Source organism: Stenotrophomonas sp. YJH_SMC_73 (genome assembly GCF_059370155.1).
In genome coordinates, this window is the sequence record NZ_JCAFTJ010000008.1 from 110,399 (window position 1) to 216,359 (window position 105,961).

98 protein-coding genes, 1 pseudogene and 2 riboswitches (1 of these 101 only partly in view) are annotated in these 105,961 nt (G+C 67.3%); of the genes and pseudogenes, 48 read left to right on the forward strand and 51 right to left on the reverse strand.

Annotated elements, in window-relative coordinates:
• Positions 1-1,333: the 3' portion of a short-chain fatty acyl-CoA regulator family protein gene (locus AC5P8R_RS14440; RefSeq protein WP_197574396.1), read on the forward strand. The gene continues 35 nt to the left of window position 1, outside the view; 1,333 of the gene's 1,368 nt are visible here — the last part of the coding sequence; its start codon lies beyond the left edge, outside the window; it ends in the stop codon at positions 1,331-1,333.
• A gap of 134 nt (positions 1,334-1,467) precedes the next feature.
• Here AC5P8R_RS14440 and AC5P8R_RS14445 read toward each other — a convergent pair whose 3' ends face one another.
• Complete coding sequence (locus AC5P8R_RS14445; protein ID WP_495223567.1) at positions 1,468-3,360, reverse strand: patatin-like phospholipase family protein; 1,893 nt, start codon at positions 3,358-3,360, stop codon at positions 1,468-1,470.
• A 193-nt stretch (positions 3,361-3,553) separates the two neighbouring features.
• On the opposite strand from AC5P8R_RS14445, the gene AC5P8R_RS14450 reads away from it, so the two are divergent.
• From AC5P8R_RS14450 to pncA, 4 genes are all read left to right on the forward strand, one after another.
• Positions 3,554-4,603, forward strand: coding sequence for a bifunctional nicotinamide-nucleotide adenylyltransferase/Nudix hydroxylase (locus tag AC5P8R_RS14450; RefSeq protein ID WP_481442598.1), 1,050 nt, complete (start codon positions 3,554-3,556; stop codon positions 4,601-4,603).
• Between the two features lie 64 nt (positions 4,604-4,667).
• Positions 4,668-6,077, forward strand: a complete 1,410-nt coding sequence (locus AC5P8R_RS14455) for a nicotinate phosphoribosyltransferase (protein WP_495223568.1) — start codon at positions 4,668-4,670, stop codon at positions 6,075-6,077.
• Positions 6,078-6,210: 133 nt separating this feature from the next.
• Positions 6,211-6,440: riboswitch (cobalamin riboswitch) on the forward strand.
• 161 nt (positions 6,441-6,601) lie between these two features.
• A complete protein-coding gene (locus AC5P8R_RS14460) occupies positions 6,602-7,288 on the forward strand; it encodes an epoxyqueuosine reductase QueH (RefSeq protein WP_080281917.1) in 687 nt (228 codons plus the stop codon).
• 55 nt (positions 7,289-7,343) lie between these two features.
• Positions 7,344-7,970: a bifunctional nicotinamidase/pyrazinamidase gene (gene pncA / locus AC5P8R_RS14465; RefSeq protein ID WP_014645585.1), complete on the forward strand. Its 627-nt coding sequence runs from the start codon at positions 7,344-7,346 to the stop codon at positions 7,968-7,970.
• Positions 7,971-8,103: 133 nt separating this feature from the next.
• Here the strand turns inward: pncA and purU are convergent, their stop codons facing one another.
• Positions 8,104-8,955 (reverse strand): formyltetrahydrofolate deformylase, encoded by an 852-nt coding sequence (gene purU, locus AC5P8R_RS14470; protein ID WP_005411937.1) that lies wholly within the window; start codon positions 8,953-8,955, stop codon positions 8,104-8,106.
• A gap of 114 nt (positions 8,956-9,069) precedes the next feature.
• Here purU and AC5P8R_RS14475 point away from each other — a divergent pair, with 114 nt between their 5' ends.
• A complete protein-coding gene (locus AC5P8R_RS14475) occupies positions 9,070-9,981 on the forward strand; it encodes a LysR family transcriptional regulator (RefSeq protein WP_049441881.1) in 912 nt (303 codons plus the stop codon).
• A gap of 3 nt (positions 9,982-9,984) precedes the next feature.
• On the opposite strand, the gene AC5P8R_RS14480 is transcribed toward AC5P8R_RS14475, so the two are convergent.
• The 3 genes from AC5P8R_RS14480 to AC5P8R_RS14490 all read right to left on the reverse strand — a co-directional run bounded on the left by AC5P8R_RS14480 (position 9,985) and on the right by AC5P8R_RS14490 (position 12,491).
• On the reverse strand, positions 9,985-11,085 hold the full coding sequence (locus AC5P8R_RS14480) for an NADH:flavin oxidoreductase/NADH oxidase (protein ID WP_014645582.1): 1,101 nt from the start codon (positions 11,083-11,085) through the stop codon (positions 9,985-9,987).
• 141 nt (positions 11,086-11,226) lie between these two features.
• Positions 11,227-12,033, reverse strand: coding sequence for an NAD-dependent protein deacetylase (locus AC5P8R_RS14485; RefSeq protein WP_495223569.1), 807 nt, complete (start codon positions 12,031-12,033; stop codon positions 11,227-11,229).
• A gap of 56 nt (positions 12,034-12,089) precedes the next feature.
• Positions 12,090-12,491 carry an acyl-CoA thioesterase gene (locus AC5P8R_RS14490; RefSeq protein WP_004153688.1) on the reverse strand — a complete coding sequence of 134 codons (402 nt, stop codon included), beginning with the start codon at positions 12,489-12,491 and terminating at the stop codon, positions 12,090-12,092.
• Positions 12,492-12,643: 152 nt separating this feature from the next.
• Here AC5P8R_RS14490 and AC5P8R_RS14495 point away from each other — a divergent pair, with 152 nt between their 5' ends.
• Positions 12,644-13,279, forward strand: coding sequence for a LysE family translocator (locus tag AC5P8R_RS14495; RefSeq protein ID WP_032956621.1), 636 nt, complete (start codon positions 12,644-12,646; stop codon positions 13,277-13,279).
• Positions 13,280-13,402: 123 nt separating this feature from the next.
• Here AC5P8R_RS14495 and AC5P8R_RS14500 read toward each other — a convergent pair whose 3' ends face one another.
• Together AC5P8R_RS14500 and AC5P8R_RS14505 are read right to left on the reverse strand one after the other, a co-directional pair.
• Positions 13,403-14,422, reverse strand: a complete 1,020-nt coding sequence (locus AC5P8R_RS14500; protein WP_005420683.1) for a ribonucleotide-diphosphate reductase subunit beta — start codon at positions 14,420-14,422, stop codon at positions 13,403-13,405.
• 144 nt (positions 14,423-14,566) lie between these two features.
• Positions 14,567-16,969 (reverse strand): ribonucleoside-diphosphate reductase subunit alpha, encoded by a 2,403-nt coding sequence (locus tag AC5P8R_RS14505; protein ID WP_075076407.1) that lies wholly within the window; start codon positions 16,967-16,969, stop codon positions 14,567-14,569.
• 554 nt (positions 16,970-17,523) lie between these two features.
• On the opposite strand from AC5P8R_RS14505, the gene AC5P8R_RS14510 reads away from it, so the two are divergent.
• Entirely contained in the window at positions 17,524-18,360 is an 837-nt protein-coding gene (locus AC5P8R_RS14510) for a DUF2884 family protein (RefSeq protein WP_032956617.1), read from the forward strand.
• A gap of 100 nt (positions 18,361-18,460) precedes the next feature.
• On the opposite strand, the gene zapE is transcribed toward AC5P8R_RS14510, so the two are convergent.
• Both zapE and AC5P8R_RS14520 read right to left on the reverse strand, forming a co-directional pair.
• Positions 18,461-19,561 carry a cell division protein ZapE gene (gene zapE, locus AC5P8R_RS14515; RefSeq protein ID WP_197606770.1) on the reverse strand — a complete coding sequence of 367 codons (1,101 nt, stop codon included), beginning with the start codon at positions 19,559-19,561 and terminating at the stop codon, positions 18,461-18,463.
• A complete protein-coding gene (locus tag AC5P8R_RS14520; RefSeq protein WP_014645576.1) occupies positions 19,558-20,229 on the reverse strand; it encodes an alpha/beta hydrolase in 672 nt (223 codons plus the stop codon). The genes zapE and AC5P8R_RS14520 overlap by 4 nt, the downstream gene beginning before the upstream one ends.
• Positions 20,230-20,272: 43 nt before the next feature.
• Between AC5P8R_RS14520 and AC5P8R_RS14525 the strand changes: the two genes are divergently transcribed.
• Positions 20,273-21,130, forward strand: a complete 858-nt coding sequence (locus AC5P8R_RS14525) for a membrane protein (RefSeq protein WP_046428023.1) — start codon at positions 20,273-20,275, stop codon at positions 21,128-21,130.
• Positions 21,131-21,252: 122 nt separating this feature from the next.
• Here the strand turns inward: AC5P8R_RS14525 and AC5P8R_RS14530 are convergent, their stop codons facing one another.
• The 3 genes from AC5P8R_RS14530 to AC5P8R_RS14540 all read right to left on the reverse strand — a co-directional run bounded on the left by AC5P8R_RS14530 (position 21,253) and on the right by AC5P8R_RS14540 (position 24,251).
• Positions 21,253-22,698 carry an ExeM/NucH family extracellular endonuclease gene (locus AC5P8R_RS14530; protein ID WP_495223570.1) on the reverse strand — a complete coding sequence of 482 codons (1,446 nt, stop codon included), beginning with the start codon at positions 22,696-22,698 and terminating at the stop codon, positions 21,253-21,255.
• A 208-nt stretch (positions 22,699-22,906) separates the two neighbouring features.
• Positions 22,907-23,425, reverse strand: coding sequence for a c-type cytochrome (locus AC5P8R_RS14535; protein ID WP_495223571.1), 519 nt, complete (start codon positions 23,423-23,425; stop codon positions 22,907-22,909).
• A 208-nt stretch (positions 23,426-23,633) separates the two neighbouring features.
• Positions 23,634-24,251, reverse strand: a complete 618-nt coding sequence (locus tag AC5P8R_RS14540) for a TetR/AcrR family transcriptional regulator (RefSeq protein ID WP_014645572.1) — start codon at positions 24,249-24,251, stop codon at positions 23,634-23,636.
• Positions 24,252-24,410: 159 nt separating this feature from the next.
• On the opposite strand from AC5P8R_RS14540, the gene AC5P8R_RS14545 reads away from it, so the two are divergent.
• From AC5P8R_RS14545 to AC5P8R_RS14555, 3 genes are read left to right on the forward strand one after another with little or no spacing between them, the layout of a single operon-like run.
• On the forward strand, positions 24,411-25,574 hold the full coding sequence (locus AC5P8R_RS14545; protein ID WP_262093360.1) for an isovaleryl-CoA dehydrogenase: 1,164 nt from the start codon (positions 24,411-24,413) through the stop codon (positions 25,572-25,574).
• A gap of 10 nt (positions 25,575-25,584) precedes the next feature.
• On the forward strand, positions 25,585-27,195 hold the full coding sequence (locus AC5P8R_RS14550; RefSeq protein ID WP_046427997.1) for a carboxyl transferase domain-containing protein: 1,611 nt from the start codon (positions 25,585-25,587) through the stop codon (positions 27,193-27,195).
• An 8-nt stretch (positions 27,196-27,203) separates the two neighbouring features.
• Positions 27,204-29,219 (forward strand): acetyl/propionyl/methylcrotonyl-CoA carboxylase subunit alpha, encoded by a 2,016-nt coding sequence (locus AC5P8R_RS14555; RefSeq protein ID WP_495223572.1) that lies wholly within the window; start codon positions 27,204-27,206, stop codon positions 29,217-29,219.
• 19 nt (positions 29,220-29,238) lie between these two features.
• Here the strand turns inward: AC5P8R_RS14555 and AC5P8R_RS14560 are convergent, their stop codons facing one another.
• Positions 29,239-30,405 (reverse strand): putative peptide maturation dehydrogenase, encoded by a 1,167-nt coding sequence (locus AC5P8R_RS14560; protein ID WP_495223573.1) that lies wholly within the window; start codon positions 30,403-30,405, stop codon positions 29,239-29,241.
• Between the two features lie 138 nt (positions 30,406-30,543).
• Between AC5P8R_RS14560 and AC5P8R_RS14565 the strand changes: the two genes are divergently transcribed.
• Entirely contained in the window at positions 30,544-30,837 is a 294-nt protein-coding gene (locus tag AC5P8R_RS14565) for an NHLP-related RiPP peptide (RefSeq protein WP_014645567.1), read from the forward strand.
• Between the two features lie 7 nt (positions 30,838-30,844).
• On the opposite strand, the gene AC5P8R_RS14570 is transcribed toward AC5P8R_RS14565, so the two are convergent.
• The 4 genes from AC5P8R_RS14570 to aceB all read right to left on the reverse strand — a co-directional run bounded on the left by AC5P8R_RS14570 (position 30,845) and on the right by aceB (position 37,809).
• Entirely contained in the window at positions 30,845-33,334 is a 2,490-nt protein-coding gene (locus AC5P8R_RS14570; protein WP_180834779.1) for a putative peptide modification system cyclase, read from the reverse strand.
• A 13-nt stretch (positions 33,335-33,347) separates the two neighbouring features.
• Positions 33,348-34,388 carry a GGDEF domain-containing protein gene (locus AC5P8R_RS14575; protein WP_032956218.1) on the reverse strand — a complete coding sequence of 347 codons (1,041 nt, stop codon included), beginning with the start codon at positions 34,386-34,388 and terminating at the stop codon, positions 33,348-33,350.
• Positions 34,389-34,820: 432 nt separating this feature from the next.
• Entirely contained in the window at positions 34,821-36,122 is a 1,302-nt protein-coding gene (gene aceA / locus AC5P8R_RS14580; RefSeq protein WP_019337654.1) for an isocitrate lyase, read from the reverse strand.
• A gap of 64 nt (positions 36,123-36,186) precedes the next feature.
• Entirely contained in the window at positions 36,187-37,809 is a 1,623-nt protein-coding gene (gene aceB, locus AC5P8R_RS14585; protein ID WP_049404592.1) for a malate synthase A, read from the reverse strand.
• A 110-nt stretch (positions 37,810-37,919) separates the two neighbouring features.
• On the opposite strand from aceB, the gene AC5P8R_RS14590 reads away from it, so the two are divergent.
• Together AC5P8R_RS14590 and AC5P8R_RS14595 are read left to right on the forward strand one after the other, a co-directional pair.
• Positions 37,920-38,888 (forward strand): LysR family transcriptional regulator, encoded by a 969-nt coding sequence (locus AC5P8R_RS14590; RefSeq protein WP_495223574.1) that lies wholly within the window; start codon positions 37,920-37,922, stop codon positions 38,886-38,888.
• A 346-nt stretch (positions 38,889-39,234) separates the two neighbouring features.
• On the forward strand, positions 39,235-40,143 hold the full coding sequence (locus AC5P8R_RS14595) for a LysR family transcriptional regulator (RefSeq protein ID WP_014645561.1): 909 nt from the start codon (positions 39,235-39,237) through the stop codon (positions 40,141-40,143).
• Positions 40,144-40,261: 118 nt separating this feature from the next.
• Here the strand turns inward: AC5P8R_RS14595 and AC5P8R_RS14600 are convergent, their stop codons facing one another.
• Positions 40,262-41,518 carry an MFS transporter gene (locus AC5P8R_RS14600; protein WP_197561641.1) on the reverse strand — a complete coding sequence of 419 codons (1,257 nt, stop codon included), beginning with the start codon at positions 41,516-41,518 and terminating at the stop codon, positions 40,262-40,264.
• Between the two features lie 123 nt (positions 41,519-41,641).
• On the reverse strand, positions 41,642-42,268 hold the full coding sequence (gene lepB, locus AC5P8R_RS14605; protein WP_014645559.1) for a signal peptidase I: 627 nt from the start codon (positions 42,266-42,268) through the stop codon (positions 41,642-41,644).
• Between the two features lie 275 nt (positions 42,269-42,543).
• On the opposite strand from lepB, the gene AC5P8R_RS14610 reads away from it, so the two are divergent.
• Entirely contained in the window at positions 42,544-42,945 is a 402-nt protein-coding gene (locus tag AC5P8R_RS14610) for a hypothetical protein (protein ID WP_014645558.1), read from the forward strand.
• Between the two features lie 3 nt (positions 42,946-42,948).
• Positions 42,949-43,395, forward strand: coding sequence for a 3-dehydroquinate dehydratase (locus AC5P8R_RS14615; protein WP_004153636.1), 447 nt, complete (start codon positions 42,949-42,951; stop codon positions 43,393-43,395).
• Positions 43,396-43,541: 146 nt separating this feature from the next.
• Here the strand turns inward: AC5P8R_RS14615 and dcp are convergent, their stop codons facing one another.
• From dcp to arfB, 3 genes are all read right to left on the reverse strand, one after another.
• Positions 43,542-45,698 (reverse strand): peptidyl-dipeptidase Dcp, encoded by a 2,157-nt coding sequence (gene dcp, locus AC5P8R_RS14620; RefSeq protein ID WP_142235528.1) that lies wholly within the window; start codon positions 45,696-45,698, stop codon positions 43,542-43,544.
• Between the two features lie 110 nt (positions 45,699-45,808).
• Positions 45,809-46,411: a lysophospholipid acyltransferase family protein gene (locus AC5P8R_RS14625; protein WP_014645556.1), complete on the reverse strand. Its 603-nt coding sequence runs from the start codon at positions 46,409-46,411 to the stop codon at positions 45,809-45,811.
• Between the two features lie 4 nt (positions 46,412-46,415).
• A complete protein-coding gene (arfB, locus tag AC5P8R_RS14630; protein WP_005420755.1) occupies positions 46,416-46,847 on the reverse strand; it encodes an alternative ribosome rescue aminoacyl-tRNA hydrolase ArfB in 432 nt (143 codons plus the stop codon).
• 113 nt (positions 46,848-46,960) lie between these two features.
• On the opposite strand from arfB, the gene AC5P8R_RS14635 reads away from it, so the two are divergent.
• Positions 46,961-47,509 (forward strand): DUF2059 domain-containing protein, encoded by a 549-nt coding sequence (locus tag AC5P8R_RS14635; RefSeq protein ID WP_401730180.1) that lies wholly within the window; start codon positions 46,961-46,963, stop codon positions 47,507-47,509.
• A 70-nt stretch (positions 47,510-47,579) separates the two neighbouring features.
• On the opposite strand, the gene AC5P8R_RS14640 is transcribed toward AC5P8R_RS14635, so the two are convergent.
• Positions 47,580-48,323, reverse strand: a complete 744-nt coding sequence (locus tag AC5P8R_RS14640; protein ID WP_014645554.1) for a pseudouridine synthase — start codon at positions 48,321-48,323, stop codon at positions 47,580-47,582.
• An 85-nt stretch (positions 48,324-48,408) separates the two neighbouring features.
• Entirely contained in the window at positions 48,409-48,996 is a 588-nt protein-coding gene (locus tag AC5P8R_RS14645; protein ID WP_495223575.1) for an O-methyltransferase, read from the reverse strand.
• A gap of 166 nt (positions 48,997-49,162) precedes the next feature.
• Between AC5P8R_RS14645 and AC5P8R_RS14650 the strand changes: the two genes are divergently transcribed.
• Genes AC5P8R_RS14650 through AC5P8R_RS14665 form a run of 4 tightly spaced genes read left to right on the forward strand, consistent with a single transcriptional unit; the run spans position 49,163 to position 52,295 of the window.
• Positions 49,163-49,774, forward strand: coding sequence for a PIG-L deacetylase family protein (locus tag AC5P8R_RS14650; RefSeq protein ID WP_495223576.1), 612 nt, complete (start codon positions 49,163-49,165; stop codon positions 49,772-49,774).
• The gene (locus AC5P8R_RS14655; protein ID WP_014645551.1) at positions 49,774-50,913 is read left to right on the forward strand and encodes a glycosyltransferase family 2 protein; all 1,140 of its coding nucleotides are present in this window, start codon (positions 49,774-49,776) and stop codon (positions 50,911-50,913) included. Before AC5P8R_RS14650 ends, AC5P8R_RS14655 begins: the two co-directional genes overlap by 1 nt.
• The gene (locus tag AC5P8R_RS14660) at positions 50,900-51,505 is read left to right on the forward strand and encodes an LbetaH domain-containing protein (protein ID WP_032962223.1); all 606 of its coding nucleotides are present in this window, start codon (positions 50,900-50,902) and stop codon (positions 51,503-51,505) included. Before AC5P8R_RS14655 ends, AC5P8R_RS14660 begins: the two co-directional genes overlap by 14 nt.
• A 4-nt stretch (positions 51,506-51,509) precedes the next feature.
• A complete protein-coding gene (locus tag AC5P8R_RS14665) occupies positions 51,510-52,295 on the forward strand; it encodes a YaiO family outer membrane beta-barrel protein (RefSeq protein WP_014645549.1) in 786 nt (261 codons plus the stop codon).
• Between the two features lie 52 nt (positions 52,296-52,347).
• On the opposite strand, the gene ubiB is transcribed toward AC5P8R_RS14665, so the two are convergent.
• Entirely contained in the window at positions 52,348-54,003 is a 1,656-nt protein-coding gene (gene ubiB, locus AC5P8R_RS14670; protein ID WP_014645548.1) for a ubiquinone biosynthesis regulatory protein kinase UbiB, read from the reverse strand.
• Positions 54,000-54,635 (reverse strand): ubiquinone biosynthesis accessory factor UbiJ, encoded by a 636-nt coding sequence (locus tag AC5P8R_RS14675; RefSeq protein WP_005420772.1) that lies wholly within the window; start codon positions 54,633-54,635, stop codon positions 54,000-54,002. Before AC5P8R_RS14675 ends, ubiB begins: the two co-directional genes overlap by 4 nt.
• A 468-nt stretch (positions 54,636-55,103) precedes the next feature.
• Here AC5P8R_RS14675 and ddlA point away from each other — a divergent pair, with 468 nt between their 5' ends.
• Positions 55,104-56,198, forward strand: a complete 1,095-nt coding sequence (gene ddlA / locus AC5P8R_RS14680) for a D-alanine--D-alanine ligase (protein ID WP_169412482.1) — start codon at positions 55,104-55,106, stop codon at positions 56,196-56,198.
• A gap of 76 nt (positions 56,199-56,274) precedes the next feature.
• Here the strand turns inward: ddlA and AC5P8R_RS14685 are convergent, their stop codons facing one another.
• The 3 genes from AC5P8R_RS14685 to oleC form a co-directional block, all read right to left on the reverse strand.
• The gene (locus AC5P8R_RS14685; RefSeq protein ID WP_005407633.1) at positions 56,275-56,430 is read right to left on the reverse strand and encodes a DUF1328 domain-containing protein; all 156 of its coding nucleotides are present in this window, start codon (positions 56,428-56,430) and stop codon (positions 56,275-56,277) included.
• Positions 56,431-56,511: 81 nt separating this feature from the next.
• Positions 56,512-57,504 (reverse strand): 2-alkyl-3-oxoalkanoate reductase, encoded by a 993-nt coding sequence (gene oleD, locus AC5P8R_RS14690; RefSeq protein WP_014645546.1) that lies wholly within the window; start codon positions 57,502-57,504, stop codon positions 56,512-56,514.
• Entirely contained in the window at positions 57,501-59,159 is a 1,659-nt protein-coding gene (gene oleC / locus AC5P8R_RS14695; protein ID WP_041862955.1) for an olefin beta-lactone synthetase, read from the reverse strand. The genes oleD and oleC overlap by 4 nt, the downstream gene beginning before the upstream one ends.
• Before the next feature lie 104 nt (positions 59,160-59,263).
• Between oleC and AC5P8R_RS14700 the strand changes: the two genes are divergently transcribed.
• Entirely contained in the window at positions 59,264-59,695 is a 432-nt protein-coding gene (locus AC5P8R_RS14700) for a YkgJ family cysteine cluster protein (protein WP_029380125.1), read from the forward strand.
• Positions 59,696-59,806: 111 nt separating this feature from the next.
• Here the strand turns inward: AC5P8R_RS14700 and AC5P8R_RS14705 are convergent.
• The 6 genes and pseudogenes from AC5P8R_RS14705 to AC5P8R_RS14730 form a co-directional block, all read right to left on the reverse strand.
• Positions 59,807-59,905 (reverse strand): annotated as a pseudogene (locus tag AC5P8R_RS14705) (alpha/beta fold hydrolase); the annotation flags it as partial.
• A 587-nt stretch (positions 59,906-60,492) separates the two neighbouring features.
• On the reverse strand, positions 60,493-61,644 hold the full coding sequence (locus tag AC5P8R_RS14710) for an AAA family ATPase (protein ID WP_329767082.1): 1,152 nt from the start codon (positions 61,642-61,644) through the stop codon (positions 60,493-60,495).
• Positions 61,645-61,756: 112 nt separating this feature from the next.
• A complete protein-coding gene (locus tag AC5P8R_RS14715) occupies positions 61,757-62,650 on the reverse strand; it encodes an alpha/beta fold hydrolase (protein WP_495223577.1) in 894 nt (297 codons plus the stop codon).
• 140 nt (positions 62,651-62,790) lie between these two features.
• A complete protein-coding gene (locus AC5P8R_RS14720; RefSeq protein ID WP_014035559.1) occupies positions 62,791-63,807 on the reverse strand; it encodes a 3-oxoacyl-ACP synthase III in 1,017 nt (338 codons plus the stop codon).
• A 103-nt stretch (positions 63,808-63,910) separates the two neighbouring features.
• Positions 63,911-64,228, reverse strand: a complete 318-nt coding sequence (locus AC5P8R_RS14725; RefSeq protein ID WP_005407628.1) for a DUF4156 domain-containing protein — start codon at positions 64,226-64,228, stop codon at positions 63,911-63,913.
• A 215-nt stretch (positions 64,229-64,443) separates the two neighbouring features.
• The gene (locus AC5P8R_RS14730; RefSeq protein ID WP_495223578.1) at positions 64,444-67,293 is read right to left on the reverse strand and encodes a M16 family metallopeptidase; all 2,850 of its coding nucleotides are present in this window, start codon (positions 67,291-67,293) and stop codon (positions 64,444-64,446) included.
• Between the two features lie 416 nt (positions 67,294-67,709).
• Between AC5P8R_RS14730 and AC5P8R_RS14735 the strand changes: the two genes are divergently transcribed.
• Both AC5P8R_RS14735 and AC5P8R_RS14740 read left to right on the forward strand, forming a co-directional pair.
• Complete coding sequence (locus AC5P8R_RS14735; RefSeq protein WP_005407626.1) at positions 67,710-68,186, forward strand: XAC0231 family protein; 477 nt, start codon at positions 67,710-67,712, stop codon at positions 68,184-68,186.
• Between the two features lie 69 nt (positions 68,187-68,255).
• Positions 68,256-68,735, forward strand: coding sequence for a tRNA (cytidine(34)-2'-O)-methyltransferase (locus AC5P8R_RS14740; protein ID WP_049441773.1), 480 nt, complete (start codon positions 68,256-68,258; stop codon positions 68,733-68,735).
• Between the two features lie 203 nt (positions 68,736-68,938).
• Here the strand turns inward: AC5P8R_RS14740 and AC5P8R_RS14745 are convergent, their stop codons facing one another.
• On the reverse strand, positions 68,939-70,102 hold the full coding sequence (locus AC5P8R_RS14745; protein ID WP_046427898.1) for an acyl-CoA dehydrogenase family protein: 1,164 nt from the start codon (positions 70,100-70,102) through the stop codon (positions 68,939-68,941).
• A 257-nt stretch (positions 70,103-70,359) separates the two neighbouring features.
• Here AC5P8R_RS14745 and AC5P8R_RS14750 point away from each other — a divergent pair, with 257 nt between their 5' ends.
• Together AC5P8R_RS14750 and AC5P8R_RS14755 are read left to right on the forward strand one after the other, a co-directional pair.
• Positions 70,360-72,036, forward strand: a complete 1,677-nt coding sequence (locus AC5P8R_RS14750; protein ID WP_041862952.1) for an electron transfer flavoprotein-ubiquinone oxidoreductase — start codon at positions 70,360-70,362, stop codon at positions 72,034-72,036.
• A gap of 65 nt (positions 72,037-72,101) precedes the next feature.
• Positions 72,102-72,503 (forward strand): c-type cytochrome, encoded by a 402-nt coding sequence (locus tag AC5P8R_RS14755; RefSeq protein WP_014645538.1) that lies wholly within the window; start codon positions 72,102-72,104, stop codon positions 72,501-72,503.
• On the opposite strand, the gene AC5P8R_RS14760 is transcribed toward AC5P8R_RS14755, so the two are convergent.
• Positions 72,497-76,096: an ATP-binding protein gene (locus tag AC5P8R_RS14760; protein WP_262087925.1), complete on the reverse strand. Its 3,600-nt coding sequence runs from the start codon at positions 76,094-76,096 to the stop codon at positions 72,497-72,499. The genes AC5P8R_RS14755 and AC5P8R_RS14760 overlap by 7 nt on opposite strands.
• A gap of 75 nt (positions 76,097-76,171) precedes the next feature.
• Between AC5P8R_RS14760 and AC5P8R_RS14765 the strand changes: the two genes are divergently transcribed.
• The 7 genes from AC5P8R_RS14765 to pnuC all read left to right on the forward strand — a co-directional run bounded on the left by AC5P8R_RS14765 (position 76,172) and on the right by pnuC (position 84,991).
• On the forward strand, positions 76,172-76,810 hold the full coding sequence (locus tag AC5P8R_RS14765; protein WP_495223579.1) for a response regulator: 639 nt from the start codon (positions 76,172-76,174) through the stop codon (positions 76,808-76,810).
• 376 nt (positions 76,811-77,186) lie between these two features.
• Positions 77,187-77,957, forward strand: coding sequence for a hypothetical protein (locus AC5P8R_RS14770; protein ID WP_014645535.1), 771 nt, complete (start codon positions 77,187-77,189; stop codon positions 77,955-77,957).
• 112 nt (positions 77,958-78,069) lie between these two features.
• Positions 78,070-80,058: an XVIPCD domain-containing protein gene (locus AC5P8R_RS14775; protein WP_495223580.1), complete on the forward strand. Its 1,989-nt coding sequence runs from the start codon at positions 78,070-78,072 to the stop codon at positions 80,056-80,058.
• Positions 80,059-80,305: 247 nt separating this feature from the next.
• On the forward strand, positions 80,306-80,713 hold the full coding sequence (locus AC5P8R_RS14780) for a glycine zipper 2TM domain-containing protein (protein WP_014645533.1): 408 nt from the start codon (positions 80,306-80,308) through the stop codon (positions 80,711-80,713).
• A gap of 121 nt (positions 80,714-80,834) precedes the next feature.
• Positions 80,835-81,959 carry a phosphotransferase enzyme family protein gene (locus AC5P8R_RS14785; RefSeq protein ID WP_495223581.1) on the forward strand — a complete coding sequence of 375 codons (1,125 nt, stop codon included), beginning with the start codon at positions 80,835-80,837 and terminating at the stop codon, positions 81,957-81,959.
• A gap of 98 nt (positions 81,960-82,057) precedes the next feature.
• Positions 82,058-82,153: riboswitch (TPP riboswitch) on the forward strand.
• A gap of 70 nt (positions 82,154-82,223) precedes the next feature.
• On the forward strand, positions 82,224-84,413 hold the full coding sequence (locus AC5P8R_RS14790) for a TonB-dependent receptor (RefSeq protein WP_495223582.1): 2,190 nt from the start codon (positions 82,224-82,226) through the stop codon (positions 84,411-84,413).
• An 8-nt stretch (positions 84,414-84,421) separates the two neighbouring features.
• Entirely contained in the window at positions 84,422-84,991 is a 570-nt protein-coding gene (gene pnuC / locus AC5P8R_RS14795) for a nicotinamide riboside transporter PnuC (protein ID WP_495223583.1), read from the forward strand.
• Positions 84,992-85,097: 106 nt separating this feature from the next.
• Here the strand turns inward: pnuC and AC5P8R_RS14800 are convergent, their stop codons facing one another.
• From AC5P8R_RS14800 to AC5P8R_RS14825, 6 genes are all read right to left on the reverse strand, one after another.
• Positions 85,098-85,514, reverse strand: a complete 417-nt coding sequence (locus tag AC5P8R_RS14800; protein WP_495223584.1) for a hypothetical protein — start codon at positions 85,512-85,514, stop codon at positions 85,098-85,100.
• Positions 85,515-85,633: 119 nt separating this feature from the next.
• Entirely contained in the window at positions 85,634-85,939 is a 306-nt protein-coding gene (locus tag AC5P8R_RS14805) for a hypothetical protein (RefSeq protein ID WP_227864432.1), read from the reverse strand.
• A gap of 69 nt (positions 85,940-86,008) precedes the next feature.
• Complete coding sequence (locus AC5P8R_RS14810) at positions 86,009-86,983, reverse strand: Dyp-type peroxidase (protein WP_495223585.1); 975 nt, start codon at positions 86,981-86,983, stop codon at positions 86,009-86,011.
• 123 nt (positions 86,984-87,106) lie between these two features.
• Positions 87,107-87,475 (reverse strand): VOC family protein, encoded by a 369-nt coding sequence (locus tag AC5P8R_RS14815; protein WP_495223586.1) that lies wholly within the window; start codon positions 87,473-87,475, stop codon positions 87,107-87,109.
• A gap of 68 nt (positions 87,476-87,543) precedes the next feature.
• Positions 87,544-88,311: a helix-turn-helix transcriptional regulator gene (locus AC5P8R_RS14820; protein WP_046427864.1), complete on the reverse strand. Its 768-nt coding sequence runs from the start codon at positions 88,309-88,311 to the stop codon at positions 87,544-87,546.
• Between the two features lie 129 nt (positions 88,312-88,440).
• The gene (locus AC5P8R_RS14825) at positions 88,441-89,016 is read right to left on the reverse strand and encodes an OmpO family porin (RefSeq protein ID WP_005411880.1); all 576 of its coding nucleotides are present in this window, start codon (positions 89,014-89,016) and stop codon (positions 88,441-88,443) included.
• A 161-nt stretch (positions 89,017-89,177) separates the two neighbouring features.
• On the opposite strand from AC5P8R_RS14825, the gene AC5P8R_RS14830 reads away from it, so the two are divergent.
• From AC5P8R_RS14830 to AC5P8R_RS14845, 4 genes are all read left to right on the forward strand, one after another.
• Complete coding sequence (locus AC5P8R_RS14830) at positions 89,178-90,182, forward strand: DUF2268 domain-containing putative Zn-dependent protease (protein ID WP_495223587.1); 1,005 nt, start codon at positions 89,178-89,180, stop codon at positions 90,180-90,182.
• A 211-nt stretch (positions 90,183-90,393) separates the two neighbouring features.
• Positions 90,394-90,666 carry a hypothetical protein gene (locus AC5P8R_RS14835; RefSeq protein WP_010487149.1) on the forward strand — a complete coding sequence of 91 codons (273 nt, stop codon included), beginning with the start codon at positions 90,394-90,396 and terminating at the stop codon, positions 90,664-90,666.
• A gap of 168 nt (positions 90,667-90,834) precedes the next feature.
• Positions 90,835-91,521 carry a L,D-transpeptidase gene (locus AC5P8R_RS14840; protein ID WP_014645514.1) on the forward strand — a complete coding sequence of 229 codons (687 nt, stop codon included), beginning with the start codon at positions 90,835-90,837 and terminating at the stop codon, positions 91,519-91,521.
• A 197-nt stretch (positions 91,522-91,718) separates the two neighbouring features.
• Entirely contained in the window at positions 91,719-92,051 is a 333-nt protein-coding gene (locus tag AC5P8R_RS14845) for a hypothetical protein (RefSeq protein WP_227864434.1), read from the forward strand.
• A gap of 28 nt (positions 92,052-92,079) precedes the next feature.
• On the opposite strand, the gene arsH is transcribed toward AC5P8R_RS14845, so the two are convergent.
• Positions 92,080-92,808: an arsenical resistance protein ArsH gene (gene arsH / locus AC5P8R_RS14850; protein ID WP_049441739.1), complete on the reverse strand. Its 729-nt coding sequence runs from the start codon at positions 92,806-92,808 to the stop codon at positions 92,080-92,082.
• 17 nt (positions 92,809-92,825) lie between these two features.
• Here arsH and AC5P8R_RS14855 point away from each other — a divergent pair, with 17 nt between their 5' ends.
• The 4 genes from AC5P8R_RS14855 to AC5P8R_RS14870 all read left to right on the forward strand — a co-directional run bounded on the left by AC5P8R_RS14855 (position 92,826) and on the right by AC5P8R_RS14870 (position 95,602).
• Positions 92,826-93,155 carry an ArsR/SmtB family transcription factor gene (locus AC5P8R_RS14855; protein ID WP_329768260.1) on the forward strand — a complete coding sequence of 110 codons (330 nt, stop codon included), beginning with the start codon at positions 92,826-92,828 and terminating at the stop codon, positions 93,153-93,155.
• Between the two features lie 37 nt (positions 93,156-93,192).
• Positions 93,193-93,696, forward strand: coding sequence for an arsenate reductase ArsC (locus tag AC5P8R_RS14860; RefSeq protein WP_014645510.1), 504 nt, complete (start codon positions 93,193-93,195; stop codon positions 93,694-93,696).
• Positions 93,697-93,709: 13 nt separating this feature from the next.
• Entirely contained in the window at positions 93,710-94,741 is a 1,032-nt protein-coding gene (gene arsB / locus AC5P8R_RS14865) for an ACR3 family arsenite efflux transporter (RefSeq protein ID WP_014645509.1), read from the forward strand.
• A 486-nt stretch (positions 94,742-95,227) separates the two neighbouring features.
• On the forward strand, positions 95,228-95,602 hold the full coding sequence (locus tag AC5P8R_RS14870; RefSeq protein WP_049441737.1) for a hypothetical protein: 375 nt from the start codon (positions 95,228-95,230) through the stop codon (positions 95,600-95,602).
• A gap of 13 nt (positions 95,603-95,615) precedes the next feature.
• Here the strand turns inward: AC5P8R_RS14870 and AC5P8R_RS14875 are convergent, their stop codons facing one another.
• Positions 95,616-96,281: an Ivy family c-type lysozyme inhibitor gene (locus tag AC5P8R_RS14875; protein ID WP_032959356.1), complete on the reverse strand. Its 666-nt coding sequence runs from the start codon at positions 96,279-96,281 to the stop codon at positions 95,616-95,618.
• A gap of 114 nt (positions 96,282-96,395) precedes the next feature.
• Here AC5P8R_RS14875 and AC5P8R_RS14880 point away from each other — a divergent pair, with 114 nt between their 5' ends.
• On the forward strand, positions 96,396-96,872 hold the full coding sequence (locus AC5P8R_RS14880; RefSeq protein WP_481440596.1) for a YybH family protein: 477 nt from the start codon (positions 96,396-96,398) through the stop codon (positions 96,870-96,872).
• Between the two features lie 124 nt (positions 96,873-96,996).
• Here the strand turns inward: AC5P8R_RS14880 and AC5P8R_RS14885 are convergent, their stop codons facing one another.
• From AC5P8R_RS14885 to AC5P8R_RS14905, 5 genes are all read right to left on the reverse strand, one after another.
• The gene (locus AC5P8R_RS14885) at positions 96,997-98,022 is read right to left on the reverse strand and encodes an NAD(P)H-dependent glycerol-3-phosphate dehydrogenase (RefSeq protein ID WP_005420929.1); all 1,026 of its coding nucleotides are present in this window, start codon (positions 98,020-98,022) and stop codon (positions 96,997-96,999) included.
• Positions 98,023-98,042: 20 nt separating this feature from the next.
• Positions 98,043-98,561, reverse strand: a complete 519-nt coding sequence (gene secB / locus AC5P8R_RS14890; protein ID WP_005407596.1) for a protein-export chaperone SecB — start codon at positions 98,559-98,561, stop codon at positions 98,043-98,045.
• Between the two features lie 99 nt (positions 98,562-98,660).
• Positions 98,661-99,098 carry a rhodanese-like domain-containing protein gene (locus AC5P8R_RS14895; RefSeq protein ID WP_014645505.1) on the reverse strand — a complete coding sequence of 146 codons (438 nt, stop codon included), beginning with the start codon at positions 99,096-99,098 and terminating at the stop codon, positions 98,661-98,663.
• A gap of 57 nt (positions 99,099-99,155) precedes the next feature.
• On the reverse strand, positions 99,156-99,581 hold the full coding sequence (locus AC5P8R_RS14900; protein WP_014035526.1) for a hypothetical protein: 426 nt from the start codon (positions 99,579-99,581) through the stop codon (positions 99,156-99,158).
• Positions 99,582-99,613: 32 nt separating this feature from the next.
• A complete protein-coding gene (locus tag AC5P8R_RS14905) occupies positions 99,614-100,081 on the reverse strand; it encodes a YiiD C-terminal domain-containing protein (RefSeq protein WP_005407593.1) in 468 nt (155 codons plus the stop codon).
• A gap of 35 nt (positions 100,082-100,116) precedes the next feature.
• Here AC5P8R_RS14905 and AC5P8R_RS14910 point away from each other — a divergent pair, with 35 nt between their 5' ends.
• From AC5P8R_RS14910 to AC5P8R_RS14920, 3 genes are all read left to right on the forward strand, one after another.
• On the forward strand, positions 100,117-100,926 hold the full coding sequence (locus AC5P8R_RS14910; RefSeq protein ID WP_495223588.1) for a uroporphyrinogen-III synthase: 810 nt from the start codon (positions 100,117-100,119) through the stop codon (positions 100,924-100,926).
• A gap of 104 nt (positions 100,927-101,030) precedes the next feature.
• Positions 101,031-102,008: a uroporphyrinogen-III C-methyltransferase gene (locus AC5P8R_RS14915; RefSeq protein ID WP_075076519.1), complete on the forward strand. Its 978-nt coding sequence runs from the start codon at positions 101,031-101,033 to the stop codon at positions 102,006-102,008.
• Positions 102,009-102,014: 6 nt separating this feature from the next.
• Complete coding sequence (locus AC5P8R_RS14920; RefSeq protein ID WP_164109097.1) at positions 102,015-103,310, forward strand: heme biosynthesis HemY N-terminal domain-containing protein; 1,296 nt, start codon at positions 102,015-102,017, stop codon at positions 103,308-103,310.
• Positions 103,311-103,537: 227 nt separating this feature from the next.
• Here AC5P8R_RS14920 and AC5P8R_RS14925 read toward each other — a convergent pair whose 3' ends face one another.
• Positions 103,538-104,833, reverse strand: coding sequence for an acetyl-CoA C-acetyltransferase (locus AC5P8R_RS14925; protein ID WP_087786464.1), 1,296 nt, complete (start codon positions 104,831-104,833; stop codon positions 103,538-103,540).
• Positions 104,834-104,926: 93 nt separating this feature from the next.
• Here AC5P8R_RS14925 and AC5P8R_RS14930 point away from each other — a divergent pair, with 93 nt between their 5' ends.
• On the forward strand, positions 104,927-105,814 hold the full coding sequence (locus tag AC5P8R_RS14930) for a hypothetical protein (RefSeq protein WP_041862938.1): 888 nt from the start codon (positions 104,927-104,929) through the stop codon (positions 105,812-105,814).
• Positions 105,815-105,961 lie beyond the last annotated feature (147 nt).

The window sequence follows — 105,961 nt, forward strand, 5'->3', positions numbered from 1 at the left end:
GCGCCTGCTGCGGCTGCGCGAGCGGCGCGGCTACAGCCAGGCCGATCTGGCGCGTGCGCTGGGGCTGTCGGCCAGCTACCTGAACCAGATCGAGCGCAACAAGCGCCCACTGACACCGGCGGTGCAGAAGAAGCTGGGAGAGGTGTTGGGCGACGTTTCCTCGCTGTTCGATGACGATGAGCCCGCCGCCCTGCAGGAAGCGCTGGGCGAAACCCTGCGCGACCTGGGCCTGGCCGAGGTCAGCGCGACCGAACTGCGCGCGCTGGCCGGGAACCTGCCGCAGGTCAGCCGCGCGCTGTTGGACCTGCACCGTCGTCACCTGGCGCTGCGCGAGCACGCGGCCGCACTGGAGTTCCAGCTGGGCGAGCCCGGCGCCGGCAGTACCCTGCCCGCCGGTGACCAGGTGCGCGAGTTCTTCAACCGCATGCACAACCACATTCCCGAGCTGGACGAGCTGGCCGAGCAGCTGTTCGCCGAATGGGGGCTGTCGCCCGGGCATGTGGCACCGCGGCTGCGCCAGCTGCTGGCCGACCGCCATGGCGTGCTGGTGGAAGTGGCCGCACTGCAGGCCGGGCGCGAAAAGCGGCACTACGATGCCGGTGCGCGGCGGCTGTGGCTGCCCGATTACCTGGAGCCCGGACAGCAGGCGTTCCAGATGGCGGCCGAGCTGGCCCTGCACGGCTACCTGCCGCAGATCGATGCGGTGGTGGCGCGCGCCGGGTTCACCGATGAGGCACGCATCGCGCAGGCGCGGATCGGTCTCTCCAACTATTTCGCCGGTGCGCTGGTGATGCCGTACATGCGCTTCCTGCGTGCAGCCGAAACCAGCAGCTACGACATCGAACTGCTGGCGCACCAGTTCGGCGTCGGCTTCGAAGCGGTCTGCCACCGGCTGAGCACGCTGGCACGGCGCAGCGCGCCCGGCCTGCCGTTCTTCTTCATCCGCGTGGATCGGGCGGGCAACGTCTCAAAGCGCCATTCGGCCACCGATTTCCACTTCTCGCAGGTGGGTGGATCGTGCCCGCTGTGGATCGTCTACGAGGCGTTCAACCAACCCGGGCGCATCCTCACCCAGACCGCGCGCATGCCCGATGGCCGCCGTCATTTCTGGCTGGCGCGGCAGGTCAGCAGTGGCCCGGTCGGCCATGGCCAACCGCGCAAGACCTTCGCGGTGGCGCTGGGCTGCGACCTGCAGCATGCCGAACGCCTGGTGTATTCACTGGGGCTGGATGTGCAGAGCCCGGGCAATTCGGTATCGATCGGCCCGGGGTGCCGGGTGTGCCCGCGCGAGGACTGCATGCAGCGCGCGTTCGCGCAGTTGCCGGGGCGATAGGGCGGGTTTGGCAGGGCCGCGCCCTGCACCTGCGGTAGTGCCGGCCGCTGGCCGGCAAGAGCAGCAACCACTGCGGGGTCAGATCCGTTTTCCTGCGGAAACGGATCTGACCCCGATTCGACCGCAGGATCGGGTCAGTAGATCGGCGTGACCTTCATCTGCGGCAGCGGACGCGGTGCACCGTCGGTGAGGTCGGGGCCGAGGTCCTCCCAGGTGCGGCCCTGCTCGACCATCAAGCCCCACAACTGCTGCGAGGCCAGCCGTTTGTCTTCCGAGCCCAGCTTGTACGACGGTGGCGTCGGCTGACCGCTGGCGACCATCGCGTACGCCGCGCGGTAGGCCAGCACCTGCTGCGCCGGATCATCGGTGCGCGCCACTTCCAGCGTGTAACGCTGGTAGGCCGAGGCCAGGTTGCGCCAGCGGATCCAGTAGTGGTTCTCGAACGAGAACGAACAGAAGCGCGCACCGGCCAGGCTGCCCTTGTCGGCGATGCGGGAGAGTACCTCCTGCGGCATGTCCAGGTTCATGCCGCCTTCGTCGCCCTGCAGGCTGACGTGCACGATGCGGTCGCGATAACCCGGTGCGCGCGCCTGCAGCAGGTCGCGCCAGTTCTGCATGGTCGCCACCACCGCGAACAGGAAACGACCCAGCTCGGCTGCGGCCAGTGGCGTGGCGATGGACTGGTAATGCCGTTGCCAGCCGTGGCGGTTTTCGGTGGGCAGGAACACCGCATGTTCCAGCGCCTGGCGGCCGCCGCTGCCCTGGCTCACCGCTTCGGCGTGCTGTGGATAAACCAGGTTGATGGCGAAGGTCGGCCAGCGCGGCAGGGCGGCGTCGAACAGATGGATCGGGAAGTTGCTGCTGATGCCGCCATCGGAGAACCAGCAGATGCGGAAGGCGGTGATCACCGGGCCGCAGGTCTGCCCGGCACTGGTCAGCCCTTCCATGCTGTCGGCAACGTTGTGCTCCTGGTCGGCCGCAGGGGCGGTCGGTTCGCAGCGTCGTTCGCGGCGTGAGGGTTCATGCAGCGGCACCGCGCTGATCAGCAGCGGGAAGCTCAGGCTCATGCGCGTGGCCACCAGCACCGGCAACTTCGGGCCCTGTGGCAGGTGGTAGTACTGCCGCCCTTCCACCTCCAGCGGCGGGCCGGCCTGGCTCACCAGCCACTGCACCACGCTGGCGGGGAACAGCTGCTCGAACTCCTCGCGCAGGAACCAGAACTGCGCACCGCCCAGCGGCAGCGTGCGCGGCTCGTTGTGCGATACGCAGGTGGTGATCATCTGAAGGCTGATCGCATGCGGGCTGTCAGGCTCACCGGCGTAGCGCGGCGCATCGTGCAGGTCGGCGAAGGTCAACGGTGCATCCAGCGGCTTGCCCGACAGCTGCTGCAGGCATTCATGCAACCACTCGGTCAGCGCCGGCCTGCGTGGATCGCGGCTGAGGCCGCTGCACAGGCCCAGCAGGTTGCGACGCGCCACCCGCGCGACCCGCAGCGCGGCACCGGCCACACCCGCACCGTAGGCGCACAGCAGTGATGGCAGCAGCGTGGCGGCCACGCCGCTCCAGCCACCGCCCCACCAGCCCAGGCCGAGCAGCAGCGCCAGCGACACCAGCACTTCCAGCGGCGCGATCTCGAATACCGCAACGGCCAGGCACAGCAGTTTGTGCGGCAGGCGGGCATTGCCGGTCAGCACCACCAGCAGCCGATAGGCCGCGCGCGCGCCGCGCGCCGGCTGGAACAGGCTGTAGATGAAGCCGCGCCGGGACAGCTGTGCCGACACCGCCGACAGCCCGCCATAGCCTGCATCGCCGGGCAGCTGCTCGCCGGCCTGCTGGCGGCGATCGCCGCAGGCCGCTGCAGCCGCCACCGCTGCCGCAATGGCGCCGGCTGAAGTGCCGCCGATGCTCTTGAAGCGATACTCGCGGGCCAGCGCCAGTACCGCATTGGGGTACACGATGCCGCTGGTGATGCCGCCTTTCATGACCAGATCGCAGTACTTGTCCGCCACTGTCTTGCCCCCGAGCATGCCGTCCGCCGCGTGGGTTGCAGTATGGCGCAGGGGCTTCTCAGGGCCTGAGAACGACGGCGCAGTCCGCGCACGCAATGCGCCGTTCAGCAGAAAGCACGGCTGCAGGCTTGACCCGCCCTGCCATCGGCGTAGCATCTGCAGCAAGCCAAGGGACAGACCCGCGGCTGCCACAACGACATGAGGGATTCTCATGGAATTCGACTATCTCGTCTTCATCGGGCGATTCGAGCCCTTCCACAACGGCCACGCCGCCGTTGCCCGCCTGGCCCTGAGCCGGGCCCGCAAGCTGATCTTCCTGGTCGGCTCTGCCGATACCCCCCGCAGCCTGCGCAATCCCTGGACCGTGGCCGAACGCGCCGTGATGATCCAGGCGGCCCTCGACGACCACACCGACCGTCTGCTGATCCGCCCGCTGCGTGACCACCTGTACAACGAAGCACAGTGGATCGCCAACGTGCAGCGCCAGGTGGCTGACGCCCTGCGCAACGACGGTGCCGCCGCCGATGCCAGGGTGGGCCTGATCGGCATGGACAAGGATGCGTCCAGCTACTACCTGCGCGAGTTCCCGCAGTGGCCGCTGGTGGACGTGCAGCACACCGCCACCCTGTCGGCCACCGAGCTGCGGCGCTACCTGTTCGAGGCCGGCGACGTCGACTTCCACGGCGCGCTGCTGATGCTGCGTGGCAATGTGCCGGCGCCGGTGTACGACATGCTCGAAGCGTTCCGCAAGAGTGCGCCTGCGTATGGCCAGCTGGTGGCCGAGTACCGCTTCATCGAACAGTACAAGGCCGCCTGGAAGGATGCGCCCTACGCGCCCACCTTCGTCACCACCGATGCGGTGGTGGTGCATTCGGGCCACGTGCTGCTGGTGCGTCGCCGCTCGGAACCCGGCAAGGGGCTGTGGGCATTGCCCGGCGGCTTCGTCGGCCAGGAACAGAGCCTGCTCGACAGCTGCCTGCGCGAACTGCGCGAGGAAACCCGGCTGAAGATTCCGTTGCCGGTGTTGAAGGGGTCGCTGAAGGGCCAGCAGGTGTTCGACCACCCGGACCGCAGCCAGCGTGGCCGCACCATCACCCACGGTTTCCACTTCGAGTTTCCGGCCGGCGAGCTGCCGCCGGTGCGCGGTGGCGATGACGCCGACAAGGCACGCTGGATACCGGTGAGTGAAGCACTGGACATGGGCCCACAGCTGTTCGAAGACCACCTGCACATCCTGGAGTACTTCCTCGGCCGCGGCTGACCGGCCCGGCTTTCCCACTGGCGGATAGACCGCTGGTTTCACCCGACGCGAAGGAGCTTCCGTCATGCACTACCTCGATAATCTTCTCCTCAACACCGACAGCTACAAGGCCAGCCATTGGCTGCAGTACCCGCCGGGTACCGATGCCACGTTCTTCTACGTCGAATCACGTGGCGGCCTGCACGATCGCACGGTGTTCTTCGGCCTGCAGGCGATCCTCAAGGACGCGCTGGCACGGCCGGTCACCCAAGCCGACATCGACGACGCTGCTGCGGTGTTCGCCGCGCATGGCGAACCGTTCAACGAGGCCGGCTGGCGCGATATCGTCGACCGGCTTGGCGGCCACCTGCCGGTACGCATCCGTGCCGTGCCCGAGGGCAGCGTGGTGCCCACCCACCAGGCACTGATGACGATCGAGTCGACCGATCCGGCCGCGTTCTGGGTGCCGTCGTACCTGGAAACGCTGCTGCTGCGCGTGTGGTATCCAGTCACCGTGGCCACCATCAGCTGGCACGCACGGCAGACCATCGCCGCGTTCCTGCAGCAGACCAGCGACGACCCGCAGGGGCAGCTACCGTTCAAGCTGCACGACTTCGGCGCGCGCGGTGTATCGAGCCTGGAATCGGCCGCGCTGGGCGGTGCCGCACACCTGGTCAACTTCCTCGGCACCGATACCGTATCGGCGCTGTGCCTGGCGCGCGCGCACTATCACGCGCCGATGGCCGGCTATTCGATTCCCGCCGCCGAGCACAGCACCATCACCAGCTGGGGCCGCGAGCGCGAGGTGGACGCCTACCGCAACATGCTGCGCCAGTTCGGCACGCCCGGTGCGATCGTAGCCGTGGTGTCGGACAGCTATGACATCTACCGCGCCATCAGCGAGCACTGGGGTACCACCCTGCGCGATGACGTGATCGCCTCGGGCGCCACCCTGGTCATCCGCCCGGACTCGGGGGACCCGGTGGAGGTGGTGGCCGAAAGCCTGCGCCGGCTGGATGAAGCCTTCGGCCACACCCTCAACAGCAAGGGCTACCGCGTGCTCAACCACGTGCGGGTGATCCAGGGCGATGGCATCAACCCGGATACCATCCGCACCATCCTGCAACGCATCACCGACGACGGCTACGCCGCCGACAACGTGGCCTTCGGCATGGGCGGTGCGCTGCTGCAGCGGCTGGACCGCGATACGCAGAAGTTCGCACTGAAGTGCTCGGCGGCGAGGGTCGAGGGTGAGTGGATCGACGTCTACAAGGATCCGGTCACCGACGCCGGCAAGGCCAGCAAGCGTGGCCGCATGCGCCTGCTGCGCCGCCTGGACGATGGCAGCCTGCACACGGTGCCGCTGCCGGCCAACGGCGACGACACCCTGCCGGACGGCTTCGAGGACGCAATGGTGACCGTGTGGGAGAACGGCCGCCTGCTGCACGACCAGCGGCTGGACGACATCCGCACGCGGGCGGCCGTGGGGCATTGAAGGTGCATCCCGACCGGGGTCAGAGCCCGCTGCGTGGCAGCGGGATCCGACCCCTTCCTTCCGCTGGGGTCGGATCCCGCTGCCACGCAGCGGGTTCTGACCCCTGCGCTCTTGACCGGCGCCACCAACAGGTCCACCTTGCACACGCCGAAGGTATCCCTCCCATCGCTGCGGCGCGGGGAGGGATTTAAACGGGAATCCGGTGAAGGCGCCTCGCGCGTCCATTCCGGAGCTGCCCCGCAGCGGTGAATGGAAACGAATCCTGCCAACAGCACTGGGCTCGCGCCTGGGAAGCGGCGGGTAGTAGGTGGGCTGCGGCCCGTGTCCATCAGCCCGAATACCGGCCCCGGCCGGGGGACACGACCGTCCCCTGACTCGACCTGGAATCTCCGCGGGGAGGTTGCCGGGGCCGTCGTCGTCCTGCGCGTGCAGGCGGTGTGGCCGCGCGCGTCCTGTTCACGGTATCCGGCCAGACCCGTTCACCCACGCGCTGATGCATGGGCCACCGCCGTTGCCGGCGGTCCATGCGGTACCTGACGATGACCGAGCTCCAACGCCCCACCCTGACCCTGCCCGCCGACGGCAAGCGCCTGCTGCTGCATTCGTGCTGCGCGCCCTGTTCCGGCGAAGTGATGGAGGCGATCACCGCCTCCGGGATCGACTACGCGATCTTCTTCTACAACCCCAACATCCACCCGGTGAAGGAGTACGAGCTGCGCAAGCAGGAGAACATCCGCTTCGCCGAGCAGCACGGCATTCCCTTCATCGACTGCGACTACGACACCGACAACTGGTTCAGCCGTGCACGCGGCATGGAAAACGAGCCTGAACGCGGCATCCGCTGCACGATGTGCTTCGACATGCGCTTCGAGCGCACTGCGCTGTACGCGCACGAGCACGGTTACGACACCATCAGTTCTTCGCTGGGCATCTCGCGCTGGAAGAACATGGCGCAGATCAACGACTGCGGCATCCGCGCCGCCTCGCGCTATGAAGGCCTGCAGTACTGGGACTACAACTGGCGCAAGGGCGGCGGCGCCAGCCGCATGATCGAGATCAGCAAGCGCGAGCAGTTCTACCAGCAGGAATACTGCGGCTGCGTGTACTCGCTTCGCGATGCCAACCGCCATCGCCGCGAGAATGGCCGCGAGCGGATCAGGATCGGCCTGCTGTACTACGGGCAGGACGCTGGGACGCCACAGGGCGATTGACGTGCAGGCATGGGGCGGCCACGCTGGTCGCCCCTTCTGTTGTAGCGGACCTGCCATGACCGCCCTGCCCGCCGATGTCGCCCTGCTGGTGATCGACCTGCAGCCGGACTTCATGCCCGGTGGCGCCTTGGCCTGCGACCAGGGCGATGCGCTGGTGGCACCGATCGCCGATCTGTTGGCGCAGCGCCGCTACCGCACCGTGGTGGCGACCCAGGACTGGCACCCGGCCGACCATGCCTCGTTCGCCAGCCAGCACCCCGGCCAACGCCCCTTCGAGACCATCCTGCTGCACGCGCAGCCGCAGACGCTGTGGCCGGACCACTGCGTGCAGGGCAGCGCCGGTGCCGCGCTGCACCCGGGCGTGGACTGGACCGTGGCCGACCTGATCCTGCGCAAGGGCACGCGCCAACAGGTGGATTCGTACAGCGCCTTCCGCGAGAACCATGGCCCCGATGGCGAACGCCCGGCCACCGGCCTGGCCGGCTGGCTGCACGAACGCCGCATCCGCGAAGTGCACGTGTGCGGCCTGGCCCGCGACTACTGCGTGCTGTGGAGCGCGCAGGATGCGGTGAAGTCCGGCTTCCGGGTGAAGTTCCTGTGGGACCTGACCCGGCCGGTGACCGAAGCCAACGACGCGATGGTGCGCGATGCGCTGGGCAAGGCGGGAATCGCGACCGCCTGACCCACAACGGTAGTGCCGGCCGCTGGCCGGCAACGCCTGGATCCCTGCAGTTGCCGGCCAGCGGCCGGCACTACCGGATCACACCCGTGGGTAGCGCCGGGCCATGCCCGGCGGACCTGGAAGGGGCAGCACGTTACCGGAACACCACCGTGCGATGCCCGTTGAGCAGGATGCGGTGCTCCACATGGCGGCGCACGGCGCGTGCCAGCACCAGCGATTCGGTATCGCTGCCCAGCCGCACCAGCTCGCGCGGCGCCATGGCGTGATCCACGCGGGCCACATCCTGTTCGATGATCGGTCCTTCGTCCAGATCCTCGGTGACGTAGTGCGCGGTGGCGCCGATGATCTTGACCCCGCGCGCGTGCGCCTGGTGGTACGGCTGCGCGCCCTTGAAGCTGGGCAGGAAGCTGTGGTGGATGTTGATCGCACGCCCGGCCAGCGCGCGGCACAGCGTGGGTGACAGGATCTGCATGTAGCGCGCCAGCACCACCAGGTCGATGCGCTCGCGCTCGACCAGGTCGATGATCTGCTGCTCCTGCACCGCACGCGTATCGGCGGTCACCGGCAGGTGGTGGAACGGTACCTGGTAGGACGCGGCCAATGGCGCGAAGTCGGCGTGGTTGGAGGCCACCGCGGCAATGTCGACCTTCAGCTGGCCGCTGTGGGCGCGGAACAGCAGGTCGTTGAGGCAGTGCCCCTGCTTGCTGACCAGCACCAGCAGGCGTGCCCGGCGGCGGCCATCATGCAGCTGCCAGTCCATGCCGAAGCCTTCGGCAAGCGTGGCCATCGCGGCGTGCACGGTCTCCAGCGGCAGGCCGGCGTCACGGTCGAAATGCACGCGCAGGAAGAAGCGGCCGCTTTCCTCATCGCCGAACTGCTGGGCGTCGAGGATGTTGCAGCCGTGGTCGAACAGCAGGCCGGACACGCGGTAGACGATGCCGGTACGGTCGGGGCAGGACAGGGTGAGGATGGAGTCGGGGCGCATCGCCACAGTGTAGGGCAGCTTCCTGCCCAGCAGCCGGATGATCACCGATGCAACCGAACCGCTTGGTTCAGTCCCAAGCGATACTTGGCCATCACCGTGGCAAGCTGGTCGGTCATGAACCTGTTGCAACTGATCCGCAGCTTCACCCGCACCGCAGAGACCGGCAGCATTGCCGCCGCGGCCCGCATCCTTGGCATCAGCGCCACCGCAGTCGGCCAGAACATCAACCGGCTGGAAGCGCATCTGGGCGTACGGCTGCTGAACCGGAGTACGCGCCAGCTGGCGCTCAGCGAGGCCGGCGCGCTGTACCTGGCGCAGGTCCGCCACATCGAGGCCGACCTGGCGCGCGCGCAGGCGATGGTCACCTCCGGTGATATCGAACCGGCCGGGCCGCTGCGCATCGCCAGCAGCAGCGCGTTCGGCCGCCACGTGCTGGCCCCGTTGCTGCCGTCACTGCAGCAACGCTACCCGCAGCTGCAGCTGGAACTGCGGCTGACCGACCGCGCCGTGCAGCATGGTCCAGAGGCGGTGGATGCCAGCATCCGCATCGGCGCGCAGCTGGAAGACGGCGTGGTCGCACGGCAGCTGGCACGCGTACCGTTCGTGTTCTGCGCCTCGCCGGCCTACCTGAAGGCCCATGGCACCCCGCAGGAACCATCGGATCTGGGCAGCCATCGCGGGCTGCTGCACCGCTTCCCCACCGATGGCCGGCCGTTGCGCTGGGGCCTGCTGAAGGACGGCCAGCGTGTGGACGCCGTGCTACCGCCGAGCATGGTCTGCGATGACATCGATGCGCTGGCGTCGCTGGCGGCGGCCGGTGCCGGCATCACGCGATTGGCTGCGTTCGTGGCTGAGCCCTACCTGCGCGATGGACGCCTGCAGGCCGTGTTCGGCGCCGACAGCACGTGGCGTCCGGAGCCGATGGAGGTCTATTTCTGCGTCAGCGATCGCCGCGACTTCACCGCCAAGATCCGCGCGCTGTTCGAGCACCTGCGGGCCGGCATGGCGCCGGCCTGGCGGGTGTGAACCTCAGCGCGCCTTGAATACGCCGCGCGCATCGCGCGGCTCGCAGCGCAGGTACTGCGGCGCCGGTTCCACGCTGTCGCGCAATGCGGCGGCGGCATGCCACGGCCAGCGCGGGTCGTAGAGGATGCCGCGCGCCAGGGCCACGGCATCGGCGTGGCGATGGCGCAGGATCGATTCGGCCTGCTCCGGTTCGGTGATCATGCCCACGGCGATCACCGGCATGCGCACCTTGGCCTTGATCGCCGCCGCGAACGGCACCTGGTAGCCCGGACCGACGGTGATCTTCTGGCGCTCGTCCAGGCCGCCACTGGAGACATGCAGGAAATTGCAGCCGCGCGCGTCCAGCACCTGGGCCAGCGCTTCGCTCTGCACCAGGTCCCAGCCGCCCTCGACCCAGTCGCTGGCGGAAATGCGCACGCCCACGGCGACCTTGTCGGACACCGCCGCGCGTACCGCGTCGAACACTTCCACCAGCAGGCGCAGGCGGTTCGGCAGCGACCCACCGTAGCCATCGGTGCGGCGGTTGCTCAGCGGCGACAGGAACTGGTGCAGCAGGTAACCGTGCGCGGCATGCAGCTCGATCAGCTCGAAGCCCAGGCGCTCGGCGCGCACCGCACTGGCAGCGAAGGCGGCGATGACCTCGGCGATGCCGGCCTCGTCCAGTTCCTGCGGTGCCGGATCGGCGGCATGGAACGGCAGCGGCGACGGCGCCACGGTGGCCCAGCCACGCGCATCGCCGGCCGGCAACTGGCCACCCCCGTCCCACGGACGGGCGGTGGATGCCTTGCGGCCGGCATGGCCCAGCTGGATGCCCAGCGGCATCGGCGACCAGCGGCGGACGCTGGCCAGCACCTGTGCCAGCGCGGCCTCGGTGCCGTCATCCCACAGGCCCAGGTCGGCCCAGCTGATGCGGCCGCGCGGCTCGACCGCGGTGGCTTCCAGGATCAACAGGCCGGCGCCGGACTGCGCCAGGTTGCCCAGGTGCATGGCGTGCCAGTCGCTGGCGCGGCCGTCTTCGGCGGAGTACTGGCACATCGGCGCGATGACGATGCGGTTGGACAGGGTCAGGGGGCCGAACGAGATCGGCGAAAACAGCTGGCTCAAGGGGGTGATGAACGACGTAGGGGGTGCGTATTGCACCGCTGCGCGGCTTCTGGATCAACCGTCTGGATGGATCGCTGTTTCGCAGCCGATCATGCCGCCGAGCGCCGAACAGCCCCTCGTAGAGCCGAGCCCACGCTCGGCTCAGCCCGCCACCCAACCGGACAAGGCTTCAGCGCAGTCCCGCTCATCCTTGAACAACAGCAGGTCGTCGGCACGGGTGCGGCCGCGGTTCAGCGCCGCCACCGGCAACCCTGCCTTCGCCGCCGCCTGCACGAAGCGGAAGCCGGAATAGACCATCAGTGACGAGCCCACCACCAGCACCGCATCGGCCTGCTGCAGATGATCGTGCACCGCCGCCACCCGCTCGCGCGGCACGTTCTCGCCGAAGAACACCACGTCCGGCTTCAGCACGCCGCCGCAGTGCGGGCAATCGGGCACCACGAATGTGGAGAAATCGGTCTCCAGGTCGGCATCACCGTCGGGGGCGATGCCGGCCTCCAGCGCGTCCCAGCCGGGATTGGCGTCCAGCAGCCGCTGCTGGAAATCCTCGCGGCCACTGCGGCGCTCGCAGCCCATGCAGCGCACCAGATCCAGGCGGCCATGCAGGTCGATCACGTTGCGGCTGCCGGCGCGCTGGTGCAGGCCGTCCACGTTCTGGGTCAACAGCACCTGCAGCTTGCCGCGGCTTTCCAGGGCGGCCAGGGCCTGGTGGGTGCCGTTGGGCCGGGCCAGGCCGAAGCGCGGCCAGCCCAGCAGGCTGCGCGCCCAGTAACGCTGGCGGGTGGTCGCCTCGCCCATGAAGGCCTGGTAGGTCACCGGCGGCGTGCGTTTCCACTTGCCGTCGGCGTCCCGGTAATCGGGTATGCCCGAGGCGGTGCTGCAACCCGCGCCGGTCAGCACGAACAGGCGCTCGGCGCGGTCGATGAAGTCGGTCAGTGGCGGGGTCATGGCTGCCAGATGGGGGCGGCGCAGCGCCCCCGCAAGCACCGGTTCAGCCGCTCGTCTCAGGCGGCCGGCAGCGGCGGCACCGCGATCGGGTGGCCTTCCTCGTCCAGCGCGATCATCACGAAGTGGCCGCGGGTGCACAGCTTGCGCTCGCCGCTGTGCAGGTCCTCGGCGACCAGTTCCACCTCGACCTTCATCGAGCTGCGGCCGACTTCGACGATGCGGCCGATGGTTTCCACCATCTGGCCGATGCGGATCGGCAGCTTGAAGTCGACCTGGTCGCTGCGCGCGGTCACCACGGTGCGGCGCGAATAGCGGGCGGCGGCCAGGAACGCGGCCTTGTCCATCCATGCCAATGCCTGGCCACCGAACAGGGTGCCCAGGTGGTTGGTGTGGTTGGGGAAGACGATTTCAGCCATGCGCACTTCGGTGGGCGGCACGGTCTCGGGGATCGGGGTCATGGGGGTGCTTCGGTGTGGGGTGCTGCGGATTCTAAGCGACCGGCGTGATGGCCATCGGCATGCACGTGCAACGGTCACCCGGCAGCGGTGCCTGCGCAGGCCGCGCCTGCGGCAGGCGTTACACTGCGCCACGCCCACTGCCAGGACTGCCCATGCCCGCCACTTCCGACCTGCTGGCCTTCGCGCTGGTTTCGCTGGCCATGGTGCTCACGCCCGGGCCGAACATGATCTACGTCATCTCGCGCTCGATCTGCCAGGGGCCGATGGCTGGCCTGATCTCGCTGGGCGGGGTGGCGCTGGGCTTTGTGTTCTACATGCTGTGTGCGGCACTGGGCATCACCGCCCTGCTGATGACCGTGCCGTTCGCCTACGACGCGCTGCGCATCGGCGGCGCGCTGTACCTGCTGTACCTGGCCTGGCAGGCGCTCAGGCCCGGCGGCCGTTCGCCGTTCGCGGTGCGTGACCTGCCGCAGGACAGCCCGCGCAAGCTGTTCACGATGGGCTTCCTGACCAATCTGCTGAACCCGAAGGTCGCGGTGATGTACCTGTCGCTGCTGCCGCAGTTCCTGCACCCGGACGGCGAAGGCAGCGTGCTGATGCAGTCGATCGTGCTGGGCTCCACCCAGATCCTGGTCAGCGTCAGCGTGAACGGCATGATCGCGCTGACCGCCGGCAGCATCGCCGGCTTCCTGGCCGCGCGCCCCACCTGGCAGATGGTGCAGCGCTGGCTGATGGGCACGGTGCTGGCCGGGCTGGCGGTGCGCATGGCGGTGGAAGGGCGGCGCTGATTGTAGAGTCGAGCCATGCTCGACTTTCTTGCGAGCAGCAGTCGAGCGTGGCTCGACGCTACGGAAACAAAAAACCCCGGCATTGGCCGGGGTTCTTCGTTGCGACAGGCCTGGCCGGTTCGATCAGAAGTTCATGTCGAAGGCGACTTCGCCCTGAACGCCGACCTGGTAGGCCGAGACGCGGCGTTCGAAGAAGTTGGTCAGCTCCTGCACGTCCTGCAGTTCCATGAACGGCAGCGGGTTGCGCACGTTGTACTTCTTTTCCATGCCCAGCTTGGCGAAGTGCTGGTCGGCGCAGTGCTGCAGGTACTGGCGCATGTCGCGGGTCGAGATGCCGGCCACGCCGCCGGACAGCACGTCCTCGGCGAACTGCACTTCGCATTCGATGGCTTCGGCCAGCATGTCGTAGACCTGCTGCTTCATCTCGTCGTCGAACAGGTCCGGCTCTTCCTCACGCACCACGCGCACCGACTCGAACGCAAACTCCATGTGCGCGCTCTCGTCGCGGAACACCCAGTTGGTGCCCGAGGCCAGGCCCGGCAGCAGGCCGCGCGAACGGAAGTAGTACACGTAGGCGAACGCAGCGAAGAAGAACAGGCCTTCGATGCAGGCGGCAAAGCAGATCTGGTTGAGCAGGAACTGGCGGCGCTGTTCGCGGGTCTCGATGCGGGTCAGGTCCTGGATCGAGTCGATCCACTTGAAGCAGAAATCGGCCTTCTTCTTGATCGAGTCGATGTTCTCCACCGCCGAGAACGCCTTGGCGCGCTCTTCCGGATCCGGCAGGTAGTTGTCCAGCAAGGTCAGGTAGAACTGCACGTGCAGTGCTTCCTCATACAGCTGGCGCGACAGGTACATGCGCGCTTCGGGCGCATTCAAGTGCTGGTACAGGTTCAGCACCAGGTTGTTGGACACGATCGAATCGCCGGTGGCGAAGAACGCGACCAGGCGGTGGATCAGGTGGCGCTCACCCGGCGACATCTTGCTGTGCAGGTCGGTGATGTCGATCTGGAAGTTGATCTCTTCCACCGTCCAGGTGTTCTTGATCGCATTCCGGTACATGTCATAGAACTGCGGGTAGCGCATCGGGCGCAGGGTCAGTTCAAAACCGGGATCGAGCAGCATCTGCTTGGGCTTGTCGGCCATGGGTGTTTCCTTGAATTCCTGGGTGAGCCGCCGGGCGTGGCCCGGCGCTACCGTGGGTGTTTTTCCGCAGCCGAGCATGGCTCGGCTCTACAGGTGCGAGGTGTTCGAGTGCCGACCAACGGTCGGCACCCACCGCGCGGTGTCTTACTGGCAGGCCTCGCAGGCTTCCGGGTTTTCCAGCGAGCAGGCGATGGCTTCGTCCGGGCTGAACACCTTGGCCGGGGCCGCAGCGCTGACCGTGGTCTTGGCGATCTTGGTGGCCGGGCGCGAACGCAGGTAGTAGGTGGTCTTGATGCCCTGCTTCCAGGCGTACATGTACATGGAGGACATCGCGCCGATGTTCGGGCTTTCCATGAACAGGTTGAGCGAGGCCGACTGGTCGATGAAGGCGCCACGCTCGGCGGCCATGTCGATCAGCGAACGCATCGGCAGTTCCCACGCGGTGCGGTAGACCTCGCGCAGCGTTTCCGGAATCTGTGCCACGCCGGCGATGGAGCCTTCGGCCAGCTTGATGGCATCGCGCATGTCGGCGGTCCACAGGCCCAGCTTCTTCAGCTCGTTGACCAGGTAACGGTTGACCTGCAGGAAGTCACCGGACAGGGTCTCGCGCTTGAACAGGTTGGACACCTGCGGCTCGACGCACTCGTAGCAGCCGGCGATCGAGGCGATGGTCGCGGTCGGGGCGATCGCGATCATCAGCGAGTTGCGCAGGCCGTGTTCCTTGATGCGGGCGCGCAGGGCATCCCAGCGCGCGGTGTCTTCCGGCACCACGTTCCAGGCGTCGAACTGCAGTTCGCCACCGGCGGCACGGGTGTCGTTGAACGACGGGTGCTTGCCACGTTCCTGGGCCAGCTCGCAGGAGGTTTCCAGCGCGTGGAAGTAGATCGCTTCGGCAATCTTCTTCGACAGGGCGCGGGCTTCGGCGCTGTCGAACGGCAGGCGCTTGCGGAAGAACACGTCCTGCAGGCCCATGCAGCCCAGGCCGACCGGACGCCAGCGCAGGTTGGCGCGGCGGGCGGTTTCGATCGGGTAGAAGTTCAGGTCGATGACGCGGTCGAGCTGGCGCACGGCCAGGCGCACGGTCTCGGCCAGCTTGTCGAAGTCGAACTCGTTGTGCTCGTCGAAGTGGTTGCCCAGGTTGATCGAACCCAGGTTGCACACGGCGGTTTCATCGTTGGAAGTGACTTCCAGGATTTCGGTGCACAGGTTGGACAGGTGGATCACGTTGCCCGGGCGCAGGGTCTGGTTGCTGGCGCGGTTGCACTTGTCCTTGAAGGTCATCCAGCCGTTGCCGGTCTCGGCCAGCGTACGCATCATGCGGGCATACAGCTTGCGCGCGGAGATGGTGCGGTTGGCCTTGCCCTGGGCTTCGGCCTGCAGGTAGGCCTGCTCGAAGGCTTCGCCGAACAGGTCGGTGAACTCCGGCACGACGCGCGGATCGAACAGCGACCATTCCTGGTCGGCTTCGACGCGCTTCATGAACAGGTCCGGCACCCAGTTGGCCAGGTTCAGGTTGTGCGCGCGGCGGGCTTCGTCACCGGTGTTGTCGCGCAGCTCGAGGAAGTCCTCGATGTCGGCGTGCCAGGTTTCCAGGTACACGCAGGCCGCGCCCTTGCGCTTGCCGCCCTGGTTCACTGCGGCCACCGACGAATCCATGGTCTTCAGCCACGGCACGATGCCGTTGGAATGGCCGTTGGTCGACTTGATCAGCGAACCACGCGAACGCACGCGGGTGTAGCTGACGCCGATGCCGCCGGAGAACTTCGACAGCTGGGCGATGTCGCCGTACTTGGAATAGATCGATTCCAGCGAGTCCTGCGGCGAGTCCAGCAGGAAGCACGAGGACAGCTGCTCGTGGGTGGTGCCGGAATTGAACAGGGTCGGGCTGGACGGCAGGTAGTCCAGGTTGCCCATGCGCTTGTACAGCGCCAGGGTCTCGGACACGTCCTCGCTCAGCGCGCTGGCGATGCGCAGGAAGAACTGCTGCGGGGTCTCGATCACCTTGCGGGTGTGCGGGTGGCGCAGCAGGTAACGGTCGTACAGGGTACGCAGGCCGAAGTAATCGAAGTTCAGGTCCAGCGAGATGTCGATGGCATCGTTGAGCTTGCGTGCGTTGGTCTGCACGAAGTTCAGCAGGCGGTCGTTGATCAGGCCGACTTCATGGCCACGGCTGACCGACTGCGAGAAGGCGTAGATTTCCTGGCCCGAGACTTCCTTGGCGATGTAGTTGGCCAGCAGGCGCGCGGCGAGACGGCCGTACTCGGGCTCTTCACCGATCAGCAGGGCGGCGGTGCGGATGGACAGTTCGTCCAGCTCGCGGGTGGTGGCACCGTTGTACAGGCCGGAAATGGTACGGGTGGCCACGCGCATCGGGTCGACGGCGTGCAGGCCTTCGGAGGAACGCTGCACCGCACGCACGATCTTGTTCAGGTCCACCAGTTCGGTGGTCCCATTGCGCTTGGTCACACTCATCGCGTTGGCCGTCGGCGGCGACGTCAACAGGAATTCGCTTTCCTTCTCGATGGTGGCGCTGGATTCGGTGCTCACGGCGTGTGTCCTCTTGGCGTGATTTGGGGGTGCTCGATGCATCGGGTGACGCGGCCCGGGACATGACAGCCCAGGATGGCAGGACGGCGTCGCAGGGGATGAGACCCTGCGCCTGCCACTGCCGTTGACGATCGCGGATGGGTACCCCGGGGCAACCCCTGGAATGGGGGTTGCTGCGACCGACGGCCACAAGATAGTGGGGGTAATGGGGTCCGTCAACGCCAAATGTAGTGAAATTCGGCAATCCCTTGCGCCGCAAGGATCGTGCCATCGGCGCCCTGATCAGACGCTTCAGACCTGCCGGAACGGGCTGCGCAGTCAAGTCCGAAAGGCGTCATTGCGGTGGCACAACGCACCGCGAAAACGGAACAATGACAGCTTCACATGACAGTGATGAAACTGGCTAGGGACAACCCTGTGGATAGGTGGTGGGCAGCCGGTGGGAAAGCCGGTATGGCCGGACGAATCGCCATAGCGCAGTGACTTTCGGCGGGTGACGGCGCCTGCCGAACGCGGGATGCTGGGGTCCTGCAATGACCGGAAAGGATTCCACCATGCGCCTGTCAGCACCCGCCTTGGCCCTGTTGGCTGCTGTGGTCACCGTACCTGCAATTGCCGCTGACACCCCGAAGCTGCGCGCGGACCAGTGCGGTATCCACACCGACTATGACGTGCTGGTGGACAGCGGTGGCATCTGGCTGCGGCATGGCCCGCAGGCACCGCACGAGGTGGTGTTCCACGATGGCGTGCTGAGCCTGGACGACACGGTCGTGCCGGTCAGCGAGGCCGACGCGGCCCGCCTTCGGCAGATGGAGGCCGGGGCACGGCAGCTGATGCCGGCCGCCACGGCGCTGGCCCATGAAGTGAGCGGACTGAGCTTCGACGTGCTCGACGGGGTCTATGAAAGCCTCACCGGTACCGCCAACAGCCGCAAGGTCCGGCGCCTGCGCCGGCAGGCCGATGACTGGATCGGCGGCACGCTGGGCAAGGGCTACTGGGAACAGGCTGTGTTCGGGCCAGGCTTCGAGGCCAAGGTGCAGGACATGGCCGAGTCGCTGTCCGCCTCCATCGCCCGCAGCATGCTGTGGCAGATCTTCACCGGACGCAGCGATGCGATGGAGGCACGCGCCGACCGTCTGGACGCGCAGATGGAACAGCAGCTGGAAGGCCGCGCCGAACGCATCGAGGCCCAAGCACAGTCGCTGTGCCCGCTGGTGCAGTCGCTGGCCGACACCCATGACGCGCTGGAAGTGCGCTACCAAGGCCAACCGCTGCGGCTGCTGGAGCGCAGCGAGAGCGTTCGGGTGGAGCACGGCGATGGCTCGGGCCTGCAGGTGTCGGCCGGGCCGGATGAGCGGCCGCGTGGGAATGCGGTGGCGCCTTCCCGATAGCTGCGCGGCGCTGCTGTAGAGCCGAGCCCATGCTCGGCTCCCTTTCGGCACATCATCCAGAAGCAGCCGAGCGTGGGCTCGGCTCTACAGTAGACCGCCCTCACGCCCGGTGCGGGGTACCCAGGTACTCGGCGCTCTGCATCTCGATCAGGCGCGAGGCGGTGCGTTCGAACGCGCCCTGCAGGCGCTGGCCGGTGTACAGCTCGATCGGCGAGGTGCTGGCGGTGCAGACCAGGTTGACGTGGCGGTCGTACAGCTCGTCGATCAGGTTGACGAAGCGGCGCGCGGCATCCTCATTCAAGCGGTCGAAGGCGGGAATGCCGCCCAGCAGCACCGTGTTGAACTCGTGCGCGATCTCGATGTAATCCGAGGGCCCGCGCGGGCCTTCGCACAGCGCGGCGAAATCGAACCAGGCAATGCTCTTGCCGCGGCCACGCACCGGGATCTTGCGGCCCTCGATCTCGATGTTGCCGGCCTTGGCCGGCTGGCCGCCACTCAACTCGTTCCAGCGCGTGGCCAGCCACTGATCGCTGTCGGCCGCCAGCGGTGCGCGGTATACCGGCGAGCGGGTCAGCGCGCGCATCCGGTAATCCTCGGTACCTTCGGCGTACAGCTCCACGCAGAAGCGCTGCAGCAGGCCGATGGCCGGCAGGAAGCTCTCGCGCTGCAGGCCGTTGAGGTACAGGTTCTCCACTGCGGTGTTGGAGGTGGTGACCAGGGTCACGCCCTCGGCGAACAGGCGCTCGAGCAGCCGCGCCAGCAGCATCGCATCGCCGATGTCGGTGACGAAGAACTCGTCCAGGACCAGCACGCGCAGGTTGCTGCGCCATTCCTGGGCGATCTTCGCCAGCGGGTCGCTCTGGCCCTGGTGCTCGCGCAGGCGCTCATGGACGCTGCGCATGAAGCGGTGGAAATGGGTGCGGTACTTCTGCTTGATCGGCAGCCCGTCGTAGAACAGGTCGACCAGGAAGGTCTTGCCACGGCCGACGCCGCCCCAGAAGTACAGGCCCTTGATCGGCTCGGGCTTCTTCCAGAACGAAGACAGGCGGTCCAGCCAGCCATCCTCGGCACTGTCCAGCAGGCCCAGGTGGATGCGGTCCAGCTCGGCCAGCGCCGCATGCTGGGCCGGATCGTTCTGCCAGTCGCCACGGGCAACCCCTTCCGCATACCGCTGCGACGGGGTCAGCTCGGGTGCACTCATGCCGCCGCGCCCAGCCAGTGCTTGACGCCGTGGGTCAGCGCGCCGCGCAGGTCGATCAGCTTGCGGTGGAAGAAGTGGCTGGTCTCGGGCATGCGTACCAGCTCATGCGGGGCGTCCAGCGTGTCCAGCCACTGGTAGACGGCCTGCGGGTCGACGATCTCGTCCTGCTCGCCCTGGATCACCAGCCAGCGCGCCGGCGGCGCGATGCCGTCGAAATCCCAGCGACCGGCCGGCGGCGCGATCGAGATCAGCGCTTCCGGCTGCAGCGTGGCGGCGGCCTTCAGCGACACGAACGCGCCGAAGCTGAAACCGGCCAGCCACAGGCGGTCGTCCGGGCGCTGGCTGCGCACCCAGGCCGCGACGGCTTTCAGGTCATCCTGCTCGCCCACGCCGCCATCGAAGGTGCCAGCCGAACCACCCACGCTGCGGAAGTTGAAGCGCACCGTGGCGATGCCCAGCTCGCGCAGGGTGGAGGCGGTCATGGTGACCACCTTGTTGTGCAGGGTGCCACCTTCGGTGGACAGCGGATGGCAGACGATGGCCACGATCGGCTGCACCGGCACATCGGCCTTGGGCAGGTCGACGACCACTTCCAGCGGGCCGGCCGGGCCGTCCAGTTCGAGGCAGGCGGTTTCGCCGGGGGCGACGGGGAACAAGGGCTTGTGCATGGCACCATGATACCGTCCCCCGCCCCTGCCCTGTGCCCGCCCCATGCTCTATCTGTCACTGGCCGTGATCTGCAGTGTGCTGGTTTCGGTGTTGTTGAAGGTGGCCGCACGCCGCCAGCTGGATGTTGCGCAGATGGTCACCTGGAACTATCTGGTGGCGGCAACGCTCACCGCCGTGGTGCTGCAGCCACCGCTGGATGCGCTGCGCGCGCCGCATGCGCCGTGGCTGTCACTGCTGGCGCTGGCGGTGGTGCTGCCCTCGATCTTCCTGGTACTGGGCCGCGCGGTGGCGGTGGCCGGCATCGTCCGCAGCGACGTGGCGCAGCGGCTGTCGTTGCTGCTTTCCCTGGCCGCCGCCTTCCTGTGCTTCGGCCAGACCGCAACGCCCTGGAAACTGGCCGGCCTGGGCCTGGGCCTGCTGGCGATGGTGGCCATCAGCCTGCGCCCGCGCGGCCCGGCGGTGGCGTCCTCACCCGGCGGCTGGGGCTGGCTGCTGGGCGTATGGGCCGGATTCGCAGTGGTGGACGTGCTGCTCAAGCAGGTGGCGCTGTCCGGCACGCCGTCGATGGCGGCGGTGCTGGCCAGTTTCAGCGTCGCCTTCGTGCTGATGCTGGCAATGCAGCTGTGGCGGCATGTCAGTGGCCGCAGCCGACTGGCCTGGCGCAACCTCGGCGCGGGTGCACTGCTGGGCCTGCTCAATGGCGGCAACATCCTGTTCTATGTGCATGCGCACCAGGCGATGCCAGAGAGCCCGGCCACCGTGTTCGCCGGCATGAACATCGGCGTGGTGGTGCTGGGCGCGCTGGTAGGCATGTTCGTCTTCGGCGAGGCCACCACGAAGTGGAACCGCGCGGGACTGGCGCTGGCGGTGCTGGCGATCGGGATGATCGCCTGGGGGTGAGCGATACCCGGGGTCGGATCCCATTCCCACGGAATGGGCTCTGACCCCTACGCCACAGACCCCGCGATGCCTTGGGTCAGAGCCCATTCCGTGGGAATGGGATCCGACCCCGGCCTGGCGCGTTACTTGTCGAAGCCCAGCAGCAGCGGGTCGTGGTCGGAGCTGCGCCACGGGCCCTGCACGTTGCGGCCCTGGTAGCCGCTGGCGTCCTGCTCGTCGGCGTTGCTGTGCCATTCGGCGGCACCGCGCAGGCGCCTGGCCATGCCCGGGTTCAGCAGCGCGTGGTCGAGGCGGCCGGTGTAGCCGTTGTAGACGTAGCTGTAGGGATGCTCGACCTTGGCCACCCTGAACGCGTCCTGCCAGCCCAGATCATGCAGGGCGCGGATCGGGTCTTCCATCGCGTAGGCATTGAAGTCACCCAGCAGCACCGCGTCCCTGGCGCCGGTACCGGTCGGATCGGTCTGCAGCCAGGCGTGCAGCTGCTGCGCCGACGTCACACGGGTGGCGTTCCAGCAGCCCTGATTGTCGTTGCGGTCGGCGTCGGCACCGGCCGCGTCACGGCAACCCTTCGATTTGAAATGGTTGGCAACCACCACGAACGGCGCGCCCTGCTTGCCCTGGAAGGCCTGCGCCAACGGTACGCGGCTGTGCTCGACGAACGGGCCGCCGGTCAGCGTGGCCGGCTTGCCGACCGGCTGCAGGCGCGTGCTGCGATAGATGATGCCGACCCGGATCGGGTTGTCGCCGGGGCCGTTGCCGGCGTCGACGAAGCGCCAGTCGCCCTGCGCGCCGCGGTCGCGGTTGAGCGCATCGACCAGTTCGGCGATGGCCGACTGCGGGCCGTAGCCGTCGTTCTCCAGTTCCATCAGCGCAGCGACATCGGCGCCCAACGCATTGACCGTGGTGACCAGCTTGGCGAGCTGCGCCTTGTGCTCGTCCAGCGTGCGCGCGCCGCGCAGCGTCGGGAAGCCACCGCCCTGGCCGTCACCATTGAAGAAATTCTCCAGGTTGAAGGCGGCCACGTGCAGGCTTCCCGGCACCGTGGGTACTGCCGGGCGCTTCAGTTCCGGCAGCTTCAGCGCGCCTTCGACCTGCAGGCGCGGATGGCCCTGCGCGTCCACGCGCACGATGCCCTCCACGTTGCGCAGTTGCATGCCGGTGCGCAGCACCGGGTTGCCCGGCAGGTAGGGCACGCTGGCGGGGTCGCGGGCATCGCTGCCATCCTCCAGCACCAAGCGGCGGCGCTGGTTGTCGGCCATCACCTGCTCATAGCCGGCAGTGCCCGGCGCGGCCACTTCGGTCGGCTGCCAGAGGCGGCCATCGAACGCCACCGTGAGCTGGCCGAAGTGCTGCAGGCCATCGGTACCGGCCAGGGTAAGCGGCGCGGCGATGCGCACGCGCTGTCCATCCAGCGCGCGCCAGTCGGCCGGCGCAGCGGTCAGCACCACAGTGGCGCTGCCGCGCGCGACGGAGGGCGGCGCGACCGGCGTGGCCTGCGGCTGGGCCTGGGCAAAGGCGCCGGCCGGCAGCAGCAGGGACAGGGCAAGGGCGAGGGAACGGCGGCGCATCAACGGGCGACTCCATGGAAGAGGCGCACAGACTAACCCTGAAATGCGAAACCCCGCCTGCGCAGCGGGGGCATATGAGCGATCAGGCCTCGGTGGGCAAAGCCGGGGGATCGTAGAGCCGAGCCCATGCTCGGCTGCACCTGGCCACACCGCGCGGAGAGCAGCCGAGCGCGGGCTCGGCTCTATAGGAAGCGGCGCGTTGCGGCGGTTACTTCAGGTTGCCCAGCATCCAGTCCACGGTGGCGTGGATCTGTTCTTCGGTCAGCGCCGGGTTGCCGCCCTTGGGCGGCATGATGCCGCCGTCGGGGCCGGTATAGCCCTCGATGGCGTGCTTGTAGAGGGTGTCCTTGCCCTGCGCGATGCGTTTGTCCCAATGCGAATGGTCCAGCGTCGGCGCCATGCCCACACCGTTGGTGTGGCAGGCGGTGCACAGGTTGTCGAAGATCACCTTGCCATCCTTGGTGCCGCCGTAGGCCACCTGCGACGCCGCCTTGGCCAGCGCGGCGGCCTTGGCCGCGGCCTGCGCGGCGGCGCCGGTGCTGCCGGCATAGACCGCGCCGGTGGGCGAAATGCGCTGTTCGGTGCGCTTGGCCGCAGTGGGCGACACCTCGGGCGGAACCCGGGTGTGGATGTAGGCGGCAAGGAGGATGAGGCCGAGGGTGATGGTCGCCAGCAGCGCGATCACCATGGAGAAGCGTTTCAGGAACTCCAGATCGTAATTCCGCACTCTTCGTTACCCCTGGCTGATAGTCGTTGGACCACGGCTGAGCGACTGCGTGATGGACCGAGTATAGAACGCGCCTTGCGTGCGACAACAGGCGTCACTGCTGGTGCGGCGCAACATGCCGGGGGCTGGGGTCGGGGATGGGGTCAGATCCCTTTTGCGGCGCAAAAGGGATCTGACCCCAGCAACAGAAGCCGGCCAGCGGCCGGCGCTACCGGATTACCGGGGCACCGATCGCGCGCAGGCAGAAGCTGCAGATCGCATCCACCAGCGCGTCTTCGTCGCGGTGCGCTTCGCGGCTGGGCGCGGTCGGACCGACCATCGCTTCGGTGAAGGCGCCGACCAGGCACGCGGCGGCCACATGCGCGTCCTGCGCCGGCAGCTCACCGGCGGCCACGCCTTCCTCCACCAGCCGCAGGAACACGTCGCCGAACGCGCGACGTCCGCGCATGCGCTCGGCCTCCACGTCCGGATCGACCGGTTCGACGATGAAGGCGTGCGCCAGCCCCGGCCCGGCCAGGGCGCGGCGGACGAAGGCGGTGATTGCCAGCCGCAGGCGCTCGCTGGCCACCTCCGGACCGCTGGCGATGCGCTCCATGATCGCGACCTCGTGGGCCACCGCGGCGTTGAGCACCTCCACGAACAGCTCGGCCTTGGACGGGAAGTGGCGATAGATCAGGCCGGTGGACACCCCCGCCTGGGTCGCCACGGCGGTCACCGGGGCGTTGCGCCAGCCGCCGGTGGCGACCAGCTCGCGGGTGGCCAGCAGGATCCGTTCACGGGCGCCCGCCAGGCGTTCTTCCATCAATGCAGAGCGTTTATAGGCCATGTTCTGATTCTAGTTTCAATTTTTGAATTCGTATTCACTTCTTATCCGAACCCCGCTACGCTGGGGCCATCGCCCGTGCGGGTGGCGGTCCTGCCGACCGCCGCCCGCTCCCCCGCCGGGTGCGTCCATTCCCTGCCATCCCGCCGTGGAGCCACCACAATGCACGTGCCATCCCTGAACTTTGATCTTGGCGAAGACATCGACCTGCTGCGCCAGAGCGTGGCCCATTTTGCCGCCGCCGAGGTCGCACCGCTGGCCGCCGAGGCTGATGCCAGCAACCAGTTCCCGCTGGCCCTGTGGCCGAAGCTGGGCGAACAGGGCCTGCTCGGCCTCACCGTGGAAGAAGAATACGGTGGTACCGGCATGGGCTACCTGGCCCACGTGGTGGCGATGGAAGAAATCTCGCGCGCCTCCGGCGGCATCGGCCTGTCCTATGGCGCGCACTCCAACCTGTGCGTGAACCAGCTGCGCAAGAACGGCAACGAAGAACAGAAGCAGCGCTTCCTGCCCGGCCTGTGCAACGGCAGCCTGGTCGGCGCGCTGGCGATGAGCGAACCGGGTGCCGGTTCGGATGTGGTGTCGATGAAGCTGCGCGCCGACAAGCGCGGCGACCGCTACGTGCTCAACGGCAACAAGATGTGGATCACCAACGGCCCGGATGCCGACGTGCTGGTGGTCTACGCCAAGACCGACATGGAGGCCGGTGCCAAGGGCATCACCGCGTTCCTGGTCGAGAAGGGCATGAAGGGCTTCTCCACCGCGCAGAAGCTGGACAAGCTCGGCATGCGCTCCTCGCCCACCTGCGAGCTGGTGTTCCAGGACTGCGAGATTCCCGAAGAGAACGTGCTGGGCCAGGTCGGCGGTGGCGTGCACGTACTGATGTCCGGCCTGGACTACGAGCGCGTGGTGCTGTCCGGTGGCCCGCTGGGCCTGATGGCCGCGGCCATGGACGTGGTCATGCCCTATGTGCACGAGCGCCACCAGTTCGGCGAACCGATCGGCAGCTTCCAGCTGATCCAGGCCAAGATCGCCGACATGTACGTGGGCCTGGGTGCCTGCCGCGCGTATGTCTATGCCGTGGCGCGCGCCTGCGACCAGGGCCGCACCACCCGCCAGGACGCCGCCGGTGCGATCCTGTACGCCGCCGAGAAGGCCACCTGGCTGACCGGCCAGGCGATCCAGATCCTCGGCGGCAACGGCTATATCAACGAATACCCGACCGGCCGCTTGTGGCGCGACGCCAAGCTGTATGAAATCGGCGCCGGCACCTCGGAGATCCGCCGCATGCTGATCGGCCGCGAACTGTTCCAGCGCACCCTGTAAGGCCACCGCGATGACCGTCCTGAACAGCCAGCTGCAACCAGGCAGCGAAACGTTTGAAAGCAACCGCGCGGCCATGCAGGCCGTGGTCGACGACCTGCATGCCACCCTCGCGCGCACTGCGCTGGGTGGCAACGAGGCGGCACGCGCCAAGCACACCGCCCGCGGCAAGCTGCTGGTGCGCGACCGCATCGACGCCCTGCTCGACCCCGGCAGCGCCTTCCTGGAAATCGCGCCGTTGGCCGCGCACGGCATGTATGAAGACGCCGTGCCCGCCGCGGGCGTGGTGGCCGGCATCGGCCGGGTGAGCGGCGTGGAATGCGTGATCGTGGCCAACGACGCCACGGTCAAGGGCGGCACCTACTACCCGATGACGGTGAAGAAGCACCTGCGCGCGCAGGAGATCGCCGAGCAGAACCACCTGCCGTGCATCTACCTGGTCGATTCCGGTGGCGCGTTCCTGCCGCTGCAGGACGAAGTCTTCCCCGACCGCGACCATTTCGGTCGCATCTTCTACAACCAGGCCAACCTGTCGGCGCAGGGCATTCCGCAGATCGCCTGCGTGATGGGCAGCTGCACCGCCGGTGGCGCCTATGTGCCGGCGATGAGCGACGAGACCGTGATCGTGCGCGAGCAGGGCACGATCTTCCTCGGCGGCCCGCCGCTGGTGAAGGCGGCCACCGGTGAAGTGGTCACGGCCGAGGAACTGGGTGGCGCCGACGTGCACACCCGCATCTCCGGCGTGGCCGACCACATGGCCGACAACGATCTGCAGGCACTGGCACGGGTGCGCGCGATCATCGCCCAGCTCAACTGGCGCAAGCCGGAACCGGCGATGGCGGTGCGGCCCCCTGAAGCGCCATTGCTGCCGGCCCATGAGCTGTATGGCGTGATCCCGGCCGATACGCGCAAGCCCTACGACGTTCGCGAAGTGATCGCGCGGCTGGTGGATGGCTCGCGCTTCGACGAGTTCAAGCCGCGCTACGGCGCAACGCTGGTGACCGGTTTCGCCCATCTGAACGGCTACCCGATCGGCATCATCGCCAACAACGGGATCCTGTTCTCCGAGTCGGCCCTGAAGGGCGCGCACTTCATCGAGCTGTGCACCCAGCGCAACATCCCGCTGGTGTTCCTGCAGAACATCACCGGCTTCATGGTCGGCCGCAAGTACGAACAGGGCGGCATCGCCAAGGACGGCGCCAAGCTGGTGATGGCGGTGGCCTGTGCCAGGGTGCCCAAGTTCACCGTGGTGATCGGCGGCTCGTTCGGTGCCGGCAACTACGGCATGTGCGGCCGTGCGTACTCGCCGAACTTCCTGTGGATGTGGCCGAACGCGCGCATCGGCGTGATGGGCGGCGAGCAGGCCGCCAGTGTGCTGGCCACGGTCAAGCGCGATGGCATTGAAGCCAAGGGCGGCCAGTGGCCGGCGGCGGAAGAGGATGCCTTCAAGGCACCGATCCGCGACCAGTTCGAACAGCAGGGCCACCCGTACTACGCCAGCGCGCGCCTGTGGGACGACGGCGTGATCGATCCGGCCGACACCCGCCAGGTGCTGGCGCTGGCGCTGTCGGCCAGCCTCAACGCCGCCCCGCAGCAGACGCGCTTCGGCGTGTTCCGCATGTGACCCGTGCCATGACCGAGCACGCTCCTATGAAGCACGTTGCCATGTTCAGCAAAGTCCTGATCGCCAACCGCGGCGAAATCGCCTGCCGCGTCATCGCCACCTGCCGCCGCCTCGGCATCGCCACCGTGGCGGTGTATTCCGATGCCGACCGCAACGCACGCCATGTGCGCCTGGCCGACGAAGCCGTCCACATCGGCCCGGCCGCCGCACGCGAGAGCTACCTGCGTGGCGATGCCCTGCTTGATGCCGCGCGCACTACCGGCGCACAGGCCATCCACCCCGGTTACGGCTTCCTGTCCGAGAATGCCGACTTCGCCGATGCCTGCGCCGCCGCCGGCATCACCTTCATCGGGCCACCACCCAGCGCCATCCGCGCGATGGGTGACAAGAGCGCGGCCAAGGCGCTGATGGCCAAGGCCGGTGTGCCGCTGACGCCGGGTTACCACGGTGACCAGCAGGCGCCGGACTTCCTGCGCGCGCAGGCCGATGGCATCGGCTACCCGGTGCTGATCAAGGCCAGCGCCGGTGGCGGTGGCAAGGGCATGCGCAAGGTCGAACGCAGCGAGGACTTCGTCGATGCGCTGGCCAGCTGCCAGCGCGAGGCGGCCTCGGCGTTCGGCAACGACCACGTGCTGGTCGAGAAGTACGTCGAGCGCCCGCGCCATATCGAGATCCAGGTGTTCGGTGACAGCCACGGTGAGGCGGTCTACCTGTTCGAGCGCGACTGCTCGGTGCAGCGCCGCCACCAGAAGGTACTGGAAGAGGCTCCCGCCCCAGGCATGAGTGCCGAGCGCCGCGCCGCGATGGGCAAGGCCGCGGTCGATGCCGCGCGCGCAGTGGGCTATGAGGGTGCGGGCACCGTGGAATTCATCGCCGGCCCGGACGGCGATTTCTACTTCATGGAAATGAACACCCGCCTGCAGGTCGAGCACCCGGTCACCGAATACATCACCGGCACCGACCTGGTGGAGTGGCAGCTGCGCGTGGCTTCGGGCCAACCGCTGCCGCTGCGCCAGGACCAGCTGGCCATCCACGGCCACGCGATCGAAGCGCGGCTGTACGCCGAGGATGCCGACCGTGGTTTCCTGCCCTCCACCGGCACCCTGCGCCGCCTGCGCCTGCCGGCAGCGTCGGCCAACGTGCGCGTCGATACCGGCGTGGAGGAAGGCGACAGCATCACCCCGTACTACGATCCGATGATCGCCAAGCTGATCGTCTGGGACGTGGACCGCGACGCCGCGCTGCGCCGCATGAGCCAGGCCCTGGCCGACTGCCAGGTAGTGGGCGTGACCACCAACGCCGGCTTCCTGCGCCGCCTGGCGAATACCGATTCGTTCGCGCACGCCAGGCTGGATACGGCGCTGATCGAACGCGAACAGGCGGCATTGAGTGCCGTGGGCGACGCGGGTGCGGACCTGTGGCTGCTGGCCGCCGTGGCTGCGGTGGCAAGCACGGTGCCCGCCAGCACCGACGTGCGCGATCCGCATTCGCCGTGGCGGTCACAGGATGGCTGGCGCCTCGGCGCGTCCGCGCCGCGCGTAGTGCCGCTGCAGCAGGGCGAACGCAAGCACACGCTGAAGGTGTGGGCGCAGGCCGATGGCTGGCGCGTGCAGTGCGATGACGCTGCACCGGTGCGGATGATCGGCACGGCCGATGTGCACGGCCTGACGGTGCAGCTGGGCGAGCGCCGCGGGTCGCTGCAGCTGCTGCGCGACGGTAACCAGCTGTACCTGTTCGGCGCCGACGGCCAGCACCGCTTCACCCTGCATGATCCAGTGGATGAATCGGACCACGCCGTGGCCGACGCCGGCAGCCTGCTGGCACCCATGCCGGGCAGGATCGTGGCCACGCTGGTCGCGGCCGGTACCGAGGTCAAGCGCGGCACGCCGCTGGTGGTGCTGGAAGCGATGAAGATGGAGCACACCCTGCAGGCACCGGCCGATGGCACGGTGAAGGGTTACCGTGCCAAGGCCGGCGACCAGGTCGGCGACGGCGCGGTGCTGGTGGACTTCGAGGCGGCGTGAACGCCGGGGCGGCGACCGCTCAGCGGTCGTCGCCCGCCACCACCCGGCCAGCGGGATCGAATTCGGCCGTGTCCAGCGTGGCACTGCGCCAGCCCAGGCCGCAGATGGCCATCGCACTCTGTCCGATGCCGTCGAAACCGAAGGCGCGATCGACATCGGCATCGTTGATGGCTGCGGTGACAAATGCCGCCAGGCCACGCTCGGTCGCGCACAGGTACAGCAGCTGCGAGATGTGGCCGACATCCAGCGTCACCGCACGATATGCCTTGGCGTGATTGCGGTACTTCCAGAAGCAGCGGTCGTACCGCGGTGCCAGCACCAGCAGCGCCGGTGCATCGGCGAACCACTCCTGACCGGACAGCATCCGCCGTGCCAGCGCAGGCAATGCATCTGCCGGCGGCGAAGGCAACGACAGTACCGCGTGCTGCACGGGGTGGTAGTGGTACAGCCCCGGTACCAGCCCTTCCACGTTCTGTACCAGCAGGAAACCTTCGGTAGGATGCAGGCCGCCACCAGAGGGCACGTTCTTCTTCAGGAACTCGGTATCGCGCTCGACCTTCTGCACCGCGTGCGCCATCAGCGTACGCTGCAGCACCTGGGCCAGCAGCGGCAGCGGCAACGCGCGCTGCGGGTCGAAATTGCGGCAGGTGGTGCGACGCGCCAGCAGTGCATCGAACGCGGCCTCTTCGCTGCGCGGCAGCGGCTGGTAGTCGCCCTGCATCGGCTGCACCACCGGCGGTGGCGGCCCCAGGCGCTGGCGCAGGCCGGCCGCGGTGTCCAACCCCTGCCGGCGCATGTCCTCCACGCTGTCCACGGCCTGCCAGCGCGCATGGCGATGGGCCAGCGCAGCCAATGGCCACCACTGGCTGCGCCGTAGCGCCTCGTCGCGCATCTGGTGCCCCACCTCGCTCGGTGGGTCGGTCAACAGCAGGCCCTGTTCGACCAGGCGGGCCAGCATGGCCGGGGAGGCATCGGCGGGCGGTTCGCTCCAGCGGTGCGCGCTGAGCCCGCCCAGCAGCTGGCGCTCCTCGGCGTCCACCGGCAGTGGCTGGTCCAGGTGGGCGGCCAGCGCCACCCAGCTGATCTGGCTGTCCATCTCGGCGTGGCCGGCCAGCATCGCGCGCAGGTCCAGGGTGACCGCCTCGCGAGGCTCGAACATCAGGCTGGCGCAGCGGCGCAGGCGCATCGGTTTCCTTCCTTGTGCCGCACAGCCGGCATAGCAGCAACGACCGCAGCGCGGCCAACTTTAGCGACGTGCACAGCGCGGCCCTCAATGGCAGGCTGTCGCGGCCGATACGAGTAGCTCCACCTACGGACAATCCCCATGAGCCATCCCCGTCTTTCCGCCGCCGACGCCAGCACCCTGCTGGACCACCTGATCGGCAGCGAAGCGTTCCGCAGCCACTTCACCGCTTCGCCGGCCAAGGCCCTGGCCTCGATCGGGCTGGACGGTGCCGTTGGCGAAAACGACTGCATGAAGATCGGCACCCTGGCCTCGGTCGAGGAGCTGAGCCGCACCCGTGATTCGCTGCATGCGTACCTGAGTACCTCGACCGCCTCGATGACCGTGGTGTTCTGCTTCGAAGCCGACCGCATCGACGAGCGCGTCAACGCCTGAGTCCGCATCAGCGCGACACTCGCACCGACGTCGCCTCGGTGGCGATGTCGTGCACATTCAGGGGTTGCCAGACCTGCATGGACGCCACCTCGGCAATGGCCTGGCCGTGGTGCCGGGCCAGCCAGGCCTGCTCGCGACGCACGCCGGCAGTGTCCTGCTCGGCACGCAGTGCCTGCAGCAGCACAACGTGGGCCTGCACAGGTTCGCTGCCATCAAAGGTGGGCTCGAGCAGATGGCGTGCCGCCCGCGGACGCTGTTGCGCCAGTTCGGCCATCGCCAACACAACCCGACGCCACTTGCCCACCACAGGGCTGCGCTGCCGCTCCAGCAGTTCGCCATGGTCGCGCAGCCACTCTGCGGCCAGCGCATGCTGGCCCTGGCGCTGGGCCAGATAAGTCAGGGCCAGCAGCTGCAGGCTGCGGCTGCCCACGGCGGAGTCGTCGTTGTTCCGCAGCAGCGGCCGCAGCACGGCGGCAATGGATTCAAGCTCCTTCGCATCGCCGGCCGTGCACAGCGTGGTCACGGTGGCGTGCTGCAGGCGTTGATGGATCTGGTAGTCGATCAGATCCGGTGCTGGACCGTCCGCAGCAATCGCGGCATGCAAACTGCTGCAATCACGCTGCTCCGCAGCCACCAGCAGGTGGGCCCGCAGGCGCATGCGCTGTTGCAGGTCGTCCCCCCGCGGCAACCGCATCAACAGCTGCTGCGCCTGTGCATCCAGGCCCTGCGCAACCAGCACGTCCACATCCAGGTCGTCGGCCTCGTCATTGCCGCGCAACATCCGTGCCTGGCGCAAGGTGCGCATTGCCTGCTGCGGCTGGCCGAGGCCCAGCTGTGCCCGCGCCAGATGGATGGTCGGATACAGCCGCAACGGGTCCTGAGGCACCGTCGCGGCGCGCGCATAGGGCTCGGCCTCGGTGAAGCGATTGTCCTGCAGCAACCCCCAGGAGGTATTGGACAGCCCAGCAAACGAATCCGGATAGATCTTGGCCAGTGCACGCCACTGTTCCAGCGGCCAGCCACCGGGTTCCAGTTCGGCCTGCCAGCCCTTCAGGTACAGGCGCTCACGCGCGGGCAGGCGCTGCTGCTGGGCCAGCGCGTGCTCCAGCGCGTCACGCGCGTCCGCGACCTGCGCGGTGCGCGCATGCAGCTTGGCCACGCCCATGTAGGCCAGGGCAAAACCGGGATCGATGTCGATCGCGGCCTGGTAGAGGTTGCGGGCTTCTTCGAAGCGACGCTGACCCAGTGCGCTCTCGGCCAGCGCGAACGCGCGCAGTGCGCGCAGGTCCTGGGTCGAGGCGCGCGGCAGCGGCAGGGATTGCTCCAGGCTGGCCACCGACTCGCCCAGTCCGCGACGCAGGCGACCGACCACGTCGTCCACCGCGAACACCATCTGGTCGGATCGATCGGCGGTGGCGGTGAAGGTCTGGATCACCTGGCCACTGCCCGGTGCGGCAACATCGATGGCCAGCTCGTAGCCACCGATCTTCTGCCGCACGGTCGGCAGCAGCACCGCGCGCGCGCCCTCCCGCACCGCCACATCGACCGCGGTATCGCGGTTGAGCCGGGTATCGCCCGAGAGCCGCGCCATTTCCAGGCTTTCGCGGATCTTGCCTTCCGACAGCACGTTCACGTAGCGCGACTGTTCCAGCGCGATCCGGATCGCGTGCCGCATCGAGTCATCGAAGATCGGATCGCCGGTGAGGTTGTCGACATCGCCAAGCACCACCCAGTCGCGTTCGGCGAAGGCAATGGCCGGCTCCGACCGCAGCAGCAGCCAGCCGCCCAGCACGGCCGCGGCAAGGATCAGGCCTTCGGCGGCCAGCACCAGCGGTTGCCGCCACAGCGGCAGGTCGCGGCGCGCCTTGGCGTTGGCGCGCGGCATGCGCAGCGGCGCCGAACCGATCTCGCCCACTTCGATCACTTCCTGCACCACCGGCACGCCCTTGAAGCGCCAGCGCCCGTGCGATTTCCACAGCAGGCGCGTGCCACGCTCGCCCAGTGCATCGGTGGCACGGCGGGTCAGCGATTCGGCCACCGCCGACAGCAGGATCTGGCCGGGGCGGGCCAGCATCATCAGGCGCGCCGCCATCGGCTTGGCCAGGCCTTCCACCTCCATCGACTTGGCACCGGCACGGACCGCCTCGGTACTGTTCTCCCAGGTCAGCACGTCGCCCACGTGCAGGCCGGCGCGCGCGCGCAGTTCAATCGCGCGCTGCTGGCCCAGCGCGTGCAGTTCGCGCTGGTAGTCCAGGGCGAAGCCCAGTGCGTCGACGGCGCGCTCGAACAGCATGAACAAGCCATCGGAGCGATCGATCAGCTGGCCGTTCCAGCGCTGCTGCAGCACCAGTACCAGGCGATCGTGTTCCTGGAACAGGCTCGCCGCCGCCACATCGCCGATCCGCTCGACCAGCTGCAGCGAATCACACAGATCGGTGAACAGCAGGGCGCGCAGCTGTGGGCTATGCGGGGCTGACGTTCCGTTGTCGCCATTCATCGCCTGCCTCTCCCTATTGGCCGTCCGGATCATCCGCCCAGCGCAGGCAGTTGCCGCCATCGCGCTTGGCCTGGTACAGCGCACGATCCGCGCAGGCATACCACTCGCTCCAGCCTGCCTCCGGCGCCAGCAGGCAGGCGCCGATGCTGACCAGGCTCACATGCGGCGTGCCATGGCTGCGCTCGAGCAGGCCATGCACCGCACTGATGATGAACTCGGCCGCGTGCTGCACGATCTCGTGATTGCCACGGCGCAGGATCAGGCAGAACTCATCGCCACCAAGCCGGCAGGCCAGGTCCTGCTCGCCGGCCATCGAGCGCAGGATGTTGCCCATGCTCTGCAGCACGCGGTCGCCGGCCTGGTGGCCGTGGCGGTCGTTGATCTGCTTGAAGCGGTCGCAATCGATCAGCAGCAGCGCCTGCGGCGGCCCCTCGGCCCGCTCGCGGCACTCCTGCAGGTACAGGGTGAGGCCTCGCCGGTTGTGCAGCCCGGTCAGTTCATCGGTACGCACCAGCTCACGGGTGTGGGTCAACTGATGGGTAGTGATGTACAGATTGTCCAGCGCGGTTTCCAGATCGTGGTTGCGCCGGCGCAGCTGTGCGATCAGTGCCTGTTCGTTGGCCAGCACGCGCATGATCGTGCGGCGCAGGAAATAGGCCACCAGGCCGGGATCGGATTCGACCAGCCGATGGAAATCGGCCGGGCCCAGCTCCAGCACATCGCAGTCGACCAGCGCGCGCGCGCTGGCGCTGCGCAGGTGGTCGCCGACCAGCAGGCCCAGTTCTCCGAAGAACTCGTGCTGCCCGAGCGTCTTGATCACCAGGTCCTCGCCGAAGTCCAGTTCGATCTGGCCTTCGAGGATCACATACATGCGCTCGCCGCGGTGGCCACGCTGGAACAGCCACTGTCCGGCACGGAGCTTGCATGCGCGGGCGAATCTGGCGAACAATGCCACCTCGGCATCGGACAACAGAGCGTGCACGATCTCGGCCATCGCCACCCGGGCGATACCTGTCGTCACATCACTGTTCTCGGCCGCACCCCTGCCGGTCATTCCCTGCACCCGCCGCCAGCGTCCCCTGGTGAGCCGCGGAGCATAGCACCGCTTTAAAGTGTGCGCCCTATCTCATTTTGACCCTTCTGCCGATCTTGATTGATGTGAAGATCGGTGATGGCCCGTTCTGGTCACGGGTGTCCGGGCAAAACTCCTGCTGGATCAATCCGATGCCGGGTTTCACAGGGTTTCGGCCAAGTTGCCGGCACCGGGGTGCGCCTGATTGACGCTCCGCGCGTGCTGCGCCCTTGCATCGATACAACAACGCCGGCAGGTCCCCCGACCGGCCGGCGTTGTCTGGCCCTTCCCTGGCCACCCTGATCACCCGGAGCCCGGTAGTGCCGGCCGCTGGCCGGCAACTGCATGGGCTTCGGAAACATCGATGGGTTGCCGGCCAGCGGCCGGCACCACCGGATCACGCGGCGCGCCGCATCACGCCGCGCGTTCGCTGCGCCCGCCATGGAACTGTTCTTCCTCGGTCGAGCCGGTCAGCGCGGTGGTCGACGACTGGCCCTGCTGGATCGCCTGGGTCACCGCATCGAAGTAGCCGGTACCGACCTCGCGCTGGTGCTTGACCGCAGTGAAGCCGCGCTCGGCCGCTTCGAACTCGGCTTCCTGCAACTCGACGAACGCGCTCATCTGGCGGCGTGCGTAGCCGTGGGCCAGATTGAACATGCCGTAGTTCAACGCATGGAACCCGGCCAGGGTGATGAACTGGAACTTGTAGCCGTAGCTGCCCAGTTCGCGCTGGAACTTCGCAATGGTGGCGTCGTCCAGGTTCTTCTTCCAGTTGAAGCTGGGCGAGCAGTTGTAGGCCAGCAGCTTGCCCGGGAACTTCGCATGGATCGCCTCGGCGAACCTGCGTGCGAATTCCAGGTCCGGCTTGCCGGTCTCGCACCACACCAGGTCGGCGTAGGGCGCGTAGGCCAGGCCACGGCTGATCGCCTGGTCCAGGCCGTTGCGGGTCTTGTAGAAGCCTTCGACGGTGCGCTCGCCGGTGGTGAACGGCTTGTCGTTGCCGTCGATGTCGCTGGTCAGCAGATCAGCCGCTTCGGCATCGGTGCGCGCCACCAGCAGGGTCGGCACACCCAGCACATCGGCGGCCAGCCGCGCGGCATTGAGCTTCTCGATCGCCTCGCGGGTCGGCACCAGCACCTTGCCGCCCATGTGCCCGCACTTCTTCACCGACGCCAACTGGTCTTCGAAATGCACGCCGGCGGCACCGGCCTCGATCATCGCCTTCATCAGCTCGAACGCATTGAGCACGCCGCCGAAACCGGCCTCCGCATCGGCGACGATCGGCTGCAGGAAGTCGATGTCGTCCTTGCCTTCGGCGTGGTGCAGCTGGTCGGCGCGCAGCAGCGTGTTGTTGATGCGCTTGACCACTGCCGGCACCGAATCGGCCGGGTACAGCGACTGGTCCGGATACATCTGCCCGGCCAGGTTGGCGTCGGCCGCCACCTGCCAACCGGACAGGTAGATCGCCTTCAGGCCCGCCTTGACCTGCTGCATGGCCTGGTTGCCGGTCAATGCACCCAGCGCGTTGACGAACTCGCGCTCATGCAGCGATGCCCACAGCTTCTCCGCACCCAGGCGGGCCAGCGAATGCTCGATGTGGACGGTGCCGCGCAGGCGCACCACGTCGGCGGCACTGTAGTTGCGCTGGATGCCTTCCCAGCGCGGGTTGGTATCCCAGTCGTGCTGGATCTGTTCGGCAGTGGGCAGCTTGCTCATGTCTTTCTCCAGTTCGGTTCGTGCGTGCAGCGGGGAGGGAAACGCCGGGAATCGCGGGCGGCGATCAGTCGATGCGCGCGTAGGCCGGCAGGGTCAGGAAATCGGTCAGTTCGTCGCTGCGGCTCAGTTCGCCGAGCAGGGCGATGGCCTCGCCGATGCGTGCGCCACCGGGCAGCGTGGCGGTGTCACCCAGCCGTGCCGGCAGCTGTGCCAGCGTGGCATCCAGCAGTGCCAGGTCGATGGCGGTGCCATCGTCCAGCTGCTGGCCCGGCGTATGCAGCCACTGCCACAACTGGCTGCGGCTGATCTCGGCGGTGGCCGCGTCCTCCATAAGGTGGTGGATCGGCACGCAGCCGTTGCCATCCAGCCATGCCGCCAGGTAGCGCACGCAGACTTCCACGTTGCCTTCGAAGCCGGCGCGGGTGATGGTGCCGGGCGGCCGTGCGATCAGTTCGTCGCGGCCGACGCACACATCCTGGCGCAGCACGCTGTGCTGGTTCGCACCGGGCATGTGTTCGTCGAAGATCGCCATCGCCACCGGAATCAGCGCCGGATGCGCGACCCAGGTGCCGTCGTGGCCGGCGGTCACTTCGCGCAGCTTGTCAGCGCGCACGCGGGCCATCGCCTGTTCGTTGGCGGCGGCATCGTTGTTGATCGGAATCTGCGCGGCCATGCCACCCATCGCATGTGCACCACGGCGATGGCAGGTCTGGATCAGCAGTTCCGAATAGGCCTTCAGGAACGGCTGGGTCATGGTCACCTGGCCGCGCTCGGGCAGCACGCGGTCGGCGTGGCGCCGGAAGGTCTTCAGGTACGAGAAGATGTAGTCCCAGCGCCCACAGTTCAGGCCGACGATGCGGTCACGCAGCGCGTGCAGGATCTCATCCATCTCGAACACCGCCGGCAGCGTTTCGATCAGCACGGTTACCTTGATCTGGCCGTGCGGCAGGCCGAGCATGCCTTCGATGTGCGACAGCGCGGTTTCCCACAGCGCCGCCTCTTCCATGCTCTGCAGCTTGGGCAGGTAGAAGTACGGGCCGCGGTCCTTCGCCTGCAGGGTGCGGGCGTTGTGGAAGGCGAACACCGCCGCGTCGAACAGGCCGCCGGCGATGAACTGGCCATCGATGCGCACGTGCTTTTCGTCCAGGTGCCAGCCACGCGGGCGCACGATCAGCACCGCCTGCTCGTCATACGGGCGCAGCGTGTAGTGCTTGCCATTGGGGGCGGTGTAGTCGAGATCGCCACGCACCGCGGCGGCCAGCGACTGCTGCCCGGCCAGCAGGTTGCGCCAGGTCGGCGAGGTCGAATCCTCGAAGTCGGCCATGAACACCTTGGCGCCGGAGTTCAGCGCGTTGATGACCATCTTCGGATCGGTCGGGCCGGTGATCTCGACGCGGCGGTCCTGCAGCGCGGCCGGCAGCGGCGCAACGCGCCAGTCGCCGCTACGGATCGCAGCGGTGTCCTCGCGGAAGTCCGGCAGGCCGCCCTGGTCGAAGAACGCTTGGCGCTCGCGGCGCGCCTGCAGCCGTGCCTGCCGGCCCGGTTCCACCGCACGGTGCAGCGACACCAGCAGGGCCAGCAGCGGCGCCGGCAGCACGGTGTCCTGGCCGGCCACGCGGGTCGCCAGGGCGATGCCGGGGGTAGCCTTGCTGGCAGGGGTGGGAACAGCGGAAGCGACGGCGGACATGGGGCGACTCCAGCGGTGGGGGAACGTCTCCACGGTGCCGCTGGGCCGGAGTATTTGGCAAAACAGTTTTTGCAATGCTCTACATAAGTTGTGCTAATACTCGTGACACGATGAGCACACGCACCCAGCCAAGTCCGCGTTTTTCCTACAAATCCGACCGGCTGAAGCCATTGCGTGCGTTCTGCCAGACCGTGCGCCTGGGCTCGGTCTCACGGGCGGCTGAGGCACTTTTCGTCAGCCAGCCGGCCATCAGCCTGCAGTTGCAGGCCCTGGAACGGGAACTGGGGGTGCCGTTGTTCGAGCGCAGTGGGCGCCGCCTGGTACCCAGCCGCGAGGGCCAGCTGCTGTACGAGATGGCGCAGCCGCTGGTGGAGAACCTGGACGGGCTGGAGGCGCGCTTCCGCGACAAGGTGCGCGGCCTGGATGCGGGCGAGCTGAACATCGCCGCCAACAGCTCGACGATCCTGTACCTGCTGCCGAAGATCGTCGAGCGCTTCCGCCTGCACCACCCGGACGTGCGCCTGACCCTGCACAACGCGATCAGCGCCGATGGCACCGACCTGCTGCGCGAGGACGCCGCCGACCTGGCGATCGGTTCGATGACCGATGTACCGGCCGACTTGACCTACGCCCCGGCCTACCGCTTCGAGCAGGTACTGATCGCGCCGCACGACCATCCGCTGGCCAGTGGCGGCGAGCTGGAGCTGGCCGACATCGCGCGCTATCCGCTGGTGCTGCCGCCGAAGCGGCAGATCACCTACCGGCTGGTTGACCAGGTATTCCAGCGCCACCGCATCGCCTACACCGTGGCACTGGAAGTGGGCGGCTGGGAGGTGATCAAGCAGTACGTGGCGATGGGCATGGGCATTTCCATCGTGCCGGCGCTGTGCCTGAACGAGGCCGACCGCGAACGGTTGGCGGCGCGGTCGATGAAGCGCTGGTTCCCCGAGCGCAGTTACGGGGTGATCGTGCGCCGGGGCAAGGCGCTGTCGGCGCAGGCGCGCGCGTTCATTGAGCTGATCCAGCCGGAGTTGTTCAGTCCGCGCGATTACGACCAGAGCGGGCATTCGGAGCGGTGAGGGTGTTCGGCAGGGCTGCGCCCTGCACCTGCTGAAGCCAAAGCAACAGCAAAAGCCTGCTATCCGTAGATGGCGGGGCGGTGTGGGTGGGCAGGACACGCCGTAAACCCATCCCTGGGGGCTCGATGGCGCCATCCATGGCGCCAACGGTCCTGCCCACCCACACCGCCCCGCCTCTGACAGATTCCTGCTGCTGTTGGTATCTGCTGCTGTGGGTAGGTGTCGACCTTGGTCGACACGGTAGATCCACGCCATGCGTGGATGACGGGTGACCGGGGTCAGATCCGTTTTCCGCAGGAAAACGGATCTGACCCCATTTCCGGCTGGCGATGAATAGACTGCACCCATGTCCATCGAACTCCGCCACCTGCGTTACTTCCTCGCCGTTGCCGATACGCTGCACTTCGGCCAGGCGGCGGAGCGGCTGGGCATGTCGCAGCCGCCGCTCAGCCAGCAGATCCGCCAGCTGGAAGACCTGATCGGGGCGCGCCTGTTCGTGCGCAGCCATCGTCGTGTGCAGCTGACGCCTGCGGGTGAGCTGCTGCAGGAGCGCGCGCGCGCCATCGTGCAGCAGGTGGAAACCGCGGTGGACGAGGTACAGCGCGCGCAGCGCGGCGAGCAGGGCGAACTGCGTATCGGCCTGACCCGGGCCACGCCGCTGTCGCCGCAGATTCCGCGTTCGATCCTGCGCTACCGCCAGCAGTACCCACAGGTGCGGCTGCAGCTGAGCGAGATGAACACGCTGCAGCAGATCGATGCGCTGCTCGACGGTTCACTGGACGTGGGCATCATCCGCAAGCGCGCATTGCCGCCGGAGCTGGTGGCGCACAGCCTGTTCGTCGATCCACTGGCGTTGATCGTGCATGCCGACCACCCTGCCCTGCGCAGGCTGTCGAAGCAGGGCACGTTGTCGCTACGCGACTTCGCGCAGGAGCCATTCGTGGCATTTCGCCGCAGCGCGGGCGCGGGCATCCATGACCACATGATCGCGCTGTGCGCGGCCGCCGGGTTCACGCCGCGCATCGTGCAGGAAGCCGGTGAGGCATCGACATTGATCAGTCTTGCGGCTGCAGGCCTGGGTGCGGCGATCCTGCCCTCGTCCTGCGATCACATCCGCGTGGAAGGCGCGCGCTTCGTGGCGCTGGCCGACGCCGGTGCGCATTCGGAGGTGCAGCTGGCGTGGCATCGCGAGGGCGTCACGCCGCTGATCCGCAACTTCGCCGGGCTGCTGCGCGGGGCGTTCGCCGAAGGGTGAAGTGCCACCCACTTAGGTTTGGTAGACGCCAACCTTGGTTGGCTGCCGTGCCAGAGCGCCGACCAAGGTCGGCATCTACCAGAGCAACGCCGCGCCCGTGCGGAACGCGAGGCTGGCGTCAGGCCGTGACCGGCTGCGGCGCGCGCTGCTGCAGCGCCCAGACGATGCCGCCCCCGATCAGGGTCAGCACGGCAGCGAACGCGCACACGCCCAGCCAGTCCCAGGCCGCGTAGGCCAGGCCCCCCACCCCGCCCAGCACGCTGGAGCCCAGGTAGTAGGCGAACAGGTACAGCGCCGATGCTTCCGCGCGCATCGTACCGGCACGGCTGCCGACCCAGCTGCTGGCCACCGAGTGACCACCGAAGAAGCCGAAGGTCACCAGCGCGATGCCCAGGGCCATCGTGCTCAGCCACGGCATCGCCAGCAGCGCGATGCCGGCGCCGATCAGCGCGAACGAGATCGACAGGATGCGGCCGCGCCCGTACCGCGTAGCCTGCTGGCCCATCCACGCCGAACTGAAGGTGCCCACCAGGTAGACGCTGAAGATCAGCCCGACCACGGTCTGGCTGAGGTGGTACGGCGGCGCCAGCAGGTGATAGCCCAGGTAGTTGTAGAGGGTGACGAACACGCCCATCAGCACGAACGAGGTGGCGAACAGCCACGGCAGGCCCCGGTCGGCGAACAGCGTGCGCCAGCGCGACGGCAACTCGCGCAGGCCATCGCGTCGCGCGCTGAAATGGCGCGACGGCGGCAGCTGCAGCCACAGCAGCACGGTACTGGCGATGGCGATGATCGAGACCACGCCGATGCCCCAGCGCCAGCCCCAGTGATCGGCGATGATGCCGGCCAGCAGGCGCCCGCTCATGCCACCGATGGCGTTGCCGCCGATGTACAGGCCCATCGCCAGGCCCAGCGCGCGGCTGTCCATCTCCTCGACCAGGTAGGTCATCGCCACTGCCGGCACGCCGCTCAGCGCCAGGCCAAGCAGGGTGCGCAGCACCAGCAGCGTGGTCCAGTCGTCCACCAGCGCCGTGCTCAGCGACAGCATGGCCGACGCCAACAGCGCAACGATCATCAACGGGCGACGGCCGACCGCATCGGACAGCAGGCCGGCCAACAGCATCGCCACCGCCAGCGTGCCGGTGGTCAGCGACAACGACATCGCGCTGCCTGCGGCGGACACGCCGAAGTGGCGGCTGAACTCGGGCAGCAGCGGCTGCACGGTGTACAGCAGGCCGAAGGTGGAGAAGCCGGCCAGGAACAGTGCCAGCGCGGTGCGGCGGAAGGCCGGCGTGCCCTGCTGGATGCGGGTCTCGGCGATGGGATCGACAGTGGGGGGGCGGCGCTCGACGGCCGCCGCGGTTTCGCCAGTCATGGGATCGAAGGGCCGGTGGGGCGGCCGGGCATGGGAGGGAACGGGCCTCAGACTAGGCCTGTCGATCCAGTCGATCCATAACCTGATAAGTCAGGATTGATACCCAAGAAGTATCAATTCAGCTTACAGGCGCTGCCACTCGAAACCGTCGCCGCGGCGGTAGTACACCGCCACCGCACGGCCGTAGACCTTGTCGGCGTCGACGAAGCCGAAGAAGCGGCCGTCGAAGCTGTTGCCGCGGTGGTCACCCAGCACCAGCACCTTGCCGGCCGGCACCACCAGATCGGCGATGTCCGGACCGCCGCCCATGTCCAGGTCGAGGCGGGCACGGCGCTCGCCGAAGGCTTCCACGTCCTGCAGATCGGCGATCTGCAGCGGCTGGCCGTTGATGCTCAGATGGCCCTCGCGCATCTGCACGTGGTCACCGGCCACCGCCGCCACGCGCTTGATCAGGCGGGTGCCGTCGGCCGGTGAATCGAACACCGCCACTTCACCGCGCTGCGGGACGCCGGTGGCCATCAGTTCCTTGCCGGTGAACGGCAGGCGCAGGCCGTAGGCGCGCATGTCCACCACCACCCGGTCGCCCGGCTGCAGGGTCGGCTGCATCGAGCCACTCGGCACCACGTAGTGGTTGGCGAGGGTATCGCGGGCGGCGGCGAGCAGGCCGAGCATCACCAGCAGCGGCAATGCTTCCTTCTTCAGCCAGACCAGCGCGCGTTCGGACAAGGGAGGACGGGCAGCAGCATCCATGACAGGCTCCGGGTGGGTGGTAGCTGCATCAGACCACATCCAGGCGGGAGAGGTTCCCGCGACGCGATCCGGTAGAGCCGAGCCCACGCTCGGCTTGTTCCTTGCAGCGTCGAGGTTGCCCGACTGGGGCGCAGAGCGGCCGAGCGCAGGCTCGGCTCTACAGGAAGGGTTACGCAGGTTTTACGCGCGGGACCGGCGGCGGGCATCGCACCTTTACGGGCGGCACGCGCATCGTGTGCCCACCGCGCCGCAGGGCGCATTCCGCAAGGTGTTGTATGACCCTCCTGGTGATCCGCCACGCCTCTTCGTCGGCACCGCGTCCCCAACTGCCGACGCAGCTGGCCGGCCATCGCGTGCTGTGCAGCGACTGCGCCAGCCTGTCCGAGGTACGCCAGTGCCTGTGCCAGCCGCAGGCGCGCTCGGCCGACTGGGTACTGCTGGATGTCGGTACCGCTGACGAGGCGCAATGGCAGGCCGAAGGTGGCGCGCTGCAGGCGGCGCTGGAACGGCTGCCGGCGCAGTACATCGAACTGCAGGCCCCCAGCGAACCCGGTCTGGAGGCACGCCTGCGCCTGCAGCACGGTCCCGCCGCCGTGGTGGTCGACCAGCGCAGCCAGCAGGCCGGCTACCCGTTGTCGCTGGCCATTGTCGGCCGCCGCCTGGCACAGGAGGGCTGAGCCATGTCGATCTTCATCATCCGTGGCCCGGAAGCGGCCGGCGCCCTGATCCGCACCGCGATGCCGCTGCCGGCACCGGTCCTGAAGTCACTGGTGCATCGTGCGATCGACGCCGGCACCAGCGTGGCGATCCGTGCCTGTGGTTCGGAACAGGAACTGCTGGACGCCCTGCGCGTGGCCGACCACAGCCGCGGCGAGGTGACCCTGCTCGACCCGGGCGCGTGTGCCAACAGCCTGCGCCTGCAGCGCCTGCTGCCGTACCTGCACAACGCCTATGTGGAAGTGCATGACGACGGCGCGGTAGCCGAGCCGTGCCTGCCGGCTGGTGTCGGCCAGCGCCTGGGCATCGCCGCCGGCTACGGCGCGCAGAGTTACGTGCTGGCGCTGGATATCGCGCTGGATCACCTGGGCCTGGCCGAGCAGGCCAACCGGGTGCACGTGGGAACGTAACGCTGTTTGTAGAGCCGAGCCCATGCTCGGCTGCCTTTCCAGGAACCATCAGCCGAGCGTGGGCTCGGCTCTACAGAAGAACGTCGAGCATGGCTCGACGCTACAGAAAGAAAAACGGCGGGGTTGCCCCCGCCGTTTTCGCTTTCTTACTTCAACCCGCGGAACTTCAGCAGCGGTTCCACCGACGGGTCCTTGCCGCGGAAATCGCGGTACAGGGTCGACAGTTCCACGCTGTTGCCGCGCGAGAGGATCTTGTCGCGGAACTCCTGGCCATTGGCCGCCGTCAGGCCACCGTGCTCGGTGAACCACTGGTAGGCATCGTGGTCGAGCACTTCGGCCCAGAAGTAGGCGTAGTAACCGGCCGAGTAGCCACCACCCCAGATGTGGTCGAAGTAGGTGGTGCGGTAACGCGGCGGCACCTGCGGCAGGTCGACCTTGAACTTCTTCAGCGCGCTGGCTTCAAAGGCGCCGACATCCTGCAGCGGCGCGTCGGCCTTCTGCGTGTGCCAGGCCAGGTCCAGCAGCGCGGCCGACAGGTACTCGGTCGTCGCGTAGCCCTGGTTGAAGCTGCGTGCCTTGAGGATCTTGTCGACCAGCTCCTGCGGCATCGCCTCGCCGGTCTTGTAGTGCTTGGCGTAGTTGGCGAACACCTTCGGGTCCAGCGCCCAGTGCTCGTTGAACTGCGACGGGAACTCGACGAAGTCGCGCGAGGTCGCGGTGCCGGCGATCGACGGGTACTTCACGTTCGAGAACATGCCGTGCAGCGCATGGCCGAACTCATGGAACATGGTGGTGACGTCGTCGAAGCTGATCAGCGCAGGCTGGCCGGCGGCCGGCTTGGTGAAGTTGCAGACGTTGTAGACCACCGGCTTGGCACCGGTCAGGCCGTCCTGTTCGACGAACACGTCCATCCAGGCGCCACCGGACTTGCTGTCACGCTTGAAGTAGTCGGTGTAGAACAGCGCCAGCGAGGTGCCGTCCTTGTCGAACACTTCGTACACCTTCATGTCCGGGTTGTAGGTCGGAATGTCGGTGCGCGGCTTGAAGGTGATGCCGTACAGCTGGGTGGCGGCGTAGAAGACGCCGTTCTGCAGCACGTTGTCCAGTTCGAAGTACGGCTTGATCTGCGACTCGTCCAGATCGTACTTGGCCTTGCGCACCTGCTCGGCGTAGAAGTCCCAGTCCGAAGCGGCGACCTGGAATCCGCCCTTCTGCGCGTCGATGACCTTCTGGATCTCGCCGGCTTCGGCACGCGCCTTGGCAGTGGCGGCCGGCACGGTATCGGTCAGCAGCTTGAGCGCGGCGGCCGGGGTCTTGGCCATCTGGTCGCCCAGCTGGTAGTCGGCGAAGGTGTCGAAGCCGAGCAGCTTGGCCTTCTGCGCACGCAGCTGGGCCAGGCGCTGCACGGTCTGCCGGGTGTCGTTGGCATCGCCACGCTCGGCGCGGGTTTCCGAGGCCTTCAGCACGGCGGCGCGCTGGTCGCGGTCGCTCAGCGAGCCGAGCACCGGCTGCTGGGTGGTGTTCTGCAGCGGCAGCAGGAACTTGCCATCCAGCTTGCGGTCCTTGGCGGCGGCGGCAGCGTTGTTGATAGCGCCCTCGTCCAGGCCGGCCAGCTTGGCCTTGTCGTCGACGACGACGGCCGCAGCGGCGGTGGCGGCCACCAGGCGGGTATGGAACTGGGTGGAGAGCGTGGTCTCTTCCACGTTGAGCTTGCGCAGGGTCGCCTTGTCGGCGTCGGACAGCTGCGCACCGGCGCGCACCAGGCCATCGTAGTAGTGCTCGACCAGGCGCTTCTGCACCGGGTCCAGCTCCAGCGTGTCACGCTGGTCGTACAGCGACTTCACGCGCGCGAACAGCTTCGGATCGAGGTTGATCTCGTCCTGGTGCGCGGCCAGCTTCGGCGCCACTTCTTCCTGGATCTTCTGGCGTGCGTCGTTGGTATCGGCCTGGACCAGGCCGAAGAAGATGCGCGACACGCGGGTCAGGGTCTCGCCGCTGCGCTCCATCGCCACGATGGTGTTGTCGAAGGTGGCCGGCTCGCTGCTGTCGGCGATCCTGCGCACGTCGGCCAGGTGCTGGCGCATGCCTTCTTCGAACGCCGGCAGGTAGTCGCTGTCCTTGATCTTGTCGAACGGCGGTGCCTGGAACGGCAGCGTGCTCGCGCTCAGCAGCGGATTGGTGGAGGCTTCGGCCGGCTGCTGGGCCGGGGTCTTCTGGGCATCGGACACGGGGGTGGACTCCTTGCCGGAACAGGCCGCCAGCGCCAGGCTGATGGCGGCGGCCAGGACTACGGTACGCGACATGTAAAACGCTCCTTGGGCAGACGGTATGGATACCAGCCCTCCACCCTACTCCTGTCGCGCTCGCCCGGCATGTGCCGGACGTGGCGTCTATGCGGCGGCCTGCAACCGGCTCAGACCGTGCCGCGGGTCTTGCCGATCCAGGGCCGGTAGAACTCGCGGATGGCAGCCATGTCGGCCACATCGTCGCCGCTCGGGGTGAACAGCGGACCGATGCCGATGGTCTTTTCCGGATAGTGGAAATACGCGGTCAGGATCGGTACGTCAGCCATCCGGGCAATCTTCAGGAAGCCGGCCTTCCAGTCCTTCACGGCCTTGCGGGTGCCCTCGGGCGTGATGGCGAACCACATCTTCTCGTTGTTGCGCAGCAGGTCCACGGCCTGGCCGACGGTGCCCTGCGGCGAGCTGCGATCGAGCGGGATCACGCCCAGCTTGTGCAGCAGCGGGCCCAGCGGCCACCAGAACAGCGAGGCCTTGCCCAGCACCTTCACCTTCATGCCCAGCGCGATCTTGGCCGCCATGCCCCACAGCCCGTCCCAGTTGGACGAATGCGGGGCGATGATGAAGACCAGCCTGGGGATGTCCGGCAGGGTGCCGGTCACCTTCCAGCCGCCCATGCGCAGGGTGCAGCGCGCCAGCCAGCGCAGGAAGGCGTTGGGTTTGACCTGTGGCATCTGCGGCGGCACGGCCGGCAGCAACGAAGTCGGGTTGTTCAAGCAATCACTCCCAGTCACGTGATGAGCGCCCGCGCTTGATCTGCGCGCGCCCGCGTTTGGCGTCCAGACGACGCAGTTTCGACCCGAGGGTCGGCTTGGTGGCCTTGCGCGGTTTGGGCACGCTCAGCCCGGCCTGGATGAAGGCCGCCAGCCGCTCGCGCGCATCCTCGCGATTGCGATCCTGGGTGCGGAATCGTTGCGCGTCGATGACCAGCACGCCTTCGCCGGTCATGCGCCGGTCACGCCGCGCCAGCAGGCGCGCGCGCAACGGTTCGGGCAACGAGGGCGAGTTGGCCACGTCGAAACGCAGTTCCACCGCGGTGGACACCTTGTTGACGTTCTGGCCGCCGGCGCCACTGGCGCGCACGAACCGCTCGACGATCTCGCCGTCGGGGATTTCAAGCTGCGCGCTGATGGTGACCGGTCCACTGCCCATCCGCGCATTGTAGCGGCAGGCACGTGGTGAAGTACGCCATCGCGCCCCGTATGCCGCCGATCAGGCACCGAACACGCCGCCTTCGCCTGGGCTGCGGGTATGCTGGCGGTCCCATGTACCGCAGGAAGCCCCGCATGACCCGCTCCACACCCGCCCTGCCGTCCCTGCTGCGCCGCGCCGCCCTGCTGCTGGCGCTGGCCGTGGCCAGCGTTCCGGCCCTGGCCGCCCCGCCGACCGACGGCGACATCAACCGCCTGCTGTCGGCCTCGCGCGCGCAGAGCATGATCGACACCATGGTGCCGCAGATCGAAGCCATGCAGCAGCAGCAGTTCCAGCAGGTGGCCGCGCAGCGCCAGCTCACCGCCCAGCAGCAGGAACAGCTGAAGCGGATCCAGGCCCGGACCAGCCAGACCCTGCGCCAGGCGATGTCGTGGCAACAGCTGCGGCCCATGTACGTGGACCTGTACAAGAAGACCTTCAGCAAGGAAGACGTGCTGGCAATGGCCGAGTTCTACGAGAGCGCGGCCGGCCAGAGCCTGCTGGACAAGACCCCGGCGCTGATGCAGAACGTGATGGTGGCGATCCAGGCGCGCATGCAGCCGCTGTTCGCGGATCTGCAGAAGGACCTGGAAGCGATCGTCAACGAGCCGGAAAAGAAATAACGGGGTGCGCCGGGCCACGCCCGGCCGCTGGCTGTAGAGCCGAGCCCACGCTCGGCTTACCGCAGCAGCATCAGGCGTCGTCCACCTGCCAGCCGAACAGGTCCAGCGCCTTCTGGAACTCGCGATCCAGCGGCGCACTGACATCCACGCTGCCACCGTCCGGGTGCGGGAAGCGCAGGCGCTCGGCGTGCAGCAGCATGCGGTGCACGCCCTGCATGCGGAAGATGCGGTTGTGGCGGCCATCGCCGTGGCTGGTGTCGCCGATCATGTGGTGCGACAGGTGCTTGAGGTGCCGGCGGATCTGCCGGAAGCGCCCGGTCTGCGGCTGGCAGCGCAGCAGCGCGTAGCGCGAACTGCTGAACTCACCCACCGGCACCGACAGCTCGCCGGTGGCCAGGCGCTGGAAGTCGGTGACCGCCGGCTTCTTCACCGGCTTGCCCGGCCCGCCGTCCAGGTCATGGTCCACCCGCCAGGACAGCTCGGCCGGCCAGCCCCGGCAGACCGTCAGGTAGTCCTTGGCCACTTCACCCCCCATCAACGCCTTGCCCAGCGCACTGGCGGTCTCGCGGTCGAAGGCCAGCAGCAGGCAGCCGCTGGTGGCCCGGTCCAGGCGGTGCACGAGGAAGATCGGGCGGCCCAGCTGCTCGCGCAGGCGGTCGGCCAGGAAATCATCTTCGCCACGGGCCAGCTTGCTGTCGTGGACCATCAGCCCGGCGGGCTTGTTGACCACGGCCAGGCGCTCGTCCAGGTGCAGCAGCTGCAGGGGCGCGGTTTCGGTCTCGACCGCGGCGAGGGTGTCAGGTTCGGTGCTCACCGCAGGATTATACGGGCGCCCTGATCGGGGTCAGATCCCTTTTCCTGCGGAAAAGGGATCTGACCCCGGGTTGGTGGCGCGGCGGTCAAGCGTTGCGCACGGCCAGAAGCTCGCCGTTGCCCACCGGCACCAGGCTGGTGCCGAAGTCCTGATCGGCATCCAGCAACGCGAGCAACGGTTCCATCTGCGCGGCGTGCGAGGTGGCGTTGTCCACCACCAGCAGGCCCCCCCGCCGCAGCACACGGCGCAGCTGCGGCCACCAGCCGGCGTACTGTTCGCGGTCCGAATCGAGGAACAGCAGGTCAATGCTGGCATCGGCGGCCTGTGCCAGCCACTGCCCGGCATCGCCGTGGACCAGCGTGATGCGATCGGCAAGGCCACTGCGCGCGAAGGTGTCACGCGCCATCGCCACCTTGTCCGCGGCGTATTCCAGTGTGGTCACGTGGCCGTCGATGGCGGCTGCGGCTTCGGCAATCCACAGCGTGGAATAACCGTTGGAGGTGCCGATCTCCAGCACCCGGCGCGCATTGCCGAAACGCACCAGCACCGACAGGAATTCACCGGTGTCCGGCGTGATGTTGAGCATGCGCCGGGCGCGCTCGGTTTCATGCGCGTCGTTTTCAGCACCGAAGCGTGCCAGTTCGTTCTTCAATTCCGAAAGCTGCATCGTCATTGCTTCTTTCATTTGCCACAGCAAGGGTGAGCATTGTGGCCTGTCCGGCCACATTTCGTACTTGTCTTAAGCCTGTACTCCGATGAGGTTGCGATAGTTCCCGCCTTCTTCACGCGGGATGGTCCACCGGCCCGCGGCCCTCATTGGTTTCCGCAAGGACACGGCCATGGTTCTCGACATTCTGGCAATCGGCGCCCACCCCGACGACATCGAACTCGGTTGCGGCGGCAGCCTGGCCAAGCTGACCCGCGACGGTGCACGCATCCATGCGCTGGTGCTCAGCCGTGGTGGCCGTGGCTGCCATGCCGGCATCGACCGCAGCGACGAATCCCACCGCGCGTTGCGCCGCCTGGGTGTGACCGAGGTGATCCAGCAGGATTTCCCGGATACGCGCTTTCCTGCCTGCCGCAACGACATCGTCGCGGTGATCGAGCAGGCCTGCGCGCAGATCGCACCGCATCGCGTCTACACGATGTGCGGCGAAGACCACCACCAGGACCATCGCACCGTCCATGAAGCGTCAATCATCGCCTGCCGCAGCATCCCGCAGATCCTCTGCTACGAGAGCCCCAGCACCCTGCCGCAGTTCGCACCGCAGGTGTTCGAGGACATCAGCGCACAACTGGACCTGAAGATCCACGCATTGCGCGAGCATGCCAGCCAGGGCGATCGCCACTACATGCAGGAGGACCACCTGCGCTGCCACGCGCAGTTCCGCGGCCAGCAGATCGGCATCGGCCCCAGTGAGGGCTTCGTGCCCTACCGGCTGGTGCTGTGATGAAAACGCTGCTGTTCCTGGCCATGTGTGCCTTCATCCTGGTGCGTGTGTGCGTGCAGGCCTCGCGTCGCCCCAGCACGCGCCTGTACAGCATCGATGCGATCGTGCCGGCCTACAACGAAGCGCCGTGCCTGGAGCGCTCGTTGACCGGCCTGCTGCAGAACCCCTACGTGGCACGGGTGATCTGCGTGAACGACGGTTCGACCGACAACACCGCCCAGGTACTTGATGCGCTGCAGGCGCGCTGGCCCGGGCGCCTCGTGGCCGTGCACCAGGCCAACACCGGCAAGGGCGGCGCGCTGATGCATGGCCTGCGGCACGCCACCGCCGAGCAGGTGTTCCTGACCGACGCCGACACCCACATCGATCCGCGCGGCCATGGCCTGGGCCACCTGCTGGACGAGATCGAGCGCGGTGCCGATGCGGTCGGTGGCGTACCCTCGTCCAGCCTGCAGGGTGCCGGCTTCCTGCCGCATGTGCGCGCCAGCCTGAAGCTGCCGATGATCGTCATCAAGCGCAGCTTCCAGCAGTGGCTGGGCGGCGCACCGTTCATCGTCTCCGGCTCGTGTGGCCTGTTCCGCACCTCGGTGCTGCGCAAGGTCGGCTTCTCCGACCGCACCCGCGTCGAAGACCTGGACATGTCCTGGTCGCTGGTCGCGCAGGGCTACCGTGTCCGCCAGAGCGTGCGCTGCGTGGTCTACCCGCAGGAATGCAACACGCTGGTGGAGGAATGGCGGCGCTGGCGACGCTGGATCGTCGGCTATGCGGTATGCATGCGCCTGCATCGCGGCCTGCTGCTGACCCGCTTCGGCGTGTTCAGCATCCTGCCGATGATGCTGCTTGCCCTTGCCGGCATCGTGCTGACGCTGCAGGTCTGGTTCGGTGCGGCCCAGCTGCATGGGCCGGGTGGCCTCGCCCTGTCGGTGATGCCGTTGTTCTGGATCGGCATCGTCATGTTGCTGGCGGTGATCAGTGCGATCCACCACCGCCGCGCGTCGCTGGTCCCTGCCGCCGCGTTCTCGATGCTGTACGTGCTGCTCGCCTATGCGATCTGGCTGATGCATGGCGTGGCCGGGCTGTTTACCGGCCGCGAGCCGGCACGCGACAAGCCGACCAGGTATCCGCATGTGGTGGAATGACCTCGCCGCCATGGCCGACGCGCTATCGACGCTGCCACCCCACGTCGATTCCAGCGCCCAGGTTTCGCCGCGTGCGATCGTGCGGGGCGAGGTACGGATCGGCGCTGGCAGCCGCATCTGCGACGGCGCCCAGCTGCACGGGCCGGTATCGATCGGCCGCGACTGCCTGATCGGCAACAACGCACTGCTGCGCGGTCCGCTGCACATCGGTGACGGTGTGCGCATCGGCTTTGCCAGTGAACTGAAGAACGCACTGATCGGCGACGGCGCCTGCATCGGCCCGCAGTGCTTCATCGCCGACAGCCGCGTCGACGCCCGTGCCTACCTGGGCGCGCTGGTGCGTACCAGCAACCATCGCCTGGATGGCGCAACGGTCACCGTCCACATCGGCGACACCGTCATCGACAGCCAGCGCGACAAGCTCGGCGCCTGGATCGGCGAAGGTGCCGCGCTGGGCGTCGGCGTGATCATCCTGCCCGGTCGCATCGTCGCCCCGGGCAGCCAGTTCGGCCCGCGCATCACCGTGGAACGAAACCTGCCGCCCGGTCGCTACCGGCTGCTGCAGTCGCTGCATTCCCAACCCCTGGAGTAACCCCATGCGATTGATCATCCGTGGCGCACTGCCGTGCGTCCTGCTGCTGGCTGTGTCCAGCGCCCATGCCGGCATCGACCGGGTCTCGGTGCAGCTGGATCATGCCGACTACACCGATGGCTTTGGCAAGCGCGACGTACAGACCGTGGATGTGGCCGGTCGCAGCGGTGACAGCCGCTGGCATCTGGGCCTGGCCCATGGTGAACGCGACTACGGCAGCAAGCGCTTCAGCGGCAATCGGGTGCAGGGCTCCCTGCACCAGCGCTGGAGTCAACGCTTTTCGACCCGCACCGCCTTCACCGCCTCCAACGATGACCCGGTATTCGTCAACCGCCAGCTCAACCAGGACTTCCAGTGGAAGGTGGCACCGCAGACCGTGCTGAGCGTGGGCGGCAAGTACGCCCAGTACCATGCCGGCGCATACGTGAGTGGCTGGTCGGTAGGTGCCTCGCACTACTTCCCGCGCGTGACCACCTCACTGCGCCACGAGCGGCATCGCCAGTCCAATGGGCCCGACGGCCATGGCACCACGCTGTCACTGCGCCTGAAGGATGCGCAGGGCGGTGGTTCGACCCAGCTGTGGCTGGGCAGCGGTACGTCCGGCTACACCGCCGATTCCGATCCGCTGCTGCTGCGCGAACACGATGCACGTCGTGCCTTCCTGCGCCGCAGCCAGCCGCTGGGGGAGCATCTGGTGCTGGACATGGGCATTGGCAAGACCTGGCACAGGACGCGCCTGGACCGCTTCCAGAGCGTGCAGTCGCACCTGGGCCTGGGCTACCACTGGTAGAGCCGTGGCTGGTCGGCGGCGCGTGACGCCGCCGACCCTCGATCAACAGGCTTCAGCGCCACCACGCGCGCGCCAGCGCCAGCGCGCCGACGGCACCGGACACCCAGCTCCACATCGGCAGGTCGCCCCAGTACCAGCCTGGCGGCTGCAGCACGTACACCAGTGCGGCGATGGCCAGCAGACCGACGCCGGTGATCGCACCGACCGCGCGTTTCTGCAGGCGCTGCACGCTGGCATCGAGCGCGACCAGATCGCGCGAGCGCATCGCCAGCTCATGGCGGCCCTCCACCTGCTGGGTCAGCCAGGCGTGCACCAGGCGCGGCATGTCCGGCGCGTGGGTCATGATTTCCGGCAAGCGCTTGCCGATCTCGCGCACGACCCGACGCGGGCTGTAGCGCTCGCGCAGGATCTTCGCCAGCACCGGCTTGGCCACCGCCCAGATGTCGATCTGCGGATCCAGCTGGCGCCCGACACCTTCGATGTTCAGCAGGGTCTTCTGCAGCAGGATCAGCTGCGGCTGCAGGGTCAGCTGGTAGCGCTGCGCCACGCGGAACAGCTTCATCAGCACTTCGGCCAGCGAGATCTGCGACAGCGGTCGGGTGAAGTACGGCTCGCACACCGAACGCACGGCCGCTTCCAGATCATCGATGCGCACGTTGTCCGGCATCCAGCGCGCCTGCACGTGCAGTTCGGCGATGCGGCGATAATCGCGGTTGAAGATGGCCATGAAGTTCTCGGCCAGGTAGTACTGATCTTCCTGCGACAGCTGGCCCATGATGCCGAAGTCCAGCGCGATGAAGCGCGGGTTGGCGCGACGCGACGGATCGGTATCGACCCAGATGTTGCCGGCGTGCGCATCGGCATGGAAGAAGTTGTCGCGGAACACCTGGGTGTAGAACACCCGCACGCCCTTGGCGGCCAGCGCCTTGCGGTCGATGCCGGCCTTGTCCAGTGCAGCGATGTCATCGGACGGAATGCCCCACACGCGCTCCAGGGTCAGCGCGCGCTCGGCGGTGTGGCTCCAGATCACTTCCGGCACGTACAGGTCGTCGCTGTTTTCCCAGAAGCGGCGCAGCACGCTGGCATTGGCGCCTTCGCGCTGCAGGTCCAGCTCAGCGGCCAGGGTGTTCTCGACTTCGGCCACCACTTCGCGCGGACGGATCTTGTCGGCACGCGGATGGGTACGCTCGACCAGGGCGGCCAGCGAGTTGAGCAGGGCGATGTCGGCGTCGATCTGCTTCTCGATGCCCGGGCGCAGCACCTTGACCACCACCTGGCGGCCATCGGCCAGCGTGGCCGCATGCACCTGTGCGATCGAGGCCGAGGCCAGCGGTTCGGTATCGAAGCTGGCGAATGCCTCGCTGACCGGCAGGCCGAGTGCTTCCTCGACGATGCGGCGCGCGGTATCGCCGTCGAACGGCTTGACCCGGTCCTGCAGCAGGGTCAGTTCGTTGGCCACGTCCGGCGGCACCAGGTCGCGGCGGGTGGACAGGATCTGGCCGAACTTGACGAAGATCGGGCCGAGATCCTGCAGCGCCAGGCGCAGGCGCGCACCGCGCGACTGTACAGCGATGTCGGCCGAAGCACGCGGCACGAACGGTTTGGCCAGGCGCAGCCAGCGCTCAGCCGGCGTGCCGTGCAGCAGGTCGTCCAGGCGGTAGCGCAGGATCACCCGGCCGATGCGGCTTGCCCGCAGCACGGCCTTCATGCGGCACCCCGCAGGCGCTGGACGCGCGCGCCAAGGCGCTCGACGTCATCACGCAGTACGTCCACATCATCGTGGAAGGCATCCAGTTCGGCGCGCGGTACCACGTCGCGCGATTCCTCGGTGATGAACTCGGCAGCGCTGTGGGCCAGATCGATCGCACCCTGGCGCGCGTGCTGCAGGGCGCTGCGCAGGGTGTTGGCCACCTGCACGCCCAGTACCTCGCCGAACACGCTGACGAACGGCTGCTGCCAGTCCGGGTCGAAGCCCTTGGCCAGCTGCTGCAGGCGGCGCGCCAGTTCGGCGTCACCGGCCACGCGTACACGGCCCTTGTTGTTGGACTCGCCGCGCCGTGCGTTGGCCAGCAGCGGCAGCTGCGCCAGCACACCGGCCAGGCTGCTGCGCACGGCCAGGTCGGCTTCCTGCGCATCCACCGGGCCGACCCGCAGCTGGTCGCCGTCGACGCTGATGCGCATCGCCAGCGACGGCGCTTCCAGGGTCAGGTCGATGTGCCGGCCATCGAGGCTGGCCAGTGCATGGCGGGTATCCGGATCCAGCGCCAGCGCGCGGTTCAGGGCGATCTGCAGGGCGCGGCCAGCGACCGGCTTGAGGGACTTGAGCAGGGAAAGAGCCATGTGCGCATTCTACCTGCGTGGGTGGGGGGCTTGCGCCGGGCTGCCGCCCGGCACCCGCAGAGGCACCGGCCTCTGGCCGGCAAGATCAACATCAAAAGCTGGCTATCCGTGGGATGGCGGGGTGGGTCCGATTGCGGGGGACGCTGCAAGTACGTCCATGTAAGCTCGGTCGCCGCATCCATGCGGCTCACGCCCCCGCAACCGGACCCACCCCGCCTTCGACAGTTTGCTGCGATCTGTCGGACTATCCGGGGTCGGATCGCGTTGCTCCGCAACGGGCTCTGACCCCAATGCTGATGGGATCTCGCGTTGGTAGATGCCGACCTTGGTCGGCGCTGGATGTCAGGGGGCCAACCATGGTTGGCCGCTACCCGAGCCGGCAGCCCGGTGATTCATCTGTGCCTCACCTGGGTGGCTATGGAAGGTTCATGCTGTACGGCCACGCAACGCACAGGACATCGCATTCCCATGGCACGGACCCGGGTCGGCATCATCTTCGGGGGCAAATCCTCCGAGCACGAGGTTTCACTGCAGTCGGCGAAGAACATCCTCGATGCGCTTGATCGCGAGCGCTTCGAGCCGGTGCTGGTCGGCATCGACAAGCAGGGCCAGTGGCATCTGAACCAGCCGGACACCTTCCTGATCAACGCCGATGATCCGTCGCGCATCGCGCTGCATCGCTCGGGCCAGTCGCTGGCGGTGCGCCCGGGTGCGGAACAGGCACAGCTGCAGCCGTCCGATCCGGCCAGCGCGCTGGGCCAGATCGATGTGGTTCTGCCGATCGTGCATGGGCCGCTGGGCGAAGACGGTGCGCTGCAGGGCCTGCTGCGCATGGCCAACCTGCCCTTCGTCGGCTCGCCGGTACTGGGTTCGGCAGTGGCGATGGACAAGGACGTGACCAAGCGCCTGCTGCGCGACGCTGGCCTGCAGGTGGCACCGTGGCTGTGCATCCGTCGCCACCAGGCGGCAACGGTCGATGTCGATGCGGTGATCGCGCAGCTCGGCCTGCCGCTGTTCGTGAAGCCGGCCAACCAGGGTTCGTCGGTGGGCGTGAGCAAGGTCAAGGACGCAGCGGGCTTCGCCGAGGCACTGGCATTGGCGCTGCGCTACGACCACAAGGTGTTGGTGGAATCGGCGGTGGTCGGCCGCGAGATCGAGTGCGCGGTACTGGGCAACGCGCACCCGCAGGCCAGCCTGTGCGGCGAGGTGGTGGTGCACGACGAGTTCTACGCCTACGACACCAAGTACATCAACGAAACTGGCGCCGAGGTGGTGGTACCTGCGGATATCGATGCCGCAACCCAGGCGCGCATCCAGCAGATCGCACTGCAGGCCTACCAGGCGCTGGAGTGTGCCGGCATGGCGCGCGTGGACGTATTCCTTACTGCCGGCGGCGGGATCGTCATCAACGAGGTCAACACGCTGCCGGGCTTCACCCGCATCAGCATGTACCCGAAATTGTGGGGTGCCAGCGGTGTCGATTACACGACGTTGATTACGCGCCTGATCGAACTGGCACAGGAGCGTCACGAAGCCGATCGCGGATTGCACAGCGCCGTGTAGCGTTGTGATCGCCCGCAGAGCCGAGCATGGCTCGACTCTGCGGAAAGCGATGCCGGCCAGCGGCCGGCACTACCGGCTAGCCGCGCTTGCGGAACATCGAGATCACCGCAAGGATCAGGAACACCACGAACAGGATCCAGGCGATATTCGTTGCGGCGCCGGCAATGCCGGAAAAGCCCAGAACGGCGGCGATGATGGCGATGACAAAGAAAATGATGGCGTAATGCAGCATGGCGCTCCTCGCGGGTGGTCGAGCCTTGGATGGCGTGGGTCCATCCTCCCGATCCTGCGGTGTGCAACCAGTGACGGCGATCTATGCAGCAGATGAAGCCTTCAGCCTGCGCAGCCCTTCTTCGATGCTGACCTGCGGCACATAGCCGAAATCGCGGCGGGCCGGCTCCATGCTGTACCAGTGCGGCGTGCACAGCTGCTCGGCCAGGAAGCGGGTGAGCGGCGGCTCGCCACGCAGGCGCAGCAGCGGCCACAGCCGTTCGCAGACCGCGCCGATGCGATAGGCGGTCTTGAAACTGATCGCCTTGTCCACCGTCGGCGCGCCAACAGCGGCCAGCAGCCGGTTGACCAGTTCGCGCATGGGCAGCGGTTCGCCGTTGGAAATGAAGTAGGCCTTGCCCGCACACGCGGCACCCGGCGCCAATGCCTCGAAAGCGAGGAAATGCGCGAGCGCGGCGTTGTCGATGTAGGTGGTATCGACCTTGTTGTTGCCGTCGCCGACCAAGCGCAGGCGGCCCTGACGTGCACGCTCGGCCAGGCGTGGCACCAGCTGCTGGTCACCCGGGCCCCAGATCAGGCGCGGGCGCAGTGCCACCGTCGCCAGCGATACATCGTTGGCGGCCAGCACGCGCTGTTCGGCGATCGCCTTGGTCGCCGCATACGGTGCCTGGAAGTCCTCACCGTACGGCACCTCGTCAGCCCCCAGGCCTTCCACCGGATGCGTGGCGCGGTGGGTCACGCTGGGCGTTGAGGTGTAGACCAGCCGGTTGATGCCGTGCGCGCGGCATGCCGCAATGACATTGTCGGTGCCGACCACGTTGGCCTGGTGGTAGCTGTCATAGCTGCCCCAGGCGCCGGCCTTGGCGCCATTGTGGAACACCGCATCGACGCCGGCCACCGCGTGCAGCACTGCCTGCGCATCGGCCAGATCGCCGCGGATCTGGCCCACGCCCATGGCCTGCAGTTCCGGGTAGTGGCTGCGGTTGAACGCCAGCACCTGGTGGCCACGTTCGACCAGCCCGCGGCACAGCGCCTGGCCAAGGAAACCACCACCACCGGTGACCAGGATCTTCATGCGCGCTTCTCCAGTTCGGCGCTGGCCCAGACGGCGAGCTTCTCGCGGCCGATCTTGGCGTTGTGACGGATATCGACGGGGAACGCGGGATGCATCAGGAAGTGCTGCAGGCCGGCCTCAGGCGTGCGCGCTGCGGCATGCGCACGCAGCGCTTCCTGCAACGCCGGGCTGTCGCTCTGGCCACGCTGCAGTTCCACGCACAGCACCGGTACCTGCGCACCCGCCGGGCCAACGCCGACCAGTGCCGTGCGTGCCACGCCGGGCACGGTATTGAACACCGGCTCGACCTGTTCGGTGTACAGCGGCCCTTGTGCGGTTTCCACGCGATGGGTCTTGCGCCCGCAGAACCACAGCCGGCCCTGCGCATCGAAGTAGCCCACGTCACCCATGCGATGGACGATGCGGGTGCTGCCATCGGCCAGCGTCTCGCGGATCTTCGCGGCGGCCGTGGCCTGCGGGCGGTTGAAGTAGCTGTCGGTGGCGGTCGGGCCAGCCACCGTGATTTCTCCCACTTCGCCAACCGCCAGCACGCGCGCCTGCGACCAGTCGGCCAGCGGGGCGTCGTCGATGGCGATGATGCGCACCTCGTTGGGGGCCACCACGCTGCCCACGCAGGTGCCGGCGCCGGCCTCGGTGGCCGCGCGGGTACGCTCCAGCTCACGCCCCTCGACCACCGCCACCGGCAGGCACTCGGTGGCGCCGTACGGGGTCCAGAACTGCGCATCGGCGGGCAGCAGGCTGCGGATGGTGGCGACCACGTCCGGCGGCACCGGCGCACCGGCCGAGGTCACCCGGGTCACCGTCGGCAACGGCCGGCCATGCCGGGCCAGCACCCGCATCAATGCCGGCGAGCCGAACAGCTGGGTCACGCCGAAGCGCTGGATGGCATCGTGCAGGCGTGCCGGATCGGCCTGCGCCGGCCGGGTCGGGTCCATGTCCGGGATCACCGAGGTCAGGCCCAGCGCCGGGTCGAACAAGGCAAAGGGCGGGAAGGTCGGCAGGTCCACGCCGCCCGCTTCCATGCCGAACGCGCTGCCCAGCAGCTGGATCTGGCCCACGAAGTGGCGGTGGCGGTAGACCACGCCCTTGGGCACACCGGTGGAGCCGCTGGTGAACAGGATCGCCGCCATGTCCTCGCCATCGGTATCGGCCAGCATCGCCCCGCCCTTGGCGCCGGCGCGCTCCAGCGCAGCCAGGCTGGTACCGCCCCAGCCGAGGCGGCGGCCAACGGTGACCAGGCGGGTCGCCGACGGCGCCCAGCGCAGCGCCAGCCGCGCCACGTGCGCCAACGGAATGCCGATGAAGGCCTGCGGCTGCGCCTCGTCCAGGCACTGTTTCAGCGCGCGCTTGTCGATGCCCGGATCGACCAGCACCGGCACCGCGCCCAGCTTGAACAACGCGAACATCAGCAGGAAGAACTCCGGCGACGGCCGCACCATCACCACCGTGCGCACTCCACGGCCGATCCCATAGCCGGCCAGGCCGGCGGCCATGGCATCACTGCGGGCGTCCAACTGGCGGTAATCCAGGGTGACATCGTAGGCGGCCATGCCGTTGCCGGCGCCCCGGCGGCCCGGGCAGCGGATGGCGATCTGGTCAGGGCGTTCACGCGCCAGTTCAGGCAGGCGCGCGGCAATGTTGCAGGGTCGGTTCATCCGTTCATTGTCGCCGCTTACGGAATTTCTTGCGCGGCGGCCCACTTCGTGGAAAATCCGCACCCTCGTTCCTGATTCCGACTGCCGCCCGAGGCGGCTTGCCCATGCAACATCCCTGCATGACCTGCGGCGCCTGCTGCACCCAATACCGCGTGGCCTTCCACTGGATGGAATCGGACGAGGTCACCCCCGGCGGCGTGCCGCACCAGCTGACCGAGGTGCTGGACCCGCACCGCCTGTGCATGCGCGGCACCCACTCCAAGCCGGTGCGCTGCGTGGCGCTGGACGCGCAGATCGGCGTGTACTCACGCTGCACCATCCACCCCAACCGGCCCAGCGTGTGCCGTGAGGTGGATGCATCGTGGGAGTACGGCAAGGCCAGCCCGCAGTGCGACAAGGCACGCATCGCCTACGGCCTGGACCCGCTGACGCTGGCCGACTGGCGCTGGCGCGATGACGCCGACAATGACGACGATCACCCGGACGACAACGGCAACAGCCCGTCCTCACCGCCGCAGGCACCGGTCGCGGCGTAGTAGTGCCGGCCGCTGGCCGGCAACCTCATGAACCCTTCGGGTGTGCCGACCAACGGTCGGCACCCACCGGAAGAGGAAGGGGTGGGTGCCGACCGTTGGTCGGCACACCGATCAGATCGGGTTCTTGTCCAGAAAAGCGCGGATCTCCGGCACCAGCACTTCGTGCTTGTCTTCCAGCACGTAGTGCCCGGCGTCCTCGAAGGCATGCACCTATGCCGCGTGATTCTCGGCAATTCGCGAAATAGCGCGACGCAAGCTCTCTGAATTTGCGGCAGCTAGATGAGGATTCCAGTTCGATGCAACGAAATTGCAGAGATGCAAGTTGTACCCGTTCCCAGGTTTTGACCTATCGAACGCACCAATCATTTCCTCCCGAATGATTCGCTTTGAGGACCGTGCGGCAAGCGTCAACATCTGAGCTTTAGGATCCCTAATTAGATCAGGCTCTCGAGGAATACGGGCTTCGGAAATGCCTAAGAATTCTGAGAATCCACGCGCGTCGGCTAGGAGCCATGACTCTGCTTCGCTGATTGCGAATCGCATAAGGAAGCGATCAGGCGACCCTGCAGGAAACCAATCACGCAGCATCTCGACCACACATTTTCCGTCCGTGTCCGCGAGGCACAGCACGGGCGCCTGATGCACCAGACCGGCGTACCTTGATACGGCAGCCTTCATCTTGGTAACGCCCTTGGTATTAATAGGCTCCATGATTGGCGAAGCCCCCGTAATCACCTCAAGCAGCTTTTTGCCCAGCGCACACGTAAGAGCATCCTCGCCAATAACATAAAAGGGCATCAGAACATCCCCATCTGCTCTATGCGATCAGGTCGCGTCTTGGGCAGGAGGACTTCTGCCGGATTAAGGCCATGCTCCATAGCCTCCTTCTCCGAATTATCCGCCCCTCTTACAACTGTCCCGTTTACGCCTGGCATGAGCAGCAAAACGGACTCGGGATCACTCACTGCGGCGATCAAATTGTCGCTGTGAGTTGTCACCAAAATTTGCCGCCCCCTCTTCTTACCCGGAAGCGCACGATCGATCATAAGCGGAATATATTCAACGATCGCATCATTTAGCGACAACTCAGGCTCCTCGAGCAGGAGAATACCGTCCCCCTCTTGTAGAGCCCAAAGCAGTCCTATAAGCCTAAGAGTGCCATCTGAAAACTGCTCTTCTCGCTGCCATGCCCCGTTAGTTCTCCAGTGATCGAAACGTGCCTGTAGGTGCGGCGCACCTGTGATGGCATCCTTTTCGAACTGCAACTCCGAAAATTGTGGGACAGCTACTTTGAGTGCACCCGCAATTCGTTTAAGTCTTGCGTCCCTAGTTCTTTGGGGAGTTCTGGCGATTCTCTGCAGAAGCCCCTGACCGAAAGGATCACTCTCTACAACTCGCCCACTAATTTCATCGGCGAATTTCAGAAGCTGGGGAACCAAATGAAGATAAATTACCGATCCAAAGAAATCTGCCAAATCTCTGAATGAGGCATTGTTGTTGATTTGTTCCAGATGGGTCTGCGTCAGTCGCATCGGATCAGCAAGATCCTCCTTCTGGGGACGATTGATTACGATCTTCCCATCGCATGAAACGCGCTCGCGCGTGATGAGAACTCGTTGTGCGCCTTTCCCTTCTGACTTGAAGGCAAGTTCATAGGTCCATCGCTTTGCATCAGCAGCGGCTGACTCCACAACTTCAACTTCAATTCCGACTTCGGGATCTCGTCGGGCATGCAGGCTTCGCAGCTTTGGCATAAAGCCGCGATCCTTCAGTGCCTTCTGGAGACCGCCACCCTCCATCTGAGCGATTGTTCGGAGAAACCGGAAAACATCCAGAAAGTTGGATTTTCCCGCAGCATTGGCGCCAATCAGAAAGGTTCTTGGCTCCAGTGCAACATCTGCCTCTCTGAAGTTCCGCCAGTTCTTGAGCTTTACCTTCGTTACAAGCATGTTTCCTCCCGCAAAGCATTGGAAGATGGATTCGGGTCGCGCAGCTAGCACTGGCATTTGAGAGCACATGGCTGCAGCGCGGACCGAAAATTGCCTCAGCTAATGTAGCAACTCAAGTGAGTGGATGTTTATCCAGGAACGCGCGGATCTCCGGCACCAGCACTTCGTGCTTGTCTTCCAGCACGTAGTGCCCGGCGTCCTCGAAGGCATGCACCTGGGCCTGCGGCAACGCGGCCTGGAAGCCCTTCAGGAAGTGGTGGTCGAACACGAAGTCGCGCAGGCCCCAGCCGAGGAAGGCCGGTCGGTCGGCGAACGACGGCAGCGCCTTGCCGGCACGCTCCAGCAGCGACCAGGCCTTGTCGGCCGGCGACAGCGGGATGTCCTGCATGAAACGGATGGTGCTGATGCGGTTGGCCCAGCTGTTGTACGGCGACACGTAGGCGCGGCGCACGTCGGCCGGCATCTTCCGCTCCACGCCCAGCCACGAGGCACCGGACGAGAACGCGTTGAAGCTGCGGATGATCCACTCGCCGATCTTCCAGTGGCGGCCCAGCGCGATCTGCCACGGCATCTTCTTCGCCGCCGGCATCGGGAACGCGGCGGTGTTGAGCACCACCAGGCGCTTGACCTGGTCGTGGTGCGACAGCGCCCAGCCGAAACCGATCATGCCGCCCCAGTCGTGCACCGCCAGGGTCACCGGGCCGGTGATGCCCAGGTGCGTCAGCAGCGCATCGAGGTCGTCAACGCGCGACTGCAGCGTGTACTCGTAGCGGCTGTCATCGGGCTTGTCCGACAGGCCCATGCCGATGTGGTCCGGCACGATGCAGCGGTATGTGTCCGACAGGCCGGCCACCAGCGTGCGCCAGTAATAGCTCCACGACGGGTTGCCATGCACCATCACCACCACTTCGCCATCGCGCGGGCCTTCGTCGAGATAGTTCATCGACAGGCCGGGGCGAACCTCGAAGCGCTGCGGGTGGGCGGGGTAACCGGGAAGATCGCGCATGCGGAGCACCTAGGGAGAGTCGCGGCGCAATGTGGAGCCGAGCCGATGCTCGGCTGCTCTCCGGTCCGCTGCGGAAGAGCCGCGCTGCGCGCGTGAGCCGAGCATGGCTCGGCTCTACAGGAGGTCGGGCAGCGGGCTGCTTACCAGACCACTTCAGCCATCGAGCAGTTCAGGCCGGAACCAATGCCCAGAAGTGCAATGCGATCGCCCTTCTTCAGCTTGCCCAGCTGCTTGAGCTTGCTCAGCACGATCGGCACCGAGGCCGGGCCGATATTGCCGTGCTCGCCGAAGATGGTCATGACCTTCTTCGGGTCGATGCCGAAGTTCTTGATGAACGCAGCGGTGTGCGGCTGGCTGACCTGGTGGATCACGAACTGGTCCAGCTCTTCCACGGCCCAGCCCAAGGCGATCTTCGCGGCGGTGAAGGTCTTCTGGGCCAGCTTGATGCCTTCGATCAGCAGCAGGCGGGTATCGGTGACCATGCGGTCCAGATTGCCCAGGCACAGCTGGTTCCACTCGGTGGCCGAACGGGTCACGCCACCCTTGTAGCGGGGTGCATCCGGCACCAGTTCCGAGCGCGCCATCACCATCGCGGCGGCGCCCGAACCGGTGGTCAGGGCGGCCAGCTCGTTGCGGAAGTCGTCGGCGGTGACGTCCGGGGCGGTCATGCGCTCCAGGGTCTTCTCGTACACCAGGTTGGCGGTCTCGCCATCCACCACCAGCGCGTAGTCGATGTCGCCACGCTCGATCATGCGCGCCGCGATATCCATGCCGTTGATGAAGGCCAGGCAGGCATTGGCGACGTCGAAGGTCATGCACTCGTCGCTGACGCCGAGGTTGCCCGACACGATCGAGGCGGTGGACGGCTCCAGGTAGTCGCGGCTGACCGAGGTGTTGACCAGCAGGCCGACCTGCGTCGCATCGATGCCTGCGTCTTCCAGCGCCTTGCGGCCGGCCATGGTGGCGGCATCGGACGCCAGCACGCCGTTGTCCCACAGGCGGCGGGCATGGATGCCGGCGATATCGCCGAGCACGTCGGTGCGGATACCGAGGCGATCCAACGTCGGCTGCAGCCGCTCGTTGATTTCCTTGGTCGTCAGCGTATGCGGCGCATCAACGTGTGCCAGGCCGGCGATCGAGACATTCTTGAAGAGCATCGAGGTTAGCGCCAAGGCTCAGGCAAAAGGGGGCGCTATTCTATAACCCCCGGGGCCTTCACCGCATCTTTACGAATTCAGGCTTGGCCGTATGGTGAAGCGTTCAGCGCGGCGGGCACTGGAACGCGGCGAACCGCTGGCTGCCATCGGCGGGCGCGGCGGCGGCCTGTACGGCGTTGGCGCCAGCACTCGGGGCCTCGTTGCGGGCCAGGGTTTCCAGCTCTTCCTGCACGCGCAGCGGGTTGCGGTTGTAGAAGCCGACCTTGCTCTTCACGGTGACCACCACCTCGCCCTTGGCGATGCAGCCGGCCGGAACCGGACCTGCCGGCAACACGCGGGTCGCCTTGCCGGCCGGTTCGATCGGCACCCAGGTACAGGCAGTGACGGTGAGCAGCAGAGAGGAAAGCAGCAGAACGCGCATGGGCAGATCCTGGAAGGGTATGGGGCGATTCTGCCTGAACAGCCTGAATCGGGGGTAGCCGGGGCCGGGGTCAGAGCCCCCTGCGGGGGATCCGACCCCAGGTCGGCAGAGGGGTCGGATCCCCCGCAGGGGGCTCCGACGCCTTAAGGGTTTGCCGGCCAGTGGCCGGCACTACCGGGGGAGCCGGCCCGCCACAGGCGGGCCGGGGTCGTGCCTTATTTCTTGACCGGGTTGCCCTCGGCGTCGATCACCGTCACCTCGCCCAGGTTCAGCGCGCGCACGGCCGCTTCGGTCTGCTTGAGATCGCCCACCACCACCCAGGTCAGGGCCTGCGGCTTGATCTCGGCAGCAGCCTGCTGCACCTGCGCCGGGGTCATCGCTTCGATCTCGGCCTTGCGACGCAGCACATAGTCGTCCGGGCGCTTGAACTGCACGATCGAACCGATGGTCGCGGCCACGGCACTGGCGGTCTCGTAGGCACCGGGCAGGCTGAGGGTCTGGATGTTGCGGATGCGGTTGACTTCGGCAGCGGTGGCCGGCTTGCTGCCGTCGGCGAATGCGGCGATCTCCTTGCGCATTTCCGCCAGTGCCGGGCCGGTCTTGTCGATCTGCACCGGCGCACTGGCCATCCACGGGCGCTGGCCCACCGAACTGGTCGCGCTGCTGCGCGCGCCGTACGACCAGTGCTTGTCCTCGCGCAGGTTCATGTTCAGGCGCGAGGTGAAGTCGCCGCCGATCACGCCGTTGGCAATGTCGAAGCGGGTCGAACTGGCGGCGCTGGACGGCGCCACCACCTGGCCGGCGAACAGGTTGGCCTGCACCGCACCCGGCTGGTCGATCAGGAACACGCGCGGGCCCTTCGGCAGCGCGACATCGGTGGCCGCCTTCACCTGCGGCGCCTCGCCGGTCGCCTTCCAGTCGCCCAGCTGCTTGTCCAGCAGCGGCACGATCTCGGCCAGGGTGGTGTCACCGACCACGATCAGGGTGCCATTCTGCGGGCGCAGCCAGTCGTGGTGGAAATCAACCAGATCTTCGCGGGTCAGGCCGTTGATCGCCGCCTCGTCGCCGCTGCCGGTGAACGGGATGGCGTACGGGTGGCCCTTGCCGTACAGCAGCGGCGGCAGCACGCGCATGGCCACTGCACCCGGGTTCACCTTCTCCTGCTGGATGCCGGCGATCCAGGTCGCCTTGACCCGGTCGATCTCGCCCTGCTCGAAACGCGGTTCGCGCAGCAGGTCGCGGTACAACGCCAGCGACGGTGCCAGGTTTTCCTTCAGCGCCGACAGGTCCACGCTCATCGAGTCCAGGCCGGCCGAGGCATCCAGGCTGGCGCCCAGTGCGTCGGCGGCGTCGGCGAAGGCCAGCGAACCGAGCTTGCCGGCGCCTTCGGTCATCAGGCTCATGGTGAAGTTGGCGGTGCCGGGCTTGCGACCCTGGTCGGCGCTGAAGCCGCCCGGGAACTGGTAGCTGAACTGCACCACCGGAATCTCGTGGCGTTCGGCCAGGATCACCTGGGTGCCGTTCTTCAGCGTGGTGCGCTGCAGTGCCGGGAACTTCAGCTGCGGGAACTCGCGGGTCTGCGGCACGCCGGCCTTGCGGTCCACCTGTTCCGGCAGGGTGCTGTACTTCGGGTCCACCGCCGGCACGGTGAACGGCTTCGGCGTCTGGCTCGGTTCTTCCTTCAGCGCCACGCGCTCACCCGGTGCGATCACCAGGGTGTGGCTGCCCTTGTCCAGCCACTGTGCGCCCAGGCGGCTCAGATCGGCGGCACTGGCCTTCTCGATGTTGGCCAGCGAGGTGCGGAAGCAACCCGGGTCGCCGGTGAACACCGCGCACTCGGCCAGCGCATCGGCCTTGCCGCCGAAGCCACCGATGCGCTCGATGCCACGGATGAAGCCGGCACGGGCGCCGGTCTTGGCGCGCTCCAGCTCGGCCGCGGTCGGGCCCTGCTTGATCAGGCGGTCCAGTTCCTCGTCGATGATCTTCTCGACCTTGGCCGGGTCCTGGCCCTGCTTGACGGTCGCCACGATCACGAAGTTGGAGCCCAGCTGCGAGGTCGACAGGCCCGAGCCGATGCTGTCCACCAGCTTGTCCTGGTGCTGCAGGCGCTGGCTCAGGCGTGAGGACTTGGCGCCGCCCAGCACTTCGGAGAACAGCTGCAACTGGTCGATGTCGGCGGTGCCGACCTGCGGCACGTTCCAGGCGCGGTAGATGCGCGCCTGCGGCACCTTGTCGGTCATCGTCTCGCGGGTATCGGCACTGCGCTTGGCCACGTTCACCGCCGGCTGCGCCATGGTCGGGCCAGCGGGGATGCTGCCGAAGTACCTGGCGACCTTCTCCTTGGCGGTGGCCAGATCGATGTCGCCGGCCAGCACCAGCACCGCGTTGTTCGGGCCATACCAGGTGCGGAACCAGGTCTTCACGTCATCCAGCGAGGCCGCGTTGAGATCGTTCATCGAGCCGATCACGCCGTGGTGGTACGGGTGGCCAACCGGATACAGCGCCTTGTTGATCTGGTCCCAGGCCTGGCCGTAGGGCTGGTTCTCGCCCTGGCGCTTCTCGTTCTGCACCACGCCGCGCTGCTCGTCCAGCGCAGCCTGGTCGATCGCACCGACCAGATGGCCCATGCGGTCCGACTCCATCCACAGCGCCATGTCCAGCGCGGTGGTCGGCACGTTCTCGAAGTAGTTGGTGCGGTCGGTGTTGGTGGTGCCGTTCTGGTTGGTGGCACCGACCTGCTTGAACGGTTCGAAGAATTCGCCGTCGTGGTTCTCGCTGCCCTGGAACATCAGGTGCTCGAACAGGTGCGCGAAGCCGGTGCGGCCGGCCGGCTCATCCTTGCTGCCCACGTGGTACCAGACGTTGACCGCGACGATCGGCGCCTTGCGATCGGTATGCACGATCACGCGCAGGCCGTTGGGCAGGGTGAACTGCTCGTACGGGATATCGACCTTGGCCGGTGCCGTCGGCCTGGCGGCAAGCGCGGAGGTGGGCGCAAGCGTGCCCAGGGCGGTGCTGAGGGCGACGGCCAGCAATGCGGCGCGCGGGCGAAGGGCGAGAGACATATCCGGATCCTTGGTCACATAGGTGAACCCCGATCCTAGCCTGCGCAGGCAACGGCAGGAATCGGTCGCCAGTCACTGGGGGTGTTTGCCCTGAAGGCCATCCGGCCCGGCCCCAGCCGGGGGGCGTGAACCGTCACATGTGCCGGCTGAAGGCGTCCGGACAGTGTCCGCGGCACATCGAATGGACAGGTGTCCGCCCACCGGACACTTTTCGATTGATAAAAAACCCTTGTAAATCAATAAATAAAATTTGGCACGGGGATTGCTTGGCCCTTCCTGCGCCAGGAAGGGCTTCAGACGCAAGCTGACTGAAGACTGAACAAATGCAGGAAATCGAAAATTCTTCTTGCATCCCCAGAATTGGTGTACTACCTTACTACAACACCACTGATCACCAACACTAAACAGGCCCCGTCATGAACGCCAAGACCATTGCCATCGCCATCGCCCTGATCGCCGGCACCGCGGTTGTTTCGTCGGTGCAGGCCTCTGAATCCATCAAGACCCTGTCCACCGTGCAGGTTCGCCCGGCCGCCGACCAGCTGGCCCAGCAGGCCTGGGAACAGGCCAGCGGCATCCCGACCCTGGCCACCGTGGAAGTGCGCCCGAGCGCCGACCAGCTGGCCGAGCGCAGCGGCTACGTCGCCGCCCCGGTCGCCGCCGCGATGCCGATCACCACCCTGGCCTCGGTGGAAGTGCGCCCGAGCCTGGAACAGCGCGTCGCCCTGGCCGCCGAACTGGAAGCCCAGCGCTACGCCGCCACCCTGGCTGCCGCTGCCACCAGCGTCGCCAACCAGGTGATCGTCAACCTGCCGGCCCTGCAGGTGCGTCCGAGCGCTGCAGACCTGCAGGCCCTGGCCACCGAAACCGCCCAGGTCCTGCTGCGCCCGTAAGCGGTGCCGCCCTGCCCAGCGCAGGGCGTGCGCCGTAGAGGCGGCCGCCGTCGCAGGTACACTGCGCCGATGAATGCCGCGCCCCCGTTCCACGTAATCCTGTTCCAACCGGAAATCCCGCCCAACACGGGCAATGTGATCCGGCTCTGCGCCAACACCGGCGCGCAGCTGCACCTGGTCGAGCCGCTCGGCTTCGCACTGGAAGACAAGCAGCTCAAGCGCGCCGGCCTGGACTACCACGAGTACTCGCGCCTGCAGGTGCACCCCGACCTGGACACCGCGCTGGCGCGGATCGCACCGAAGCGGTTGTTCGCCCTGAGTACGCGTGCCAGCGTCCGCTACGACAGCGTGGCGTTCGAAGATGGCGATGCCTTCCTGTTCGGCCCGGAAAGCCGTGGCCTGCCGCAGGACGTGCTCGATGCGCTGCCGGATGGCCGCCGCCTGCGCCTGCCGATGCGGCCGGGCAACCGCAGCCTCAATCTTTCCAACACCGTTGCCGTGGTGATGTACGAGGCGTGGCGGCAGCACGGGTTTGCCGGCGGCGCGTAAACCGCTCCGGGGTGGCTGTGGATCGCTGCTGGTGGGTGTGACCTGCTTCTGGTGGGTGCGGACCTTGGTCCGCACTGTTCCCCGGTCGCGTGCCGAAGGAGTGTGCCAACCAAGGTTGGCACCTACCAAAGACAGGTCAAGGCGGCTGCAGAAACTTCTGGAAAGATGTGCCAACCAAGGTTGGCACCCACCGGAACCAGGTTTCAGAACGCGTTGATGCCGGTCAGTTCGCGGCCGATCACCAGCTGGTGCACGGTCTCGGTGCCTTCATAGGTGATCACCGATTCCAGGTTCAGTGCATGCCGGATCGCCACGTGTTCGGTGGTGATGCCGGCCCCACCCAGCAGATCGCGACATTCGCGGGCGATGTCGATCGCCATGCGGCAGTTGTTCCATTTGGCCAGGCTGACCTGCTGCGGCTGCAGCTGCCCGGCTTCCTTCAGGCGGCCCAGCTGCAGCGCCAGCAGCTGCGCGGTGGTGATGCGGCGGGCCATTTCGGCCAGCTTGATCTGCGCGCTCTGGGTGGCCGCCAGCGGGCGGCCGAACAGCACGCGCTCCTTGGCATAGCCCAGCGCTTCATCCAGGCAGGCAACGGCGGCACCGATCGGGCCCCAGCTGATGCCGTAACGGGCCTGGGTCAGGCAGCCCAGCGGCCCCTTCAGGCCCTTCACGTTCGGCAGGCGATGGCTGTCGGGCACGCGCACGTCATCGAAGAACAGCGCACCGGTCAGCGACGCGCGCAGGCTCATCTTGTGCTTGATCTCCTGCGTGGTGAAGCCGGCCATGCCCTTCTCCAGCACGAAGCCCTGGATGCCGTCCTCGGTCTGCGCCCAGACGATGGCCAGGTCGGCCACCGGGCCGCTGGTGATCCACATCTTGCTGCCGCTGATGCGCCAGTCGCTGCCGTCGCGCACCGCGCGGGTCTTCATGCTGGCCGGGTCGGACCCACCGTGCGCCTCGGTCAGGCCGAAGCAGCCGATCAGTTCGCCGCGCGCCATCGCCGGCAGCCACTGCTGGCGCTGTTCCTCGCTGCCGTAGGCATAGATCGGGTACATGCACAGCGAGCTCTGCACCGAGACGAAGCTGCGCAGGCCCGAATCGCCGCGCTCCAGCTCCTGGCAGATCAAGCCATAGCTGACCGCACCCAGATCACCGCCGCCGTATTCGGCCGGCAGGGTGGCGCCCAGCAGGCCCAGCGAGGCGATCTCCGGCACCAGTTCAGAGGGGAAACGGGCCTGGTCGAAGGCATCGCCGATGATCGGCAGCACGCGCTCGTTGGTGAAGCGGGCGACGCTCTCCTGCACCGCGCGCTCTTCCTCATTGAGCAGGGAACGGACATCGAACAGATCGTACGGATGCAAAGCCATGGCACTCACGCGCAGTCAGGACCCGGCCATTGTCGGTCATCCGGGCAGAGCGTGCCGACCAGGGTCGGCACCCACCCGGGCCGCAGCCTTACGCTGCACCGCAGCAATCGTGACGTGAACATCGGCGATCTAGCTCGATCACGCGCGGCCCGGTACCCTGACACATTCAAACAACCGTTTCGCTCGTGGCTGCACGCGCGATTCCCAGGCACCGCCGGTGGCCCCGATGCCGGCCCTACCCACGAGTCATGCAATCGATGAGCGCTGAAGCCAACGCCCTGCCCCCGCGTGAAGTAATGGAATTCGACGTGGTGATCGTCGGCGCCGGCCCCGCCGGCCTGGCCACCGCGATCCGCCTGCGCCAGCGCGCGATCGAAGCCGGCCGCGAGTTGTCGGTGTGCGTGCTGGAGAAGGGGTCCGAACCAGGCGCGCACGTGCTGTCTGGTGCGGTGATGGATCCGCGCGCGCTGACCGAGCTGTTCCCGGACTGGGCCGAGCGCGGCGCACCGCTGAAGCAGAAGGTCACCCGTGACGAATTCCTGTTCCTCAGCGAAACCGGCGCGCGCAGCACGCCCAACGCGCTGCTGCCGGAGTGCTTCCACAACGAAGGCAACTACATCATCAGCCTGGGCGAAGTGACCCGCTGGCTGGCGCAGCAGGCCGAGGCGCTGGAAGTGGCGATCTTCCCCGGCTTCGCCGCAGCCGAGGTGCTGTACGGCGACAACGGTGAAGTGATCGGCGTGGCCACCGGCGACATGGGTATCGAGAAGGATGGCAGCATCGGCCCGGCGTTCGAGCGCGGCATGGCGCTGCAGGCGAAATACACGATCTTCGCCGAAGGCGCGCGCGGCCATCTCGGCCGCCAGTTGATCGCGCGTTACACGCTGGACGAAGGCAAGGACCCGCAGGCCTACGGCATCGGCATCAAGGAGCTGTGGCAGATCGACCCGTCCCGGCATGAGCCGGGTCTGGTGGTTCACGCCGCCGGCTGGCCGCTGGACAGCGACACCTACGGCGGCGCGTTCCTGTACCACGCCGACGGCGGCAAGGTCGCCATCGGCTACGTGGTCGGCCTGGACTACAGGAACCCGTGGCTGAGCCCATTCGAAGAGTTCCAGCGCTTCAAGACCCATCCGTCCATCCGCAAGCATCTGGAAGGCGGTACCCGCATCGGTTACGGCGCGCGTGCGATCACCGCCGGTGGCCTGCTGTCGCTGCCGAAGACGGTGTTCCCGGGCGGTGCACTGGTCGGCTGCGAGGCCGGCTACCTCAACGCCAGCCGCATCAAGGGCAGCCATGCCGCGATCAAGACCGGCATGCTGTGCGCCGACGCCGCGTTCGACGCGCTGGCCGCCGACCGCCAGCACGATGAACTGAGCGCCTACCCGAAGGCGTTCGAAGCCAGCTGGCTGTTCACCGAACTGCAGCAGGCCAAGAACTTCAAGCAGTGGTTCAAGAAGGGCCAGACCGTGGCCACGCTGATGACCGGCGTCGAGCAGTGGCTGCTGCCGAAGCTGGGCGTGCGCAACCCGCCGTGGACCCTGCACCGCACGCAGCCGGATCATGCCTGCCTGGAACCGGCCGCCAAGCACACCCGCATCGCCTACCCGAAGCCGGATGGGGTGCTGACCTTCGACCGCCTCAGCTCGGTGTTCCTGAGCAGCACCAACCACGACGAGAACCAGCCCAGCCACCTGACGCTGAAGGACCCCAGCATTCCGGTGAAGGTGAACCTGGCCGAGTACGCAGGCCCGGAAGCCCGCTATTGCCCGGCCGGTGTGTACGAGTTCGTTGGCGAAGCCGACAACGCGCGCCTGCAGATCAACGCGCAGAACTGCGTGCACTGCAAGACCTGCGACATCAAGGATCCGACCCAGAACATCGTCTGGGTGACCCCGCAGGGCGGCGGCGGCCCGAACTACTCGGGCATGTGATCGCCCCGGGCTGCGACCGTGTGTCGCAGCCCGACCGCTCCACCGCACCGCTATCCTGCCCACCCATGCGTGCCTGCCGCCTGCTCACCGCCGTTGCCGTGGCCCTGCTTGCCACGGCCTGCCAGCGCCCGCCCGCGGTGCCGGCCACGCCCGAACAGGCCCGGCAGCAGGCCATGCAGCGCGCGTTCGAACTGTGTGCCGGCTGCCACACCGTGCAGCCCGGTGGCATCCACCGCTTCGGACCCAACCTGCACGGCGTGATCGGCCGCCGCGCCGGCAGCCTGCCCGACTATGGGTATTCCGACGGCATGCGCCGCGCCGACATCACCTGGACCGCACAGACGCTGGATACCTTCCTGCAGTCACCCACGCACCTGGTGCCGGGCACCCGCATGTACAACGCCTTCCCCAGCGCAGAACGCCGCGCCCTGGTGATCGCCTACCTGCAGCAGCAGTCGGCTCAGTGAGCCAGGCGCTGCAGTTGTTGCTGCAGCCGCGCCACGAACGTCGTTACGGTGGCGAACAACGGCGCCGTATCGGCCTCTGCCGCATCCTGCAGGCGCTCGACCAGGGCATTGGCCTGCTGGGCCAGTGCCGTGGCCCCGATCGCCCCGAGCCCGCCGGCCTGGCGATGCAGGTGCAGCGCCGCAGCCTGGCGGTCGCCAGCCTGCACGGCGCGCTGCACGGCGGCCAGGTCACCCTCGCTGGCCTGCAACAGGCTGTCGCGCAGCTGCTCGGCCACCACGCGCGAGCCGAAGCGCTGCTGCAGGGTGGCCAGATCAGGCAATGCTTCACCGTCGTCGGCGGCAACCTCCGGCACCGGCACCTCGAACGACTGGCCCTGGGCCTGCGGCAGCCAGCGCAGCAGCGCCGCACGCAGCGTGGCCAGCGACAGCGGCTTGGCCAGTACCTCGTCCATGCCGGCCTCGCGGCAGCGGCGCGCATCGTCGTCCAGCACGCTGGCGGTCAGCGCCAGCACCGTCAGCCGCGGCTGGCCGGTACGGCCCTCGCGTTCGCGCAGCAGGCGGGTGAAGCCAAATCCATCGAGTACCGGCATGCGGCAGTCGGTGATCACCAGGTCGAAGCTCTCCGACGACAGGCGATCCAGCGCCTGCTGGCCATCGCCCAGCAGCACATGGGGCACGCCCAGCTGCTGCAGCCGCCACGCCATCATCGCCTGGTTGGTCGGGTGGTCCTCGATCACCAGCACCCGCGCCTGGCGCAGCGCGGCGGGCAGCAGCGCGGACTGGTCCTGCTCGGCCAGCAGTGCCGCCGCGTCCTCGCTGCCGGCCTCCACCAGCGATACCCGCACTTCGGCGCGGGTTCCTTCGCCCAGCGTGCTGTGCAGGGTCAATTCGCCCTGCATCATCTGCACCAGTCGCTGGCAGATGCTCAAGCCCAGGCCAGTGCCGCCGTGGTCACGCTGGATGTAGGCACCGGCCTGCGTAAAGGGCGCGAACAGGTGCTGCAGTTGTTCCGGTGCGATGCCGATGCCGGTGTCGGTAACGCTCAGGCACAGCGGTTGCACGCCGTCTTCGCTGGTCGGCCCCAGCACCTCCAGCTGCAGGCGCACCTCGCCCTGTGCGGTGAACTTGATGGCATTGCTGAGCAGGTTGAACACGATCTGGCGCAGCCGCACGCCGTCCACTTCGTGGGCCGGCGCCAGCTCGGGATCGATCTGCACGTGCAGCGCCAGGCCACGCGCGCTGGCCTGGGCCGACAGCAGGCGGCACACGCTCTCCAGCAGGGGCCGCAGCGGTTGCGGCACCGGTTCCAGGCGCAACGCCCCTGCTTCCAGCCGCGAGTAATCGAGGATGTCATCGAGGATCTGCCGCAGCATCTGGGCCGAATCCTCGATAACGCCGAGGATGCGCTGCTGTTCGCTGTCCAGCGGTGAGTGCGCCAGCACCTCCAGCATCCCCAGCACGCCACTCATCGGCGTGCGGATCTCATGGCTCATCGTGGCCAGGAAGCGCGATTTGGCCTCGGCGGCCTGCTCGGCGTCCGCCTTCGCCGCCGCCAGGGCATCGGCCTGCATCCGCGCTTCGCTCACGTCCACCCAGTAACCGCTCCAGATCACCGCGCCCTCTTCGGCGGCATAGGGGTGGGCCTGGCTGCGCACCCAGCGCACGCCCTCCCCATCGCTGCGCAGGCGGAACTCCAGGATCAATGGGGCGAACTGGCGCGCGGCCTGCTCGATGGAGTGCAGGATGTGCGCGCGGTCCTCTTCCTCGATGCGTTCCAGCAACACCCTCGCATCCTGTTCGGCCTGCTGCCGTGTAATGCCGAACAACGCAGGCAGGTCACCGGCGATGAACGGGAAGCTGAGCGCGCCATCGGCGCCGCGACGCGCCTGATAGACCACTGCAGGCAGGTTGTCGGTCACCTCGGCCAGACGCTGCTCCAGCTGGCGACGTCCTGCCACCTCGCGGCGCAGCCGCCAATGGCCGACGCCATGTACCAGCAGCGCGGTCAGCAGCACCAGCAGCACCGGCACGCCCCACCGCAGCACCTTGTTCCAGTCGACACCGTTGCGGTACTCCACCCCCAGCCAGGCATTGCGCAGGGCCTCGCGCTTGCGTGGGGTCATCTGCAGCAGCAGGCGATCGAAGGTGGTAGCCAGTGCCGCGTGGCGGCGGTCCACAGCCAGCACCAGCTGGTCGTTGAAGCCGGCCGGTGCCGCCACCTGCAGCCGCCCCGGGAAACGGCTGCGCAGCAGGTGATCGACCACGGCAAGGTTGCCGATGTACGCATCGGCGTCGCCAGCGAGCAGGCGCTGCAGCGACTGTTCGGCGCTGCGTGCAGCGATGATCCGCGCCTGCGGTGCCTGCTGCAGCACGTAGCCGCGCACACGCTCCGGGTCGGACAGCAGCACGCGCTTGCCCTGCAGGTCAGCCAGGCCCAGCAGCGACTCGCCATCGCTCCTGACCACAATCACGTTCGGCACGCTGATGAAGGGCTGGCTGAACACCCAGTCCGGGCCCAGGTACCGTGAATCGACAGGAATGCCCATCACCGCCTGCAGCTCACCGCGGCGGGCCTTCTCGCGCACCTCATACCAGTCGTGGCTGTCCTCGACCTGCAGGTTGGCACCGGCCTGCATCAGGCGCTGCAGGTATTCGCTGGCCAGCCCGCTGGGCCGGCCATCCTCGCCGGTGAACGACAGTGGCGCGGCATTCGGGGCGAAACCGATCTTCAACGGCTGCTCCAGCACGCGCTTCTCGGCCTGGCTCAGCGCCAGCTGCGCCGATGCCGACCAGTGCGGCGGTGGCAGCCATCGTTGTGCGAGGGCATCACGCTGGGCCTGGCTGGTGGCCGCCAGCGCCAGGTCCAGGGCTTCAGCCAGGGGTTGCTTGCTGTTGGGAATGCCGAAGTGCAGCCGTTCAGGGGGCAGGTCGCTGGGCCGCAACAGCGCCACGCCCTGCAGGCGCCGGCTGGCAATCAGCTCGGTGGCGACAAAGGCATTGCCGATGTAGACGTCGGCCTTGTCGTCTCTGACCATCTGCAATGCGCTCAACGTGTCGTTTACGACAAGCTGGCGGGCACGCGGGAATCGGGCGCGCACCTGCGGACCGGTCAGGAAATCCTGCTCGATCACCACCCGCAGACCCTCCAGGTCGGGCATGTCGGAGGCACGCAGGTCGTCCGGCCGGCCCACCAGGGCCAGCGGCGCTTCGCTGTAGGCCGCGGTATAGACCATGCAGCGGGTGCGGTCGGCACTGAGGCCGACATTCATCACCACGTCGATCTCGCCACGACATGCCGCATCCAGCACGGATGTCCAGTCCGGATAGCGGCGCGCCTCGACCTTCATGCCGAGCTGGCGTGCAAGATGCGACAGGTAGTCCGGTCCCAGACCGACCTGCTGGCCGTCACGGAGGGACTCGAAGGGCGGCCAACCGCTGTCATACTGCCCGACAACGATGGTCGGATGCGCCACCAGGTATTCGCGCTGCAACGGGCTGAGCGGCAGCAGCCCAGGGGCCGGCTGTGCCTGGGCCACGGGCAGGGCCAGCACCGCCAGCAGCAGGAGCAGCCCGCGAACAGCCCACCTACGCATCTGCGTCGATCTCCTAGAATCCTGCCAGGGACCGCGATGGTCGCGGCCCGGCGTGCCCGATGGCCATACTAGAGCATGAGCTTGCGCATCATCATCGCAGACGATCACCCGGTGGTCCGCATCGGTACCCGCGCCGTCATCGAGTCGAGCGGCGTGGGCCGCGTGGTCGGCGAGGCCGACAGCGCGCAGGCGCTGATGACCCTGCTCGCCAGCCAGCCCTGTGACCTGCTGGTCACCGACTACTCCATGCCGGGCAGCCCGCAGGCCGATGGCTTCGCCATGATCGGCATGATCCGCCGCCGGCATCCGGACCTGCCGGTGCTGATGCTCAGCGTCTCCAGCAACCTGGCGATCCTGCGCATGGTGCTCGACAGTGGCGTGCTCGGTCTGGTCGACAAGAGTTCGTCAATGGACGAGCTGCCGCAGGCCATCCAGTCGGTGTACCGCGGCCAGCCCTACATCAGCCGCAGCCTGCGCGAGCGGGTGGACGCGGCCGGCAGCTGGCGCATGCGCGAGGGCGACGGCAAGCCGTTGTCACCACGCGAAGTGGAGGTGCTGCGACTGCTCGGCACCGGCATGACGGTGAAGGAGATTTCGCTGCAGCTGCACAAGAGCGTCAGCACCATCAGCCGGCAGAAGGGCGACGCCATGCTCAAGCTGGGGCTGAAGGGCGACGCCGAATTGTTCGACTACCTGCGTGACGGCAAGATCTGAGACGCACTTCACATCACAGACCCGGCTGCCGCCCCCCCTCTTTGACGGCCTGCGGATCTGTGCCAAGATGGGCAGGCATGAGTTCTCAATGCGAGGTCGAAGGAATCGACCGGCTCATGTCCTCGCTCCCGTCCGTGGTGGATGGGGTGCGGCTTCCTGCCGGCCGTCTGGCCCGGCAACGCTGACCATGGAGAGGCGCATGCAGTCCCCCCCTGAGCTACGTTGGACCCTGCCGTTGCGGCCCCTGCGCGCATTCGCGGCATGCCTGCTCGTCTCTCTTTCCGCTGCCGCCTGCAGCGCCGCCGATCCGGCCCCCTCGTCCTCCCGGCCTGCGCCTGCGCAGGCTGCCAAAGCGCCCCGACAGGATGTTGCCCCGATGCAGAACCCCTCCCCCGATGCCGCCGTCACCCCGCCCGACGCGCCGACCGTGATGTATTTCATCTACCAGGTGGATGGCGACGGTGCGACGTCCTATGAGGTCCAGAACGGCAGCGTGGCGACCTTCTGGTTCGGCCACCGCTTCACCCTGGACGGCACCACCTACTACACCGGCTTTTCCTGGGACACCCGCGAGCATTACGGCAAGCCGGGCGAACAGCAGCCGGCCGGCCCCGACGACCGCGCCAATCTGGCCGAGGCCACCTTCGTACTGGCCGGCGGCGACGCGAAGAAGCCGTGGAAGTTCCGTGGCCAGGAATGGACCATCGGTGCGCTCGGCGCCTACGACAAGGCCGACGACGTCGATACCCGGCGCAAGCCGATCGAACACCGCACCGCCGACGGCCGCCTGCTGCTGGCGGTGCCGACCAGCAGCTTCGACCGCGGCATCAGCAGCAGCGGCTACGCCCTGCTGCTGTTCAACCCCAAGCGCAGCGAGGACGACCTGGACAGCAAGGTCTGGCGCTACGTCGGCTCGGTGCGCACCGGCGAAGACAACAGCGCGGCCTGCGACGACGGCAACGTGATGCCGTGCACCGACAGCGATGGCGAACTGGCCTTCGTGGCCGATGGCAACGGCCTGCCGCAGCTGACCGTGACCTTCAAGGGCACCACCATCGAAGCCCCGGGCAAGACCCGCGCGCTGGGTGCCGGCGACACCGTGCACTACCGCTTCGACAGCAAGGCCCAGCAGTACATCGCGCCCTGATTTCCATCCGCCGCAGGCGGGTTACCTGTTGACCGACATGTTCTTGACTCACGGATGAGTCCGGTTGGCGATTCGCGGCATCGGCCGCTCCATCAACCCCGAGGAAAACGTCATGGCACAGCATGACTACAGCAAAAAGGAAGTCCTGGACATCGTCGAGCAGGTCGCCCGGCAGAAGGGCATCCCGGTCGATGACTTCATGCGCTTCGCGCACATCGAGACCGGCGGCACCTTCAACGAGCGCGCCCACAACACCTCGACCGGCGCCAAAGGCCTGTTCCAGTTCGTGCCCGGCTCGGCCCGCCAATACCACCTGACCGGCCACGAATTCGACCCGACCCGCAACACCGAAGCCGCCGCGCAGATGTACCAGGACAACCTGGACTCGATGGCGCGCCGCAATGAGCGCACCGGCCACCCGTACCTGTCCGGCGGCGACACGCCGACCGGCCTGGACCTGTACCTGGCCCACCAGCAGGGCAGCGCCGGCTATGGCTCGGTGCAGACCGCGATCGCCACCGGCACCTTCGGCGTGGTCCGCAACGGCCATGGCGAAGAGATCAACATGCGCCGCAACGTGCTCAACCAGATCGGGTCCGATGCCAAGGCGCTGACCGGCCACACCCTGGCCGAAATGCGTGGCATGAACGACGGCGACCTGGCGCGGACCTTCTCCAGCTACTACATCCACAAGTACGCAGCGATCAGCATCCCGGAAAAGCACATCACGCCGCAGACCGTGGCACCGGGCCAGGCCCAGGCTCCAGGCACACCTGCGCAGACCGCCGCAGTGGGTGCCGCTGCGGCCACGCTGGCGGCGACCGCAACGGCTCCTGCTGCGCCGAAGCCGGGCATCGAACTGCACGCCGCGTACGACGCTGGCGTGAAGTACGACGATGTGAAGTACGCCATCAACATCCCGGGCCACGCGCTGTACGTGCCGGGCAAGACCGGCAAGAACGTGGACCAGGGCTACATCGATTGCTCCGGCTGGGTCGGCACCCTGCAGAACCGGACCATGGACGAGATCAACCAGAAGGCCGGGCACGCTGTCTTCAGCAAGGCCGACCGCATCGACCTGGGCAACCTCGGTTCCGGCGGCATCGTGCACAAGGCCGTCGAACAGTCCGGCGTGCTGCTCGAGCGCGACGCCATCCTCAAGCCCGGTGCGCTGAAGGAAGGCATGGTCATCGGCCTGGATACGGCCAGGACCCGCCACGAGCACTGGAATGGCATCGACCACATCGTGATGGTGGTGCGCGACCCGAACACCGACAAGCTGCTGATCAGCCAGTCCACCGGCAGCAAGGGCGTGCACACCATGCCGGTGGAGGATTACCTCAAGCAGGTGAAGGACCACCCGCACTGGAAGCTGTTCGCGTCGGACCCGTTGTCCAAGGCGCGCGACCTGCTGGAAAGCCGCACCCAATCGCATGAGCAGACCCAGGGCAAGCCTGCGGCCGAACACAAGGCCGCTGCCGCCCCGCACGCCGAGCTGTACAAGCCGGGCGCGCACAGCGAGGGCGTGCGCAAGGTGCAGGAGCAGCTGGGCCACCTCGGCTATGCCGGGGCCGACGGCAAGCCGCTGGCCGAGGACGGCCGCTTCGGCCGCAATACCGAAGCGGCGGTACGCCAGCTGCAGAAGGACAACGGGCTGGTTGCCGACGGCATCGTCGGTGCGAAGACGCTGGATGCGATCAAGGAGGCCCGCGAGCGCCCGCTGCTGAACGACGAGCGGCACCCGCGCAATCCGATGTACCTGCAGGCCACCGAAGGCCTGGAACGGATGCCGGCGGGCACCTTCAAGGACCGTCACGCGCTGGAAAGCGCCGCAGCGGCCCTGACCAGGGAGGCGCATGCCGCCGGCCTGCAGCGCATCGACGCGGTGGTGCCCAGCCCGAACGGTGAGCGCCTGTTCGCCGTGCAGGGCACGGTCGGTGACCCGGCGGCCAGCCGCGTTGCGGTGGAAACCCGCACCGCCAGCGAGCAGAGCATGGCGCTCAGCAGCGGCGCGGTGCAGGGCGCGCCGAACGTGCTGCACCAGCAGCAGGACGCGCAGCAGGAACAGACCCGCCAGGCGCAGAAGGCCATGGGCGTCTGAGCCCGCAGCGCCTTGCAGACCGGGAGGGGCCGCGCCATGCGCGGCCCTTTCCCTTTCTGCCAGCTGAGCGGTAAAAGCCACTTTCAGCCTTGCTTCATGCCGCCTGCCGCTAGATGAATGCGCAAGCCGCCCGGTAGGCCAGGCAATGTTCCGGCAATGTTGGAACGCCAGCGTGGTCTCCACGGCAGCCGGGGCGCCCCGCGCCCTCCCTGCCCAGCGTGGCATGCACCTCACAGGAGAACCGAACATGCTCAGTACTTCCACACTCAGCTTCCGTGGTCTGGCGATGGCCCTGGCACTGGTTGCCGGTGTCGCCGTGGTCAGCGATGCCAGCGCGATGTCGAGGAAGGACAAGCGCACCCTGGTCGGCGCCGTGGTCGGTGGCGTGGCCGGCAACCTGCTGTCCAACGGCGACCCTGCGGCCACCGTCGGCGGTGCCGTGGCCGGCGGCGCGATCGGCAACCTGACCACCTCCGACCGCCGCGACCGCCGTTACTACGACAATCGCCGTTACGACGACCGCTACGATCGCCGTTACGACCGTGGCTACTACCGCAGTGGCTACTACGACCGTGGCGATGACCGCCGCTGGCAGCGTGAGCGCTACTACGACAACCGCTACTACCACGACCGCGGCCGCCATCGCGGCTGGTAAGCAACGCCGACATACCGATGACGCGGAGACGGGCGGGTCGATGACCCGCCCGTTTGCGTTGGCCACGCGCATGGCGTTGAATGCGCAGCCTTGGATGTGACTTTCCCGATCGGACTGTGGCATGACGTCTTCCTCCCACCGCGTGCAGGGCCTCAACAACGACGAGGTCGCTGCCGACTGGCCACCGATCAGCGCGGCGGACATCGCGTGGCTGAGTACGCGTTACCCGCAGCTGGGCGGGCACAGCCAACCGCGCTGGCACAGCCCGCGGCCGCTGTCTGCCGCCGCCATCGTCAATGGCACGCGCGCACCGGTATTCATCAAGCGCCACCACCACAGCGTGCGCAGCGCGGCCTGTCTGGAAGAAGAACACCACTTCATCGCCCATCTCGCCGCCGCCGGCGTGCCAGTGGTGCAGGTGCTGCCGGCCACCGATGGCCACACTGCGGTCGAACACGGCGAATGGACGTTTGAACTGCACGATGTCGGCGTGGGCGACGACCTGTATCGCGACGCGGTGTCGTGGTCGCTGTTGACCGATGTCGCGCAGGCCCGCGAAGCAGGGCGCACGCTCGCACAGCTGCACCGTGCCGCCGCCAGCTACCACGCGCCCCAGCGCAGCACCCATCTGCTGGTGGCGCGCGACGACCTGATCCGTGCCGACGATCCGATCGCCGCCATCAAGGCAGGACTGGATGAACGTCCCGGGCTGGCACGCTATCTCGCGCGCATTCCATGGGAAGCACAGCTGCAGCGCGACGTGCTGCCGTGGAACGCCGGCCTGGCCGAGCGCCTGCGCGCCGAGCCCCGGCTGTGGGCGCACAACGACTGGCATGTCTCCAACCTGCTGTGGCGCAACGGCGAGGTCAGCACCGTGCTGGATTTCGGCCTGGCGTCGCCCACCAGCGCGCTGTTCGACCTCGCCACCGCGATCGAGCGCAACGCAGTGGCGTGGCTGGAACTGGAGCGCGGCATGGAGGCAGTGCGCATCGATATCGCGCTGGCCCTGCTCGACGGCTACCGCGAGGTGCTGCCGTTGTCGGCGGCACGCGTGCACCTGCTGGCCGACCTGCTGCCAATGGTCCATTTCGACTTCGCACTGTCCGAAGTGGAGTACTTCGAAGGTGTCACCCGCTCAACCGCGAATGCCGACGTGGCCTGGCAGCCCTTCATGCTGGGCCATCCGGCGTGGTTCCACAGCGCGCCGGGACGGGCACTGCTGCAGGCCCTACACGCCGTCGCGTGATCCGGTTGACGCAGCGTTGCGGTCAGATCCCTTTCCGCAGGAAAGGGATCTGACCCCGGCTGGCGCTCGCAAATCCGTACCATTTGTAGTGAAATGGTCACCTGAAGCGGGGGTGCCTGGATCTGCCAGGCTGAGAGAGTCCCTTGGAACCTGATCCGGTTTGCACCGGCGTAGGGAGCTTTGAGCCGCAGCCACACCCCCATCATGGGCCGGTGCACCTGCGCGCCGTCGCTTCGTCTCCCTTGTTGTCCGAAGACGAACCGAATGAACCGCTGCCTGCGCCCCACCCTGCTCTCACTCGCCCTCTGCGCCGCGCTGCCGCTGCATGCCAGCGAGGCCGAGGCCACCACCGATGCGGCTGCCACTGGTGCCGAACGCTCGCCGACCGAACTGGCGGCGGTGCGCGTGGAGGCCGGCAAGCCGAAGGCCGATACCTCGCGCGTGAATGCCTTCGGCGGCGGTTCGTGGAAGGACACGCCGGCTTCGGTGAACGTGCTCGAGCGCGACTATCTCGAACGTCGCCAGGTACGTTCGCTGTCCGAGCTGGCCAGCAACGATGCCTCGCTGGGTGATGCGTATGCACCTGTGGGCTACTACCAGAACATCGCCATCCGCGGCTTCGCGCTGGACGCCGCCACCGGCTACCGCTTCAACGGGCTGTCCATCGCCGGCGAGCAACGCCTGGCGCTGGAGAACGTGCAGTCGGTCGAGATCCTCAAGGGTGAAGCCGGCCTGGCGGCAGGGGTGATGGCGCCGGGCGGGATCATCAACTACATCGGCAAGCGCCCGGCTGAAGTACGCACCGCCACGCTCGGCACCGATTCGGAAGGCTCACGCTACGTCGCCGTCGATGTCGGCCACTGGATCACCCCGCGTTTCGGCCTGCGCCTGAATGCCGCATGGGACTCCAGCAATTCCTATGTCGAGCACGCCGATGGCCGCCGCAACTTCTACTCGCTGGCCGCCGACTGGCTGATCGGCGAACGCGGCAAGCTGGAAGTGGATGCCAACTACCAGACCAGCTCGCAGCGTTCGGTGTCCGGCTACCAGCTGCTGGGCGCACGCGAACTGCCGCGCGGTGTCGACCGCGAGCACCTGCTCGGCTACCAGCCGTGGCAGCGCCCGGTGGATATTGCCAGCACCAACATCACCGCGCTGCACACCTACGATTTCAATGACGCCTGGCAGTCGCGCGTGTCGGTTGGGCACAGCCGCTCGGTGATCGATGACAACGTCGCCTTCGCCTACGGCTGCTACTACGCCGTGCAGTGCGCCGATGGCAGCGTGCCAGGCAACTACTTCGCGCCCAACGGCGACTACGATATCTACGACTACCGCAGCCCGGACGACACCCGCCGCAACCAGCAGGCCCGTGCCGAGCTGCGTGGCCGCTTCGAGACCGGCAGCGTCGGCCATGAGCTGACCCTCGGTGCCGACTACTTCCGCCGCACCGTGGACAAGCGCCCGAGCGTCAACGAGTACGTCGGCACCACCCACATCCACGACGCACCGGTGCCGGTATTCGAGCCGTCGCCGAAGATGCCGGGCCCATCCGCACGGCGCCTGGACAACCGCCAGACCGCGTTCTTCGCGCTGGATCGGATGACCTTCGGTGATGATTGGCAATGGCTCGCCGGTGGCCGCTTCGTGCGCCTGGACGAGCGTGCCTATGACAAGCGTGGCGTTCCGCAGCGGCACAGCCGCCTGTCGCGGTTCCTGCCGCAGACCGCGGTGGTGTGGAAGGCCACCGACCAGCTCAACGCCTATGCCAGCTATGTGCGTGGCATTTCGCTGGGCCAGGAAGCACCGTTCTGGACCAGCAATGCCGACACCTTCCTGCCGTCGGTACAGTCGCGGCAGCTGGAAGTAGGCGTGAAGTACGTGCCGGTCGAGGCGCTGACGCTGGGCGCAGCCGTGTTCCGCATCTCGCAGCCGTACCAGTACGCCAAGCCCGACAGCAGCGACGTCGGCTACACCTTCGTCGAGGAAGGCACGCAGACCCACACCGGCCTGGAGCTGACCGCCAACGGGCAGCTGACCGATGCGCTGCAGATCGTGGCCAGCGCCAGCGTGCTGCAGGCGCGCGCGCGCGACACCGGCACGCCGGCCTATGAAGGCCATCAGCTGGTGAACGTGCCGAAGGTACGCGCCAGCGTGCACGTGGCCTACGCGCTGCCGTTCGTGCAGGGCCTGGATGTCACCGGCGGCTGGCGCTATGCCGGCGCCAACGTGGCGCGCGCCGACGGCGGCGTGCGCGCACCGGACTATTCGGTGTTCGATGCCGGCCTGCGTTTCCAGCACCGCCTGCGCGAGCGCGCGGTGACCTGGAACCTGTCGGTGGACAACCTGTTCAACCGCTTCTACTGGCGCGATACCGGCAGCAGCGGTGGTGACTACTACCTGTTCCCCGGCGCACCGCGACAGGCCCGCCTGTCGGTGACGTTCGCGCTGTGAGCGGCGTGATGCTGGAGTGGACCGCCGCACTGTGCAGCATCCTCGGCGTCTGGCTGATGGCCCGGCGCCGGCTGGCGGCGTGGCCGGTGGGCCTGCTGTCGGTGGCGCTGTACGGGCTGGTGTTCGCCGAGGCCAAGCTGTACTCGGATACCCTGCTGCAGGTCGCCTTCGGTGGCTTCCTGGTCTACGGCTGGCTCAACTGGCGGCAGCATGCCGCCGATGAGGGCAGCATCCGCATCGTGCCGCTGGCGCGCGGCACGCTGCTGCGCGACCTGGCCATCGGCCTGTGTGGTGGCGTGGCGCTGGGTGCGGCCATGCACACCTTCACCGATGCCGCGCTGCCCTGGCTGGACGCGATGCTGACCACGCTGAGCCTGGTCGGCCAGTGGTGGCAGGCGCGCCGCCACGTGGCCTGCTGGTGGGTGTGGATCGCGGTGGACGTGGTCTATGTGGGTGCGTACCTGTTCAAGTCGCTGCACGTGACCGCGGCACTGTACGTGTTCTTCCTCGGCCTGGCCGTGTTCGGCCTGCGCGCATGGAGCGCCGCCGCGCGTGAACCGCAGGTGGCAACGCGGTAGCGCCACGCCATGCGCGGCCGGGCTACCGGTAGTCGCCAACCTGGGTTGTTGCGCGCCTGCCGACCAAGGTCGGCATCTACCCACCACATCCACGCATGGCGTGGATCTACTTCGGCTCCAGCAACAGGCCCAGGCGCAGCGGCTGGCGCATGTCGGCCGGCGGTGCCGCCTGCAACGGCGCGGCCTGCAGCGTCGCGCGCAGGTCGGCGTCGACCTGGGCATCGCCCAGGCTGTCGAATTCCAGTTTCGAAATACGGCCATCCGCCGCGATCCAAACGCTCACCGGTAGCGGCGTCGGCGTGTCAGCGTGTGCCTGCAGCCATTCCAGCACGCGCTGTGCCTGCGGATCATGCTCCTGCTGCAGGCGCTGCTGCAGCTGGCCTCCCACGGCGGCGGCGTAGGCCATCCAGTGCGCAGGGGCTTCCTGCGCGGAAACGCTGGCACTCCCCAGTGCCAACGCGCCGAACACCGCAGCCAGACGCCGCCACCAGCGGCGTAGGCCGGTCCTGTTTGCTGACACCATCGCCTGCCTCCTGCACTCCCATCCAGCGCGCCATGGTCGGCGCCCTAGATGACAGGCGGATGGCGGCCGGTGATGGCCCGGCGCTTCGAGCTTGCCCGATTGCGAGGGATTGCCTTCGATCAGTCCAGGCAGGCCTTCAGATCATCACGTGTCCAGCCGGTGAGGCCTGCACCCTTCCAGTAGCGTGCAGACGTACCAGTCGGGACAGGGGCAAGCTCGACAATGGCAATCACCCCATGGTTCACAGGGTTGTCGATGACAATGCGCTGCCCGGATTCGGTGGGCAGCACGCGCACGACCTTGTTGCGTTGTGTCCATGTCTGGGACAGGCAAACGGTAACCTGCTGTACCGATTTCGAAGAACCAAATGACTCGGGCGCTTGTTCAAGCAGACCAGGTGCTGTCGAGCAGCCGGCGATGCCCATGAACAATGCCGCCAGGAATGGGGCTCTCAAGACAGACATACGTCCTCCAGATGCATACGCGTGCGTTGATCACTCGCCCAGGTCGGCCAGCACCTTGCGCGAGGGCGCAAAGAAGGTCACGCCGGTGGTGGCGGTGGAGAAATCGAGGATGCGGTCGTGCAGCGGTGCGGGATTGCCGATGAACATGCGCTCGAGCATCCTCTCGATCACCCAAAGGCGGCGCGTGTAGCCGATGAAGTAGGTGCCGTACTCGCCGCGGCCCGGGTTGGCGAACGGCATGTTGTCACGCAGGATCTCGTGCTCGCCGTCGGCGTCCTCGATGGTGCACAGCGTCTTGTGCGATTTCTGTGCATCGGCCGGCGCATCGTCCAGCTCGATGTTGTCGTGCTTGGTACGGCCGATGATCGCCTCCTGCGCCTCGGTCTTCTGCGCGCGCCAGGCATCGAGGTTGTGCAGGTACTTCTGCACCACCACGTAACTGCCGCCGGCATGTTCCGGGTCCTCGTCACCCACGATCGTGGCTTCCGGCAGCGACAGCCCTTCTGGATTGGCCGTGCCATCGACGAAGTCGAGCAGGTCGCGGCCATCGAAGTAGCGGAAACCGGCGACATCATCGACCGTTTCCACCGCGTCACCGAAGGCCATCAGCAGGTTGCGCTCGAACGCCACGATCAGGTCCATGGTGCGTGCGCGGATGTGGTACAGCAGGTCACCGGGCGTGGACACGGCGGTGTGGGTCGCGCCCTTGATCTCGCGGAACGGCTTCAGCTCGCGCGGCGGCGTGGTGCCCACCAGCGGCTGCCACACGCGATGGCCGATGGCCACGTTGCAGGTAAACGTGCGCTCGATCTCGCGGATGGCGGTGTTCTTGATCAGATCATCGGTGCTGGCCAGCACCTCGCGCGCCTTGGCGATCGACGCCTCGTCATCCTTCACCCTCAGCACCAGGAACGCCGCCGAATGGGTGAGCGGCGCAGTGATCTGCTGCGGCTCGTTGTCGAGCGTGTGGTTGAGGGCGGTGATCGGTGCGGGCTGGGAATTCACGGCAGTTCCTGCTGGCTTCAGACGGGTGCATCGCCCGTGGCGATGTGCCGGCGATCATAGCGGAACCGCCTGACCGGGGACGGAGCGGTTCTCGTTCCGTCCACCAGCGAAGGTACGAAGACCTCAGTCCACATCACTCCAGACCGCCAGTTCGTAGCCATCCAGATCGCGGAAGTGGAAGCGGCGGCCTCCGGGGAAGGCGAACACCGCCTGCACCACTTCGCCACCGGCGGCGACCACGCGCTGCTGTGCGTCGGCCAGGTCCGCGCAGTACAGGATCACCAGCGGTCCTCCGTGAGCACACAACGGCGCGTCAGACACGAAGCCGCCCTTCAGCCGGCCATCGTCGAACTCGGTGTAGGACGGACCATAGTCGGTGAACTGCCAGCCGAACACCTCGCCGTAGAAGCGTTTGCTGCGGGCGATGTCGGCGACGTTGAATTCGATGTTGTCGATGCGGCGTTCGGCTTCGTGGGTAGCTTCGTGGCTCATGAGGTTGCTCCGTGATTGGAACCCCAGCTTCGGTCAGCGCGGCACGGCGGTCTTGAACAAAACGGCCATCATTGTCCCCACTCCAGGCGCAGCTCGCTGGCGGTCATGCCAGTCAGCTCGCGCGCCTCGCGGCTGAGATGGGCCTGGTCGGCATAGCCGGCATCAGCGGCCAGCATCGCCAACGAATGCTGTGGCAGCGCGCGACTCTGGCGCAGGAAACGTTGCAGCCGCAGGATCCGCTCCAGCGTCTTGGCGCCGTAGCCGAACTGCGACTGGCTGAAACGCCGCAGGCTGCGCGGGCTCAGGCCCAACTGCGCCGCCAGCGTATCCAGCGTGGCATTACCCGCGGCGAGCGCTTGGAACAGGACATGGGCGCGCTGCGCCGGCGTATCGAGCGCGGCCGCACCCATGTGCTGTTGCAGGCAGTGCGCCATTCGCTGCAGGCGCTGTGCAGGCGCGGTGTCGCCGATGGAGGCCGCCGCCTTGTTCGCCCACGCGCCCTTCAGATCAGCCAGTGGCACGGCCTGGCCGATGATCCCGGCCAAAGGCAGGCCCAGCGCGGCCAATGCCTGGCCGGGGCGGAAGCGTGCGCCCAGCACCTGCGCACCGGGTGCCAGCGCCGGGTGCGCGGCCACACGGTCCGGGCCGACGACGAACAGCGCACCGTCGCGCCAGAGGATATCCACGCAGCCATCGGGCAATACGGTGATGTGCCCATCGGCATCGGCAGGAAGCTGGCTCTGCCACAGCTGGCCAAAGTGGCCGCGCAGCGGCGCAGGCGTCAGATGTTCCTGGTAGGTCGTGCCGGTGCCTGCAAGAGAGGAAGGGTCGCCCATGCCGCATTGTGGCGCCACGCGGCCCATAAAAGTGAAGCCCGGCGCGAGGCCGGGCTTCGGTTGGCGTGTGGGAGAGAGAGAGAGAGAGAGTCACACGCCAGCACAACACGCACTAACGACAGGCGTTTGTTACCAGGTGAAGCGCGGGCCCACGAACCACTCGCGGTCGCCGGCCTTGGCCAGCTTCACTTCGCCGCTCAGGCCCCAGTTCTGGTTGAACTTGGCGGTGGCGCCGACACGGCCGTAGAACTCGCCGTCCGGGTTGATGCCGTGCTTCTTGGTGTAGTCCTCGTAGCCGGCCATCACGTAGCCTTCCACGTACGGGTTGAACGCGGTGCGCACGCCGACTTCGGTCGAGTAGCCGTTGAAGTCCAGGCCATGCTTCATGTCGAACTTCTGGTACGCAACGCGGGCCACCAGGTCGGTGTTCGGTGCGATGCCGTAGTTGTAGCCGGCACCGATGCGCCACTGGTCGACGTCATTCTTGAACTTGTCGGTCTCCTGCGCGCTGTAGTCGCCGAAGATGTGGAAGTTCGGGTGCACCGCCACGGAACCCTTCACCTTCCAGCCATCGGCGTCGCCGCCCTTGGCATCGGTGTTCACGTAGCCGCCTTCAACGTAGTTGTACGACAGGCCGTCGGTTGCCGATGCAGCGAACGGCAGGGCAGCCAGGAGACCCAGGGCGAGCAGCGAATTCTTGTTCATCGGGACAGACCTTTAATTATTTTGGTTTCGTCGGCCGCCTCCCGGGAGGGGGAGAGAGAGGAGGCGGTCGACAGGTGTGAATTATCCGTTAGGGGGTCTAATCGACCCTGAATATTGAACTGACTGGTGTATAAATAAGGCTGGCGTTCAGGGAACTCCACATGCCGCACGCGTCCGTCGCATCACTGCTGTTTCCGCCCCATGCGCGCCGCGCGGTGCGGGTGCTGCTCCTCGTCGCCCTGCCGATGATGCAGCTGCCAGCCAACGCGGCCGAGCGCGCCCGACCTTCTGCACGCATCGTGGTACAGACAGACGATGTCACGCGTTTCTTCAGCGTGCTGGATGCCACTGGAGGAAAACCCAGTGCCGAAGACCTGCAGCGCGGCTATCTGGACACCGGCACGGAGGCATTGCGCAGCTTCACCGACAGCCGCATCGGATCAATGGAACGTTTGGCCAGGGCCATCCAGGACAAGCCGGCGTTGTTCGCCAAGGCGCGGACCTGTGCAGCGGCATTGCCGGCGATCCGCGCGCGGGTTGCCGACGCACTCGATCGGTTGGGCACGCTGCTCCCCACTGCACGTTTTCCTCCGGTCACCGTGCTGGTCGGGCGGGGTAACAGCGGCGGCGTCACCACCGAAGATGGTGTGGTGATCGGACTGGAAGCACTGTGCAACGCCGACTGGATGCAGCCTGACGTCGGCGATCGTTTCGTGCACCTGATCGCCCATGAGTACGTGCACGTGCAACAGCCCGGTGCGAGCGTCGATGTCGCGCAGCCCACCCTGCTCTATCAGACGTTGCTTGAAGGCGGCGCCGAGTACGTGGGTGAACTGATCTCGGGGCAACCGGCCAACGCGCATCTGCGTCGCTGGGCCCAGGGCCGCGAATGTGCGCTGGAGCGCGCGTTCGTACAGGACAGTGGGGGCACCGATCTTTCGAAGTGGCTGTACAACGGCCCCGGCGATGAAGCACGACGTGGAGATCTCGGATACTGGGTCGGCTACCGCATCGCGCGCAGCTATGTTTCCCGCGCGCCAGACAGGACCAGGGCCATCGCCACGCTGCTGGATGTGCGGCCCGACACCGCCGCGACCGTGTTCGAGGCGAGTGGATGGACGCCTGCCTGCACTGCTGCCAAAGGCGTGGAAACGCAAGTGCTGTGAGAGCCGCTTCATACTGATGAATTGGCGACCTTGAACAGGCACAAGGCACGCCGCCGACGTAGATCAGCTCGCCTGATCCCGCTTGTTAATGCACGGTCAGAAGCGGGCTTCACAGTGCATCCACGTATTCAAATTCCAGCTGAAAGCGCTTGGTAGCAGCGGGAACAAACGCCGCTATATTCCAGCTTCCCCAGACGAAGGAGGGAGTGCAATGAACCTGAACCCGCAACACATGAAGACGGCCCGCGCACTTGCTGTAGCGCTCATCGCCACCGTAAGCCTTGGCGCCTGCGCGTCATACAAGAACGAGTTTGCAACCATCAACTCGCGTCTCGATCAGCTCGACGTCAAGGTGCAGGGCGCTGCGCAGAGCGCGGAGTCCGCCAACCAGTCCGCACAGCAGGCCAATCAGCGCCTGGACCAGATCGAAGGTCGCGTGCAGCAGCTTGAAAGGGCACCTGCCGGCCGCAAGCCGCGCGGGTAATCGCTCCCTCACCGTTTTGAATTGATCCACCTCTGTATCGGGTGTATCGGGGACCCAGTGGCCTTCGCCGGCCACTGGCATCCTTCCACCCACGATTGCATTGCAAGGAGCCGTCCCATTCGTACTTCCCCCTCCCCTTCACGCCGCGCCCTCCATGCCTCCCTGGCCATGGCACTGGCCGTTGCGTGCAGCGGCGTAGCCAACGCCAGGGACAAGGACGCACCTGCACCATCGGTCGCCGCCGTTGATGAACTTCCGCCCGACCAGAGCGTGTCCGAGACAGTGATCGAGCTGGCCGGCTGGGTGGTCGCCAGCAAGGACAACCAGGGCTATCCGTTTGCGGTCATGGACAAGGCGGCGGCGCAGGTTCTGGTCTTCGGCGGTGACGGCAAGCTGCGCGGCGCCGCACCGGCGCTGTTTGGGTCGGCGATCGGCGACCATTCCGCACCGGGCGTCGCCAAGCTCGCACTGAGCGCGATTCCCGGCCACGACCGCACCACGCCTGCCGGCCGCTTCATTGGCGGTTACGGCCCGTCCGACGATGCCGGACGCGTGCTGTGGGTGGACTACGATTCCGCCGTGTCGATGCACCCGCTGCCGCCGGGCAGCCCGAAGGAAAAGCGCGCCGAGCGGTTGGCATCGCCCTCGCCGGACGACAACCGCGTCACCCACGGCTGCATCAATGTCTCGCCCGCGTTCTACGAGCAGATCGTGCAGTCCACGTTCGAGAAGGGCGGTGTGTTCTACATCCTGCCGGACAAGGATTCGATCGCGAAGACGTTCCCGGAGTTCGCGCAGAGCCGTGCCGTCACAGATGGCAACCAAAAGAAGACCGCACAGCACGCTGGCGAGTAGTGCGTTTGTGCGTCCGCCCTGGGCGTTGTGGGCACATGCCCGGGCCATGCCCGCCCGCCGGGCGGCTGCGATGCACAGTCTGCTCATGGAGAGTCGCCTGCGTGTGAGGCGTGGTGCCCCCGAGGCCCGGCACGCTGGCATACTGCGCCCGTAGACGATCCTGCGAGGCAATGTCTGCCTCGTCCATGAGGCCGCCGGTGGACCCACTCTTCCAGTTTCTGCTGAGCACGATGGGAGGCGTATTCGTCTTCCTGTTCTTCGTGGCGCGCGACTACCTGCGTGGCTTGGGGTGGCTGCTCGGTTCCTGGGATCCGAACATGGGGCACGCGACCGAAGATGCGCTCATTTCGAAGGCCAATCGCAGCGCCTTGCTGATTGCGGCGGTGCTTCTGGCGTGGGCCTTCATGGGCCCTTCTCCCTACCGCCGCAACTGGGAAATCGAAGTAATGGGCATCGGCACCGGCATGTTGCTGGCCTATGTGGTGATCATCCGCCTTGCAGCTTCAAGGGTGAAGAGGCTGCTTGGGTGAGCGTGCCTCACATCGGCACCAATGAGGATCAGGAAGCCGTAGCCTCTGCAGCCCGCGCCAATGCCGCGGCGTGGGCGTCGCCCTTCCGCTCGCTGTAACGGTCTACCAGGTAGTCCGACCGGCCCCGCGTCAGCAGCGTGAACTTCACCAGCTCTTCCATCACATCCACCACCCGATCGTAGTACGGCGAGGGCTTCATCCGGCCGTCGTCATCGAATTCCTGCCAGGCCTTGGCCACCGACGACTGGTTGGGGATGGTCAGCATGCGCATCCAACGACCAAGCACGCGCAACGCGTTGACCGTGTTGAACGACTGCGAGCCGCCGCTCACCTGCATCACCGCCAACGTCCTGCCCTGCGTGGGCCGCACGCTGCCATCTTCCAGCGGCAACCAGTCGATCTGGTTCTTGAACACGCCGGTGACCGTGCCATGCCGCTCGGGGCTGACCCATACCTGGCCTTCCGACCACTGCGACCATTCGCGCAGTCGCTGCACTTCAGGGTGGTGCGGGTCCACGCTGTCCAGCATCGGCAGCGCATGCGGATCGAACACCCGGGTTTCGCACCCCAGATGGCGCAGCAGTCGCTCGGCTTCCAGCGCCAGCTTGCGGCTGAACGACTGGGGCCGCAGCGAGCCGTAGAGCAGGAGGATGCGTGGCGGCCCCAGATCTGCCGCGGCGAGCTGGTGATGATTGGGCTGGGGCAATGACGATTCCACCAGGTTGGGCAGGTCCAGGCTTGTGATTGGCTCATTCATTCGATTATTCTAGAAACATGGAAACATCGAATGCAATCTCCGCCCTGACCGCCCTCGGTCATGCCACCCGCCTGGCTGCCTTCCGCCTGCTGGTGGAGGCCGGCCCGGCAGGGCGCATGGCGGGCGACATCGCTACGGCCCTGCAGGTGCCGCCGGCCACGCTCAGCTTCCACCTGAAGGAGCTGGTGCAGGCCGGGCTGGTGGAGAGCGAGAACCAGGGCCGCCACGTCTGCTACCGCGCCAACTTCGATGCCATGAACGGCTTGATCGAGTACCTCACGCACAACTGTTGCACGGGCTCACCCAGCAACCAGTGCGTCCCCGCCGAACCCGCCTGCAAGTGCTGATACCGCACACGACCCACCCCATCGAAGCGATTGCCACATGACCCGCAATGTCCTGTTCCTCTGCACCGGCAACAGCGCGCGCAGCGTGCTGGCTGAAGCCACCCTGCGCGCCTGGGACAGCGATCGCTTCAGGGCATTCAGTGCGGGCAGCCAGCCCACCGGCCAGGTCAATCCGTTCGCGCTGGCACAACTGCATGCCGAAGGAATGCCCGTTGAAGGGCTGCGCAGCAAATCATGGGACGAGTTCGTGGATGCAGCGCCCATGGACCTTGTCATCACCGTGTGTGATGCGGCCGCTGCCGAAGCTTGCCCAGTGGTGTTCGGTGACTTCATCCGCAGCCATTGGGGCCTGCCCGATCCGGCCGCCGTGGCAGGCAGCGATGCCGACAAGGCCGCAGCCTTCGCGCTGGCCCATGCCATCGTGAAAACCCGCCTGGGTGCGCTGCTCGCACTGCCCGAATCGGTGTGGTCCGAACGCGAAGCGCTGCAGCACGCGCTGGACCGGATCGGCCAGCTGTTGCCGACCGACGGCGCGCAGTGACGGTGCCACTGCCATGAGTCTGTTCGAGCGACACCTGACGCTGTGGGTTGTGCTGTGCATTGCGATGGGCACGCTGCTGGGCCACGTCCTGCCCGGTGCCTTCGCGGTGCTGGCGTCCGCCGAAGTGGCCAAGGTCAATCTGCCGGTTGCGGTGCTGATCTGGCTGATGATCATCCCGATGCTGCTGAAGGTCGACTTCCGCGCGATGCGCCAGCTGCAGCAGCACTGGAAGGGTATCGGGGTGACGCTGTTCATCAACTGGGCGGTCAAGCCGTTCTCGATGGCGCTGCTGGGCTGGCTGTTCCTGCGCCATGCCTTCGCCGACTGGTTGCCCGCAGCACAGATCGACAGCTACATCGCCGGGCTGATCCTGCTGGCAGCCGCACCCTGCACCGCCATGGTGTTCGTGTGGAGCAACCTGTGCCGCGGTGATGCCAACTTCACCCTGAGCCAGGTGGCGTTGAACGACGCGATCATGGTGGTTGCCTACGCGCCGGTGGTTGCACTGCTGCTCGGCCTGTCGGCGATCACCGTACCGTGGGATACGCTGTTGCTGTCCGTTGGTCTCTACATCGTGGTGCCGGTGCTGGCTGCTGCACTGCTGCGGCACTGGATCCTTTTGCGCAGCGGCGAGGCGGGCCTGCAACTCACGCTTCGAAGGTTGGGGCCGCTGTCCCTGTCCGCGCTGCTGCTGACGCTGGTGGTGCTGTTCGGGTTCCAGGGCCAGCAGATCGTGAAGCAACCGCTGGTAATCGCGCTAATTGCCGTGCCGATCCTGATCCAGGTCTATTTCACCTCGGGCCTGGCCTACCTGCTCAACCGTCGGCTGGGCGTGGCACATTGCGTGGCCGGCCCGTCAGCGCTTATTGGTGCCAGCAACTTCTTCGAACTGGCGGTGGCGACTGCGGTGGGACTGTTCGGCGTGCATTCCGGGGCGGCGCTGGCGACGGTGGTGGGCGTGCTGATCGAGGTGCCGGTCATGCTGTCCGTGGTGCGCATCGTCAACCGTACTCAGGCCTGGTACGAAAGACCCCAAGAGCGCTGACAACCAGAGTGGGGCGAGTTCGATTTACGTTCTTCGCTCCGCACTGTCGTCATCGGCTTGGTGGGGTACCCATATCCCTGTCATCAAGTTCGAACCATGTCGCATATTCCCCATGCTGCTACGGCCGTTGCGGCGCCTGCGTCTGCGACGACTTAACAGCATGCAAGAATGCTGAAAGCGTCTTTGATCGAACGCTGTTTGCAACTCGTCTGATTGGCGTTTCGCAGCGACGGCGGTACAGATGGCGTGCCACCGGAAAAAGGTGGCCGGGCCTCGAAAACCCGTGGCAATGCGTACGTTGTATGCGCCTGCCCGTCGGCGTCACCCAGTGTGGCGCCGGCGGGCAATTCGTCTGCCGACTATGGCGGGCGGAGCGTGGAGGCCTTGTGCCTGCCGGCCTTGTACGCACTGTCCCGGTTTTCGAGCCACGTCTCCGCCCGCCACCTTTGCGTGGCGGCTACCGTCTGTCCTGCACGGGGCACTGCCATGACATCACCGGACTTCCCACGCCTGCATCCGCATCGCTCATCCGCCACTGGCGGTGGGCCGCCAGAGCACGCGGCTGCGACCGATCCGAATGCCTTCATCGCCACGCTTCACCGCATCGGCAAAGGCGCGGCCGCCGACGGCCAGCCCTGGCCAGAGCGTCATCAGATGCCGGGCCGCTGCATGGCGCTGGCCGATGCGGACTGTGCACTGGCCGGCCAACGCGTGACGCTGGAGCTGCTGCTGGCGGCCGAGCGCGTGCGTCAGAACGGCACGGAGGCCGAGTACGTGGGCGACCGGGTGATGGAAGGGCTGATCCTGGCGTGTCTGACCATGAACGCACAGGCCAGCGCGCGCATGCAGCCGGAAGGATGAGGCGGGCACCACATCACTCGCAGAGCGCGCTGTCTTCCTTCAACGCGGCATCCTGCAGTGGCTGGCGTTGTTCAATCTGCGCACGTTGTTCCGCCGTCGGCTCGCCCAGCCACCACACACGACAGCGCGCGGTAAGACGGCCGACCATCTTCGCCTCCGTCGGCGAATACAGCATCGCCAACGCGGTGCCGGGGCAGTCGTGGGCCTGGCAGGCGGTATAGAACCACCACGGCTCGCCCTGCAGCACCAGCAGCTCACCAGGACCGCTGGGCCCGCTCAACAGGCGTTCGCGCAGCGATGGAATCTCCCTGTCAGCGGATTCGGCTGCGGCTGTGTTCTTCATCAGGGCGTTGAACGCGGCCAGCACCTTCGGGTCCTTGCGGCCGCAGTCGTCCACGGTATTGCCGCCCACCAGGGTGAAGAAATGCGTCGCCAGCGGGTTGTCCGCGCAGGTGAGTTCGCCGCCGGCACTCGGGTCTTCCGGTTCGCCTTCGTCGTCCCACACCGAGGGATCCACGCCATCTTCGATGGATGGCGCCTTCTCGCCCACCGTTGCCGTGGCCGCAGGTGCTTCTGTGGCCGGTGCTGGTGCGGCTGGTGCTGCATCGGGTGCCGGTGCCTGCCCGCAGGCGGCCAGCAATGCGACCGTCAGTGCCATCCCTGTGATTCGAATCTTCATTCCCTGTCCTTGTCTGATCTGCGCTGCATCCACCAAATCGGCAGCCGCGTGATTCTAACCAGCACCGTGCCAGGATGCGTTCGTAGCGTCCCGTCATCGCCTGGAGCCGGACGCATGCGCCGTACACGACTCGCCAAGATCTTCTGCAGTGCCCTGCGGCTGGCATCGCCGGCAATTGCCCACGATGCAGAAAACGCGAAGCCTGCACGGCCTCTCCCGGGCGCAGCCCTGCCCGCACCGCTGGAGCGCGTACTACGCGATTACGAGCGGGCGTGGCGCTCGGCTGATGCCAGGGCATTGGCTGCGCTGCTTGCCGAGGATGGTTTTGTACTGCAGAGCAACCAGCCGCCGGTGCGCGGGCGTACTGCGATCAAGGCCGCGTATGCCGGCCAGGGCGGCAGTCCGTTGCGGCTGCGGGCGTTGGCTCACTCGGTGGAGGGCAACACGGGCTACATCATTGGTGCGTATCGCTACGGCAGCAACGAGGGGGACACCGGCAAGTTCACGCTGACGCTGAAGCGCGTGGGCGACGGGCCGTGGTTGATCTTCTCGGACATGGACAACACCAGCGCGCCGCCACGGGCGCGGTGATTGCCGCCGTCGGGCGCCAACCAAGGTTGGCAGCTACCAGAAGCGGGTTCGGCAGTAGATCCACGCCATGCGTGGATGGCTCGCGCACATAAAAAACCCCGGCACGTGGCCGGGGTTTTTCGATTCACTTGAACAGCGTGTCCGGGTATTCCGGTTTCTGTTCCCGCGCCAGCAGTGCGCGCAGGCCTTCTTCCGGGGTCTGCTCGCCGTGCAGCACGGCACGCACGCCGTCGGAGATCGGCAGGTCGATGCCATGACGGCGTGCCTGTCGCATCACCTCGTCGGCGGTCTGCACCGACTCGACCACCTGGCCGATTTCGCGCACGGCATCCTGCAGCGTCTGGCCACGGCCCAGGGCCAGGCCCAGGCGACGGTTGCGCGACAGGTCGCCGGTGCAGGTCAGCACCAGATCGCCCAGGCCGGCCAGGCCCATCAGCGTTTCCGGCTTGGCGCCGATCGCCGCAGCCAGGCGCAGCATTTCATTGAGACCGCGGGTGATCAGGCCGGCACGGGCGTTGAGGCCCAGCTGCATGCCATCGGCCACGCCGGTGGCCACCGCCAGCACGTTCTTCATCGCACCGCCCAGCTCGGCACCGACCATGTCGTCGCCGGTGTAGGCGCGGAACGCCGGGCCATGCATCGCCTCGGCCACCGTCTGCGCGAACTCGGGCACGTCGCCGTGCACGGTGATCGCGGTGGGCAGGCCCTGGGTTACTTCCTTGGCGAACGATGGCCCGGTGACGACGGCCAGCGGCACGTCCTCGCCCAGCACTTCGCGCGCCACTTCATGCAGGAAACGGCCCGAACCGGGTTCGAAGCCCTTGGTGGCCCAGGCCACGCCGGCACCGGCCGGACGCAGCGGCGCCAGCGCACGCACGGTTTCACCGAAGGCATGCGACGGGGTCACCACCAGGATCCAGGCCGCGCCTTCCACCGCCGACGCCAGGTCGGTGGTGGCACGCAGGCTGTCCGGCAGCGGGATGCCCGGCAGGTAGCGCGGGTTCTCGTGGCGCTGGTCGATGGCCTCGACCACGGCAGCGTCGCGCCCCCACAGCACGGTCGGGTGACCGTGCCGTGCGAGCAGGCTGGCCAGCGCGGTTCCCCAGGAACCGGCGCCCAGCACGGCGATCTTGTCAGCGGGAGTGCTCATCCGTGACGTCGCGGCAGGAATCAGGCGTTGCCAGCCGGCTCGGAGTCAGCCAGCGACGGTGCGTCGCCCTGCTCCTGGCGCTGGCGCAGGGTTTCTGCGTACAGGCCTTCGAAGTTGATCGGCTGCAGGAAGAACGGCGGGAAGCCGCCGGCCTGGATCAGGTCGCTGATCAGCTGGCGCACGTACGGGAACAGGATGTTCGGGCACTGGGTGCCGAGCAGCACGTCGATCGACTGCGGGTCCAGGCCGACCAGGCCGAACACGCCGGCCTGCTTCACTTCGGCCACGTAGGCGGTGCGCTCACCGGCCTGGCAGGTCAGGGTCACGGCCAGCACGACTTCGAAGGCGTTCTCACCCAGGCGCTGCACCTGCTGGTTCAGGTTCAGCTGCAGCTCCGGCTGCACCTGGTCATTGAAGATGGTCGGGGCGTTCGGCGACTCGAAGGAGACGTCCTTGACGTAGATCTTCTCGACGGTGAAAGCGGGGCCGGTGGCGGCATCGACCGGCGCAGCAGCGCCGTTGGTGATCTCTTCGGACATTTCCAGTAACTCCAATGAATGCAATGAAAACGATGGTCGAATTACTGCGATGGGGGCGGGATCAGGCCCATACAAGGCCGGATCCGCCACCTGCGGCAATCAGTTGCGGCCCTTGACCAGCGGCAGCTCGGCCTGCTGCCAGGCGGGAATGCCGCCGTCGAGCACGTAGACCTTTTCGAAGCCGGCCTTCTTCAGCGCCTTGGCGGCGGTTTCCGAGGCGTTGCCGCTGCGGCACACCAGCACCACCGGCGACTGCTTGGCGTTGGCCACCAGCTTGTGGTCCGGGCCGAAGGCACTGGCCTGGGCGTTGCGGCTGCCGGCAATGTGGCCCTTCTCGAAGTCACCGCTGGCCGACAGGTCGACCACCACCGTGCCGCCCGCGTTGATCAGCTGGGTCAGTTCGGCGGGCTTGATGCCCTTGAAGCCCCGGAACAGGCGGCGGATCTCGGTGACGATGATGGCCACGGTCAGGCCGACCAGGGCCGCGGACAGCATCGGGTTTCGGCCTGCAAAGGCCAGCAACTCTTCGTAATTCACTCAGGTCACGGGTCGATTAAGCGGGCGCCGATTGTCGCACAAGCCGGACGCGGCCCGTCACTGCCCCTTCCACAGGTCCGGCAGGCCGGCGGTCTGCCACCAGCGCTTGGCTTCCGGGTCCCAGCGCCAGCGCTCGACCACGACCACCGTGCGCTCGGCCTGGGTGTTCTGGTTGATCACCCCGATTTCCACCCGGCGCTCGACCAGTCCCCCGTCCAGTGAGGCACTGCTGCGCTCGCGGTAGGACGACACGCGCAGCTGCGCGTAACGGTTGAGCTCGAACTCGGTGGGCGGCTTTTCCTTGCGCAGCTTGGGGTCGAGGTAGCCGATGGCATCGTCCATGCTGCCCCAGCGGATGGTCGCCCCGTAGGCGATCTGGGTCTCTTCCAGCAGCTTGCGCTGCTTGCGGCTGAGGTCGTCGGCCGAGGCCACGGCACTGGCCAGCAGCAGGGAACAGATCAGGAACTGGATCAGGCGGCGCATCGGTGGTTTCCCCAGAACGTCAGCCTGCCATCCTACCCTTTGGCGAAGGCAACGAAGCGACCGCTGAATTCGGCGGCGGGCTTGCCATCGGCGCCGGGCTGGGTGGCGATGATGCTGATGCGGGCCTTGCGGCGCTGCCGGAAGGTGTTCAGGAAGGCATCCCAGCCGGTGGCCTCGGCCGCTTCGGCGTGGGCGTGCAGGTCTTCGTAGACCGGGGCCAGGTAGCGCAGGTTGCTGTCGGCCACGTAGACCTCGGCATCGTGGCCGGCCAGGCGCAGGCGCAGGCTGACCAGCGCCCAGCCGGACAGGGTCAGCACCGAGGCCAGGCTGCCACCGAAGGCGTTGCCCTTGTCGTTGACGTTGGCGGCCAGCGGCGCGGTGATGCGCAGCACGCCATCGGCATAGCCGTCGAGCTGGATCTGCATGGCGCGCACCGCCGGCATGCAGTCCAGCACGTCCTGCAGGGCGGCCAACGAGGAAGTCAGGGCATCAACGGACATCGGAGCAGCGACCACGACAACGAAGGGCCCGCATAATGCAGGCAATGGCCGACCATACGATACCCACTGGCGCCACCCGTTCCGGCGCGCGCTGGACCCTGATCTCGCTGCGCCCGCAGGGCCAGAATGTGGCGCTGCGCCGCGCCGTTGCTGGGCTGGGCGGGCATGTCCTGGCCCTGCCACCCTGGCGCCTGCAGCGCCTGAACGGCACGCCCGTGCTGCGCCAGCTGCAACGCGCGCTGAACTGTGATCGGGTGGTGTTCACCAGCCCGGCCGCCGTGACCGCGGCCGCCACCCTGCTGCCGCTGGCCGGGGCGCAGCGCAGCCCGTGGCTGACCGTCGGCGAAGGCACCGCGCGCGCATTGCGGGCACACGGCATCACCGTGGTGCATGCGCCGCAGCGGATGGACAGTGAAGGCCTGCTGGCGCTGCCGGTGCTGGCTGACGTACAGGGCCTGCGCATTGGCCTGGTGACCGCGCCCGGCGGGCGTGGCCTGATTGCCGCGCAGCTGCAGGCGGCCGGCGCCACAATCGAACGTGCCGACATCTACCAGCGTCGCCTGCTGCACCTGCCGCCCCGTGCGCTGGCTCGATTGGCGCATTCAGCGCAGCCGTGGATGCTGGCGGTGAGCAGTGGCGAAGCGCTGCAGCATTTCTGGCAGCAGCTTCCGCCGCCCTTGCAGCAGCGTCTGCAGGCGCACGCGACTGCCGTGGTGGCCAGTGATCGCCTCGGCGAACAGGCCCGGGCACTGGGCCTGCAGCATGTCGTGCGCGCGGCAGGCCCCACCAGCGCGCAGCTGGTGGCGGCCGCACACGCCACGCTCACCGTCCCGGCAGCGACCTGAACAGGGACGTGGGTCACGCTTGCCGCTGTCGTCGGCAACAGTGATGCTGTGCACAACGCGGCCTGCCGGCCCCCGACCGGCGACGTTGCCGACAAGGAAGCCCGATGAACGACACTCCGCCCGTTTCCCCGCCCCGTCGACCCGTGCGCTGGCTGCTGCCGCTGGCCGGTGTGGTCGTGCTCGGCGTGGGCGGCTATGCCGGCTGGTACGTCTGGCAACAGCAACAGAACGAACAGGCAGCGCAGGCACAGACCACGGCTGTCCAGCTGAAGGGCCTGGAGGCCACGCTGGATGCGCTGCGTCGTGACCAGCGCGCGACCAGCCAGCGCCTGCAGGACGCGGCCGCCACCAACCGCGTGCTGCGCGACGAGATGCTGGGCCTTTCCCAGCGCAGCGCATTGCTGGAAGAGAACCTGGCCAAGCTGGCCGACAGCACCAACCAGGGCCGCCAGGCGGTACAGCGCGATGAGGCCGAACTGCTGCTGACCCAGGCCGCGCAGCGCCTGAACTACGCCGACGATGTGGAAGGCGCACGCCGGTTGTACGCCCAGGCCGCGACGGCACTGGCCGAACTGCCCGACAGTGATGGCCTGAACCTGCGTCAGGCGCTGGTGCAGGAGCGCGAGGCACTGGATGCGCTCGGCAGCGGCCCCCGCGTGCAGTCGCTGCAGCGCCTGGATGCTGTGGGCAGGGCACTGCAGGGCCTGCCTTCGCAGATCACCGGCACGACCGGCAGCAGCACCGCCAAACCCTGGTGGCAGGCAGCTCTGGCGCCGTTCGTGGACATCACCCCGAGCCGCCAGAACGGCCCGCTGACCGCCGCCGAACAGCGCAATGCCGACGACGCGCTGCAGCTGGAACTGACATTGGCACGTGCGGCAATCGAGCGCGGCGACCGCGCGGGGCGCAATACCGCATTGGACCGCGTGGAGCACTGGGCACAGCGGCGCTGGCCGGATTCACCAGCCCTGCGCGCGCAACGTGCTGAACTGAAGGCCTTGCGCGAACTGCCGCTGCAGGCCAACGACGCTGTCCTTGGCAGCACCCTGCAACAACTGCGCACCCAGACCGACCGGAGGTAAGCCCGCATGAAACCCCTGCAATCCCTGGTCGTGCTGTTGCTGGCTGTGGCCATCGGCGTGGTCGCTGCGCAATGGCTCGGCGCCGATGACCTGAACCGCTTCGGCGAAGTGACCCTGCGCTACGGCGGCTACGACTACCACAGCAACCTGCCGAAGGTGGCGCTGCTGGCAGTGATCGCGGTGCTGGTGCTATGGCTGCTGTGGAGCCTGATCGCCGCACCGTTCCGCGCCTGGGGCCGCTACCGCCGCAAACAGGGCCGGGTGCGCCTGATCGACGGCCTGCAGGCCTATGAGCACGGCCAGTGGCAGCGTGCCGAGAAACTGCTGGACGGTGCCGCCAAGGACCCGGAAGTGAGCGCGGTGGCGCTGGCCAACGCCGTGCGCAGCGCGCAGGCACGTGCCGACGGCCCGGCTGGCGAGGCGCTGCTGCAGCGCCTGGGCGAAAGTGATGCCACCCTGCAGGCGCTGCTGCGCGCCGAACAGCTGCTGGCGCGCGATCTGCCGGTGGATGCGATCAACGCATTGGACGTAGCGGCGATCCAGCCGCTGCCGCCACGTGGCCTGTGGCTGCGCACCGAGGCACTGGCACAGGCCGGCCGCGCCCACGAGGCGTATGGCCAGCTGGGTGCACTGCGCCAGAGCAAGGTGCTGCCGGCCGAGGCCAGCAGTGAACTGGAAGCACGCCTGGCTGCACAGGCGCTGCTGGAAGCGGCCGACGTCAACGCACTGGCCGCGCAGTGGGAAGCCACGCCGAAGGCACTGCGACCGACTCCGGACGTGGTTGGCGCCTATGCCAGCCGCGCGGTGGCGCTGGACTGGGACGAGCCGGCGCTGCTGGCGCTGGAACAGGCCCTGGACCAGCGCTGGGATGACGAACTGGTGGCGCTGTATGGCCGTCTGCCGGCCGAGCGCCTGGCTACCCGCCAGGCCAACCTCGCACGTTGGCGCAACGTGCATGACGGCTCGGCCGCGTTGCGCCTGGCGCAGGGCCGCGTGGCCCTGGCCCAGCAGCAGTGGGAGGCCGCCGATGCGTTCCTGCACGAGGCCATCGCCGCGGGCGCCGGTGCGCAGGCGTGGGAAGCGCTGGGTGAACTGTTCGCCCAGCGTGGCGAACATGCGCTGGCCGCGCAGTGCCTGGCCAATGCGCTGCGCCTGCAGCGCGGCGAGGACAGCGTGGCGCTGGTGCGCGGCGGCGAGACGCCACTGCGTGCCACGGTGGAAGAACAGCCGCTCGCGGTGCAGCCGCCGGTGTATGACGCCAACGAAGAGCGCGACGAATTCGGTAATCCGCGGTTGCCGTGACCGCTGCTGAAGTGGGCCGACCAACGGTCGGCACCCACAGGAGCAAAAAACGCCGCCCAATGGGCGGCGTTTTCATGTGCGGGACCCGGTAGTCGCCAACCCTGGTTGGCGCGTGGCCTCTTCCAAGCGATGCCGTTTCACGGCCGACCAAGGTCGGCATCTACCACAGCAGATCCAGCACGCATTTCTGGTAGTCGCCAACCTTGGTTGGCGCGCGGTCGCAGCGATCAGCGTTCGACGATCGCCACCACGCCCATGCCGCCGGCGGTGCAGATCGACACCAGCGCGCGGCCACCGCCGCGTTCGGCCAGCTGCTTGGCGGCGGTGGCGATGACGCGGGCGCCGGTGGCGGCGAACGGATGACCGGTGGCCAGCGACGAACCCAGCAGGTTGATCTTGTCCGGGTCGATGCGGCCCAGCGGTGCGTCCAGCCCCAGGCGGTTGCGGCAGTAATCCTCGCTCTCCCACGCACGCAGGGTGCACAGCACCTGCGCGGCGAAGGCTTCGTGGATCTCGTAGATGTCGAAGTCCTGCAGGGTCAGGCCATTGCGCTTGAGCATCTCCGGCACCGCGATGGTCGGCGCCATCAGCAGGCCTTCGCCATGCACGAAGTCCACCGCAGAGACATGCGCGTCGCGCAGGTAGGCCTGCGGCTCATGGCCGTGCGCGCGCGCCCACTCTTCGCTGGCCAGCAGTACCGCAGCGGCACCGTCGGTCAGCGGGGTGGAATTGGCGGCGGTCAGCGTGCCGCGGCCGGAGACCTTGTCGAACGCCGGCTTCAGCGTGGCCAGCTTTTCCAGCGAGGTATCCGGGCGCAGGATGTTGTCACGCTCGACGCCACGGAACGGTGCGATCAGGTCGTTGAAGAAGCCACGCTCATAGGCGGCGGCCAGCTTCTTGTGCGAGGACACCGCCCACTCATCCTGCGAGTCGCGCGAGATGTTCCATTCCTTGGCCATGTCCTCGCAGTGGTCGCCCATGCTCTTGCCGGTGCGCGGCTCGGCCACGCCCGGGAACTCGGGCTTGAGCTCGGAGAACTTGAAGCCGGCGGTGAGCGCGCGGATCTTGTCGCCGGTGCTCTTGGCGCGGTTGGCGGCCAGCAGGCGTGCACGCAGCTTCTTGCCGTAGACGATCGGCACGTCGGACGTGGTGTCAGAACCGCCACCGATGCCCGATTCGATCTGGCCCAGCGCGATCTTGTTGGCCACGGTGATGATGCTGTCCAGCGAGGTGCCGCAGGCGCGCTGCAGGGTGATGCCCGGGGTCAGCGGCGACAGGCCGGACGACAGCGTGGCTTCACGGCCCAGGTTCCAGTCGCTGGAGTGCTTGATCACCGCACCCATCGCCACTTCGCCCAGCTGCTGGCCGTGCAGGCCGAAACGTTCGACCAGCGCGCCCAGCGTACGGACCGACATGCCGAGGTTGCCGACATCCGAATACGCGGTGTTCTGGCGGCAGAACGGAATGCGGACGCCACCGAGGATGGCGACGGGACGAGCGTTGGGCATGGAGATACCTGGCATGGATGAGGGTGTCTGCAACATGGCCTGCACGGCGGAGCAGGCATAATGGAGCCAAGTGTAGCTGCCGCCCTGTGATGGGCCAACCGTGGAACCATGAGCAAACCCGACCCCGCGATGAATGCCCTTGGCGTGCTGGCCCTGGAACTGGCCGGCGGCGAAATCCCCCGCCAGGCGGTGCTCAGCGCTGAACAGGCCGGTGAACTGGCCGAACGCGTCGGCCGTGACCTTTCCAAGCTGGTGCCGCAGGTGGCCGAGCTGGACCTGGTGTTCGCGGCCGCCCATTTCGACCCGGCCGAAGTACTGCGCCCGGGCTGGCCGATCCATCGCCGCCTGGAAGAACTGCAGATGCGTGCCCCGGGCCGCAACCAGGGCCCGCGCCTGCTGGCCTTCGGCACCGATGCCGCAGGCGATGTGCCGCTGCCGTTCCAGGCCGATGCGACCCTGGTGGGGGGCGGCCTGCGCGTGGTGCCGTTCCTGCTGACCGGCAGCGACGTGGCCACCACCAACGCGGTGGCCAATGCGCTGGAAGAAACACTGCTGGCCAACGGCATGGCGCATGCCGACACCGCGTTGATGGCACAGAACAGCTTCGGTGCCCGCATCGAACACGCGCGCTATTTCACCGTGAACGACCTGGCCGCGATGATGTCGATGCAGTACGACAACCAGGGCTTGGCGGCGCTGTGGCCGCTGATCGAGACCGCGATCATGGCGCCGGGCGAAGACGAGTGGCTCAATGCCGCGCCCGAGCCGCTGCTGCGCTATACCCATGGCGAGGCACGCATGGCGCTGTTCGATCCGGCCGGTTGGTGCGCGTACTACAACCACAGCAAGAACGACTGCGACCGCCTGCAGGGCATCTACGAGCAGTTCCTGATGCGCCAGCGGCAGATGGCCGCGGTGCTGGAAGCGCACGGCGTGCCGGTGCTGTTCGTGCACTGCGAGGCCGGGCAGGACGCGCGCGAACTGCTGGCGCGCTGAAGGCGGGTAGTGCCGGCCGCTGGCCGGCAACGTCCGGATCTGCGATTGCCGGCCAGCGGCCGGCACTACCGATAATGAAGAACGCCGGCTTGCGCCGGCGTTTTCCGTTTCCAGCAGAAAGGGCCGCAGTGCTGTTCGTGCACTGCG

Excerpts from the sequence above, each read along its gene's own strand:
- AC5P8R_RS14635 (WP_401730180.1), top strand. The coding sequence starts at position 46,961 with ATGTACCGCAGGAAGCCCCGCATGACCCGCTCCACACCCGCCCTGCCG.
- AC5P8R_RS14735 (WP_005407626.1), top strand. The coding sequence starts at position 67,710 with ATGAACGCCAAGACCATTGCCATCGCCATCGCCCTGATCGCCGGCACC.
- AC5P8R_RS14825 (WP_005411880.1), bottom strand. The coding sequence starts at position 89,016 with ATGAACAAGAATTCGCTGCTCGCCCTGGGTCTCCTGGCTGCCCTGCCG.
- AC5P8R_RS14920 (WP_164109097.1), top strand. The coding sequence starts at position 102,015 with ATGAAACCCCTGCAATCCCTGGTCGTGCTGTTGCTGGCTGTGGCCATC.
- secB (WP_005407596.1), bottom strand. The coding sequence starts at position 98,561 with ATGTCCGAAGAGATCACCAACGGCGCTGCTGCGCCGGTCGATGCCGCC.
- AC5P8R_RS14495 (WP_032956621.1), top strand. The coding sequence starts at position 12,644 with ATGCCCGCCACTTCCGACCTGCTGGCCTTCGCGCTGGTTTCGCTGGCC.
- AC5P8R_RS14785 (WP_495223581.1), top strand. The coding sequence starts at position 80,835 with ATGACGTCTTCCTCCCACCGCGTGCAGGGCCTCAACAACGACGAGGTC.
- AC5P8R_RS14710 (WP_329767082.1), bottom strand. The coding sequence starts at position 61,644 with ATGCTTGTAACGAAGGTAAAGCTCAAGAACTGGCGGAACTTCAGAGAG.
- AC5P8R_RS14800 (WP_495223584.1), bottom strand. The coding sequence starts at position 85,514 with ATGGTGTCAGCAAACAGGACCGGCCTACGCCGCTGGTGGCGGCGTCTG.
- AC5P8R_RS14805 (WP_227864432.1), bottom strand. The coding sequence starts at position 85,939 with ATGGGCATCGCCGGCTGCTCGACAGCACCTGGTCTGCTTGAACAAGCG.
- AC5P8R_RS14665 (WP_014645549.1), top strand. The coding sequence starts at position 51,510 with ATGCGATTGATCATCCGTGGCGCACTGCCGTGCGTCCTGCTGCTGGCT.
- AC5P8R_RS14820 (WP_046427864.1), bottom strand. The coding sequence starts at position 88,311 with ATGGGCGACCCTTCCTCTCTTGCAGGCACCGGCACGACCTACCAGGAA.
- AC5P8R_RS14525 (WP_046428023.1), top strand. The coding sequence starts at position 20,273 with ATGCTCTATCTGTCACTGGCCGTGATCTGCAGTGTGCTGGTTTCGGTG.
- AC5P8R_RS14660 (WP_032962223.1), top strand. The coding sequence starts at position 50,900 with ATGTGGTGGAATGACCTCGCCGCCATGGCCGACGCGCTATCGACGCTG.
- AC5P8R_RS14875 (WP_032959356.1), bottom strand. The coding sequence starts at position 96,281 with ATGAAGATTCGAATCACAGGGATGGCACTGACGGTCGCATTGCTGGCC.
- AC5P8R_RS14455 (WP_495223568.1), top strand. The coding sequence starts at position 4,668 with ATGCACTACCTCGATAATCTTCTCCTCAACACCGACAGCTACAAGGCC.
- AC5P8R_RS14650 (WP_495223576.1), top strand. The coding sequence starts at position 49,163 with ATGGTTCTCGACATTCTGGCAATCGGCGCCCACCCCGACGACATCGAA.
- AC5P8R_RS14775 (WP_495223580.1), top strand. The coding sequence starts at position 78,070 with ATGGCACAGCATGACTACAGCAAAAAGGAAGTCCTGGACATCGTCGAG.
- AC5P8R_RS14755 (WP_014645538.1), top strand. The coding sequence starts at position 72,102 with ATGCGTGCCTGCCGCCTGCTCACCGCCGTTGCCGTGGCCCTGCTTGCC.
- AC5P8R_RS14520 (WP_014645576.1), bottom strand. The coding sequence starts at position 20,229 with ATGCACAAGCCCTTGTTCCCCGTCGCCCCCGGCGAAACCGCCTGCCTC.
- arfB (WP_005420755.1), bottom strand. The coding sequence starts at position 46,847 with ATGGGCAGTGGACCGGTCACCATCAGCGCGCAGCTTGAAATCCCCGAC.
- AC5P8R_RS14830 (WP_495223587.1), top strand. The coding sequence starts at position 89,178 with ATGCCGCACGCGTCCGTCGCATCACTGCTGTTTCCGCCCCATGCGCGC.
- AC5P8R_RS14450 (WP_481442598.1), top strand. The coding sequence starts at position 3,554 with ATGGAATTCGACTATCTCGTCTTCATCGGGCGATTCGAGCCCTTCCAC.
- AC5P8R_RS14815 (WP_495223586.1), bottom strand. The coding sequence starts at position 87,475 with ATGAGCCACGAAGCTACCCACGAAGCCGAACGCCGCATCGACAACATC.
- AC5P8R_RS14575 (WP_032956218.1), bottom strand. The coding sequence starts at position 34,388 with ATGACCGGCAGGGGTGCGGCCGAGAACAGTGATGTGACGACAGGTATC.
- AC5P8R_RS14835 (WP_010487149.1), top strand. The coding sequence starts at position 90,394 with ATGAACCTGAACCCGCAACACATGAAGACGGCCCGCGCACTTGCTGTA.
- lepB (WP_014645559.1), bottom strand. The coding sequence starts at position 42,268 with ATGGATGCTGCTGCCCGTCCTCCCTTGTCCGAACGCGCGCTGGTCTGG.
- pnuC (WP_495223583.1), top strand. The coding sequence starts at position 84,422 with ATGCTGGAGTGGACCGCCGCACTGTGCAGCATCCTCGGCGTCTGGCTG.
- AC5P8R_RS14855 (WP_329768260.1), top strand. The coding sequence starts at position 92,826 with ATGGAAACATCGAATGCAATCTCCGCCCTGACCGCCCTCGGTCATGCC.
- AC5P8R_RS14615 (WP_004153636.1), top strand. The coding sequence starts at position 42,949 with ATGTCGATCTTCATCATCCGTGGCCCGGAAGCGGCCGGCGCCCTGATC.
- AC5P8R_RS14685 (WP_005407633.1), bottom strand. The coding sequence starts at position 56,430 with ATGCTGCATTACGCCATCATTTTCTTTGTCATCGCCATCATCGCCGCC.
- AC5P8R_RS14490 (WP_004153688.1), bottom strand. The coding sequence starts at position 12,491 with ATGACCCCGATCCCCGAGACCGTGCCGCCCACCGAAGTGCGCATGGCT.
- oleD (WP_014645546.1), bottom strand. The coding sequence starts at position 57,504 with ATGAAGATCCTGGTCACCGGTGGTGGTGGTTTCCTTGGCCAGGCGCTG.
- AC5P8R_RS14780 (WP_014645533.1), top strand. The coding sequence starts at position 80,306 with ATGCTCAGTACTTCCACACTCAGCTTCCGTGGTCTGGCGATGGCCCTG.
- AC5P8R_RS14655 (WP_014645551.1), top strand. The coding sequence starts at position 49,774 with ATGAAAACGCTGCTGTTCCTGGCCATGTGTGCCTTCATCCTGGTGCGT.
- AC5P8R_RS14745 (WP_046427898.1), bottom strand. The coding sequence starts at position 70,102 with ATGGCTTTGCATCCGTACGATCTGTTCGATGTCCGTTCCCTGCTCAAT.
- AC5P8R_RS14725 (WP_005407628.1), bottom strand. The coding sequence starts at position 64,228 with ATGCGCGTTCTGCTGCTTTCCTCTCTGCTGCTCACCGTCACTGCCTGT.
- AC5P8R_RS14500 (WP_005420683.1), bottom strand. The coding sequence starts at position 14,422 with ATGGCCGACAAGCCCAAGCAGATGCTGCTCGATCCCGGTTTTGAACTG.
- AC5P8R_RS14910 (WP_495223588.1), top strand. The coding sequence starts at position 100,117 with ATGCAGGCAATGGCCGACCATACGATACCCACTGGCGCCACCCGTTCC.
- arsB (WP_014645509.1), top strand. The coding sequence starts at position 93,710 with ATGAGTCTGTTCGAGCGACACCTGACGCTGTGGGTTGTGCTGTGCATT.
- AC5P8R_RS14565 (WP_014645567.1), top strand. The coding sequence starts at position 30,544 with ATGAGCCATCCCCGTCTTTCCGCCGCCGACGCCAGCACCCTGCTGGAC.
- AC5P8R_RS14545 (WP_262093360.1), top strand. The coding sequence starts at position 24,411 with ATGCACGTGCCATCCCTGAACTTTGATCTTGGCGAAGACATCGACCTG.
- AC5P8R_RS14645 (WP_495223575.1), bottom strand. The coding sequence starts at position 48,996 with ATGACGATGCAGCTTTCGGAATTGAAGAACGAACTGGCACGCTTCGGT.
- AC5P8R_RS14760 (WP_262087925.1), bottom strand. The coding sequence starts at position 76,096 with ATGCGTAGGTGGGCTGTTCGCGGGCTGCTCCTGCTGCTGGCGGTGCTG.
- AC5P8R_RS14445 (WP_495223567.1), bottom strand. The coding sequence starts at position 3,360 with ATGCTCGGGGGCAAGACAGTGGCGGACAAGTACTGCGATCTGGTCATG.
- AC5P8R_RS14740 (WP_049441773.1), top strand. The coding sequence starts at position 68,256 with ATGAATGCCGCGCCCCCGTTCCACGTAATCCTGTTCCAACCGGAAATC.
- AC5P8R_RS14595 (WP_014645561.1), top strand. The coding sequence starts at position 39,235 with ATGTCCATCGAACTCCGCCACCTGCGTTACTTCCTCGCCGTTGCCGAT.
- AC5P8R_RS14905 (WP_005407593.1), bottom strand. The coding sequence starts at position 100,081 with ATGTCCGTTGATGCCCTGACTTCCTCGTTGGCCGCCCTGCAGGACGTG.
- AC5P8R_RS14840 (WP_014645514.1), top strand. The coding sequence starts at position 90,835 with ATGGCACTGGCCGTTGCGTGCAGCGGCGTAGCCAACGCCAGGGACAAG.
- AC5P8R_RS14765 (WP_495223579.1), top strand. The coding sequence starts at position 76,172 with ATGAGCTTGCGCATCATCATCGCAGACGATCACCCGGTGGTCCGCATC.
- AC5P8R_RS14925 (WP_087786464.1), bottom strand. The coding sequence starts at position 104,833 with ATGCCAGGTATCTCCATGCCCAACGCTCGTCCCGTCGCCATCCTCGGT.
- purU (WP_005411937.1), bottom strand. The coding sequence starts at position 8,955 with ATGCGCCCCGACTCCATCCTCACCCTGTCCTGCCCCGACCGTACCGGC.
- AC5P8R_RS14790 (WP_495223582.1), top strand. The coding sequence starts at position 82,224 with ATGAACCGCTGCCTGCGCCCCACCCTGCTCTCACTCGCCCTCTGCGCC.
- AC5P8R_RS14530 (WP_495223570.1), bottom strand. The coding sequence starts at position 22,698 with ATGCGCCGCCGTTCCCTCGCCCTTGCCCTGTCCCTGCTGCTGCCGGCC.
- zapE (WP_197606770.1), bottom strand. The coding sequence starts at position 19,561 with ATGAGTGCACCCGAGCTGACCCCGTCGCAGCGGTATGCGGAAGGGGTT.
- AC5P8R_RS14560 (WP_495223573.1), bottom strand. The coding sequence starts at position 30,405 with ATGCGCCTGCGCCGCTGCGCCAGCCTGATGTTCGAGCCTCGCGAGGCG.
- AC5P8R_RS14715 (WP_495223577.1), bottom strand. The coding sequence starts at position 62,650 with ATGCGCGATCTTCCCGGTTACCCCGCCCACCCGCAGCGCTTCGAGGTT.
- dcp (WP_142235528.1), bottom strand. The coding sequence starts at position 45,698 with ATGTCGCGTACCGTAGTCCTGGCCGCCGCCATCAGCCTGGCGCTGGCG.
- AC5P8R_RS14900 (WP_014035526.1), bottom strand. The coding sequence starts at position 99,581 with ATGCGCCGCCTGATCCAGTTCCTGATCTGTTCCCTGCTGCTGGCCAGT.
- ubiB (WP_014645548.1), bottom strand. The coding sequence starts at position 54,003 with ATGAAGGCCGTGCTGCGGGCAAGCCGCATCGGCCGGGTGATCCTGCGC.
- AC5P8R_RS14540 (WP_014645572.1), bottom strand. The coding sequence starts at position 24,251 with ATGGCCTATAAACGCTCTGCATTGATGGAAGAACGCCTGGCGGGCGCC.
- AC5P8R_RS14475 (WP_049441881.1), top strand. The coding sequence starts at position 9,070 with ATGAACCTGTTGCAACTGATCCGCAGCTTCACCCGCACCGCAGAGACC.
- ddlA (WP_169412482.1), top strand. The coding sequence starts at position 55,104 with ATGGCACGGACCCGGGTCGGCATCATCTTCGGGGGCAAATCCTCCGAG.
- AC5P8R_RS14730 (WP_495223578.1), bottom strand. The coding sequence starts at position 67,293 with ATGTCTCTCGCCCTTCGCCCGCGCGCCGCATTGCTGGCCGTCGCCCTC.
- AC5P8R_RS14510 (WP_032956617.1), top strand. The coding sequence starts at position 17,524 with ATGCGCCTGTCAGCACCCGCCTTGGCCCTGTTGGCTGCTGTGGTCACC.
- aceA (WP_019337654.1), bottom strand. The coding sequence starts at position 36,122 with ATGAGCAAGCTGCCCACTGCCGAACAGATCCAGCACGACTGGGATACC.
- AC5P8R_RS14870 (WP_049441737.1), top strand. The coding sequence starts at position 95,228 with ATGACATCACCGGACTTCCCACGCCTGCATCCGCATCGCTCATCCGCC.
- oleC (WP_041862955.1), bottom strand. The coding sequence starts at position 59,159 with ATGAACCGACCCTGCAACATTGCCGCGCGCCTGCCTGAACTGGCGCGT.
- pncA (WP_014645585.1), top strand. The coding sequence starts at position 7,344 with ATGACCGCCCTGCCCGCCGATGTCGCCCTGCTGGTGATCGACCTGCAG.
- AC5P8R_RS14550 (WP_046427997.1), top strand. The coding sequence starts at position 25,585 with ATGACCGTCCTGAACAGCCAGCTGCAACCAGGCAGCGAAACGTTTGAA.
- AC5P8R_RS14930 (WP_041862938.1), top strand. The coding sequence starts at position 104,927 with ATGAGCAAACCCGACCCCGCGATGAATGCCCTTGGCGTGCTGGCCCTG.
- AC5P8R_RS14860 (WP_014645510.1), top strand. The coding sequence starts at position 93,193 with ATGACCCGCAATGTCCTGTTCCTCTGCACCGGCAACAGCGCGCGCAGC.
- AC5P8R_RS14750 (WP_041862952.1), top strand. The coding sequence starts at position 70,360 with ATGAGCGCTGAAGCCAACGCCCTGCCCCCGCGTGAAGTAATGGAATTC.
- AC5P8R_RS14555 (WP_495223572.1), top strand. The coding sequence starts at position 27,204 with ATGACCGAGCACGCTCCTATGAAGCACGTTGCCATGTTCAGCAAAGTC.
- AC5P8R_RS14675 (WP_005420772.1), bottom strand. The coding sequence starts at position 54,635 with ATGGCTCTTTCCCTGCTCAAGTCCCTCAAGCCGGTCGCTGGCCGCGCC.
- AC5P8R_RS14590 (WP_495223574.1), top strand. The coding sequence starts at position 37,920 with ATGAGCACACGCACCCAGCCAAGTCCGCGTTTTTCCTACAAATCCGAC.
- AC5P8R_RS14570 (WP_180834779.1), bottom strand. The coding sequence starts at position 33,334 with ATGAATGGCGACAACGGAACGTCAGCCCCGCATAGCCCACAGCTGCGC.
- AC5P8R_RS14770 (WP_014645535.1), top strand. The coding sequence starts at position 77,187 with ATGCAGAACCCCTCCCCCGATGCCGCCGTCACCCCGCCCGACGCGCCG.
- AC5P8R_RS14460 (WP_080281917.1), top strand. The coding sequence starts at position 6,602 with ATGCGGTACCTGACGATGACCGAGCTCCAACGCCCCACCCTGACCCTG.
- AC5P8R_RS14915 (WP_075076519.1), top strand. The coding sequence starts at position 101,031 with ATGAACGACACTCCGCCCGTTTCCCCGCCCCGTCGACCCGTGCGCTGG.
- AC5P8R_RS14700 (WP_029380125.1), top strand. The coding sequence starts at position 59,264 with ATGCAACATCCCTGCATGACCTGCGGCGCCTGCTGCACCCAATACCGC.
- AC5P8R_RS14885 (WP_005420929.1), bottom strand. The coding sequence starts at position 98,022 with ATGAGCACTCCCGCTGACAAGATCGCCGTGCTGGGCGCCGGTTCCTGG.
- AC5P8R_RS14600 (WP_197561641.1), bottom strand. The coding sequence starts at position 41,518 with ATGACTGGCGAAACCGCGGCGGCCGTCGAGCGCCGCCCCCCCACTGTC.
- aceB (WP_049404592.1), bottom strand. The coding sequence starts at position 37,809 with ATGTCCGCCGTCGCTTCCGCTGTTCCCACCCCTGCCAGCAAGGCTACC.
- AC5P8R_RS14880 (WP_481440596.1), top strand. The coding sequence starts at position 96,396 with ATGCGCCGTACACGACTCGCCAAGATCTTCTGCAGTGCCCTGCGGCTG.
- AC5P8R_RS14610 (WP_014645558.1), top strand. The coding sequence starts at position 42,544 with ATGACCCTCCTGGTGATCCGCCACGCCTCTTCGTCGGCACCGCGTCCC.
- AC5P8R_RS14720 (WP_014035559.1), bottom strand. The coding sequence starts at position 63,807 with ATGCTCTTCAAGAATGTCTCGATCGCCGGCCTGGCACACGTTGATGCG.
- arsH (WP_049441739.1), bottom strand. The coding sequence starts at position 92,808 with ATGAATGAGCCAATCACAAGCCTGGACCTGCCCAACCTGGTGGAATCG.
- AC5P8R_RS14485 (WP_495223569.1), bottom strand. The coding sequence starts at position 12,033 with ATGACCCCGCCACTGACCGACTTCATCGACCGCGCCGAGCGCCTGTTC.